We start from the raw sequence: 115343 nt of genomic DNA, 5'->3' as shown, positions 1-115343 counted from the left end.
CAGTTATTAATACGTTGTTCGTAAGCACTGAAAGGTAATGGACCGTGAAAGGCCTGTATAGCAATGCTCAAGGGGCCCCGTTCGGCTTCTCCCAGCTCAATACCAAATGCAGCCGTTATCCCCGGATGAAAATTCGTTTGTTCAATCATGCGGGCATCCAATCCCGCCCACCAGCGAGATTTTTGACGGTTGGGCTGTTTCCAGACCAAACCCAATTGCGTATACAACCGCTTCCGCTCCGAGGAGGGACGTAAGCTCATTCCTGCCCCCCCGTAAAGTCGAACGGATTGAACATTTCTGGAATACAAAGCATCTATTTGCTCATAGTTCACCGCATTTGGTGTAAAGTAAATCAACTGATTTCGAATCAGGTAATCATCGCCAAGGTGCGAAGACAGGTGAAAAATCCGAAAACGCCAGCTGGATTGGTCTCGTCTGAGGTTATACATCAATCCGACGCGGTAATCGACGTTATACATGTAGCGACGAAAACGATCTTCCCTGCTGTCGTGAAACATCTCGAACTGCGTGTTTGCTACCACATCCAAAGCCAGCTCGGAAGCGTGCCCTTCGTCTTTACTCCAGCGGAAAAAACTTTTCTGAATCCCAATGGAAAAGGGAGCAAAAAGTCCTTTTTTGCTAACGCCATCTTCCGTCCGTCGGATGAGAAACGCACTGGTTTTAGCCTCCAATGGGTCCAGCAAGATCGGATCAAACAAACGACCTTTAGGAAGAAATTCAGTTTTGGTTTGAGCAAACGCTCCAGTGATCAACAGGAAGAAAGCCCCAGTCAGGGTAAAGATCGAACGCATAGAGAAAGTTAAAAAACCGGAGCTTAGTTACCTAAACTCCGGCTAAAACCATTACTTAGATAACTCAGCGAAATGTTTGAAGAACAAAGGAATCGTCTCAATACCTTTGTAGAAATTAAACAGTCCGTAATGTTCGTTGGGCGAGTGAATCGAGTCAGAATCCAGACCGAAGCCCATTAATACGGTTTTTAATCCCAACTCTTTTTCGAATAAAGCCACGATGGGGATACTTCCACCACCCCGCGTCGGAACGGGCTTCTTACCAAAGCTTTCCGCCAAAGCCGCTTCAGCAGCCTTATAAGCGGCAGATTCCAGCGGAGTCAGGTAAGGCTGTCCACCGTGGTGAGGCGTTACTTTTACCTTTACCGATTTAGGAGCGATGCTCAGAAAATGCTTGCTGAACAGTTCCGTAATTTTGTTCCAGTCCTGATTCGGCACCAGACGCATGGAGATTTTAGCGTAAGCTTTCGAGGGTAATACCGTTTTGGCTCCTTCGCCAATGTAACCACCCCAGATACCGTTACAGTCCAGCGTAGGACGGATACTGGCCCGCTCGCGGGTGGTATAACCTGCTTCGCCCTGTACGTCTTCAATCGCTAAATCTGATTTGTATTCTTCCAGTTCGAAGGGAGCTGCTTCCAGCATCGCCCGCTCTTCCGCCGAAAGTTCAATGACGTCATCGTAAAAATTCGGAATTGTGATGTGTCCGTTTTCATCGTGCAAACTAGCAATCATTTTTGCCAGAGCATTGATGGGGTTCGCTACCGCACCACCGTAAACCCCCGAGTGAAGATCACGATTGGGGCCAGTTACCTCTACTTCTACATAACTCAGGCCGCGTAAACCCGTATCAATGGAGGGTACATCATTGGCAATCATCGCCGTATCTGAAATCAGAATGACATCCGCTTTCAGCTTTTCGCGATTCTCGGCTACAAATGTCCCGAGGTTGTCAGAACCTACTTCTTCTTCCCCTTCAATCATGAACTTTACGTTGCAGGGCAGCGAATCGGTAGCCATCATGGCTTCAAACGCCTTCACGTGCATGAAGAACTGGCCTTTATCATCGGCTGAACCGCGAGCGTAGATTTTTTCGTCCTTAATCACAGGTTCAAACGGAGGCGAAGTCCAGAGTTCGTAAGGATCCGCAGGCTGAACGTCATAGTGACCATAAACCAATACCGTTGGCTTGCTGGCATCCACTATCTTTTCGCCATATACAATCGGATGGCCTTTGGTTTCGTGAATTTCAGCTACATCCGCACCGGCTTTTTCCAGACTTTCACGGACAAATTCTGCGGCCTTCCGCACATCGCCTTTAAATTTCGAATCAGCACTTACCGAAGGAATACGTAATAAATCAAGGAGTTCGTCGAGGAAGCGGCCTTTATTAGCCTCTAAATAATCTTGCATAGAAATATCATTATCAGGATTTCTCGTACAAAAGTAAAGGAAAGCACGGATGCAAAAGAAAAAACCCGAACGGAAGTCCGGGTTTTCTTTAGTTATGAATCAAAAACGTATTATCTGCTGCGACGACGACCAATGGGAACTCGGGATTCTTCGCCGCGAAGTAAACGTCCAATATTTTTCTGGTGTGTATAGACAATCAATCCGAAAAGAATAAATCCGAAGATCGTCAGTAAGTTACTTTCTGGGCCGAAAAGCTTGAAAACCATAATCAGAGGGAAAGCCAGCGAGGCAACAATTGAACTCAGCGAAATGTAACGCGACGAAAGCATCACTAATAAGAAAACAGCGATACAAACGCCCGCCGCTTCCGGGTGAATACTTAAGACCATCCCCAGTAAAGTTGCTACGCCTTTTCCACCTTTAAAATTGGCAAAAACCGGAAACAGGTGCCCAATGACTGCGATAATGCCAAACGCCAGTTTCATGCCTACACGTTCGTCCAGCGTAATCTCATTCAGGTAAAAAAGAATCAGAGCCAGGTTGGCTGCTAACCAGCCTTTCAACACATCAATCAACAGAACAATAGTTCCGGCCTTTTTTCCTAATGTACGAAACGTATTAGTTGCACCGGCGTTACCACTTCCGTGTTGTCGAACATCGATACCAAAAAATGCCTGTCCATACCAAACGGACGTGGGAACAGAACCTAACAGGTAGGCCAAAAGACCTGCTAATAATACGCTTAATGTCATTTCAGATGATTAATAACCCAAATTGAATGGAAAAATTGTAAGACAATTTTCTACTGGCGTGAAAAACAAAGATACTGGCTATTGCCTCTCTAGATACTTCTCTTCTTGTAATAATTAAAAAATTAAGAAGTTTTTAAGAGTTCACCCAGAGGCTCATGATAGAAGGTAAAGTAAACAATGGGGTTAATTGTTTAAAAGCGGGGCTATTCATTACTTATTATATATACACATACGATATTTTGATACCCCTGGTTTTCAGGGGTATCAAAATATTTTTATACTGATTTTTAAATTGACTTTTTTTAGAACTAGTAAATATTTATTTACCAAGCATAAACCTGAATAGATCTAGGTTTTCAAAACAGAATCGGAAAGACAGGAGCGAATACTTCGCCAGAGAATGCCAAAAAAACTTTCTCCCGGAACCCGTTTATATTCTATTTTCCCAGTCCGCACTTCTTTTTTCGGCATGGGGTTACTATCGTAAGTAAGAATTTTGTTAGCCGCAAAGGTGAACAGATCACGAATACGGAACCGTTTCTTTTCCTCATCCTTTTTTAGAATGTTGATTTTCAGATCCTGATAAAGTATGACGCCACTACCCCAGCTCTGCACATTATTACCAGAGAATTTGAATTTCAAATTATTAACCCGTCCCGATTCGATTTCCATTAAGGCCAGCGGCTTAAACGTAGCATTCAGGGTTACTAAATTCGTTGGCCCTAACTCGGCCTGGCAGGTATATTCACCGTTATTGGCCGCCATGTTAAATGTAAAATGCGTGTTTAGAGCATTTGCTCCCATAAACATCGTTTGAAAATGAGCTCTTGCCGTGGGCGATTTTAGTAATGTCAGTGAGTCATTGGTTAGATTGGTGATTACACCCTGAATGTTACGGAAATTAATTCCTCCAATTTGCTCGGTCTTAGGGTTTAACTCATCGTAGTAAAGGTCAATTTTCCGGGTTATGACCGAATCAATGGTTAATTCAAACGGAATTTTCTGAAATTGTTCGTGGGGAAAAGGTTTCCGGGGTCCTGACATTTTGCTACTCCGATTTCGCACTTCAAACGCATCCACTCGTCCTCCTTCCAGTTCCACTTTATTAATGCGGACCTTCTGTTTTTGTTCCAGTTGCGAGAGGTCCATCCCCCTCACGTGCAAATGCGATAAAACTGCTTTGGTATAACTACCACCGCCCGATCGTTTAACGTATTCCTGACGTGGGTAAGCCGGAATTGTCCCGAGGTTCTCTATAGTTAAGGTCCGCGTCTGGGTTGATACGTTGAGTTTGCCAACCTGAAGATTCGATAACTGGTCCTTGCTGGGCATAGTCAAAGAATCGAGCTGTACTTCTATATTTTTCGCATAAAAAACCCGGCTTGAGTCCCGGTAACTCTCCGGGTTTACCAGCATCTGCTGAACTTCAATGGAAAGCTGCTGGATTGAATTCGTGATTGGTTTTTCACTGGTCTGATTATCGTGCGTAATCTTCGCTTCTATTAGTCTGATCTTACCAATCTCTACCTCCTTAAACTGCTTTTGCAGCAGTTCATGTAAGGTCTTTTTCTCTTCACTTTTCTTCGGTCCCGAAGAGGGGTACTGCCGGATAGTCAGACGAGGCTGATTAATGGCTATTTCGTCAATAAAGAGCTTTTTATGCAGAAGGTACGTAAATAACTCTGCTCCCTGCAGACTAATCTCAGGGATGGTGGCATCCAGCGTTAGATCCGTTATGTCTTTGGAAGAAATCAATTGCCGCCGCCGAGCCGAATCGGCCTGAATGCTTAGCCCCCGAATACTTCCCCGTCCCGAAAAAGGATTATAGGTTATATCTTCAAACGTAAGCTGATACAACTGATCGGAATTCTCATATACGCTCTTGCTTAGTTTGTCGCCTACCATAGGCTTAAGAAAATAAACACCTACGACCCAAAGCGATATGACCACCAGTAAACAAAAGAATAAAACTCCGAAAATTACTTTAGCAATCAGAGGGAAGCGTGAGGCAGGTGTGTTCATAAGGCGTGTGAGGACTGTGGTTACAACAAATGGTTAACCCATTTAAAGGATCGAATAACCCTTCTGGTTAATCTTGTGAAAAGCTCATTCCACTCACGGCTCTTTTAGGTAGGTAACTAGCTTTTTCTAATCATTTTCTAATCACAATCAGGGGTATAACGTCCGCAAATAGGGTCGGCAAACCCCACGATTATGAATGATACTCAAGGGGATAATTCTTTTGATTACTTCAATATGTGTTCAAACATGAAACAGCTATGGATTCTACTAACAATAAGGAAAGCAATTGGTCAAAAATGAAGCAATGGTGGAGGATTGGCTCCCTGTTTAGATGGGCAATTATACTATTAGTCGTACTAATGACCGTTGCCATTGGTGGCAGTCTGATTTTTATAAAAGACAAGAAAAGCACGATGTACCCCGGTACCGTCGCTTCTGATACGATTACTGGAGATACCCTCTTTGAACCCACAAAAACGATTCACTTACCAGCCCGACCGGAAGATCGTCCCGAATCGTCACAAAGTCAATAAAATACAAATCCCGGCCTTCGCAGGTCGGGATTTGTATTTTATTGCTACTATCCAACTACCCACGTAAACGCTGGCAGCGTGGCCCGGCCAGCATTTTGCTGGCAGCACTTGGTTATTTATTAAGCAACCTGTTTATCAAAAGGGTAACTATTGCTGCCAGCGAAAAAGCTGGCAGCGGTGGTAGAGGAGGTTTCTGACTTGTGGCAGTATTCTTAAACTACTAACCATCAACTAATAACTAAACTAACAACTAAAGAAAATCAATGCGATTCCCGCAGTTTCCAGGTACCGGACTTACCCACCAGAAAATCCATATCAGCTCCCTGATGAGATTGCTGAACGTGGTTCAGATATAAATTGGTATAGCCCCGATCATAACCTAACTCCAGCGGTTTCCAGTTGGCTTTACGAGCGGCTAACTCTTCGTCTGATACATGCAGGTGAAGACTGCGGTTTGGAACGTCCAGGGTAATTAAATCGCCATTTTCTACCAGAGCCAGGGTACCCCCAATGGCGGCCTCGGGTGAAACGTGTAAGACCACCGTTCCAAAGCCCGTTCCACTCATCCGACCATCCGAAATACGAACCATGTCATGCACGCCTTTTTCCAGAATCTTCTTGGGTAATACCATGTTTCCTACTTCAGGCATGCCAGGGTAACCTTTGGGTCCTACGTATTTCAAGACCATCACGCAGGTTTCATCAATATCCAGATCAGGATCATCGACGCGGGCTTTGTAGTCGTCAATATCTTCAAAAACCACCGCACGTCCGGTGTGCGTCATCAAATGCGGACTGGCTGCAGAGGGTTTCAACACCGCTCCATTTACTGCCAGATTTCCCTTCAATACTGCCAAACCGGTGCTGGGTTTGAAAGGCTCGTCCACCGAAGCAATAATCTCCCGGTCATGGGCATTGGAAAGGACAATATTTTCACCCAGGACTTGCCCCGTTGCGGTTAATGCATCCAGGTTGAGGAAGTTGGATAACTCTTTCATCACCGCTGGAAGTCCGCCCGCGTAATATAAATCCTCGAAGAAGTGTTCTCCTGAAGGCTGAATATTAGCAATGAACGGGATGTTTTCTGACAGGCGATCAAAATCTTCCAGGTCCAGCTCCACTCCCATTCGGCCCGCAATGGCCATGAGGTGAATTACAAAATTGGTTGAACCCCCAATGGCAGCATTTACCATAATCGCGTTTTCGAAGGCTTTGCGAGTCAGGATTTTAGACATGGTCAAATCTTCCCGAACCATCTCCACAATGCGGCGACCCGTCATGTGAGCCATCGTTTTCCGACGTGAATCGGCTGCCGGAATCGAAGCATTGTCGGGTAAGGTTAAGCCCAAAGACTCTACCATGGAAGCCATTGTTGACGCCGTACCCATGACGGCACAATGCCCCGCACTTCGAGCCATGCATCCTTCAGCTACAATGAATTCTTCCTGCGACAGCTCACCCATTTTATAGGCCTCGGCAAAACGCCATACGTCGGAAGTACCAATCTTCCGGCCTTTGAAGTGCCCTGCCAACATCGGTCCACCGGAGATCACAATACTGGGTAAGTCTACACTGGCGGCTCCCATTACTAACGAAGGCGTTGTTTTATCACAACCGCACATCAGCACAACGCCGTCAATGGGATTACCCCGAATGGATTCCTCCACATCCATACTCGCCAGATTGCGATACAACATGGCGGTGGGCTTCATTAGTGTTTCGCCCAGCGACATAACCGGAAATTCTACCGGAAACCCACCCGCTTCCCAAACGCCGCGTTTCACACATTCGGCCAATTCCCGAAAGTGAGCGTTACAAGGCGTTAACTCAGACCAGGTATTACAAATGCCAATGACTGGTTTGCCCGTGAATTCATGGTGTGGGAACCCCTGATTTTTCATCCAGGCCCGGTAAATGAATCCGTCTTTTCCGGTCTTGCCAAACCAGTCCTGCGAGCGATATCTTCTTTTCTCCTCCATCAGAGTTTTTATGTTTCTCGTTTAGTGTTTAGAGTAGTAATACTATAATTTTTGCAAGAAAGCGTATTCAAACGAAAACACAGAGCCTACACCGGGATTTTAGTGTGACTCTGTGCTTATTATTAACTCAAAACCCAAAACAATCTAACTCAAAACCCTAGTAATTCACATTCACCACCAGTTTTTCGATTAATAAAATCAGAATGTGAATGACTTTGATGTGAATTTCCTGGATGCGGTCGGCGTAACCAAAATGAGGAACGCAGATTTCTACATCGGCTTGGCCCGCTAGTTTACCTCCATCCTTTCCAGTCAGGATAACTACTTTCATTCCTTTGGCACGAGCTGCCTCTACGGCCTTAATCACATTACCAGAATTACCTGACGTACTGATTCCCAGTAATACATCGCCTTCAAAGCCCATGCCTTCCACAAAACGACTGAACACGTATTCGTATCCATAATCATTAGAGACACAGGATAAATGGCTCACGTCCGAAATGGCAATGGCGGGTAGAGAACGGCGTTCGTTGCGGTAACGGCCCGTTAATTCCTCGGCAAAGTGCATCGCGTCACAGTGGGACCCCCCGTTTCCACAGGAGATAATCTTCTTATTATTCTGAATGGCTTCGGACATTAATTGTGCCGCCGCTTCAATAGCTTTTACGTGTTTTTCGTCTGATAAAAAGCGGTCCAATACCTGCTGGGCTTCCGTTAATTCCTGACGAATAATAGATTCTAACATTTTCGGTTTTCAGTTTGCAGTCTTCAGTGGGCAGTTTAGCGAATCTTGCGGCTCAACCACCTTAAGCTGAAGCCCGGTAATATAAGGTTGAACAGTTTTCGGGACGAAGTATATTGCGGGCAGCGGCCTGGATCAACTCAGACGTTACCGACTGAATACGTTCGGCTTCCAGATTAGCCCATTCAGCATTACCCGCGTTAGCAGCAAAGGCCAGATTCATGGCTCGGTTCAGTAACTCCACTTCCGAAAAAGCGAGCGTGGCTTCGGCCTGATTTTTCACTTTCAGCACTTCCGACTCCAGCGGACCTTTTCCCAGTAACTCATCAATAATTTCCTGCACGGCGGCCTCGCCTTCTTCAATGCTTACTCCTTTGTTCAGATTACCCTGAACGATAAATAAACCCGGTTCGAGGTTTCCCGTTGGATAAGCGTTAATGGAGTTAAACAGAGCTTTTTCTTTGACCAGTTTCCGGTATAATCGGGAAGATTTACCACGACCCAGAATATCCGCCATTAAATCGGCTGGATAATAACCTGCTTCGTAACGTCCGGGCATGTGATAGGCTTTATACAAAGCATCCAGCGGAACTTTGGCTGATACTTCCAGAAAACGGGCTTCGGTTTGCAAAGGCTCTTGCGGCAGGTTCCGTTGGTAAGGCTCACCCGCCGGAATGGGCTCAAACCACTTTTTGCTCAGTTCCTTAATCTGCTCCACTGTTACGTTTCCCGCTACCACCAGCAAGGCATTATTGGGCACGTAATACCGGAAAAAGAAATCCCGAACATCTTCCAGCGTTGCCTCTTCGATGTGTTTGATTTCCTTCCCTATCGTAGCCCAGCTATACGCATGGGTGTGATACGCCAGCGGTCGTAATTTTAGCCAGACATCGCCGTACGGCTGGTTCAGGTACCGTTGCTTGAACTCTTCGATCACTACATTTCGCTGTACTTCCAGCACTTGCGGATCAAAGGAAAGCGACAGCATTCGGTCTGATTCCAGCCAGAAAGCCGTTTCCAGATTTGAAGACGGAAGGGTGATGTAATAATTCGTAATATCTGCCGAAGTGAAGGCGTTGTTTTCTCCGCCTACGCGTTGCAGTGGGGTATCGTAATCGGGAATATGTTGAGACCCGCCAAACATCAAATGTTCAAACAAGTGAGCAAAGCCGGTTTTCTCAGGGTTTTCGTCTCGGGACCCTACGTTATATAAGATGTTAACGGCTGCCATGGGAGTCGTGGCATCTTCATGCACGTATACCCGAAGGCCGTTATCCAATGTAAAGGTTTGATAGTGAATCATAGTCAGGATACGGATCTACTTTTTCAGAGCCAACGGCTAAATCATCCGTTTCATTCCGGCAAATCTACGGCACTGCTTGAAAAGCTTCCTATCTTTAAGGCTTCAATATTCGTTAATTTTACAACGATTCATTCGAATCGTCGCATACACCAGCCATGAAAACTCGTTTCTATTCAACCTTCCTGATTTCAATTCTGTTTTGTTTTATCCTTCCGTTTAGCTTAAAAGCTCAGATTTTAAATGACGCTGAAACGAAAGAACAGGTTATTCATGCGTTAAAGCACATTTATAATTTTGAGTTTAAGGAAGCCGAACCTTACCAGCAACGCATCAAGACCCGTTACCCGGCTCACCCGGTTAACCCGCTGCTTGAAGCCATCCAAACGTTCTGGCAATACCTGCCCGTGGTTGAAAATGGCTCTGCTGCCAGTCGGTACCAGTCTTACCTAAATCAGTCATTAGACTTAGCTGAAAAAATGAAGGCAGCTAACAAGCACGACACTGAGGCTACGTTTTTTTTATTGGCGACGCATAGTTACCTCGCCATGCTGGAGTCTGATCGGGGTGAGTTCATGAAAGCCGGGGCCGAAGCCAAACGTACCTACGGTTACATGCGTAAAGGTTTTAAGTTAATGGAGCAAAACCCAGAATTCTACTTTTCAACCGGACTTTACAACTATTACCGGGAGCAGTATCCGCAGGATCATCCCGTGGTGAAACCTATCATGTTCTTTTTTCAGGATGGCAATAAAAACCTGGGTTTAAAGCAGATGGAAACGGGTTATCAAAAGGGAATTTTTACCAAAACCGAAGCGGCCTATTATTTGACTTATGTGTTAATTAAGCACGAGAATAATCCGTTAAAAGCACTAAGTTATTCTACGCCTTTATACAAAGAATATTCGAATAACCCGGTTTATATGACCCGCCATGCCGAAGCCCTAACGCTGGCTGGGCGTTACAACGAAGCGGAACCTCTAGCTCAACAACTAGCTCAGAAAAAACATTACGTATTTAAAACCGCTGGAGAAGTATTCATTGGATTAATTCTTGAAAAAGCGAAGAAAAATGACGCCGCTGCCCATACCTATTACCAGAAGGCAGTGCTCAATAAAATGAGTGAACAATACACGCAGGATTATCACGCAATGGCCTACTGCGGGCTCGCTCGAATTGCAGAGCGAAATGGCCAAAATAAACAGGCGAAAGATTATTACCAGAAAGCCCAGAAACTGGCAGAGTATAGCAGCACAATTCAGGAAATAAAACGGGCTTTAAAGTAAAGTACTTCCCATTGAGACGCGACTTTATCGCGTCTTTTTTTGATTAATTATTTATTGTTAATTGACAAACTTACCTTATTAGGTAAGCCCAACATTCGTATTTCTAGTCTGGAAGCGATGAAGTCGCCTCGTTACCTATTTTTAACATTGCTAAACTAGGAAATAACAACGCTGATTTACATCTTCGTGCTTCAACCAAGTTTATACTCCACCATTGTCCAATTTTATGAAAAAATTATTTACCCTTGGTTTACTTTGCTTTTTAGGTCTTTCGGCCTGTCACAAACCTTCTTACACTTATTTTGCTAAGTCTACGGCACCTGCTTTTGAGCGTAAACAGGTAACAGCTATAGAAGCTAAGCCTATTTCCTTCAGCTCCGATTCCAGTACGGTTGAGCATCCATTTACAGCTTCTTCAGCGAACAGTTTACCTCTTGCTACTTCGGTAACTCCACTGGAAAATGCTTCGACTACTAAGGTTACTTCAGGTAGCATTACTCGTAAAAGAACAAGTTTCCAGCAAAAACTAATCACTAAGCTAGTTCTCAAAAAGTCTCAGAAACTAGAGAAAAAAATCAGACGTGCCGGTGATTACCGAAAGAATGATACCATTGCGGTTATCGCTTTTGCAGCGGGTGCTCTGGCTTTACTGGATGGTATTCTGATTGGAACTGGAGTACTTTTCCTTCTGGGAATGTTAACCGCAATCATCTGCGGATTTGTTGGTTTAGGTCGAATCAATCGTCATGAAAGAGATCTTAAAGGTCGCGGGTTTGCCATTGCAGGTCTTGTGTTGGGTTTCCTCGAACTTTTGATTCTGATTATTGCTATCATCGTCCTTGCATCCTGGTCCTTATAAGTAATCCATTTTCCAGACTATGATTTGGAAATAATTCGGTAAAGCGGTACGAGGACTTCCTCGTACTGCTTATCGTATTGAAGCCCTATCTAAGTTCGCAAGTTCTGAGTGTAGTAGAGTTTAATTAACAAGAGTAAAAATCTAAGCAAAAGCGACGACCCCCTGTCCATTTTCATGAAAAAATTATTTACACTGGCCCTATTGGGTCTGTTAGGGCTTTCTGCCTGTCAGAAATCTTCTTATCCCTATTTTGCGAAATCCACTGCTCCTTCTTTTGAACGCAAAAAAGTAAACCTCTCTTCGCCAGTCCAAAATTCAGTTAGTATCGCGGATACGAACCTTCACTCTTCCGCATTAACGGCATCTTTAGTGGAAGGGCCTTCCTTGCCAGGCCGTACGTTTGAAGAAAAGCTAGTACCTGCTTCCTCTTACCTGCAAACGAAACATCAGCAAAATTTCAAACATAAGTTTGTTACAAAACTGGTCGCAAAAAAGGTTGCGAAAATGCAGGCAAAAGCTCAGCGTACCGCTGAGCGAAAAACGGATCCCATTGCTACCCTCGCTACTATTGCGGGGTTAATAGCCCTCTTTGACCTAATTGCCTTTCATACGGGTATTCTGTTTCTTGTAGGTATGCTTCTAGCCATTATTGGGGGATTTGTCGCTCTGAGTAAAATCAACCGGCGTCCGAGAGAATTCGAAGGTCGCGGACTAGCCATTGCCGGGTTAGTACTAGGTTTTCTGGAGTTACTTGTTTTTATTATTATCTTAATAAATGTTGCTGCTAATTCATCATATTAGGTACTACTATCCTTTCATTCCTTCTATATTTCTATCCATGAACTTAAACGACCTGACTTATGAAATTTATTCTTTATCTATTCTTAGGAGCTTTACTTTTCACTTCATGCCGTAAACTCACCTACACTCCTTTTTTAAAGTCCAATACATCATTAACTCCTGTAAGAGAGCATCAAAAATACCTTACTGCTCACTCAGACTCATCCGCCTTACAAACATCTCTAGTATCAGATCCTAGTATTCCGGTTTACATTGATAAACCTCCTTTACTTAGTCCTAAGGAATTAACTTTCCCTTCTTTTCAGAAAAAGACTACTCTCTTACTTCATAAACAAGTTAATAAGAGCATTCGGAAGTTTCAGAAGAAAGTAAGTGGCCAAAAAGATTCTCGAAAGTTAGAGCCTCTTGCTATTACCAGCACAATTGTTGGCGTTTCGTCTCTGCCGTTAGCTTTATTATTGAGTAGCTCTACAGTATTTGGAATAGCATTTATCATAGCCATGACTACAGGTATATTATCACTAGTCAGACTACGTTTAAACATTAATAAGTACAAAGGAAAGATGTGGGCTAATATTGGAATTGTGTCTGTTTTATACTACGCAATAATGATTTTTTTATTTATATGGCTCGTTGAATCTGCATTAAATTCTATGGGACCATTCTCATTTGGATCCTTAATGTAATAAAAGCTCGTCCAAATGGACGAGCTTTTTATCTAGCAATAAATCATCAAAAACTCTACTCGTTTTTCTTCCGTTCGGCTTCCAGAGCCAGGATGTTTTTATTGGCTACTTTCATTCCTCTAGGCAATTTTTCCAGAATTTTTACCTGAACGTAGTCTTCTCCTTCCCGCTCGATCTCCACTTTTGTTTTGCGTAAAGGAATTTTGGGAGCATTCGGCTGGCTCGTTGCAAAGATGTATAGGCCTTCGCCATCATCCAGAATAGCCGTGCGGGGCAAGGTATTGGAACTTTTCGTTTCCGTCGAACCGACTACGCGAGCCCGTACGTTCATATCCGAGAAAATGGTTTCTTTCGTCTGGGGTCTTTTGAAGTTCACGTAGAGGGTAATGGCTCCATTTTCCGTATCCAGGGCCCGAGCTACGCTTGCTACTTTCCCCTGAACTGCCGGAATAGCCTGACTGGGAAAGGTTAACTCCACAGGCTGTCCTTCCTGAATCATATCGACATCTTTCTCATAGACATATACCTGGGCCTGAAGCTGTTCGGTACTAATAATGTCCACCAGAGGATCCGCTGGATTAGCCAGTTTTCCCAGATTTTGATACACTTTAAAAACAGAACCACTGATGGGAGCCCGAATGATCACCACGGGTGAAATCTCTGCCTTGCGGATATTACTCAAATGATCGGTATTGAAACTCAGTAAACCCAGCTTTGCTTTCAGTGCTTTTTCTTTACCAATAGCAGCATTGAGTTTAGACTCGGTTGCCTGAAAATCCGCCAGCACACCAACGTTACTTTTTTTCAGTTCGGTCTGTCGTTTGAACTCAATTTCCAGGAAGTCGGCTTCGCTTTTAGCAGCGATGTACTGGTTTTGTAGTTCCAGAAATTCCATACTTGTCAGCTTCAGTAAAGGCTGACCTTTTTTGACGAACTGACCTTCCCGAACATAAATCGCATCTACGTGACCTTCTACTTCGCTATGAACTTCTGATTTACTGTCAGGTAATATTTTAATCTTTCCATTCGCGTTAATAACCGGACGAAGCTGGCGGTCTTCAAAACTTACCAACTCTACGTTTACCGATTGCAATTGTTGCAGGGACAGATTCAGCGAATCTGCACTCTTGGCGACTTCCCGTTTACCTTCCCCTTTTTCTTTCGATTCCGCTTCGCTTTCGGAACAACTGGATAAGGATACACTTAATATAGCAAGTGCCAGCAGGGGCAAAAATGTCTTTTTCATTGATTTATTCTCCTTTGAGATATTGAATCGTAATGATCGAATTATTCACGTTATGGATCGCTTCCAGGTGCTCGGCCCGAATGCGGAAGGCTTCCTGTAGGTTCAACAGGAAGTTGTAGTAACCAATGCTTCCGAGGCGGTAACTATCCTGAGCGGCCTTGATGATCTCGTTGGCCTGGTTTAGCCCAAATGATTCGTAATAATCCAGAGCTTCGCTGTAAGCCCGGTAGTCGGAAGCAGCTTTGTCGTAAGCTCCCCGCAGTTCGTAGCTGTTGAGCGAAATCTGCTGCTGAGCAATTTCAATATCCTTTCTCGCTCCGGCCTGACGTGATTTATACTGCCATTGCCAGAGTGGCACCGTTAAGCCAAACTCCCAGCGGTAACGCACATTCGTTTCGCGGTCCCCCTGGTTCATGTACCCAAAAGAAATGCCGGGCAGGGCACGACTTCTTTCAACCTTCAGCATGCTTTCATTGAGCTTTCGGTTTTGTTCATAAAAAGCCAGTCGCGGATTTGACGAGAAGGAAGTATCCGCAGCCGAAATGGCTGACCCATAGGTTAATCGTTTGAAATCCCCTAAAATCACTCGGCTACTATCGGGGGCTAAACCCGTCAGAATCCATAACTGTATCCGGGCTCCCCGCAAGCGGGCTTTCGACTGCTTCAGGTAGATGGCATTCTCCCGGTATTGAGCCTCGGCATTGAGTCGCTCGATTCTGGAAATCTGTCCTACATTCAGCCGAACATCCGTTACTCTCACGAAATTAGCCAGTAAGCTATCCTGCTGCTGGTAATTGGTGATCATCCGATTGTAATACAAAATGTCATTATAAATCGAACGCACCTGATAAGATAAGTCGTTGAAGACTACCCCCTTCTCCGCTTCATTGAGTTTAATCTGTTGACGCTGGGCTTTCCGTTGGTTGGTATAAACTGTAGGAAATTGTAAGTTCTGGAAAAAACCGAGGCGGTAATCCGTACCACTGGGAGCCTGGGTATAAATACGCGGAGCATCCAGATTGAACGTAGCGGGAAGTAATACTCTTTCCTTCTCAATCCGTAAATTCGCCAGACGCGTCTGCGGATTCCCTCGTTTCGTTAATTCTAACGCTTTTTCCAGCGTTAACTCCCGTACGTCCTCCACTTCGGGAACTTCCGGTTTCGTCTGAGCAGAGGCGTTAGTAGTCAGGAAAGACGCTCCGATGAGCAGGGCAACTACGGCAGTAGCGGGAATCGCATTATTCTTTACAGACCCGCCTTTTTTTGATTTACCCGCGAAAATGGCGTAAAGAATGGGTAATACGAGTAAGGTCAGAATAGTAGCCGTTAACAATCCACCGATTACCACCGTTGCCAGGGGTTTCTGTACTTCCGAACCTACACTGGTGGATAAGGCCATGGGCATAAAGCCCAAAGCAGCCACAAACGAAGTCATCAGAATCGGGCGGAAACGTTCCTCAATTCCTTTCATGACCCGCTCGTTCGGATCGTCCATGCCTTCGTCGCCCAGGGTATTAAAGTGACTGATCAATAAAATTCCGTTCAATACGGCTACCCCGAACAGAGCAATGAAACCGACCCCCGCCGAGATACTGAAGTTCATGTCGCGTAAAAGCAGCGAGAACACCCCTCCTACGGCTGACAGAGGAACAACGGCATAAATGAGGAAACTATCGCGGAAATTGCGGAAGGTTAAAAAGAGTAATCCGAAGATGACCAGGAGGGCAATTGGAACAACAATGGATAAACGAGCCTTCGCCCGACCAAAGTTTTCAAAATCTCCTCCGTAGTTTATCTCATACCCTTTGGGCAATTTCACTTTTGCGTCTACCTGTTTAATTACATCGTCCACCACCGACTGTAAATCACGACCGCGAACATTGAAGCCGAGGTTAACCACTCGTTTCATGTTTTCATGAACGATTTCAGAAGGACCAACGCTTTCCGTAATTTTCGCTATTTCACGCAATGGAATCGGGTTATTATTCTGATCGTTAATTAACAGGTTTTCAATATTTTCAGGACGCGTCCGGTCTTCTCCCGTCAAGCGAAGCGTTACATCAAAACGCCGGTCGCCTTCATAAACCACCCCTGCGGTTGCTCCTCCAAAAGCCATTTGAATGGCCCGGTTCACCTGCTCAACTTTAATTCCGTGCACGGCCATTCGCTGGCGGTCGTAGTTAATGTTCAGTTGCGGTAAGCCAAACACTTTGCTTCCTTTTACATCAACGGCTCCGTCTACATTCCGAACAATTTGAATGATCTGCTTGGTTTTTGCTACCAGCGTATCTAGGTCCGTTCCGTATAATTGCACCACCACCTGCGTCCGGGCCCCGGAAATCATGTCATTCACCCGGCTTTCAATGGGTTGGGAAATGGCATATAAAGGACCCGGGAACTGAGCCATGTATTCATTAACCTTGATGGCTAACTCCTGCTGATCGTGGGCTTTCGTCCAGTATTTTTTATCTTTTAATTCAACGTACACTTCCTGGGACTCCAGTGGTAATGGATCGACCTTTACCTCAGACGTACCGATTTTAGAAACAATTCCTTCTACTTCATCCGGGAATTCCTTCATGATTCCCTCCTGGAAGATCTGGCTTTGCCGAATGGATTCTGACAACGTTGTTCCCACGGGTAAATCCATATCGACTACCATATCGCCTTCCTGAATCTGAGGCATAAATTCACCGCCAATTCTTCCAAAGCCAATGATTCCAGCGGCTAATACCACCAGTGCAAACGCAATAACTACGATCTTATATCGCAGGCCTAAACGGATCACGGGACGTAAACCCTTGAGGAAGAACTGAACAATCTTTTCAGAGAATCCATCGTGATGCACCGACTTGGGTGGACGCAGTAATACCGCACACATCATGGGAACATACGTAACGGCCAGAATCAAGGCTCCGATAATGGCAAAAGCTACCGTTTTGGCCATTGGCGAGAACATTTTTCCTTCAATTCCCTGAAGCGTCAGAATGGGAACGTATACGATCAGAATGATTAATCCCCCGAAAATCACGGATTTTTTTACTTCTGCTGCCGCCGAAATGACTACTTCCTGACGATCCTTATAGGTCATTTTCTTACCCGCAAATTTGCTGAGCGAAAGGGCCAGGAAAAGCACGGCGGACTCGACGACGATAATGGCCGGATCAACTAACAGCCCGAAGTCAATGGCTCCAAGACTCATGACGTTACCCACTACGTCAAATTGTTTCATCCAGATGAAAGCGAAAAGCATCGCTAACGGAATAACCGAAGCCGCTAGTAAACTGGCCCGCCAGTTACCCAGAAACACCAGAATGACAATCATAACGATAACGGCCCCTTCGATCAGGTTTTTAGCTACCGTTGAAATAGCGGCGTTTACCAGTTTCGAGCGATCCAGGAATGGTTCGATGGTTAACCCTGGAGGTAACTCTTTCTGAATTTCAGCGAATCTTTCTTTCAATCGGGTAATGACTTCGTTACCATTCGCCCCTTTCATCATCAGGATTGAGCCACCCACCACTTCGCCTTCGCCATTATTTGACAAGGCACCAAAACGCAGGGCATGACCAAACTCCACATCGGCCACGTCTCTTATTAAAATGGGTACACTCCCATTTTTCTTGATTACGGCATTTTCAATATCCTCCAGCGATTGAGCCAAACCAATGCCTCGGATGGTAAAGGCTTTATTATCTTTTTCGATGTAAGCACCGCCGGTATTGCTGTTGCCTTTGTTCAGGGCTTCGTATAATTCATCTACGCTCACACCCAGAGCTTTCATGCGATCGGTCTTGATCTGAGCCTGGTATTCTTTGGCGTATCCACCATACCCACTCACGTCAGCTACGCCCGGTAAGCCTAATAACTTGCGACGAACGACCCAATCCTGAATCGTGCGGATTTCGGTAAGTGTGTAAGGACTATTGTTTAAGTCTTTGGGACGAATCACATACTGATAAATCTCACCTAAACCCGTTGAAACCGGTCCCAGGATGGGGGTACCCGCTCCCTCTGGAATCTCGGCCTGCACCTGAGTGAGGCGTTCAAACACCTGCTGACGAGCCCAGTAGATGTCGGTGTCGTCCGTGAAAATGAGTTTGACCACGGAAGAGCCAAATTTGGAGTACGAACGAGCTTCCACCAGACCCGGAATATTAGCCATAGCCATTTCCAGCGGGGTCGTAATGTAGCGTTCAATTTCAAGCGACGATAAATTAGGGGAGTTCGTAATGACGTCTACCTGTTGGTTGGTAACGTCAGGTACGGCATCAATGGGAAGTGTTTTCAGTGAGTAACCTCCCCAAATCGCCATTACCAGCACGAGAAGACCGATGGTAAACGGACTTCGGACGCTAAATGCAATTAGCTTATCAATCATAGCAGTTTTGGGTCAAACAGCAGCAACAAACCACTGTTTACCGACAGTTTATAGTAGGTAAATAGAGCAATCTTTCAGAGTAAGGATCTGAAATTCAGGAAAGACATGGTACTACAACTGAGGAGGTGGCGTGTTTAGAATGGCCTCAATAGACTGATAGAAATTGCGGGGAGGGAAATGAAAAGGCTTTAGTAAATACCAGATCCAGAAATTCCGATCGGTATGAGCAGGTAAGGTTGCATCCAGATGTTGTGGATACCATTCGTGATGCGTGTGATGGTCATCCTGAGGGTCCGCCTCGAAGTAGAATTCATCGTCGGAGTCATCACTTTGTAAAGACTTAATTTTGAGGCTACCGGAAGTTTCGTCTGCTTTAATAATCGAAATATTTCTATCTAAAGTACAATTATTTTCTACCCAAACCGGAATCGAAAATGCTGTCTGTACGCATAGAATAAATAAGGTTAAACAAAGCAGTAGTCTCATTATTGTTCTGTCGGCTTAGCCTTCTTTAATGAAATTTCAGTAACAAAACAGTCCAAAGGAATTAAATTTTCATTAGAATTTCAAGAAATGGACCCGAATAAATCCAACTTCCGCCGGAAAAAGCGACGAAGGGTATTATTTCTGATAGAAGTATTACCGCCTGCTTAACGCTTAAACTATGATTAATAAGGGTATCAAAAAAGGGGAAAGTATGACTTTTCCCCTTCTCAAAAATGTACTAGTTTAGGCTAGGCAGAAGTTAATTCAGTATTGGGTGTGAGATCAATATTCTCGCCGTTGTTTTCCATTCCTGTAAAACGTTGCAGGAATGACAACACCGCTCCGGTATCGGGCAGGCTGTAGCGGGCCAGCGTCTTTTGCTGCCCTACTTTTATCGTCAAAGCCCGATCCGATAAGGCCCGGAACATATCTTCATCGGTACGATCATCGCCAATGGCCATGATGAAATCATAATTACTTTCGGATGCGATGCGGCTGGCTACACTGCCTTTATCCACCCCTGCTACCCGTACTTCTACCACTTTATTTCCGTCGATTACCTGTAACTGGTGCCCCGTTAATCCATGAAGCGTGTCAATCAGATCACGAGAACGGGCAAAGCCTAAATCATCGGCCGTATTGCGATAATGCCAGGCCAGCGAATGCGTTTTTTCTTCAACAAAAGTACCTGGACACCGCTGTACCGCCAGATTCATAGCCTGCTGGATATTAGCTCGCCACTCGGGGTGAAAAGCGTCAGGATTCTCCTGCCAGATTCCGTCCGGTTGCCGAACGGCTGCTCCGTGTTCGGCCACAAGTTGAATCGCCAATGATCCAAACCAGTTTTCCAGTGTTTTTTTATCCCGGCCACTAATGATCACCACCTGATTTTGGGGTACGGCAGCCAGTTCATTCAGCAACTCCACTACCCGCTCGCTTGGACGGGCCAGTTCCGGGAATTTAGCAAATGGAACGAGCGTTCCGTCATAATCAAGGAGTAAAAGTCGCTTCTGAGCGTTTTGGTACTTTTCCATAATTTGTTTTCGCAGGGCAACATTTAATATTCTAACCTCCCATTGATGTTGCTGCGATTTCGCGTTGAATAGTTGAGTTAAAAAGTCATCTGCCCATTGGACCACGTCATATTCCCGAATTCGGGTCTGCATCAGACGCATACGTTCGCTCTGGTTTTGCGGGGACATAGATAAAGCCCTTTCAATGGCCTGAGCCATGCCTTCACGATCCGTTGGATTGATAAGCAAGGCTTCTCCCAGCTCTGCCGCCGCTCCGGCTACTTCACTGAGAATCAATACACCCTGCTCGTCCTGACGTGTGGCTACAAACTCTTTTGCAACCAGATTCATACCATCCCGAATGGGGGTAATTAAAGCCACATCGCAAGCGGTATAGTAGGCACATAATTGCTCAAAGGAAAGACTACGATACTGATAAACAACGGGTTGCCAGCTCATCGTGGCAAAACGTCCGTTGATACGGCCCGTGTTTTCCTCGATCATCTGTTTCCGTTCTCCGTACGAAGAAATTTCACTCCGTGAAGGAACGACCACCATGACAAAAGAGATGCGTCCGTGCCATTCAGGGTGTCTCTCCAGGAATTTTTCGTACCCTTGTAATCGGTTCAGCACGCCTTTGGTGTAATCCAGACGATCTACGGAAAAGAGGAGCTTATTGTCCTGCAATTGCTCTCGAATCTTGTTACGTTCTTCTACTACCTCAGGGAGCGTATAAGCCGAGTTAAATCGTTCGTAGTCAATACTAATGGGAAAGAGATCTACCTTTACCGGACGGTTTCCTACCTGAATGGAACGCAGCTTACTTTCGTTACCAATAAGCCGGTGTACTGATTTTTCGAAATGCTGTACGTAATCGTTCGTGTGAAAACCGATTAAATCCGAGCCGAGCATCCCATTCAGTAATCCTTCCCGCCAGGGGCCGGGTAACATCCGATAAATCTCGAAGGACGGAAAAGGGATATGCAGAAAAAATCCTATGGTTGCATCGGGACGACGGCTCCGAACTAATTTAGGTAATAACATCAAGTGGTAGTCGTGAATCCATAGAACGTCACCAGGTTGATAGAGTTCAGCTAAACGATCGGCGAAAACTTCATTGGCTTGTTGGTAAGCCTGCCAATCAGAATCTTTATAGGTCGCAAAGGTTGGGAAGTAATGAAATAAAGGCCAGATCGTTGAATTGGACAGACCATTATAGAAGCCATCGTTTACTTCATTATCCAGCCAGAGAGGAGCAATTTTAAATGTACCTGTCGACTGCTTCGTCTCGTTGAATTCTTCCCATAACTCTGGAGAAAAATCGGCGTTTCCTACCCATATTACTTCTTCAGGATTGAAGGAAGACCGATCCTGAGCTTGTAAATAACTTTTCAGGGCGGTGGCGAGTCCTCCTGCACTTTCCAGTAACTGCACACCGGATTCCTGACGCAGGAGTTGAATAGGTAGCCTATTCGATACAATGATAAGTCGTTTCATATTTTCAAATGCGGATTGAGTTCCAAGGCTACACGACCATTTAATGCCCACTCCGCAGGCATATTGGGAAAAAATGAGGAATACTTTCCTAATTTTTAAAGGTATGGTTGTATCCTTTTAAAGAGTTAGTTATATGAGATAACCTGTCTAATCGAGTCATTCCATACATCCTTCAAGAATGTCGTTCCACCCGGTTGACAAGATTATTTATTAAATGCTCTGGCATGCATCTTAGCCAGGCTAATTCATTCAGATTAGGCATTTCTAATCTGGAGCGAAGAAGAAACTATCAAGCTATTCCTTCCATAATCAGCAGATACAGGATACCTGCTACTAAGGTAATAACGCCTAATAAGGGCGAGCTTTCAGAAGTGGGAAGCAGACGTAAATGGCGTATTTTACGACGGCGAAGCCTAGACCAGGCTAATACATGAATCGGTTCAACTATCATGGTGTACTGGTTTGGTGCTATTAACAAATCTACGTCCCAAGCCTTAGCCTCACCTTAATGAATCCTTAAAAAGTACTTAACTGTGAAGTTTTGAAGGTTTTTGCGTGTTGAGTTGTCATGCAAGTTCTTGGTATATGACATAAAACCCTGGGTTGTATCTTCTATTTCAAAACATCCGACGCTCTTTTCGGATTTGTAATCCGAAAGCCCTCTGTAAGGGATTTATAATCCCTACCGCCTTTTACCCAGATGCAACTTCATCGCGTCTCTACGTGAATGATCGCCTGTTATTGGGAATTGTAAACTCAAAAACTCCGCCCTGGTTGGTGTCCTCACCAACCTCTATGCTTTGTAGTAATGGCTGGTGAAGACACCAGCCAGGGCGGGAGAAATTCCGTTGAAGTACCTGTTAGAGTCCATCCAGACGGAGTCCATCCATTAAGTAATCCCATAAGTAACCCCGGGTTTTACCCGGGGCTATCCATATTCAACCCCTCCGGGTTATTGTCTTCCATTCATCTCCTCCCTTACTTAGTTGTTCTTCTTTACCAAACCCAAACCCAAAACCCAAACCCAAAACCCAAAACCCAAAACCCAAAACCCAAAACCCAAAACCCAAAACCGCAGCGGCGGCCGCTCAAAACTCCCACCATGCTCTATCACATTGTTAAGCCAGATTACTGGCAATCGCACGAAATTCAGGAAGCTTATACCCCCGAGACTTTCTCTGAAGAAGGATTTATTCATTTGAGTACTCAGTCGCAAGTCGCTGGTGTACTGGAACGCTACTACCCAAACGTACGTCCCTTACTGCTGCTACACCTGGACGAAACCCGCTTTAAAGCTCTGTTAAAATTTGAGCCCTCTACTGGCGGCGAGCTTTTCCCGCACCTCTATGGCCCGCTCAATCGGGATGCCATTGTATCCATCGAAGAATTGGTGTAAAGGTTGATGGGTACGGCTTTTTTCGAAGTTTACCCATCAACAATCTTGACAATACATGCTTTCCCTTCCCTATGAGACCCTCCGGCTCGGCGTTATCGGCATGGGCGGTTTCGGCCTCTTCGCTACTCAACATTTTTACAGGTTCCAGATACTCAGCTTATTGCTATTGCCGGAACCTTTCGTGAACAGTCCCAGCAGGCCGCTCGCCGATTCAAAGCAGATATCCTCGAAACGCCGGAAGAGCTTGCTAGCCGGGATGACATCGATGTCGTATATTTGGCTACGCCACCTTCCCTGCATTACCAGCAGGCTTTATTATGCCTGAATCATGGCAAACACGTGATTTGTGAAAAGCCACTGGCATTAACACCTGATCAGGGAAGAGAAATGTTGGCCCTTGCCCAAGAAAAGGGCTTATTGGTAATTACTAATCTTATGCAACGGTATAATCCCATGATTGGCCGGGTGCAGCAAATCATTAAGCGAAATTTACTGGGTAAACCCCTTCACGGTTACTTTGAAAACTACGCCAGCGATGAAGGATTAAGCCCTTCGCACTGGTTCTGGAATCGGGAAATCAGCGGAGGTATTTTTATTGAACACGGGGTTCATTTCTTCGATTTATTCGAATACTGGCTAGGTTCGGGCCATGTAGTGGGAGCTCAACGGGTGTTGCGTCCGGGCAGTGGACTGGAAGAACAGGTACAGGCGACCGTTCGTTATGAAAATGACGTACTCGTTAACTTTTACCACGGCTTCACGCAACCCGGTCGATTGGATCGACAGGAGTTACGGATTGTCTTTGAGCATGGTGACATTACCCTGGAGGAATGGGTGCCGACGCGATTGAAGCTTCGGGGTATTGTGAATGAAGAACAGATGCAACAACTACTGGACATTTTTCCGGGAGCAGGTTTTGACATTTCAGCGGTCTATGGTGGGCCAGACCGTAAGCAACGCGGACGGCATCAGGATTTTGAAGCCTTTCAGAAGATTGAATTACACTTCGGTCACGAAACCGATAAGCAGCATTTATACGGTGAGTTATTACGTAACTTTTTCACGGAACAATCTGATTACCTCCGGGGCCGCATAGACAAACGCAGAAGTACCGAAGAAAATGGCTTACGTTCGCTGGAAATGGCTCATCAGGCTAGCTTAATGGCTCAGTAATCGTTTGGTGTTTCGAGTGCTGGGTTATTCCGAATCTTTGAAAAATAAAACTGAGAGCAATTTAGATTTAGGTAAGCAACACGAGGGCTTTCTGGTGTTGCTTACCTTTTTTAATAGCAATCGCGTTCTTACTCTTGGCCTACAAGAGCTTGATTAACGCCCGTTTACATGTCCCTTAAGGGCATTTCGTTTTACTTCCGACCTAGTTAAGAAGTGTTTCAATCCAGATGCCAGAATATTCATTGGTGGGGTAAAAAGTGCTTCAAGCAAATTATTTGCTCAATAGCTTTCACGTATATGTCTTCAAAAGAAAAGAGCCTGCCCCAATCAGGACAGGCTCTGGTTTCTTGCTAGAGGTTACTTCAGCATCCAAAGTTCATCTTCTACTTGATCTCGAGTGGCAGAACCAAACTGACGATTCAAGGCTTCTTTGTAATTAGTTTCGTTATACAGACGATCCGATACTGGATATTGCCAGCGACGGGGAATGGAACGCGAACCGATGCCAGCTCCCGAAGTAGCAAAGGTATCGGGGTAGCCCGTCCGTCGCCAATTAAAGAAAGGCTCCATTCCTGAAGTCATGAACATCGCCAGGTATTTCTGACTAAGGATTTGCTTACGTCCGTCGGCATTATTTCCGGCGTATTTAACCAACGATTGGTTCATATACGTAGTTGGATCGAACGTGATTGTGAAGGATTGCGACGTAGGAATTCCATTGTTCTTGATTTCGAACACTACTGTGTTGGTACCGGATTTAATACCAAAGAAATCCATGTTAGCCATAATTCCTTTTTTGTAATAATCGTCGGCATTGCCTGCTACCCAGCCTAAATTAATGGCCTCGGCAATCGTAAAGGACTGCTCAGAATAACCTAAAATGACCGTAGGTTCAGCCGTGTAGCTTTTGTAATACCGATTTCGATTCAAAAATGAATATTCTCCATTGTTGGCTCCCGTTGACATCAAATCCAGACTTAACCCCGGACTTGGGGCTACGTAAGCATTGAAATCTGTCGCTGCTATCCCTTTTTTCAGTTGGGCCTCAGCAGGTTCGGCGGTTACGAATAAGCGAGGATCCTGGAAACGTTTAAGCAAATCCACGTGTGTCGCCGACATTTCCTGACGGGTTGCGTCATTACCGAAATTATCTGGATTAGTGGGGTATTTATTATAAACCGCATTGTAAATGAATTGCAGATTGTCGGCATTGCTGCTAAACAACGGAAACTTGGTTGGGTTATTGATGACTTCTGCAAAACGGCTTACTACTTTTAAATCGGCATCGTCGGTACGTTTACTCAGGTTAATCAACACCCGAAGTTTAAACGAATTAACGGTCTTCTGCCAGGCGTTCAAACTATTATTTAAATAAATGTCTCCTTTGAGCGGTAACGTCATTTGCCCCGCCGCCTGCAAGCTTGCCAGATCAGCATTGGCTTCATCCAGCCAGGTCAAAACTTGCAACAGAACCTCTTTCTGAGTATCGTAGCGGGGTGTAATGTTAGCCTCGCCTTTCAGAGCGTCTTTTAAAGGTACATCTCCTACGCGTTCGGTCATCCAGAACCAGAAGTAGGCCCGGAAAAACTTACCCAACGCTGCATATGCATTCGTGTCGGTGTTCAGATTTTTCTTAGCTTCTTCTTCCATTTTCACTACGTTCTTCAACGTTGTGTAACGAAGCGAAGCCGTAGTCCAATCGTATTCGTTATTGCCGTAGTAGTTGTAATTGACCGTGTAATACTGGTTGTAGCGGGAATCCTTATTCCAGGTCCCTTCATACATGTCCATCAATACATTTTTCAGTACCAGATCGGCGGGTACCTGCACGGGCAGGTTGGGGTTTTTCTCGAGTTCTTCGAATTTCTGGCAGCTTCCCAAGCTGATCAGCAGTGCCAGACTATAAAGTATCTTTTTCATTGGTAGCTAATGATTAAAAAATCAGATTGATGTTTACCCCGTACCGACGTGTCGTAGGCGTTTGCAGGCTTGACCCCCGGTCACTGTAGCTTACAAATTGCTCTACATCCAAGTCTTTCTTCTCGGCCCAGTACAACAGATTCCGTCCGACGAAGGAAATACTGGCAGACTTCACAAAGCCCATACGTCCCTGCAACAAACGCTCTGGTACCTGATAACCAAAGGTCACTTCGCGTAACTTGACAAAGCTTCGGCTAATCATGTTGGCTTCGTTGGAGTTATAATATCTACTGATCCAATCCTGAAGGTAAGTTTTGTTAGCGTCTGACATAGGGCTGAATGACAAAGCATCGTAATTAGTGATATTGCCATCCACGTCATATTGAATCGAGCCTTTAGTCAGTACTACACCGGGACCCACCCAGGAGGCTACGCCTTTGTAATCTTGATAGCGGGCTTCGCCCATTTTACCTTCTACCGTGGCAATGTGCCGACCTCCGCGGAACGTTTGTTTCTGGATATAATCTTCGATAACACCTCCTACGCGGCCATCAACCTGAACATTCAGGAAGAAATTGCGGTAGTTAAACTTATTGATGAAACCAAAAGCGAAGTTTGCATTCGTGTATCCAAGAAACTGACTTACAGGGTTATAGATCGGCCGACCACTGGCATCATTAATAATTTGTCCATCACGAGTACGGGCAAACGCTCTGCCGTAATAAGCATCCAGACGGTCACCTACTTTGTAGAACTGGCTTAGTCGGGTTTGTGAACCATAAATCTCCCGCAGATACTCCTGGAACGTGCTCCAGTTCAGCGTGACATCCCAGTTCAAACCACGAGCACTTTTCAAAGCCGTACCCGTCAGGGCTATCTCCAGACCGCGTTTTTGCGATTTAATACCATTCGTTGTTAGCGAATTATAACCCGTAGCTTCCGGTAAAGTCAGGCCAAAAATTCGGGGACCATCCAGGTAACTGAAGTAAGCAACGTCCAAACCAATCCGGTTTTTGAGGAAACGAATATCCAGCCCTGTTTCAAAGCTTGTCCGCGAGGAAGGCTTCAAATTGGGATCCACCAGAGCGTCGGAGTAATCAGCCGCAGCTTCATTATTATACGGACGGCTAATAGCATAAGCTACTGTAGTTCCGTAAGAAGGACCGTCGTAAGGAGAGGCAAATGTCTGACCGTATCCCATGGGGTTGCTTCCGCCCAGCGGAGCATACGCCGTGTATACATTTTGTTGGGTAAAGGCTTCTTTCACGTTAGCATACGAAGCACGTAGCTTCACAAATGAAACCGCAGTAGGCATCTGAACAAAGTCAGATACTACCGAACTTACCCCAGCAGATGGATAAAAATAAACGTTTCGGTCCGCAGGTAAAGTGGAGTTTTTATCCCAGCGACCCGTCGTCGAAAGCGTAGCATAGCGGCTTAAGCTTACATCTAAGCTATACAAACCACTTAATACCTGCATACTGGAATTGAAGCTATAGGCTCGAGTGGGGTTAAGCGAGTTGTCGAAGCTATACACCCCAGGAACACTTAGATAATCCGTTGAGGCATAGTTTCCGTTGTACTTGAAAAACCGACCTGAAAAACCACCCACAGCCCGAACGCTGATGTCGTGAGCAAACGTCTTGTTATAATTTAACAGGACATCGGTATTATTCTCCAAAAGTGAACGACGGTCTTCGCGGTAGTCACCTTTCGCCTGTTCGCGACCATAGGTAGTGGCCGAATAAGGCATTTTCTCATTTCGGAACAGTTCGTAACCCGTTACCTGTGTACGAGCTTGGAGTTCCAGATTTTTGAGAATATCGAATTTCATCAAAGCGTAGCCATTGTACGTATTGTTGTAATGACCCCGCAACCATTCTTTCGAAACAAACCAGGGGTTGTTATAGCGTTGGTATTCGGCGTAAATCTGCTGAATACCTTCTTTGCCCGGTTGCCAGATTTGCTTCATGTCGTCTACGCTCCAATCAGCTCCGGCCCAAATAACCGTATTATAAATCAGAGAGTTAGGCCCATAGTTTACATCAGGATAGTTGGCAGAAGCCTGACGGCTGAAATTGAAATTCGATTCAAAACGTACACGATCTGAAATCTGCTGCCCCAGCGTAGCACTGAAGGTAGTACTGTTCAGTTCAGTGTTAGGTACCATTCCCTGCTGATACTGATTGGTAATGCCGAAACGCAGGTTACTTTTTCCGGAAGTAGCAGAAACCGCAACGCTATTAGTAGATAATATTCCGGGACGTAAGAAACGCTTCAGATTATCTTTACCGCGAGCAATCCAGGGAGTAGGAATCCGCTGACCCGTTTTAGGATCGATAGGGCTGTCGTATTGAGCAATCAGTTGACCTTCAAACTTCGGTCCCCATACATCGTAGTCACCGTCGTTGATTCCACCACCACGTCCGTCTACGAACGAGTACGTACCTTTGTTACCGGGGCCGTATTCATCCTGTACTTTGGGAATGGCCAGAAAGCCATTTTCCACCATAGTACTGGAATTGACTTCTACAGAAAAACCACGTTTATCTTTCGAACCTTTTTTCGTCGTAATAATAATAACCCCATTGGTAGCCCGAGAACCATACAGAGCCGAGCCTGAGGGCCCTTTGATGACATCGTACGTTTCAATGTCGTCAGGATTGATGTTGTAAGTATCTGATATAATGGGTACTCCATCTACGACAAACAAAGGGCGACCTCCACGAAGCAATACCTGTGGTGCACGCAGCAGTTCAGCACTAGCCCCAATGTTCAGACCTGCTATTTTTCCAACTAAAGCATTGACCGGGTTGGGCTCACGAGCTTTTACCAGATCCTGTGCTTTGATGGATTGAGTCGCGTAAGCAATATCCCGCTTGGCTTTAGTAATCCCTAAGGAAGTTACGACTACTTCTTCTAGCAATCGTTCATCATTGGCCAGCGTAACATCAATCTGCGTACGATTACCAATCGTTTCTTCCTGCGTAGTGTAGCCTACGAAGGTGAAAATAAGGGTTTTACTTTCGGCAGGAACGGACAGTCGGTAGGTACCATCCGAATTGGTAGTGGTTCCTTTATTGTAATTTTTAACTCGTACCGCTACGCCAACCAGAGGTTTCTGATCGTCTTTACTGATTACGGTTCCGGTGATGGTTAGATCCTGAGCCTGCGTAGGCAACGAAAGACCAAACCACAAAGCAATCAGAAGGGATAAAAAACCCAATGATCGCTGGGGCTTAAATAAAAGATGTTGCATGAGGGAAGTTGTTTGGAGCTATAATTTGCCCCACAAAGTTCTGCATCAACTTTTAGCTGAAATTGAAGAAAGTATGAACGATCTATTACGATAAGTAGCCAATCATTAAGAATATGTAATCAAAACAATAAATAGTTAGCGTAGGATTGACAACCGTATAAAAAGCCTATTTATACGCAAACCGTGGTTGGTGGGATACCAGCCATGGCGGGAAGAGGCAGACGCGATAAAGTCGCACCTCTACCCTTTCAAAACCAAAATTTCGGGTTAAACGGCGTTTACTACATCATAAGATTCCCTCGCCGTTGCTCGGCTAGAGCTGAGTAAGAGGTAGTCTGGTAGGCCTCTGTCCGCTATTAACAAGTCTGTTTGGGTTGGGAAAAGTTGTTCTCTGACCTTCTACTATTTCGAACCCTACCCTACCGACCAGAGGCCTATAGTTAGGTAGTCACTCGACCAGAGCGACTGTGGGAAAGCTATCGACCATTTCTTTCCAGCAGATTTTATACATGCACAAGCCCAGAATTCTTTACAATCCGGGTTGGCAAATGGACTTACTAGCTTGCATTTCCAGTGTAGATTAGGAAAAAACCAAGCGTCATTTCGAATTTCAGGAAGGCTTATCAAACGAGAATACCTCCTGAACTTAGTAGTTAAGATACTCCCCTAAGTTTGGAGGTATTCTCTGGCTGAAAAGACTAAAATGAACGAAAAATAGGGCTAGCGGTCTAAGCAGACTTAAGCAAAAATCGGCATGATTCCTATTGTCAATTCATTTGATCAATTATTACTCCTCGTCCATCTTGGGGTAATCGGTATAGCCTTTTTCACCGGGGGTGTAAAAAGTAGTCGGATCAGCCTCAGCTAGCGGAGCATTTTGAAGGAAACGTTCCGGTAAATCAGGATTGGCGATGAATAACTGCCCAAAGGAAATCAGGTCGGCGTTGTTTTTCGCTATATCCTCTTCCGCCTTTTCTTTGGTATACCCTCCGTTAAGAATCAGGGTTCCGTTGAAGTGCTGACGAAAATAGCTTTCTAAGGCCTGTGTTTCTTCTCCTTTACTAATGAGATGAACGTACGTAACGTGTTCCGTTAACTGGTCAGCCAGGTATTTATAGATCTCGTCATAAGACTGGTCGTAAGGCATGTCATTTCCTTCCCCATAAGGCGATAACTTTACTCCTAACCGATCTTTGCCAATAACCTCCGCTATTTCTTTCGCTACTTCCAGTAAAAAACGAGCGTAATTTTCCGTACTTCCCCCGTACGCATCTGTTCGTTTATTACTGCTGGGACGGATGAATTCCTCAATCAGATACCCGTTGGCTCCGTGCAATTCGACACCGTCAAAACCAGCGGTAATGGCATTAGTGGCCGCCTGTACAAATTCTTTAATGGCATCCTGAATTTCCCCTTCCGTCATTTCGTTGGGGACCGCAAACGCCTGTAATCCTTCCTGGTCGGTTTGAATACTCCCTTTTGCCTGAATCGCCGAAGGGGCTACAATCAATCCACCTTCCGGCATGTTCAGGGCGTGCGAAGCCCGACCCGTGTGCATGAGCTGAAGGAAGATCTTACCATCCCGGTCGTGTACTGCTTCCGTAACCGTTCGCCAGGCCAGAATTTGCTCTTCATTCCAAATCCCCGGAATTCTGGCATAACCGGTTCCGTTGATCGAAGGACCCGTTCCTTCTGTAATGATTAATCCTGCCGAAGCTCGCTGAGCATAATAGACGGCCATCGCTTCCGTCGGGACATGGTCAACCGTTGCCCGACTACGCGTCATAGGTGACATCACGATTCGGTTGGAAAGTTCAATTGCTCCTAACTGAGCTGTAGAAAAGAGTTGCGATTCGGGCATATGGATGAGTTCTAGATTACTTTTCTCAAAAAAAAGTTAAGCCAGCTACTCGGGAAATGCCTGATCTTTTCTAAATCGCATGAGTTACTATCCACTATATAAGCTCTACTTTTTGAATCTAAGTTTATGGATGTTTGTATCCGATCTTTTCTTGCTGAAGATGAAGTACAATTGGCTAAACTGGCGGATAATCCCCGTATTTTTAAAAATGTTCGGGATATCTTTCCTTCTCCCTATACCCTCGACGACGCCCGTGCCTGGATTGAATTTGCTACCAGCAAGAAAAAGCCTCACACCAATCAGGCCATCGTTGTCAATGGAAAACTGGCGGGTTGTATCGGAGCGGCGGTGGGTAATGACATTCACCGCATTAGCGTAGAGGTGGGGTACTGGCTCGGCGAGCCTTTCTGGGGAAAAGGAATCATGACCCAGGCGTTACAACAATGGATCGAACAGGTATGGATTATTGCTCCCGACGCTCGTCGGTTATGGGCTGGCGTGCTGGCTTATAACGAACCTTCCATGCGAGTGCTGGAAAAAGCAGGCTTTCAGAAAGAAGCCATCTTAAAGCAAGCAGTTATCAAAAATAAAAAGGTGTGTGATGAACATATCTATGCCCTTTTAAGACCCTGATTTATGAAAAAGGTCCGCTTTGGGAAGCGGACCTTTTCTATTATCGTCGGTGATTATAAACCATAAAAGCAAACAGCAAAATCCAGAGGACATCGACAAAATGCCAGTAGTAAGTCATCAGCCGGATTTTTAACTGATTGGGAGGATTAACGCTATACACGTAAGAATCCAGATACTTGTGGTTACGAATGGCCTGTATGAAATTACGAAGCATAAAAAACAATCCACCCAGAATGTGTAATACGTGTAAACCAGAGATAATATAAATAAATCCCTCTGCTACATTATCCTGAATCGACGTATTCCGAACGAACATTTGTCGCCAGCCAATGATCTGAAAAACGACAAATGCGATTCCCAAAGCCAGCGTCAGCCCGAGCATAATTCGGTAATTGAGAAAATGTTCTTTCTGGAAAGCTTTCACCGCCGAATGTAAAGTCAGGCTACTGGTTAATATAACGGTGGTTGAAAACCAGAAAATACGAGGCAAGGTTACCTCGCTCCACTGTTCGTCGCCATGACGGCGAAGCATATAGGCAATAATAATAAAGAGAAAGAATAGTACGCTCCCCATCATTGACAGACGGAGCATAAATCCCATGGGTTCTCTTCGTTTGGTAAGCCAGTTCATCGAATCATTTGAACGTTTACCGTCTTTGGCTTTTAGTTGTTTTTTCTCGTCTTTCATGGGCAGCTGGCGGTTTTATGCAAATTCCCTCTTGAAAAATAAAGAATCATTCAGTGGTAATGTCTTACAACTTTCCTTTCCAGCAGGTATAACCCATTCCCAGACCGTCTGGAATATCATTGTCAAAAATACCGAATACCGTTGAACCTGATCCAGACATACTTGCATAGCTAGCCCCCGCTTCGTAAAGCTGTTGCTTAAGTTGTTCCAAGGTTGGATATAAAGGAAATAAGGACGTTTCAAAATCATTATGAATCACGTCTTTCCAGGTATCAACGGATTGTTGCAAAACTTCTTGCCAGTCGGTTGGAGCTGCCTTTGGAGTAATGCCGGCATAGGCTTCCGCCGTTGAACTATGAATATTCGGATAAATCAGAATAATTGACTTTCCAGCTAAATTAAGCATGATTTCCGAGAATTCGTCTCCTTTACCAGAGCAGAATTTTGCTTCATTTCGAATAAAAAAGGCACAATCGCTCCCTAAAGGGCGAGCATAAGCCTCTAGCTGATCATTTGTAAGCTTTAAGTCAAAAAGCTCATTCAACATTTTAAGCGTAAAGGCAGCATCCGAGGAACCTCCTCCCAGACCCGCTCCGATGGGCACTACTTTATGGAGATGAATCCACACGGGCGGTAATGAAAAGTCTTTTTTCAGGCTTTCGTAGGCCTTCAGACACAGATTAGTAGAAGCATCGCCGGGAATGGGAATGCCCGAACTACGAAAACTGGTTTCTTCTGCGGGAAGGATTTCCAATACATCTGTCCAGCCCACGGGCACGAATACAGATTCCAGATTATGAAACCGATCAGGCCGTTTTTCGGTGATGTATAAGCCTAAATTAATTTTTGCGTTTGGGAATGAAATCATGGTAAAGACGATTAGCGGCGTTAGCCCCCGAGCCCTCCAATGAGGTTCTGGAGCGTTAATTCCGCTGGGTCGAATCGGGCCGATGACGGTGGTTACCCGTTTTTGAACAGCCCGCACAACTGGTTAATCCTGCGAGTAACAGCAGCGAAAGGTAATAGATTTTCATAGGGACTTACCGACTTTGGAGGTGATTTGTATGGTAAACCGACGGTTCGCATTTTCGTTCCGTGGATCACGTGATTTTCCAAAGTGGCCGCTGCCTACAATTAATACTTCACAATTTTTAAACTGGTCGAAATTAATTCCGTTCCGTTTCCAGAAATCCACCAGAGCCAGAGCTCTTCGGTAACTCAACTCGTAGCCATTTTGTCGGCCAAAAGCACTTTGCCAGTTATCGTTGGCTCGCTGGGCATTCCCCTCTACTACCACCATGTAACTAACATCAGGGTTTTCCCTCGCGACCTTTTTAATTTTACCGAATAATACCCTTCCGGCTTCCAGTAACTCCCGACGAGTACGGGAATCCAGTTCCTCCATATCGGCTTTATTAGGGCGGAAATTGACGTCTACTCCTAGGCGAAAGCGTTTGTTATTCTCGTCGTACTTGAAATACGTACCGTTTAGCTCCTGCAAGGCCCGCTCAATGGTTTGAATCCGCTGGTATTTCAGAGCGTCGCTCAAATAACCCCGTTCTTTGGATTTCAGGATCGCCACCGTCAGCACATACAGCACCAGCATGACGAAAAAGAGACTCGTCATTAAGTCCGTATAACTAGGCCAGAAGAAGTCGGGATGTTTGGTTTTCACGAAAAATAAACTATTACTTACTACGAGTGATTGTACTTATAAAGGGCGAATTCTGATTTTATGAGCAGTTATGGTAGTGAATTTTCCAAACAGTTCGTTCGCTCTATCACTTAAAATCTGAATGATAATTTTTTAATAGCTTCTGTTTCCTTTAACTCATAGCGTAGTAATACAACGGAAATATCTTTTACCTGATGAGCAAATACCCATTCTCCAAAATCTTTATCTTCAGTTAGTATAATACGAGACGGATTTCTAGATATCTCAATAATTGAATAATCTGAAATGCCTCTAAACTCTTCATATATGGACATTACTTCAATGCCCACTGATCGAAGAGCTTCTATCAGGTTATGATCAATATTTTCATCTGCTAGTATCATGCAGCAGATGTTAATAATTCTTCATTAGCTAAAAGCTCGGCAGCATATAGCAATACTGCCTGAATTCTCTCTTCAGATAGTCCAGGATACATCTTTAGCAAATCAGCAGTACTCGCTCCCTGAGCTAGTTTACGTAGAATGAGTTCAACTGTTAAACGTGTTCCTTTTATTATGGGTTTTCCTAACATTATCTGATGATCAGATACGATATAATCTCTATAATTTACCATGTGTATTAAAGTTTTAGCTTTACAACCTTACTTAACTTTTAGCCGAAAACATTCGTCCCCACGTTCCTTTTTCCAGACGTCTAGCCATCCGCTCCAGCAGTTGTAACGTCTGAGCCTGCTGGCGACCCAGGGATTCCAGTTGCTGCTGGATCTGCTCCTGACGAATGGAATCTTTGCGTTGGTAATCGGTAGCATTTCGTTCCAGTAATTCCAGATAATCCAGCTTGCTAAGTTTATCGCGGTTTTGACTGAAGTATTCATCCGTCGCATTAATCTCCCGGATTTTAATATCCTCAATGCTTTTCAACTGGCTGTGAATCGTGCGATCCAGCGATTTCAAACTCTGATCAATCAAATCATCGTATTGCCCTACTTTGTTGTTGAAGGCCTGGCCGTGCTGATCGAGGTGTTTAAAATGGCTCGTCAGATACAGATATAAATCCTGAGATTGTTGTAATGATTTGGAAATCTGAACGGATATGTCTTCTACATTCTGAGTCCGCTCCACAATTTTTTGCGTATTATCCACCAGTCCGTTCAACTGATTGAGGTAATACCCAAATTTTTCAAGGGCACTCAAACTCTGATCCAGTTGACTCAATACTTGCACATTAAAGCTCGCTACCCGATTCAGGTCTACCTGTTGTAACATATCCAGAGCTTTTTGCTGAGCCATGAGCGATGCATGGTTTTTGTCGACCATGCCACTTAGTTCCTGTACATTGTCCCGGAAGGACGTACTAAACTCCTGGATACTTCGGTTCAGCGTCGTGAAAATGCCGGTATTAACGCCTTCCGATAAAATAGGTAATAATTCCGTTTGCAGAAAAGAAAAAAACGTCTGTTTCTGAGCTTCCAGTGTAGATTTCGCATCCCGGAAAGACCAGTTATTCAATACCGTTAACAACAAACCTGCCAAGCTCGCCAGCATCGCGATTTTCACACCGCCAATCAGGTTATTCAGTCCATCACCATCCAGAAAACTCGCGGAACCTACGTTGGGCATGGCAAACAAACCAATGACAATCCCGGCCATTGTTCCCATCAGGCCCAGGTAAAGCGGAATGGGCATGGTCAGGCTGATTCCCTCCTCTTCAGCATCCAGGTTTCGATCTGTGATGTCACGCAGAAGGTTAAAATCTGCCAGTGAAGTTCGGTTCCGAATGAGATAGGTATTCATGCTCTCCAGAATCTTGCTGATGCCTGCTGACTTATCCTTGGAAAGAATCAAAGGCACTTCAATGGTTTCACGGCTCGGATGCATGGTCTTGAAATTCCAGATGTCTTCCCGAATTTGCCGTAGCTCCTCTTCCGCCTCCTGACGCATCACGTCATGTAGCTCTTTCGATAATAAAACCACTAACTGATCTTCCCGACGGGTCAATTCTTCGAGTTGCAGACTAGTTACCTGCGTCCGTTGGGAAAGACTATCTATCTGCGTCAGTACTTCACGCGTAGAAAGTTGTTCTAAATCCTGACGTAAAACCCGAAACCGTCGTAACGTAAAAGCGGAGCCTTCGGGTATTAACTCACGAAATCGTTTAATCTTCCCCCGTGTATTCTGCCAGACCCAGCCCTGAGCCGCCAGAATTCCCAGAATAATAACGATTTCAATAATTTGAACCATGATGAGTTTTGAGTTTAGCGTTGAGGGTTTTGAGTTTTTGTTCGAGGAGTGAATCTTATAGATCATCAAACCTAAACACCCAACTCAAAACCCTCAACGCCTCTAATTTTCAAAGCGAATGATTGCTTTATGTTGTAGTTCCCAGCGATCGGAATCGAAGTCGGTTTTGACTAATTTCCCTTTCTGGATTGTAGTAATATTACGGGCTCCGAATTCAATGCCTCCGCCGTACTCACAAACCGGGTCCAGAAACGTTTCGGGATACCGTAGAGCTTCACTGACCAAGGCAGGATCGTTCACGAATTCAAACTCTGCGTTATAAGGACTTGTGATGCGAACGTGATACAAGGATTGAGAAGGGTCAAACTGAACGCTTCTGACATCCCGGAACGAACCATCTTTATTCGGAGTAGAAAGATAAAAGGCTTCCGGCTCTTTACGCACATCTTCTGCCCATGTTTCTTCCAACGTTGGATCTTCGTCAGGCAAAGGCTCCTGTTGAGGCTCTATCACTGGCGGTATTTCTTCGGATTGTTTTTCCACAACCGGAGGCACGGGTGAAACCGGTGGTACCGATGTAAAGGCAGGCGGTGTGGGCGTAGGATGAACCGGCGGTGGTGTCATAGCAGCCTGAAGGTTCTGTACTTCCTGCAACCAGCGTTTCCGTTCGTTCTCGCCTCTTTCCTGACTTTCTTTCAAAGCCCGGTCGTATTCGGCCAGGGCCTTTTCATATTCTTTGATCTTGGAAATTAACTGTGGAACCTGTTTTTCCAGTTGCTGCATTTTTACGAAGCTCTGGCTGGCCTGACTGGAAGTATTCAGCATTTGCCGCTCCAGATGGTCACGTTTTTTCTTCTCATCCCAATAGAGATAGCCCAATCCAATAGCGGCCAGAATGCTCACGCCTGAAACAATCCACCAAACCCAGGGCGAGTCTTGAGACTTACCCACAATGAAAGGAACGCCATCGAGGGCCGCATGGGCTGCTGTATCGGGCATTACTTCCGTTCCGTCGGATAAAGTAGTATCACTGTCCATCATGGCATCCTGCCCATCCAGGTTGTTCCGCAGGTTTTCGACGAAACTGCCCAGAGCCACCCGCGTTTGTAAGATAGACACCTTCTGGCCCTTGGCATCTTTTTCCGTCAGGTTTTCCAGATCGTTCAGAATTTTCTCCACTTTAAGTTTATCCTGATCATCCAGAGGCTTTTGCAGGTAGGGTTTCAGTTGATCAAGCAGGCCAGAGACATTGGGTAATGCTTTACTTCCGTTAAAGAAAGTACTCAACTTTTTGTGAAATTCACCGTACGTGGCCGTTGTATTTTTACCTCCTGCTTCCTTAAATATATCTTTCTGAGTAGCCAGAGGGGTTTGGGCAAAGGCTAAGGTCGTGTAGCACAAAGCCAAGGTTAATAACAATAATCGACGCATATTTTCTAAGAATTGAGGTTGTTCGTTTAGTTTTCTATTATGATTTGTGTAAAGAAATATATTAACCACAGAGTTTCACAAAGTATTGCTCAGAGTTACTCCGTGTAAAACTCCGTGAAACTCTGTGGTTAACTTCCAAACGGTAAACAGAAAACTGAAAACTACATTAATTGGCAGCTTCCCAGGCGAGCTGGTTCAGGGCCCCAACCAGCGGATAGAAGAAGAGCGTTTCTTCAATCGGAGTGTTAGGGTTTTCCAGTCCTTCGCGTCGCATCTCCCAGCCACTGTGTACATTTTGCAGAAGATTTCTTAACAACGTGCTCTTGTATTGTTCGAGTCGGCCCTCATTTACCCCAAATTTTCCACTGAAGGAGAATTCAAGGCCAAAGAGCATTTCCACGAATTCCCGAACCTCATCGGCTACGCCTTGCAATACCTCATTATCAATCTTCTGATACGTATCTCCTCTCACAATCAAGCGATCTTCTTTAGTACCGAGCAATACCGTTTTAATCTTATCCATATCCGCTTCCAATCGTCCGTCATCTTCGCGGATAAAGCTTAAGCCCGGCATTTTGAGACCTCCTTTACAGGTAGATTCTTTGGGAGAATTACGCTCCCGAACAATGTCCAGCCCATCGGCGTGGTACGGCTGTCCGTACACTTTCTCGAAGATTAACATGGCCAGATCAGACAGTGCTACATTTCGAGGCGTCAGAATATCCAGGATCTTGGAACCCGTTCCGCTGAAAGCAATGTACCGGGGCATGTCTTTGCCTTTAGCTTTCATTAATCGGGCCAGGTGATAAATCTGAGCCGTGTAAAACACCAGCGGCACAATCTTCAGATCAGAGTCGTTCGCTAGACGGTCGTTGAAATCATAAGCCGCTCTCTCGCTTAAATCACGATTGTTTTTCAGCGAGAAATAAAACGCTACAATATCTTCCGAACGGTTATTATCCTTGATTGCCTTGTAAGCCGCCCCCAGGTTGCTAAAGTTAGCGGACAGGTGAGCGGTTACTTCAGGATCATACTTTTTGACATATCCATTTCGGGCCGCTGCTCCGTCCCGGGCAAAACCGTCGCCGAACACCGCATTACCCGCAAAACGTACCGATGTCAGCACATTAGGTTGATTTTTCTCAAAAACTACCACGTCTGCCGTACCCCCTCCGATGTCAATCAGGGCCGTGGGGTAAATATTAGAATCAATGGATTGGCTACTTCCGCCGCCCCGACTGTACCAGTAAAAAGGAGCAATACTTTCAGGCACTTTCCGTGGCATTCGCTCCTGCGTAATGGTTTCGGCATAGAGCTTGTTCCAAAGACCTTCGAAGTAATTACGCTGATTTTCAAGCATACTCAACGGATAAAACCAGAGTAATTCCGTATGAGCCAGGTTACCACCGTTAATCAGAACCTTATTACGGATGAGTAATAACAGCGATTGCAGGAAGCCTTCAATCCGCTTCTGAGCCTTGATGTTTTTGCTAAAATCCGACCATTTCAGGTTCGTTGAAACCGTGTAATCGTCCTTCGGAATATTCCGTTTTTCGTACAGGAATCCAATATTAAAGTCCCCAAATCCATACAGATTTTCACCTGAGAAATTAGGTCGGTTTTCAATCAGAGCCGTGCGTTGCGGGAATTTACATAAATATGCATCGCCCAAATGCTCGGGTATCAGCTCCTGCGGAACCAGCTCCGTAATGTCGTTGGCCCTTAGGCTATTCAGAGCCTCCGTACTGCCGGGATCAATGAGGGTAGCGATTTGAACGTCATCGTCGATAGTAAAGGGCCGGGGCTGAAAATCTTCCGAAGTGGTGAACTCTACGTGTGTGTTGGTAGTCCCAAAGTCAACGGCAAAGCGGAAGAAGGTATCCTTCATTTCCCGCACTTCAAACTTCGGTAATATAACGCCCCGATGTCCGGCTACTTCCACGGTTATCCGCTCAAAATCAGATTCAATCACCTGAATTTCTGACTTTGCCCCCTTATTCAAATCCTTCTGACTACGCGGACGAATCCGATTTTGAGGAACCGGAATCAGCTTATTTTTTTCGTCGTAAAAACTTAGTTTATACTCGTTTTTGAAGCTTTGAGCCGATACATCGCGGTCCACCAGATGTACCCGGTACATCGGTTTGAAGTTCGGCATAGTTACCCGCTTCATTTTCACAAAAGGGAATACCGTTAATCCAAACTGATGTTCCGCAATAACCCCTTCGTTTTTCTCTTCACTCGGCGTTTTGGTCGGATCATCGTAATACATCCGCGAAAGCTTCAGGAAACGACCCGTAGAAATTACTTTCTGCTGAGAGGCATCCCATTTACCTAACGGAATCTGAAGCGTAACCCGCACCGAACCTCCGGCCCGCTCTTCCATCTGGATGCTTACTTCCCCACCCCGCATTAAATCCTGAGCCGAGAAAAACTCGAAGAAATCAGGTTTCAGAGGTAATAAATAACTTTTCTGAACGTGTCGTAAACCGCCGTCGAAAAAGCGTTGCGAGTTAATAGGATACACCAGACGAATCAAATGGGGCTCCAGGAAATCGCTGGTAGTCAGGTACGGATAAAAATCTGCCTGTCCGGGTAACTGCCGTTGATTGGTTCGCCAGTCTTCCGGTACATAATGTTTCACCTCAATCGAATCCCGCCACGGGATTCGGGTGTAAGGAATAGGTTCGAAAAAGTCTTTCGATAACACCATCGGAGCAGGCCGATCGGTATACCGCTGTTTACGAACCCCGTATTCGTCGAGTTCCTCGGTCGGGCTGATCAGGAAATGGCTCAAGCCTTGAATAACTTCTGGTCCCGACGCGGCTTTCCGCATTTTGAACGCTGGCCCTGAAGACAACGAAGCAAATTCAACAATGGAATTAGTATCGAATTCCAGTTCAGGGAAATCGGAGTTCCAGGCCTCTTCCCGTAGGTTCTGACCATTGGCTCCAATGCGTTGCCAGGTTTCGTAATCGCGGGCATGCAGTAATTCCAGACTATGGCTCAGGTATTCTGAAACTTCTGGATACATTTCCCGGAAACCCGGCATAAAGCGTTTCAATCCATGCCAAAACACCTGATATTCAACGTCCCGATCATGCAGAGGAACGGGATTATTGCGATCAAACACCCGGTGATTACCGAAATGAATGTTCACAAATTCCAGGTGATTAGGAGCGTTGAAAAAGAGTGTAGCTGGAGAAGTTCCTCCGATTACCCCCGTTCCTTCGCGGCTTTGGTATTGCAAAATAAAGAGCTTGCGTAAACCCGTGAAGTTATAACTGGCGGCATCTTCCCGCAGGTATAAATCCAGAGCCGAACCTAACCGCTGATGGTTACGTGAACCATTCTGTAAGGTTCGAAGAGCCTGCTCCCGATCCCAGGTAATGATGCGAAGCGGGCCTTTGGGCGACTTGAATTTATCGAAATTGAAGAAGATTTCTCCCACGTCAAAACAAGCCGAAACCAGACGTTCGTCATTCAGGGAACCCTTGAGATCGCTGTATAAAATCAAATTACGAAAGGCCGATTTTACCAGATCGAAACGAGCGAATGGACTGGGAATCGACGTCGGATCTTTCTCGGTATCGCCCTTGGCTTTGTCTTCAATGGCTTCGATTAAATCCGTAGTATAAGGTTGCGACACGAACCAGTGACCATCGACCGAAGCCGAACGATCATGCAGGTTAAGTTCGCGTTTAAGTGACTGATCAGCCATAGCTTCTTTCAAATTGAAGTCTCAATCTATTTTCGTGCAACAACTAGCGGGGTTTTGCTGAATCAAAATCCTGGGCTACCCGCGAAAAAGCGGGCCGGGCCACGTTGGCAGCGGCTCTGTTAATTAGCGGCTAGTTGTGGGTATTCTTTTTGCACGAACTGCTCCGTGCAGGTATTCATCAGACTCAGGAATTTATCTTCTGCCGTAACAAAGGTTTTTCCTTTCGATTCGGCATTGAGATACTCATCAAAATCACCCTTGTTCATTTCAATCTGAACATCAACGGTCTTACCAATAAAGTTTTTCTTCGTTCGCTCAAAGCCTAGTATAAATTTACCCAGATCTTCCGTCGCCAGATTAAAAGGTCTGAAGGTTCGCTTATTGAAGATATTCCGATCCTGATCATTCATTTCCGATAACCACGCCCGGAAGTTTTCATTGAAATCGTGCAGATTCCGGTAGAACTTCGTTTGCTTAAAATCAGAACCAATTTTCGGAGCTTCCTTACTTGTCCAGGGAGCACTGTTACTACCCAGAATGCTATCCCGTTCGACGCGGTTTTCAGGTATTGACTTAAAATGGCCAGCTTGGTTAAAGGCTGGGCAAAAACCTGCCGGGACCGATCCACGAAATCCGTGAAGTTGAGTCGGGAGTTGCTGGTGTTGAGTCCAAATTCGGCGTAGCGAGGGTTCCGGGCAATGATCTGTCCGTCCCGAACGGTACACTCCATCTCACTGGTATGTTCGCAAAAATCGACAATCGATAAAGCCGAGATCATTTCCACGTAATGAGCGTCGTTTTGCTGCCCACCCGCTCCGGGATCATACTCATTAGGACTACGGTAACTTTCAGCGATGTAATACAGGGCGTTCAGTTTCGGGTATTCCTTGTTGGAAAGACTATTCTGGTAATACCCCAGAGCTGCTTTGGTTTTTGAAATAAACGTAGCATTATCAATCGCTTTATCCTGAGCACCCGCCGAATACACGTCAAAATAAGGCTGTACCGACACGGCTCCAATCCGGGCTTCGCGAACGTCTTTAGCATCCGAACCGCCATATCCCCGAATGTTTTTCAGGATCAGGGGAAACCCTGAAGCTCCCGTTCCACCGAAAATAGAACTGACGATAAAGACTTTATCCTCTTTCTTGTACGAACTTACAAAAGCTTTGAACTCCTCAGATTCCCGAAACTGGTTCAATACTACCGACCCGATGTTAGGATTACCGACAAAGCCAATATCCATTTTGGTATCGAGTTGTTCTCTGGAGAAAAGCAATCCAGCCAGGGCTTCGTTCGCTTCATCGAGCGAGTCGTAACCAATGTAGTTGCCGTATTTTTCATCGCTTACGCCCTTCAGTTCATACTGAAACGAATCGGAAATGGCCGCACTGGGTAATTGACGTTTCAGGGTTTGTATATCCGTGCCGAACAATCCCGCAGCCGGAGGATTCTGGAGCGAGGAACGAACATTCTGGTAATAATTCAGAATTTCTTTCGTTCGTTTCAGATCTTTATTTTCAGCGTGTGGGTCCATCAAAATAGGAACCACCTGTGTGGTATTGCGGAGTTTTACCCCTGAAGCCAGCAGGTAAGTCAACGACTTGACCACCCGAGCTCCAGTACCGCCAATCGCAAATAAAAAAAGTCGAGACATGTGAGTTTTCGGTTTTCAGTTTGGAGTTTTCAGTTTGGGGAGGTCGTTATGGTTTAGCGTTAATTCCTTCCCCAACACCTCTTGCAAAAACTCTTTACTCGTTCCTGTTTCGTTTTCTGTTTCTATTAACCATTTTCAGTTTTGTTAGGAAAAAGTCATGTTGTTTTAAACATTGACTAGCTGAGCTACGCGGTGATATCCTCCACTGAAAACGGAAAACCGTAAACTGAAAACTCTAAAATGGAATTTTTCGGTTGTTGGTGCTTAGGTTTTTTACGGCTAGTGATAGTACGAAAAAGAGTACGGCAGCCAGTAAAAACATTTCAAACCCAAAGCCAAAAAAGACACTTCCGCCCTGATCAAAGTAGCGTCCCAGTTCGGGATGGCCTTTGCGGCGGGGAATTTCCTGGTCTGCTTTCTGGGAGCAGGTAACAATCGCTACAATCATGGTTAATACCGCACTGCTACCCAAAACGAGTAACCAGGTCGATGCTTTGGCATAACGAACTTTGTTCATGCCAAAGTAATAAGCTCCAATCCCAATCAGCACAAACACCACCAGGGTGGTAGTCAGGGAGGTTAACAAATGCTCATCATACAAATCATCCAGAAGCGAGCGTTCGGTAAAGAGAGCGTAAAAGTCGTAAAGCAGATTTTCCATTAGTGTAGATTGAGCGTAATCGTAAAGTAGGTATTGGCTTGCTGAGGGTTATAGGCTTTCTCGATGCCCCGGGTAAAGTTCAGGATTCCAAAAGTCTTTTCCGAGAAATCATCCGACTTAGGGTTACTATCATCCTGCGTAGTGGTTTGGGTAATCCAGCTGGGTGGAAACTTGCGTTTCAGTCGGAGCGTAATTTCCCGTTTTCCCCCACCCTGTGGTTCTGCGGTAGTTAGTAAAAACTTGTGCGTGTACCCTTCCGGGCCCTTTTCGGCTACGATTTTCTGAATTTTAAACCCTTCATCTGATTCTATTTCGTACGACTTAGGGTCTGTTTTATAGGAATCAGGTAGATAAAAACCGCCCAGATCAACGCCAACGGCCAGGGTTAAGCCGCGAGTTTTGCGGTCGGCCTCAATATTTTCAATCGTGTGAATAGCCTCTTTGCTTTCTTTTCGTTCCTGACGACTTTGCTCAAACTGTCCGGCCTGTTCGGCATCTTTCAACAGAATGGTATAGAAAGGAACATTATCGCTTGCACTGGTGAAGTAATGAAACGACTCAAAGCCGGGAAGGTCTTTGAAACGGGCTAAAGACTCAAACTTTTCATCCGACAGTAAGGCTTTCATCGTAGCATTATTCGCCATCAAAGCGATGTAATACGGACGAGAACCATTGTAAGGCTTGCCACCCCCGTTGTGCGGGTAATAAGTTCCTTTGAAGGCTCCGCTTAACTTCAGGATCAATAACGATTTATCTTTCGTTTTTCCGGCAAAAGTCGTTTGCATTAAGGTCTCGACATCCGCCAGAATTTTAGCGGAAGACTGAGCCGCCGTTGATTCCGTCGAATAAATCAGATCCGAGAATAATACGCCTACTTCTCCTTCTTTCAAATCCGAAAGAATGGTCTTGAAAATCAGACTAAAGTCGGTGTGGCGAGAATCGCCTTTGTCTTTTGCCAGCGTAAAAACATTCGGCTGTTCTACTAACTGCTGGAAGTTAACGCCCATTGGGTACACGTTATCATTCACCACGAACAATTCCGTCGAGCCGGGTTTCTGGGCTTCGAAAGGCGTTAATAAATTCTGTAAAGCTTCGTCAAATTCACCCGTACTACCCGCCGCATCGTAAGGAAACATACTGCCACTGGCTTCGAGGTATAACTTGGCTTTTAAGTTTTTAGGGGCGGGTTTATCAGCCGGAGCTTCCGTCACTGACGCTGTTTCGGTAACAGGGTCAGATTCGACCCCTTGATTCCCCCTTTTACGACCACCGTCGTTATTGCACTGGGTTAATAAAAGTACCGAAGCTGATAATGCTGAAAAATAGAAGGTTCGTAACCAGAGAATACGCATAGATTTCAAAATGCTTGTGGAGGGTTTCTAAACTCCCGAACTAGAGAACGACGCGAACTTGTTCGGAATTTTATGAAAGTACAACTGAATTGATGCCTAACTCGCATAAAAGCCATTTGAGCGAACAAAAACCCGTATGGATGGCTAATATAAAGTAAAACCCCGCCTAGTTGGGCAGGGTTTTTAAGATAGGTATTATATTTATTCAGGAAGTTTTTTCTGTCCGAAAAAAGTAGCCTAGTATTTAAAAGCAATGCTAGCCGAAACGCTGGCAGGTTTCTGTACTTCAACCGTCGTCCAGCCTCTCCAATATTGCTGGTTTGTAAAGTTATCAGCCTTCAATGCAAAACGGAACGCAGGCGTATTGTAGAACAGAGAAGCATTCAGAACCGTATACGCAGGGATTGTGAAAACACCCGTTGCCGCAGAATTGGTTATTCTATTTTTTCCGGCGTAGTTACCGCCTACGCCAATCCCAAAACCTTTCAAAGCTCCTTTTGTGGGGCTGTAACTAATCCAAGCATTCACCAGATCGGCGGGGCCTGCTCCTACAGGTCTTCGCCCCACACTTCCAGCATCAGTTTTCTCGTTTTTGCTATCATTGTGACTATAACCCGTAATAAGATTCAGTCCGGGCAATAGGTTTGCCGTAATATCTACCTCAACCCCTTTGCTAGAAACGTTACCGTCCTGAATCGTATAGCTTACACGATCAGGATCCGGGCGAGTTACGTTAGTTACGTAGATGTCATAGTAGCTCACATTACCTGATAGTTTGCCTTTCAAAATCTCCATTTTCAAACCACCTTCCCACTGATTCGCCTGCTGAGGTTTGAATACACTCACTGTTCCGTCGGGCTGAGTGGTATTGCCCACGTTACGAAAGCCATTCATGTAGTTACCAAAAACGGAGAGGCGATCTTTCAGAATTTGATAAATCAGCCCTAGTTTAGGGGAAACGGCGTTTTGGGTATAGGCTCCTGAGGTAACTCCGGTGCTTACATTATAGCTTCCTTTATTATCAAAGTGATCAAAACGCAGACTCGCCATGACCAGTAACTGATCCGTAATGTTTAATACGTCGGAGGCATATACGCTGTAGGTAGAGGCATCCGTAGTACTTCTGGAAGGAGTTCCAGTAGCCAGTTTTGCATCGACAGCCGAGCGGGTCAGACGCCCGTAACGAGGATCATTCACCCGAACGCTATTCACGTTGTCAAATAAAACATAAGATGAATAATTATTTGACTTCACGTTCAGGTAATCCAAACCAGCGACCAGACGATTTCTCAGGCTTCCAATCTTGAAATCACCAATGAAGTTTTGCTGAATATCCGTGGTGGTACTCGTAGAATTCTGATCACCCACGTAACGACTCAACAGCGTATCCGTTGGAACTCTCGTTGCATCCAGGAACATTACGTAAGAATACACACCAACCGAACGGCGAACACTCCTGGAAACATTCGTTTGGGAAGTCCACTGATCCGACAATTTATAGTTCATCTGACCATAGACGTTAAGCGTCGGCGTCTTAACGGTAATATCGTTAGCAGTGAATGAGCGATTCCAGTCAATATTTAATTCCTGAGGAGTTCTGGCAATTAGTTGACGTGAACGATTTAGAAATACCATCAGAGGATTGGTAGCTTCCGATGTATATAATTCAGTATTCAGGTGGAAAGTCAGGCGATCAGAAACTTTATAAATAATTGAGGGAGCAACAAAACCCGTACGTTTAAAACCAGCATCTTGGAAGCTTCCTTCATAGTGATAGGCTCCGTTGAAACGGAATAATACCTTATCTGTCAGAGGAGTGTTAATATCAGCCGTGAGACGGTTCAAACCAAAACTTCCGCCGGTATACGTAATTTCACCGCCTTTCGTTTCGTAAGGTTTTTTGGTAACCATATTGATTAACCCGCCAAAATTAACCAGGCTTCCGCCGAAAAGCGTACTCGAAGGACCTTTGATGAGTTCAATCCGTTCGATATTGGCAGGGTCCAGCCCACCGTTCGACAAACCCGCAATTCCGTTAATCATGCTGGCCTGAAGGGTAAAGCCACGCATGGTAAAATACGCCGCACCATCTCCCCCACGTCCGGTTGAAGTCCAGAGCTTGTCAATACCGGGAGCATTTTTCAAAGCGTCATCAAAGTTGGTAATGACCTGCTCCTTTAGTAACTCTTTCGAAATCGTGGAATAGACCTGCGGGTTTTCCAGGTTTTTGATGGGAAGACGAGCCACAAATTCACTCTCCTTTTTACCGTATTTGTTAGCAGCCGTGACGATTACTTCCTGCAATTGCTCCGACGTTTCTTCCAGGGTAAAGTCGGCCTGCGTGGTTTCGTTTTCACGAACTTCCACCTGACGTTCCTGCGTCTTTAAGCCGATAAAACTAACCCTGAGTGTATACGTACCTACTTTTATTTTTTCGAAGGCATAACGCCCTGACTCGTCCGTAGTAACTCCGTTGGAACGACCTTTAATGGTGACCGTTACCTGCTCTGAAGGTTTTCCATCCGAACTGGTAATTACACCCTGAATGCGGCCAGATTGTGCCCAAAGTCCCGTACTGCATAGCAACAGCATTAAAGACAAAAGGTAGTTGTTGTTCATGGGATCTATAAAATCGCTAGATGATTAAGAAAGAAAGAGGGCAACCAAGGGGCCTTCATAAAAAAAGCCCTCGCAGAACGAAGGCTTTTTCCTAATAACAACGAGCAAAAAAACGATGGAGTGCTTAAGATGTAAAAGCTGTCCCCTAACCATTAGTCCATCTTAGACACCACAAAGGAAGTACATTATTTAGATTCAATCCAAATAATTTTGAAATAATTTTTATTCAATCTAAATAATTTGTTCTGATCAGGATTTGTGACCTATCTTTGTAGAAGATTTTCACGCACGATTAAATCAGTACTTCCTTGAAAGATTCTTTTACCCTTCATGAACTGTACCGTACGGCTAAAGGCTTTACGCAACAATGTGATTTGACCAATCGGATTATTTTAACTTTTGGAGAACAGGTTATCGCTTTTCGTTACCTTGATTTTGTCTCGTTCCGTCGTAAAGTAGACCGCGTGAATCTGCACGACATGATTTTCAATCTGGATGATGCCTATGATTTCGAAGTAATCGAAGCTCCCAAATCCAATCAGCAATTAGTGCTGACGCTCTGTGATCTGGTTCAGTTACGTGACTTACTTTCAGGCACTCAGTTTGCTTTAGATTTAAACTCTATGCTTCACGAAGCTTTGTATACCTACGCTTCCTAAGCTAGAAAGACATACCTGCTTTTAAGATAAGGCCCGATTGGATTCGTTCAATCGGGCCTTATTTAGTTTTATAATGAGATTCTTTCTAAATTACTCTTTTTCAACTAGTTAGTATTGCTTTCTGTCCTTGCACCCCTACTTTTGTGGTGTAGAAAGTCTTGCACACTTCTTAAAAAAGCACAAGACCATAGCAACGAGCATACTTTTTTGAACTATCTCATTAGAAACATAATAAAGTACCCATGAAAGATTTGCAACGCCTCCGTACCTCATTAAAAGAGGAAGTTGAATTAGCATTAAATGCACAAGTAAAAATGGAAGCTGAGGCTTCTTCAAAATATTTGGCCATGGCTTCATGGTGTGAAGTAAATGGTTACCTGTACTCTGCGAAATACTTCTACAAACAAGCTGAAGAAGAGCGTGAGCACATGTTAAAGATTTTCCACTATCTGGCAGACCAAGGCGTGATGGCTTATTCACCAGAAGTAGGACCCGTTCCTCACGATTACCCTTCGTTCCGTAGCATTTTCGAAGCGGCTCTGCAAAGCGAAATCAACGTTACGCATTCCATCAACCGTCTGGTTACCCTTTGCCGCCGGGTTGAAGATTACGCAACAGAGAACTTCTTACAGTGGTTTGTGAAAGAACAAGTAGAAGAAGAAATCAACGCTCGTCGTGCTCTTGAACTCTTCGACGTTATTGGCGAAGAAGGCACGGGTCGCTTCCAAATCGACCGTTACGTGTACAAAATCACTCATCTTGACGTAGAATAGTCCTTTTTATCTCCTGAAAAAGCCCGCACTTGCGGGCTTTTTTTGTATAAATCTGCCAAAATTCGGGTATTTTAAAAGTTGAGTAAGGCGATTTGCCGCGTTTTACAGAACTTAGTACCCACATTATCATTTTGTAGCCTAGTATGCTTTACTATCTTTTCGACTATCTCGATAAAACCTTCAATTTTCCGGGAGCGGGGGTTTTTCAATTTTTAACTTTCCGGACGGCAGCGGCTACAGTTACGTCATTAATTATTGGAATTGTTTTTGGAAAACGAATCATCTGGTATTTGCAACGCCTGCAAATCGGTGAATCCATTCGTGATTTGGGCCTCGAAGGGCAAATGCAGAAAAAAGGAACCCCTACGATGGGTGGTTTCATTATCCTGCTGGCCATTGTCGTTCCGGTACTGTTGTTTTCCAAGCTCGATAACATATACGTCATCCTCTTGCTTATCTCTGCCGTCTGGACTTGTCTGATTGGCTTCGTGGATGATTACATTAAGGTTTTCAGAAAAAATAAAGAAGGCTTACCGGGCCGATTCAAAATTGTGGGTCAGGTTGGAATCGGGCTTCTCATTGGGTTGACCATGCATTACTCCCCGGATATTAAAATTCGGGTCTATGAAGAAGCACGGATTAACACCCCGACGGGCTTTGCCGAACTTCGGAAATTTACGGATACCAAGGAATTCCTGACGAACGTTCCTTTTTTCAAAAACAACGAAATTGATTATTCAAAAATCCTGCCCGACTCGATTCTTCCCGACGAATACACCTGGATTTTATACACCCTCATCGTCATCGTCATTGTAACGGCGGTTTCCAATGGAGCAAACATTACGGATGGAATTGATGGTCTGGCGGCGGGTAACTCCATCATTATCGGCCTGACCCTGGGGATTCTGGCTTATTTATCAGGGAACAAGATTTTCTCTCAATACCTGAACATATATTACATTCCGCTTTCGGGCGAACTCGTCGTCTTCTGCGGAGCCTTTGTGGGAGCCTGCGTCGGCTTCCTTTGGTACAATACCTATCCGGCCCAGGTTTTCATGGGAGATACCGGCAGTTTGATGCTGGGTAGTGTGATTGCTACGCTGGCCATTGTGTTACGGAAAGAGCTATTGATTCCGATTTTATGCGGTGTTTTCCTGATTGAATCGCTGTCGGTTATTTTACAGGTGAGTTACTTTAAGTACCAAAAGCGGCGTCATGGGCTGGAATATGCCAAGTTGCACCGGCTTTTTAAGATGTCGCCTTTACACCACCACTATCAGAAATCGAACATTCCAGAACCTAAAATTGTCATGCGTTTTCTGATCATCAGCATTATTCTGGCCGTCTTTACGCTGGTTACGCTGAAACTTCGGTAATCACGTTTCAAGTACAAGAAAGCCTGATGAAATCATTTCATCAGGCTTTCTTGATTTAGATCTTAATCAGAAATTCATTCAGATTCTGTTCAGTTGGCAAATCCAGTTTGCCTCGCAACCGATACCGCTTCAGTTCTACACTTCTTACGGTAATGTTCAATAAGCGAGCAATTTCTTTACTGGATAGATTCATGCGGAGATAAGCCGCCAGCTTTAAATCACCAGAGGTCAGATTGGGATACGAGGCAAGCAATTTCTTGAAGAAGTAGTCGTGCACATCATTGAAATTCGACTCGAAGATGTCCCAGCTATGCTCGTCAGCCAGGTTTCGGTCAATGAGCTGCACTAAAGATCGATACTGCTTTGTACCCAAATCAGGACCCATTTCTTTCCGTAGCTTATCCAGTTCCTCTTTGATGGTTTCGAGTAACTCGTTTTTATGTAACAAGTTCATGGCTGAATTCGCTAGCTCTTCTGATTTCCGATCTACATCTTTTTTTAACTGTTCATTTCGAATTTCGGTTAGCGTCTGCTCATTACGCCGTTGTTCGTCTTCCAGTTGCTTCTGCATTTTAGACTGAATTCGCTGCTGATGCGTTTGAATTCGCTTCAGATAAATCTGATAAGTTACCCAAACGCCGATGGTAATGATCAGTAAGTAAACCAGCTGACTCCAGATATTCCAGTACCAGGGCGGGCGAATTTCGAAGGGTAAGGCTGTCTCTTCCCCCGAAACCGACGAACGCACCTTTAACACGTAAGAGCCCGGTTCCAAAGGGCCGGTATTCAGCTCATTACTTTTCGTCAAAGCCGACCAGTTCTGCATTTTTCCTTCGATCAGATACTGATAGGAAATATCGGCTTCAAATTGAGTGGAAGCATAGGTAACTGAGAGGTTGTTCTGCCAATACTTGAGTGTAAGCTCATTCGCAGGCTGATTGGGATAAAAACGGCTGAGAAATTTCTCCGCTGCTACTTTCCGAATGTTAGGCCGGGCATACGGCAACTTATTGCCATGATTGATGTAGGAAACGGGCACCATGGAAAAGCCATCATCCCCACAAATCAACAGAGTTTTCGGGTCCAGGCTTACCACATTTTCGTAGCCTTCCACCCACTGCACGTGCTTTAAGTATAACTCAGAGATTCGCTGTCCGGGTACCCAATAAGCCAACGACCCGTTCGACCGCAACACCATGTATGATTTATAATCAATAGGAAAAATGTTTTTAATCCCCTGATTACCGAGAATAGGAATCGTACTCAGACTGAATTTCTGAAGATAATACGCCCGCCGTTGCGTGCTAACCACTGGCTCTCCTTCTACTTCAGATAAAACGGCATCCTGAAAACCTTTGATGGAAATATTACTGATTACTTTCCTGAAATCAGCAGACAACTTGATGGCCCGAATGCCCCGGTATTTCTGCTTTAGCCAAAGTGTACCATCTTTTAATTCCAGGATGTTATCAGTTAAAGCAAAATCACCCGATAGCGTATGACTGAATTTCCACTGTCCGTTTTCCTTGCGGTAAATCACTAAATCGGTGTACGTTCCCTGAATTAATACGTCTGGATGTTGAGCAAAGGCGTGAATTACCAGTCCACCCGTCAGATGGGACAACTGACGAAAGGCGTTGCCTTCCAGCACGAACGTCCCTTCATTATGACCACAGAATAACTTCCCATCAATTACTTCCAGATCCCAAACCTGTCCCTGGCTCCCGGAAACCATCTGTATATCGGGCCCATTTGAGCCATTCTTTACCTTAAATACCCCATGATTAGTCCCTACGTATACTTCATTTTCGTAAAGGGCCGCATCATAGACCGTTCCCAGCAAACCATACTGATCCTGATAATGACGAACTGGCGAACTAAACAGAATGGCATCAATTCCATTATCGGTTCCCGTCCAGACATTCCCGTCGGCATCCAGATGTAAGGCTAGAATGGTATTGTTCTGAAGTCCTGATTTTTGATTCAGATACGAGCGAATCTGACCGTTTTCATCGGTAATAATGGCCCCATTCAGCACTGAACCGTAGAGGTACGTATGTTCATCAATTCGAATGGCTTTATTCAATTGATTTACTGCCAGAAACTGACTCGCCGGCGTATGCTGGCGAACGAATTGCCCCTGCTCATAGCTATACATGGCCCGATCCGTACCAATTTGTAGCGTATTGCCCCCAGCCTTGAGTATACTTCTCACCCATTCTTTTCCCAGAAACTCGCTGCCTTTTACAAATACAAATTGTTCGTCGATCCATTCATAGAGGCCTTTCTCAAAAATCTGAACGAACAGACGATTGTCAATCTGAAAGGCATAAAACACATTTCCGGGTGTTCGCAGGGTAGTTATCTGGTTGTTCTGATAACGATACAAAAAAGCAAAAGAATGAAAATAGACGGCATCCTGCATCGGTAAGATATTCCATATTTCTTCCTGCCGGGAACGCTTGTCTTTCTGCAAAGGGGTTAACGAATGATACTTTAAACTTCCTAACGAGTCTGCCAGCCAATACCCAAACTCCCCCAAAGCTCCGGTATAAATCCGATTATCGGCCACCGCAACAGAGCGAATGATCTGACGCTGAGGAAGTACATAGTTTTTCCAGGTATGACCATCATATTCCAGCAAGCCTTTGGAATTGCCCACATACATGAATCGAGTGGCCGGATTTTGGGCAATACTCCAGTTTTGACGCTGGGCCTGATAATCATTGGCCGAAAAATGGAGCACTGCTGGAAGGCATAGCTTTTGTAACTGATCGATATATCCCTGTCCGTAGCCACTTATACTCCAACACCATAGAATGATGAACCACCGCACGGCCTGATTCGCTATCATTCTTTCTCTAATCCATTCTTTCACTATCTGAATGCTATTTATAGCCAATTCTGAAAACAATTTTCTCATCAATAAGTACAAATATGAAAGAATGATGTGGTCTATACAAGTCCCTGAATCAAAATGATGTGGTAATGATGTGGTGCTTTATTTGGGGTCACCTACTTGGATATTTTAATTTTGCTCATCAAATAATACAATTCCTTAACATGAAGAAAGCTTATTACTTGTTGCTTTGTATGCTATTCCTAATCCTGACTCAAGGTCATGCTCAGGAGGCACGTCGCATCACTGGCCGAGTAACCAGTGCCGACGACAATCAGGCTTTGCCCGGTGCTACTATCGCTATAAAGGGTACAACCCGTGGTACCAACTCAGATGCTGAAGGACGTTTCTCCATTAATGCCAATGCAGGAGATGTTCTAACGGTAAGTTTCGTAGGAATGAAACCAAAAGAAGTTACCGTAACTAATGCAACGACTGACGTAACGATCACACTGGAATCGGACGCTTCTACTTTAAACGAAGTAGTAGCCATCGGTTACGGTACGGCTCGTAAGAAAGATTTAACCGGAGCAGTAGCTTCCCTAAAAACGGCCGATCTGGTCAATCAACCCGTAGCTTCGGCAACACAAGCCATGCAGGGTAAATTGGCGGGGGTTCAGGTTACTTCTTCCGGAGAACCCGGTAGCGTACCTACCCTTCGTATCCGCGGAACGGGTACGTTGCTCGCTGGTGCAGATCCTTTATACGTAGTGGATGGAGTAATTACGGATGATATTCGGAACATCAACCCTCAGGATATCACTTCAATGGACGTACTTAAGGATGCTTCAGCAACGGCCATTTACGGGATGCGTGCAGCAAATGGGGTGGTTTTAGTAACCACCAAACGCGGTCAGTCGGGTGCTATTCGTGTGACGTACGATGGTTACGTTGGGGTTCGTCAGGCTTCGCGTAAAGTGCCTATGGCGGGTTCTCAGCAATACATTGATTTCTCAAACGAGGCATTAATTCGGGCTGGTCAACAACCTTCTTTCACGAGTGCTGATATTAAGGCGAATACCAACTGGTTTGATGCCATTACCCGCACGGCTTTGGTTCATAACCACAACATCTCTTTAGCGGGTGGTTCTGAAAAAAGTACGTATTTTCTGAGTGGAGGTTACCTCTACGATGATGGGATTCTGAAAGGAAACGGTTACCGCCGTTTAAGCCTTCGTGCCAGCAATGATTATCAGATCAGCAAGTCCTTCAAAATTGGAGCTTCGCTTAACCTGGCTCAGGAGAATAACGAAAACAAGCCTTACTCCGCTTTTACCAGTGCTTACAAGCAGGCTCCTATCGTTCCGGTTTATAATGAAGATGGCAGCTATGGTTATACCCTTCGGAACAACGTAGCCAACCCCGTAGCTCAGTTGAATTACACGAACGATCATACCACTAGCTTACGTTTACAGGGGGTTTTATTCGCCGAATGGAACCTTACCGATGATCTGAAATTCCGCTCTAACTTCGCCGTTGAAAACCGTTCTTTCAATAACCGCAAATACAATCCGGTTTATGTAGTATCGGGTAATCAGCAGAACAATACCAGCCAACTGACGCTTCGCGATGATAACGCCAACCGCTGGGTTTGGGATAACACGTTAACATATACCAAAACGTTCGGCGAGAAGCATAACTTCAATGCTCTGGTGGGTTTCACGGGCGAACGTTACAAAACCAGTTTCTTCGGTGGTTCTCGTCTGAATGTTCCGAATGATCCGAATTATTGGGTGCTGAATTTGGGTACGCAGGCTACGGCTACGAATGAAAACGGCATGGGGCTGGAAAGACGTTTGTCCTACTACGGTCGCTTAAACTATAACTACGATGATCGTTACCTGTTAACCGCTACGATTCGTCAGGATGGTTCGAGCAAGTTCCTTCGAATAACCGCTCCAGCATTTTCCCATCCGTTGGTGCGGCGTGGCAAATTGGTAACGAGGAGTTCATGAAAGGTCAGAACCTATTCTCTACGCTGAAACTGCGGGCTAGCTGGGGTCAGGTAGGTAATGACAAAATCGTTCCGAACGCCTTCTTATATACGCTGACTTCTAACCTGGATTACCAAATTGATGGTCAGTTAGCTTCTGGTTATACGATTCAGGATATCAAGGATTTGAACCTGCGTTGGGAAGTAACAACGGAGAAAGATTTAGGACTGGAATTTGGTTTGCTGAATAACCGTCTGACGGGAGAAGTAAACTACTACGATAAGCTTACCCGTGACGCTTTGATTTACAAGCCTATTGATGCCATTTTCGGTGATAATGATTCACAATACTTAACCAACGCGGCTGACATCCGTAACCGTGGTATTGAGTTTGGCTTGAACTGGAATGAAAAGAAAGGCGATTTCCGTTACAACGTTGGCGTTAACTTAACGATTAACAATAACAAAATTGAACGTGTGAACGGCGGTCTTCCCATCCAGGCGGGTAGCTTAGGTAACGGTCAGATCACAACTCAAACCGCGGAAGGACAGCCCATCGGTAGCTTCTATGTATATCAGACCAATGGTATTTTCCAGTCACAGGCTGAGTTAGATGCCTACCCGCACATTTCATCAGCGAAAGTAGGTGATCTTCGTTACGTAGATACCAACGGTGACGGCATCATCAATGGCAATGACCGGGTGTACAAAGGTTCGTATCAGCCTAAATATTACTTCGGTTTGACGGGTGGTTTAAGTTACAAAAACTTCGATTTGAGCATAACGGCTGCGGGTAACCTGGGTAACCAGATTTACAACGGTAAGAAAGCCCAGCGTTTGGTAATGAAAACATCGAAGCTTCGGTAACGAACTGGTGGTCGCCATCCAATACCTCCAGCACGAACCCTCGTCCTTCAAACGACGTAGCTCTGGCTTCTGATTATTACATCGAATCAGGTTCCTACCTGCGACTGAATAACATTTCGTTAGGGTACACTTTACCTAAAACGTTAACAGATAGCTGGAAAATGCAGGGTATTCGCGTGTACGCTACGGCTCAAAACCTGGTAACCTTCCAGAAATTCTCAGGCTTTACTCCTGAGCTTCCCGGAAGAACACTGGCGAATAGCACTGATCAGACCGCAGGTACATTATCCTCAGGTATTGAACTGGATGCGTATCCAACACCACGTACATTCCTGTTAGGCTTAACTGTTAATTTCTAAGGTACGACCTCGAAGGACTAGGCTTCATTCATCCCGGTATAGTCCTGAAGACACAAAAGATACGATACAATGAAAATCAATAAATATATTTTAAGAGCTGGACTTTTCGCGGGACTTACCCTGAGCGGAACGGCTTGTAAGGATTTCCTGGAAGTAAAGCCTCAGGGCGAACTTACTCCCGATTACCTTTCTATTGACCCAGAGGCTTCAGAAGGGATTGTAACGGCGATTTATAACAAAATGCTGGACTGGAATATCCACTCTTTCTCGTGGATTGGGATCACCAGCATTGCTTCGGATGATGCCGATAAAGGCAGCGATCCCGGAGATACGGGTTCCGATAAGAACGAACTGGATGGTTTCACCTTCTCGGCAACGAGTGGTTCGTTCAATGACATCTGGCAAGGAAACTATCAGGGTATTGCCCGAGCTAATCAGGCCCTTACCTACCTGCCTAACCTGACCATTGAAGAGGCTACGAAAAACCGTCTGATTGGTGAATCGAGCTTTTTACGGGCGTATTTTTACTTCAATCTGGTTCGCACGTTTGGTGGCGTTCCTCTGATCACCAAGGTTCCCGATCCTACCAATGAGGATGATCTGAAAGCAGGCCGTACCCGGGTAGCGGCAACGCAAATTTATGCGTTGATTGAAGCCGATTTGACTACTGCTATCAATAACCTTCCTGAAAAAGGGAACACGCCTGTAGGTCGTGTCACGAAAGGTGCTGCCCAGGCTCTGCTGGCTAAAGTTTCCATGTATCAGAAGAAATGGGACAAAGTACTGGAGCTGACGAATACGATCATAGCGGGTGGTAAGTACTCGCTGGTAGAAGATTATTCAACGATCTGGCGTGAAGTAGGCGAAAACAATGCTGAGTCTATCTTTGAAGTTCAGGCTCAGGGAACTACGCCTAACAAAGGTATCAATAACTACTCTACCTGTCAGAGCGTACGTGGTCAATGGGGCTGGGGTTTTAATACGCCATCGGCTGATTTAGAGAAAGCGTACGAGGCTGGTGACAAGCGAAAAGACGCTACCTTTATGTACCCTGGGGAGACGCTTTGGGATGGTCAGAAAGTGTTAGCCTCGGCACCTAACCGGGCTTACAACCAGAAAGCTTACGTAAGCCGCGTGGCTGAAACGTATAACGGTAATGATTCAGAGACAAATAAAAACATGCGTATCCTGCGTTTTGCAGAAGTGTTATTAATGAATGCCGAAGCGGCTAATGAGCTGGGTCAGCCAGCTAATGCTTTGATTTCATTGAACAAAGTACGCGTTCGGGCAGGTCTGGCGGCTTTAACGACGACCACTCAAACCGACTTACGCATGAAAATCTGGAACGAGCGTCGTGTAGAATTAGCTTTTGAACATGACCGTATGTTTGATTTACGCCGTCAGGGTCGTGCGGGTACGGTTCTCCGGGCTTTGGGCCTTCCTTACGTAGATGGCAAACACGATTTGTTTCCCATTCCTCAAACGCAAATCGATTTGAGTGGTAAGGCTTTAACTCAAAATCCTGGCTATTAATCGCTATTGGACTGGACCGTAATTCAGTAATCCATTTACTGGATTACGGTCTTTATTCTTCTCATCTCCGCCCAATCATTCCTGCTTTATGACGCTACTGAAAACTCTTTCCTGGGGAGTTCTGGCATTGGCTTTGTCTACCGTTTCTTGTACGAAGTCGATTCCTGCCACTTCAAACACTTCATCAACAACTCCTCCCACTGAAAAAAATGAATACATGAATGTAGTTCAGAAAGCTACATTTAAGTATTTCTGGGATTTCGCTCATCCGATTTCCGGCATGGCTCCCGAACGTACTGCAACGCCTAACATTGTTACTACTGGCGGGACTGGCTTTGGAATTATGGGCATCGTCGTAGCCGCCGAACGCCAGTGGATTACTCGCGAACAGGCGGTAGCCCGGGTTCAGAAAATCGCTGACTTTTTGGAAAAATCCGACCGTTTTCACGGAGCCTGGTCCCACTGGCTGGACGGCAATACGGGCAAGGTAGTGCCCTTCGGACAAAAAGATAACGGCGGTGATCTCGTTGAAACGGCTTTTCTCACGAACGGTTTGTTAGTAGCTCGCGAGTACTTCAATAGTACGAATGCAGCCGAGAAAAAACTTCGCAATCAGATTACCCAATTATACGAAGGCGTAGAATGGGACTGGTACGTGCATGATGGCAAACTACGCTGGCACTGGTCCAAGCAATACGGATGGGAAATGAATATGCCCATCGAAGGTTATAATGAGTGTTTAGTTACCTACGTGCTGGCCCTGGGTTCACCTACGCACCCTATTAAGCCAGAAGTATACGAGAACACCTGGAAGCAGTCCAACCATTTTACCAATGGTAATGAGTACATGGGCTACAAGTTGAAGATTGGTTTTCCCTACGGCGGGCCTTTGTTCTTTACCCATTATTCGTACTTAAGTATGGACCCTCGCCAAATGGAGGACAAGCATACCAATTACTGGCAAATGAATCAGGCTCATACCCTGATGAACTGGGCGTACTGTGCCGAGAAAGCTCCAAAAGCTTACGGTTATTCCGAAGAAAACTGGGGACTGACTGCGAGTGACGATTATAACTTCTACGACGCTCACTCACCCACGAACGATAACGGTACCATTACGCCGACCGCCGCTCTTTCCGCTTTCCCCTACTCGCCTTATGAGTCCTGGCAGGCTCTGCGGTATTTCTATTTGAAACAAGGGAATCGTCTCTTCGGGGAATACGGGTTTTATGATGCATTTAATGCTTCTAAGAACTGGTTTTCTAACCAATACCTCGCCATTGATCAGGGACCGATTGTGGTCATGATGGAAAACTACCGAACAGGACTGATCTGGAAAGTAGGCGAACGTATTCAGGAGATCAAACAGGGCTTGCAGAAGATGGGTATTGAAAAGCCCTCCTACCCTACTGGATTTTACGCCTATCAGCCCCACCCTAAAACGGGCGAATGGAGCTTATTAAAGCACACCGATTCAGGATTATTTCCTCTGGATTTTGCCGTTCAGGGGGCCGAACCAGTAAGCCTAGAATTGAAGAATGCTTCGGGAACCGTTATTAAATTACTGGATAATAAGGTTTTAACCCCCGGTACGCATACGCATTCATTTGATGCCCCCTTTGGCAAATACACCGCCACACTTACGCAGGGTTCCGTAAAGAAAACGCTTACGCTGCTTCTGCGATAAGTATGGCAAGGACCGGGTAACTGGTTAATATCAGTTACCCGGTTTTAACAATAATACCTATGAAAAAAACTTCCCTTTTGATACTGGCAGGACTGTTCAGTCTGCAAGTGCAGGCTCAGGATGCCAAAATGGACGCTTTCATTAACAAACTCATGGGCCAGATGACGATCGACGAAAAAATCGGTCAGTTGAATCTGGTTACGCCCGGAGGTTTCACCGCGACGGGAGCTACGGTTTCTCAGAACGTGGAAGAAAATATTAAATCTGGTAAAGTAGGTGGCCTGTTTGGGATTTATGATCCAGCTCTGGTTCGTAAGCCGCAGGAACTCGCTGTTAAGAACTCCCGCCTGCATATCCCACTGCTTTTTGGCCTGGATGTTATTCATGGACATAAAACCAGCTTCCCCATTCCCCTGGCTATTTCAACGAGCTGGGATTTGGAACGCATTGAAAAAAGTGCCCGAATTGCCGCTACCGAAGCTACGGCTGACGGTCTGAACTGGGTCTTTTCACCAATGGTTGACATCGCCCGCGATCCCCGCTGGGGCCGTATTTCAGAAAGCTCCGGGGAAGATCACTACCTCGGTTCACTGATTGCCAAAGCGATGGTGCGGGGGTATCAGGGTAAAGACTGGAAAAGTACCAACACGGTATTAGCCTGCGTCAAACACTTTGCTCTGTACGGAGCAGTCGAAGCCGGACGTGATTATAACACTACCGACATGAGCCGGATCAAGATGTTTGAGTATTACCTGCCGCCTTACAAAGCCGCTGTTGATGCGGGCGTGGCGAGCGTAATGACTTCATTTAACGAAATTGATGCCATTCCTGCTACGGCTAACAAATGGCTAATGACGGATTTACTTCGCAAGCAGTGGGGCTTCAAAGGGCTGGTGGTAACCGATTACACGGCTATTAATGAAATGACGGCTCACGGTTTGGGTGATTTGCAACAGGTATCTGCGAAAGCTCTGAATGCCGGAACGGATATGGACATGGTGGGTGAAGGGTATTTAACCACGCTGAAAAAATCCCTGAAAGAAGGGAAGGTTACTCAGAAGGAAATTGACCTCGCCTGCCGCCGGATTCTGGAAGCCAAGTACAAGTTGGGTTTGTTTGATGATCCCTATCGTTACCTCGACGAAAAACGTCCGGCCAAAGATATTTTCACGGCTGAAAACCGGGCCTTTGCCCGCGAACTGGCCGTTCGGAGTCAGGTATTATTGAAAAACGCCCATCAGACCTTACCGCTGAAAAAGTCGGGCTCCATTGCTCTGGTTGGACCTTTAGCGAATGATCGTAAGAATATGCTCGGTACCTGGAACATCGCGGGCGACTGGAAAAAAGCCGTTACCGTAGCCGAAGGTATTACGAATGTAGCGGGCGAAAAGGTAAAGATTAACTACGCCAAGGGAGCCAATTTCACAACGGATACGCTATTGATTAAGCGGTTGAACGCTCAGAATGGTTTGGTAGACGTAGATCCCCGTTCCCCTGAAGCCATGATTGAAGAAGCGGTTCAGGCGGCTCAGAAGTCGGATATTATTGTAGCGGTTGTTGGGGAAGCCCAGGAAATGTCAGGCGAGGCCTCCAGCCGTTCGGACATCGGTATTCCCGATAATCAGAAAGACTTACTGAAAGCTTTGAAAAAGACGGGCAAGCCTCTGGTGGTGGTGTTAATGAGTGGTCGTCCCTTGACCTTAACCTGGGAAAACGAAAACGCGGATGCCATGCTGGAAGCCTGGTTTGGTGGAACGGAATCGGGTAATGCCGTGGCGGACGTGCTGTTTGGCAACTATAACCCTTCGGGAAAACTCACGGCCACTTTCCCCCGCAACGTCGGTCAGATTCCGATTTATTACAACCATAAAAACACGGGTCGTCCCTACGAAGGCGTGTTACTGGACAAGTTCAAGTCGCGTTACCTGGACGTTTCCAATGATCCACTCTTTCCTTTCGGTTACGGTTTGAGTTATACAACTTTCAGTTACAGCGATGTCAAGCTGAGTAAATCAACCTTGAAAGGAAACGAAACGCTGAAGGCTACCGTAACCGTCGCTAATACAGGAAAATATGCCGGAGAAGAAGTCGTTCAGCTTTACCTCAGCGATCCTGTTGCGAGTGTGACCCGGGCAGTTAAGGATTTGAAAGGTTTTCAGAAAATCAGTTTAAAACCCGGCGAAAGCAAAGACGTAACATTTGACATTACTCCCGAACAGCTCAAATTCTATAACAGCGATTTGAAGTACGATTGGGAAGCCGGTGAATTTCACGTTCACATTGGAACGAACTCCAGCGAAGTGAAAACGGCGAAAATCACCTGGAATAAATAGTGTGTATATAGTTCATCATAGATGTGCCTGATTGCCTAGATGCCAGCTAGCTTAGCTGGCATCTTTTGTTAAGTATTGTTTTCAGGATTTTAAGTCAAATTAGGTAGAAATACTTTTATTTTTGGACTTACAACTGGAAACCTCATGTTACTGGCTACCCCCCAAAACCGAAGAGAAATCCTTGAAACCTTAAATCAGGCTTTCTATACCAATAATCATTTAAACTGGCTGGCAACCGGAAAAACGCAGGCTTCCAAACGGATTCAGCCGCTCGTTGCTTACACTTTTGATTATGGCATTCGGCACGGAAAAGTCTTTTCTACCCCCCAGCAGGAAGGCGTAGCATCTGGAAACGATACCCAGCGAAAGGGGATTTTTTGCGGGATTCGCTTTTGAGTCTTCAATTAGTGAGTCAGCTAGGGCTAGCACCCATTCCCCGCATTTTGAAAACGGAAGCTTACGTCGAGAAGCAACGCTCCCAATACCCTTACCTCTACCTGTGGATGCTGGGCGTTCATCCTCAATTTCAGGGAAAAGGCTTTGCTAGTTCATTACTTGACCCCCTATTACTGGAAGCCCAGAAGGAAGAAATCCCGGTTTTGCTGGAAACCAGTACCCTTCAAAACGTAAGCCTTTATCAACACAAAGGCTTCGAAATCTACCATGAATATCAGCCCAGTCGGGAGTTAACCATTTACTTTTTGCGGAAAGATCCCTCATAAGCCATTGGTTTCGTTGCCCATCTCAATAGTATAAACCCAAGTAGTCCTGCTGTAAATGAGGTCAGAATAATGGATAATTTGGCTCCGTTTAAAAATTCAGGATTGCTGAAGGAAAGGTTAGTCAAAAAGATGGACATCGTGAACCCAATACCTGCGACTACTCCCGCTCCTGCCATTTGTTTCCAGTTGGTATGCAAGGGCAAAGCAGCCGCTTTCGACTGAATTAATAGAAAAGATGCCAGACTGATACCCAGCGGCTTTCCCAGTAATAAACCCAGAAAAATGCCTAATTCCATCGGTTCCAGCAAGGATTGAAAAGCTTCGGCTGATAAATGGATCGTGGTATTAGCCAGAGCAAAAAGGGGCAGTAATAAGTAGTTAACGGGTTTGTTCAAACGATGTTCCAGCCCCGAAATAGCCTCCAGCGGAATGGTAAAAGCCAGAATAACACCTGCCAGAGTAGCGTGGATTCCTGACTGAAGAATGCAGTACCATAGTATAATTCCCAAAAACCAGTGAGCATATAAGGTTCTGATTTTCAGTCGACTTAATACAATCAAAACCGTAGTAATAGCAGCAGCAAGGCCCAGATAGACCCATTGCAATTGTTCAGTGTAGAAAAAAGCAATAATCAGAATGGCTCCGAGGTCGTCAATAATGGCCAGAGCCGTTAGAAAGACCTTCAACCCTAGCGGCACCCGATTTCCTACTAACGAGAGCACGGCCAGTGAAAAAGCAATGTCCGTAGAGGTGGGAATAGCCCAGCCGCTGGCTGCTGCCGTTCCATGATTGAACGCCAGAAAAATCAGAGCAGGCGTGATTAATCCTCCAAGGGCCGCTACGATGGGTAATAGAGCTTGCTTCATACTGGAAAGCTCCCCTACCTGCAATTCCCGCTTGATTTCTATTCCCACAAGAAAGAAAAAAACGACCATTAAGGCATCATTTACCCACGCTTCAACCGACAAAGCTAAAGACCCCGTTCCTATCGTTGTTTCCCAAAAGTGCAGATAAGATTCTCCCTGACTGGAATTAGTGATTACTAACGAAACCGTCGTCGCCAACAGCAGTAAAATACCCCCTAATTGTCCGTTTTCAGAAAAGGATTTAATGAATTGAGAAGTTTTGAATAGTTGTTTATTCATACGAATGGCTTACGCTTGTTTGGTATCTTTTTGCTTGGTTAATATCATTTTTTAATTTCAACTCAGCCTTTCTTGAAGCTTTTGTTTTTACGGCATGCTCCGTCAAAAATCATTACCAGTCCAACCTACAAGTGTTTACAAAAAATCCAGCCGCTTTGTTAGACAAACGGCTGGATTCATTTTTCAGGTACTACTGAATTAAGGCTTATTAGAGTCTACCACAATGCGTTTATCACGGTTGACTAAATCCCAGGCGGTATAGAATACCAATCGAGCCGTTTTTTCAGCCTTATCGAATTCGATTTTTTCTACGTCATCCGTTGGCCGGTGGTAATCATCGTGAACACCATTGAAGTAGAAAATGATGGGGATTTTCTTCGCCGCAAAGTTGTAGTGATCGGAACGGTAATAAAAACGGTTTACATCGTTAGGATCGTTGAAGGTATAATCCAGATCCATTTTAATGTACTTTTTGTTAGCCTCTTCGTTAATGGCGTGCAATTCCGAAGAAAGCTTATCCGAGCCAATCACGTAAATGTAATCAGGCTTGCCTTCATGAGCCTTGTCAACCCGGCCCACCATGTCAATGTTTAAATCGGCAATAGTATTTTCGAGCGGAATCAGTGGATGATTTACGTAATATTCTGAACCTAGCAGGCCTTTTTCTTCACCCGTTACGGTCATGAACAGAATGCTCCGACGCGGACGGGCTCCTGACTTTGCTGCTTTTGAAAATGCTTCAGCCAGTTCCATAACGCTTACCGTACCCGAACCGTCGTCATTCGCTCCATTATTGATTTTGCCATCTTCCGAAATACCGATGTGATCGTAGTGAGCCGTTACTACCAGTACTTCGTTTTTCTTGTCCGTTCCTTCCAGAAAACCAACCACGTTAGAAGTCTCAATTGGCGTCTGTTTTTCAACTGCTTTCAGGGTAATGGTATGGTTGAGATCCCTTGCTTGCGTCTTACCCGCCATTAAATCAGCCAGTTGCTGATCATCCAGACCTAAAATTTCTTTGGCTAAGCCCTGTTTTAACTGAACGGTTAATAAAGTTGAAGCCGGACGCTCTTCATCCTTGAATGTCAGACGGTTCATTCGGGGCGAGTAGGCCCGCATCCGAGCGTATAATTTATCCGTTTGTTCATCCGAACCGGGAGCGATGGTGACCACGCAACGAGCTCCTTTTTCCTGAAGCAAAGCCATTTTCTTGCGGGAAGCTTCGGGATTTTTTGACCAGGAAGAAGCTTGAGACGTGCCCGAAATCAGGTAAGTCCCATCTTCTTTTTTGGGCTCGCCGGGTAGCATCAACACGGCTTTACCCTTTAAATCCAGACCTTTAAGATCAGAGTATTTCTCGTCGTCAATGCCGTATCCAACAAAAACGATGTCGAGTGTTTCTTCCTTTGAGAAGTTACTTGATCCCGTCACGTAGAAATCCTTGAGGAGTTCTTTTGTTCCGCTGGTCGTCTTCACGTATACGTCTCCCCAGCCTAATTCAACTAATTCCACGGGCTGGAGGTAACTACCGTTAGGGCCAATGCCTTTGAGTCCTAAGCTCTTAAAATGATTGGCAATGTATTCAGCAGCTTTGTGCTGACCACGCGTTCCGGTTCCGCGACCTTCCAGCTCATCCGATGCCAGATAGCTCAGGTGTTTTTTGAGGTCTGCTGCCGTAATAGATGCGGCAAATTTCGTTGGATTCTGAGCCTGAGCAAACGCCAGCGGACTCATTGCCAACAGGGTAAGGAGTTTTTTCATGAAGTGAATCTATGGAAATCAAATCTCTAAAATTAAACGCTTTCGGGCACTTCTGCTATACAAATGAGATGAAAGGTTTCTGCATTGCGTTTTTAGATGCCCTTCAGGCTGTGTATGAATGGCATTTTAGATTACTACCCACAACCTTTCATCCAGAGCGAAGCGAAGGATCTTACTTGTGTTCCCCGGATTTCATCCGGGGCTATCTACATTGAACCCCGCTGGGGTTATTGTTAAAACAGGTTTGCGATAGATAAACTCTAAGGATACATAATTACTTCATCATCAGAGCCTGTCATCCAGAGCGAAGCGAAGGACCTTACTTGGTGCTTCCCCGGATTTCATCCCGGAACAATGTTAGGAACAGAAGTATCATCAATAACCTCAAACCCGCCCCATTCTACCTAAGGTCTCTCACTACGTTCGAGATGACAGAGGTAGAAGTTACTCTTTTCAACCTCTAAAAATTCCCTCTCATTTCTACCCAAACAGTAGACTTACTCCTGCCCTGATTTGCCTTAGGGTTTCTTTTAGGAAAACACAAATTCAACTCCTAATGCCAGAGCTGATAAGCCACTTACTAAATAGTTACCTAAGTATTTACACTCATCCATTCGTATATAAACAGATTTTATTTACTTTACTTCTTTATTTATTTCAATAAAATATATGAATATAACCAAATCATTACTTCTCTTTTGTTCAGCTCTCAGTTCTTCCTGGCTACAGGCACAAGACCTGGGCTGGACTATTACAGCTCAGGATATTAACCCGAACCGTTACTACGGCGTTAGTGTAGCCAATGGAATGATTGGCATTGTTTCTTCGGCCACTCCTCTGAAAGTGAATGATGTCGTTCTGAATGGGACTTTCGACAGCTACGGAAGAGGACGTGTTTCTAACATTCTGAAGGTGTTTGATTTTGCCAATATGGACCTGGAAGTTGATGGTCAGCGAGTGGATCGAACCGGCATTCAGCATTATCAGCAAGAGCTGGATATGAAACACGCTACCCTTACCACCAGCTTTACTTTCGGCAATAAGGTAGTCGTAAAAGAGTCCATTAGGGCTCTCCGGCATTTACCTCATACGGCTTTAATTGATGTTGAAATTCAGGCGAAAGCTGATGTTGAAATTACTCCGCACAGCGTACTATCCTCCCCGGATTTATTAAGGGACGTTGAAAACTTCTATCATACCATTGACCGCCCCCATTCGCTAATTCCTTTGATGACTTCGGTAGCCAAATCGCCCACGGGAAAGCACCTGGTAGCGGCTTCCAACAGCTTTATTTTCAACGAGCCTCGGGGTAAAGAACCCGCTTTGATTCACGAAGAATGGGATTCAGGGCTTCATCGGCTCAAGTTCAGTAAAAAGCTGAAAGCCGGTGAAACTTATCGGTTTAGCATTGTAGGGTCAGTTATCTCCACCGAACATACTCCAGACCCGCATAACGAGGCAGAACGGCTAACCATTTTTGCAGCTCTTGAACGGCGGGATCGGCTAGTTCAGCGTCATAACGAAGCCTGGGATAAGCTTTGGGAGTCGGACATTATCATCGAAGGCGATCCAGAAGCTCAGCGGGCCGCTCGTTTCTCGCTTTATCATCTTTATTCTTTTTGCCGGGAAGGTCAGGCCTACAGTTTATCTCCCATGGGCCTTTCGGGTCTGGGTTATAACGGACATGTATTCTGGGATACCGAAATCTGGATGTATCCCCCCGTTTTACTCATGCACCCAGAAATTGCCAAATCTCTGCTCGAGTATCGATTTGAACGAATGGATGCCGCCCGGCAGAATGCAAAGTCACACGGGTATCAGGGAGTAATGTTCCCCTGGGAATCCGACGATAAAGGACAGGAAGCTACGCCCGTCTGGGCTCTTACGGGACCTTTTCAACATCACATTACTGGCGACGTAGGTTTTGCATTCTGGAAATACTATCAAGTTACCCAGGATAAAATCTGGCTAAAAGACAGAGGCTACCCACTTTTAAAAGAAGTAGCTGACTTCTGGGTGAGTCGGGCGGAAAAAGGAAAGGATGGCAAGTATCACATTATCAATGTAGTCTGTGCGGATGAATGGGCTGAAAACGTGGATGACAATGCGTACACGAACGGCATGGCCCGTGAAGTGTTAAGCTTTGCCAATCAGGCTGCCCGCGAACTGGGCTTCCCAGAAAACAGCCGCTGGAAAGAAGTAGCAGAAGGGTTGGTCATTTATAAATTCCCAGATGGGGTAACGAAAGAATACGCTACCTACAATGGGGAAATCATCAAGCAGGGAGACGTAAACCTGCTGGCTTATCCCATGAAACAAGTAACGGATCCGAAGGACATTAAAAAGGATTTAGATTATTACTGGAAAGTTTTAGCCGATAACCAACCGGGACGTAAGGGGCAATCGCCAGCCATGGCTCACGGCATTTTCTCTATTCTTTATAACCGACTGGGAGAAACGGATAAAGCCTACGAGTTATACATGGATAGTTACAAACCCAATGAGGTTCCTCCGTTTGGTGTATTAGCCGAAACGGCGGGTGGCACCAATCCGTATTTCGCAACGGGTGCAGGTGGCTATCTTCAGACGCTGTTAGCGGGCTTTGGAGGCTTGGATATTACCGACAAGGGTATTATTCAACTGAAAACGCGACTTCCCAAACATTGGAAATCACTTACGTTGAAAGGAATAGGCGTTGATAAAAAAACGTATGTAGTGAAGTAATTCATGAGAAATTGTCCTGAAAAGCCGATGAGCGTTCCTGCTTATCGGCTTTTTTAGTTTCACGGCTCTTCTTTTACCCCATCATGAAATCTAGGGCGGCATATTCTTTTAGTATCTACCCGTATGAAGTGTTGAGTTCAACTCGTTCGGGGCAACGCTTCCTGAGTTATTCAACTTGGGTTAATCAGTAATCAAATCTACTATTCATCGTTTTTGAGATCATGGCTTCCAATACCACAAAACATACCTTCAAAATCGGAGGTGCATTTGAAGTGAATCGCCTGGGCTACGGCGGAATGCAATTAACAGGCAGCGGCGTCTGGGGCGATGCTCCTGACCGTGAAAAAGCTAAAAAAGTATTACAAACTGCGGTTGAATCCGGTCTTAACTTTATTGATACGGCTGATTCATACGGGCCGCACACCAACGAAGTGCTTATTGCGGAGGCTCTGTATCCGTACAAAGAAGGCTTAGTAATCGCCACTAAAGGCGGACTAGAACGAACCGGTCCTAACCAATGGCCCGTCAATGGGCACCCGGATCATATTCGGGAAGCAATTGAGGGCAGTTTGCAACGCCTGAAACTGGACGTGATTGACCTCTGGCAATTGCACCGTTTTGACCCCAAAGTTCCCGTAGAAGAAACGCTCGGGCCAGTTGTAGACGCGGTGAAGGCGGGAAAAATCAAGCACGTCGGTTTATCCGAAGTAGGCATTGATCAGATCAAGCAGGCAGAGAAGGTGGTTCCTATTGTCTCTGTTCAAAACTTGTATAACCTCGGTGACCGCCATTGGGAGGATGTACTGGACTATACCACCGAACGCAACATGGCTTTCATCCCCTGGTTTCCGCTGGCTTCGGGACCGGATAAAATGAAAGAGAAAATTCAGGAAATCGCTCAGAAACACGAAGCAACTACCGCCCAAATCGCTTTGGCCTGGTTACTGAAACGAGCCCCGAATATTCTATTAATTCCCGGAACGAGTTCAGTTGAACATTTACTGGAAAATCTAAAGGCTTCAGAAATTGAGTTAACCGACGACGAATTTCAAACGCTTTCCGCGTAACATCATAACCACGAAGAGCAGACTTCTGCCTCTTCTGGTGGTTAATAAGAATTGTCGATTTACCGCGTTTCCCAGATCAGCATGGTTATACGTTAACGAGTAACCAGTTTGTCAATAGAGACTAGACGCGATCAATCGGCGTCTCTACTATTAATGTTTAGCGAAGCTTCACCTGCAACTTTAAAGGCCAAATTTTGAATAAACATTACCTACGCTAATCCGTTGAATTTATTAAGTAAAACCCATTTCAAGTCCTCTTTGTGCTTGAAATGAATCTCTTCCCGCACTGAAGAATTGTCTTACATAATCCTTTTTTATGAAAACGAGCAAAAAAAAGGTTGAAAACGAAGCCCGGCGTGATTTCCTCAAGCAATCGTCCGTGCTGTCTGCATTAGTTCTTTCTCCGGGCAAAGCCGTACAAGATCCCAAATGGGATGAAAAAGTGGCCGCCCCTTTCGAAAAAGTCGCGTTAAAACTGGAAGTGAACGGTGTAAAACACAACCTTAGCGTTGAGCCTCGCACCACTCTGCTGGATTTATTACGCGAGCAGTTACACCTGACGGGCACCAAAAAAGGCTGCGATTTTGGTCAATGCGGAGCCTGTACCGTTCATTCAGATGGTCAGCGAGTCAATTCCTGCCTGACATTAGCCGTTACTGAAGACGGAAAGAAGATCACTACCATTGAAGGCATTTCGAAAGGGGATGACTTACACCCAATGCAGGAAGCCTTCATCAAACACGATGGTTTTCAGTGTGGGTATTGCACCCCGGGTCAGATCATGTCCGGCATTGCCTGCATTCGCGAAGGGCATGCTGATACCGAAGATGAAATTCGGGAATACATGAGCGGAAATATTTGCCGCTGTGGAGCTTATCCCAACATCGTCGATGCGATTATGGAAGTGAAGAAAGGAGGACAAACGGTATGAAAGCCTTTCAATACGTCCGAAGCACCACGGCCAAATCGGCCATCGAGGCCTTAGCCAAAGACCCCTCAGCCATGTTTCTCGCCGGAGGAACCAATCTGGTAGATTTAATGAAACGCGGGGTTACCGAGCCAGATAAACTGATTGACATCAGTCGGTTACCCTATACTAAAATTGAAAAAGAAAGTTCGGGCGTTCGCATCGGAGCGATGGCATTGAATAGCCAGGTTGCCGATGATAAGCTGATTCAGGAAAAATGGCCTTTACTTTCGCTGGCTCTGAACGCCGGAGCGTCGGCTCAGTTACGCAATAAGGCGACGGTAGGTGGAAATATGCTACAGCGAACCCGCTGCGGCTATTTTTATGATACTGAAATGGATTGCAACAAACGTCAGCCCGGCTCAGGCTGTGGAGCCAAAGAAGGCTATAACCGAATGCACGCCATTTTTGGTACCAGCGAACATTGCATTGCCGTACATCCCAGCGACATGTGCATTGCCCTGGCCGCTCTGGATGCCACCGTTATTGTACAGGGGCCTAAAGGCGAACGTAAAATTCCATTTGCCGACTTTCACCGCCTTCCCGGCGATCATCCTGAAAAAGATAATACGCTGGAAAAGGGAGAGTTAATAACTGCTGTCACCCTCCCCGACTCGCCCTATGCCAAGAACGTTCATTACCTCAAAGTCCGCGACCGTACGTCTTACGCCTTTGCTTTGGTATCGGTTGCGGCGGCTCTGGAGCTAGATGGGAAGACGATTAAGTCGGCCCGGCTGGCCATGGGCGGCGTCGCTCATAAGCCCTGGCGATTGCTGGAAGCAGAAAAGGCTTTGGTAGGTCAAACCGTATCGGAAGCCACGTTCCAGAAAGCGGCTGAAGTCGCCATGACTGGAGCTAAAGGCTATGAGTACAACTCATTTAAACTGAAACTAGCCCCCAATTCCATAGTCGAAGCACTCAAAATCGCCGCTGGCTTAACCGCATGATCGTATGAAAAATAAAGACGAAAAGATCGGCGGACGTATGAGTCGCGTCGATGCTGTGTTGAAAGTAACTGGAGGAGCTACTTATTTTGCTGAATACGAAGTCCCGAATCTGACTTATGGCGTGCTGGTACCCAGCACCATAACCCGAGGTCGGATTAAAAATATTGATACAAAAAAAGCCGAAAGTGCTCCGGGTGTTCTAGTCGTACTTACGCATGTAAACGCACCCAAAGTTCCAGCCTATGAAGCGAAAGAGCCCAGCAAGACCAGCTCGGGTCGTGGGCCAGGCATGATGGCTTTTCACAATGATGAAATCCATTTCAACGGTCAGCCTATTGCAATGGTTGTTGCCGATACATTTGAACGGGCAACTTACGCGGCGTCCTTAGTGAAGGCTGAGTATCAGGAGCAAAAACACCAGACCGACTTAAAAGCGAACCTCGCCAAAGGTAACGTACCCAAGACCAACAAGTCTTTGCAGGATTATCAGCGGGGCGAGAAAGATGCGTACAAAACCGCTCCGGTAAATCTGGAAGAAGAATATGTCCTACCTAGCGAGGTTCATAACCCCATGGAGTTACACGGGATTCTGGCTCAGTGGGATGGGCCGGACAAACTTACCGTTTACGCCAAAACGCAAGGCGTAAAGATGACGCAGCAGGTCATTGCAGAAACCTTTAAGCTGCCGAAAGAGAACGTGCAGGTGCATTCGCAATTTGTAGGCGGAGCCTTTGGGATGTCTCTTCGGGTATGGCCCCACGAAATTGCTACGATTCTGGCCGCGAAAAAGGTGAACCGTCCGGTAAAGCTGGTTATAACTCGCAATGAAATGTTCACCATTGCTGGTTATCGTCCTCATACGCACCAGAAGATTGGTATTGGAGCGACGAAAGACGGAAAAATAGTAGGCATTTCGCATTGGGCGAATGTGCAGAATAGTAATTACGAGGAGTTTACGGAAGCGACGGTAGCCATGACCAAGTTCATGTACCAGATCCCGAACGTAAATACGACTTATCGCGTAGTGCCACTGGATATTTGCTCGCCCATTCCCATGCGTGGTCCCGGCGAAGCAACGGGGGCATTTGCCCTGGAATCGGCCATTGATGAGTTATCCTATGCTCTGGATGTCGATCCCATTGAATTACGTATCATGAATTATCCGGAAAAAGATCCGGAACGGGATTTACCCTGGTCAAGTAACTACGTTCGAGAAGCGTATAAAATGGGGGCGGATAAAATTGGCTGGTCGAATCGAAGTAATCAACCAAAAGCCAAAATGGAAGATGGCATGTGGGTGGGTTATGGCATGGCCACGGGCACCTTTGGAGCCCATCGTCGGCCCGCCACGGCCCGAGCCTGCCTAAATGCCAACGGAACGTTACTAGTGCAGAGTGCCGCCAGTGATATTGGTCCCGGTACTGGAACGGCTATGGTTCAGATTGCGGCAGATGTGATGGGCATTCCAGCTAATCGAATCAAATTCGAACTGGGTGAATCCAATTTACCCGATGCCCCGATTCAGGGTGGTTCGGCAACAGTGGCTTCCGTAGGTTCAGCCGTACACGAAGCCTGTATAGAGTTACGGCAAAAGCTGGTGGAACTTTCAGGGAATGCCTTGAAAAATGCGAAAGTCGATACGTTGGTCTACGAGGATGGAAAAATCAATTCACCCAAAGACCGCTCGGCCAGCATTACGTATGCTGAAGTATTGAAGCGAAATAACTTACCGAAACTGGAAGTAACCAAAGAGTCCAAACTGAGCGAAGACCAGCAGAAGAAATTTGCGATGTATTCCTTTTCAGTCCATTTCGTGAAAGTACATGTGCATCCCACCACGGGCGTTGTAAAAGTAAAACACGCCGTAGCTCTGGCCGATGCGGGAACCATCGTAAACCATAAAACAGCCAGCAGCCAGATGATGGGCGGAGCCGTCGGTGGCATTGGCATGGCGTTAACCGAAGAGGCCGTGATTGACCACCGTTTTGGACGTTACGTCAATAATAACTTCGCCGATTATCACGTCCCCGTCAATGCCGACGTTCCTGAGGTAGATGTATTATTCGTGGATAAAAAAGATCCGTATACCACACCTATGGGTTCGAAAGGTCTAGGTGAAATCGCCATTATTGGCATGGCTCCGGCTATCGCCAATGCCGTTTATAACGCCACCGGGAAACGGATTAGAGAGTTACCTATTACGCCTGATAAGTTGATTTAGTTGTTAGTTAAAAAAATAAAAAGGTACAGCATTACTAGTGCTGTACCTTTTTATTTTTTTATGGTAGAGACGTCTATTTATCGCGTCTCCTACTCGGATTATGATAATTTTCAGGATTAGCTAATTACTTGCCAACAACATAGCCATCTAAATTAGAACGTGGTAGAAGCTATTAATGGACCTCTCTACATATTAAGCGACCATTAGAAGAGGCCGTCGTGCACAAGGGATGTCTCTTCTAAAACCCATCCCCTAACAACTATTTCATAGCCATATCACCCGCACGAATTTTCGCTCCTACTTTCTGTACATCCTTCATTACCCGGAAGAAGTTTTCGCCCCAGATTTTCTTCAAATCTCTCTCCGTATAACCCCGACGAACCATTTCGATAGTCAGATTTGGATATTCGGCAATATCAAAGCAATCAGCCAGATACCCTCCCCCATCATAATCACCACCGATACCTACGTGGTCAACACCCATGATTTTCACGAAATGATCCAAATGGTCAATCGCGTCTTTCACTGTCGCCAGCGGTACTGGAAACTTCTTGTTCAATTCCCGCATTTCAGTACGCATGGCCTTCATCTGTTCGTCTGACATGGCTCCGCCCGAAGTATACTTCTTCCGAATATCCGCTACTGCTGCTTCGCGTTCGGGATTTTTAGGACTTGCTTTAATGTAACTGCTTAATAAATTCAGTTGCACCACGCCCCCCTTTTTAGCAATAGCCCGGAGTAAATCGTCATTCAAATTCCGGGGATGATCCAGCACGGCGTAAGCATCCGAGTGCGTTGCTACAATGGGAGCTTTAGATAACTTAATCAAATCCCAGACGGTGCTGTCGGACAAGTGAGAAATGTCGATCATCATGCCCAGACGATTCATTTCAGCAACCACCTTTTCTCCGAAAGGACTCAAGCCGTTAAACTCCGGTCCTTTGGGGTCCGTTGATGAATCGCAAATGTCATTATTGGAAGAATGACAGAGCGTCATGTACCGAGCTCCGCGATCGTAGAATTTCTGAATATAGGATAGATCGTTACCGATCTGATACCCGTTTTCAACGCCGATAAAAATCGAGCTTTTTCCCGCTTTTTCCAGAGCCAAGGCCTCTTCCTGCGTCGTTACAATCTTACCCATTTCCGGGTGACGGTTGATCTGGGCGTACATGGAATCCAGAATGGTCATCGCCATCTTCTGAACTTTCGCGTTTGCCTCCGGCGTGCGTGGTCCCTGTCCCTGATATACCGCAAAGAAGATACCATCTACACTACCCTTTTTCATGCGGGGAAAGTCGATTTTAGAATCGGGCAGTTTCCCATCTTTGCTATTATCCTTCGAAATATCAAAATCTTTCCCCACCATCCGCATGGGCGTATCGGCGTGTGTGTCGAGTGTGAAAACCTTAGCGTGAATCTTCTTGGCTTTTTCGATGAGCTTGGCATCATCTTGAGCCCATAAGGTCTGACCAAGGCACACCAGCGGCAACGCAAGGAAAATCTTCTTCATATTCGTTGGGAAAAAAGTGTATAACTATATCGCAAATTTCATCAGCAATGTAATAATATTCTGCGAGGTATGAACTTAGCCACATGAGCATATCGATCATTCCCGAAAGTATGAAGATAAGTTCCTGAAGTGAAGCGATTCAATTTTTGGGTAGGGATGTCCTGAATAAGATCGTCTATTCCGTAAAGCTTTTTCATTTTTTTGAGCGATTCTTTTACCAGCCTCTTCATTTGATACGTTGAACTAGTAATTCAATGAACTATGAAGTATACCTGCGTTACCAGTAAAAGAAAATGAACTGTCCTACTACTTCGCTGGGGTTTCGACAAGGGCTGTTTCAGGAATCCAACAAATAATGAACAAAAGTCTAGCCATAACGTTAGAACATGAAAAGATTCATTACGCTGAAAATGACCCGATAAATCTATCTAAACCTGTTCTTTATTCATCCAATCACTCATTCGTTATGCATTACCCTTAGCCCGTTGAGCAAGCTCTTTTCAGGCCGTTTTTCTTACAATTGGAAATCGCGTTTTCTATAGCTATACTTTTTTGGCGGAAATTTTCAGGAAAATTCAGAAAATTTTCCGTCTCAGTCTTTTGCAACCCCTAACTTTGCCCAATTATTCGAGCAGTTTTTCTGATATGGACCAATATTCTTATATCGCCAATGCGGACGTGGATTACATTTCCGACTTGTACGATAAATACCAACAAGACCCAACCAGTGTAGACACCAGTTGGCAAAACTTCTTCAAAGGCTACGATTTCTCTGTTCTTTACGGTGAAAAAGGTGATTCTGCCGCAGTAGCTCCTTCTTCAAACGGCAACGGACAAGCCAAACCCGCCGACGCAGGTATTATTGCAAAGGAAGGCTCCGTTTTAAGCCTGATCAAAGCCTATCGCTCTCGCGGTCACTTATTGGCTAAAACTAACCCTCTGGGTTACGAGCGTGACCTGGAAGCCCGCTTAACTTTAGAAGACTATAAACTTTCTGAAAAAGACCTCGATACCGTTTTTGAAGCAGGTCATTTTCTTTTAGGCCGTTCGGCGACGCTTCGCGAGATCATGGCTGCCCTCGAAAAAATTTACGCTGGTAACATCGGTTTCGAGTACATGTACGTTCGGAACATGGTTGAAAAAGAGTGGCTGCGTAATAAAATTGAAAAAGCAGCTCTGGTTTTCGATCCTACAAAAGAAGAAAAAGAACGTATTCTAAAGAAACTAAACGAAGCAGTAACCTTCGAGCAGTTTCTTCATACCAAGTTTTTAGGCCAGAAACGTTTCTCGCTGGAAGGTGGCGAGGCAACGATTCCTTCGCTCGATACGATCATTAATACTTCCGCCGATCTGGGTGTAGAAGAAGTAATGATCGGGATGGCCCACCGGGGCCGTCTGAACGTCTTGGTGAACATCATGCACAAGTCGTACGACGAGATCATCAGTGGTTTCGTGGGACAAGTGCCGGAGCTGGAAGATACCCTGCCTAACGATATTAACTTCGGCGGTGACGTGAAGTATCACCTGGGTTATTCCAGCACGCACAGAACGCCATCGGGTAAAGATGTAGCTTAAAGCTGGCTCCTAACCCTTCTCACTTAGAGACGGTTAACCCTGTAGTAGAAGGTTTCGTACGTAGCCGTGCGGATGGAATTTTCGCAGGTGATTACGATAAAGTAATGCCGATCCTGATTCATGGAGACGCCGCCGTTGCCGGTCAGGGCATTGTTTACGAAGTAACCCAAATGGCGAAACTTCCCGCCTACAAAACGGGTGGTACCATTCACTTCGTGATTAATAACCAGATTGGTTTCACCACGGACTCGGTAGAAGGCCGTTCGGCTATTTACTGTACGGACATCGCGAAAATCATCGATGCTCCCGTATTCCACGTGAATGGTGACGATCCAGAAGCCGTTATGTTCGTTTCGAAAATGGCCGTTGAATACCGTCAGGAATTCAACCAGGACGTTTTCATTAACATGATTTGCTACCGTCGCTGGGGTCATAATGAGTCGGACGAGCCTTCGTTCACGCAGCCCACGATGTACTCTCAGATCAAACTGCACAAGAACGTTCTGGAGTTATATAACGAACAACTCGTAAGCCGTGGCAAAGTAGACGCGAAGCTGGCGAAGAGCATGGAAGCGGAATTCAAGCAATTCCTCCAGGATCGTCTGGATGGGGTGAAACAGGCTGAAGCTCCCGTTTTCCATCCGTTGAAATTAGACGAAGAGTGGAAGAAACTTCGCTATGGTTCGGCGGAAGATTTCGAGCAATCGCCCGTAACTGCTATTTCCCGCGAAACAGTCGATAAAATTTTCACGGCCTTAACCACGCTTCCCGAAGGTTTCAAGCCCCTGAAACAGATTGATAAACTCATTACCGACCGTAAAAAACTGTTACAGGATAACGGTCAGGTTAACTGGGCTACGGCTGAATTAATGGCCTACGGCTCCCTATTACTGGAAGGTAAAAACGTTCGGATGACGGGTCAGGATGTGCAACGCGGTACGTTTAGTCACCGTCATGCCGTTCTTCACGATGCCGAAACGAACAAGACGTATACGCAGATTAATAACATTCAGGAAGGTCAGGAGCAGATGGAAATCTTCAACTCCCTGCTTTCTGAGTACGGTGTTTTAGGTTTTGAGTTTGGTTATTCCATGGCCAACGCTCACGCTCTGGTCATCTGGGAAGCTCAGTTTGGTGATTTTGCTAACGGTGCTCAGATTATTATTGACCAATTTGTAAGTTCCTGCGAATCCAAGTGGGGTCTGCAAAATGGTCTGGTGATGTTATTACCTCACGGGTACGAAGGTCAGGGTCCCGAGCACTCAAATGCCCGCCCCGAACGCTTCCTGCAGTTGTGCGGCGATTACAACATGGTAGTCGCAAACGTAACGACGCCAGCGAACATCTTCCACCTGATGCGGAGACAATTAACCTGGGACTTCCGTAAGCCGCTGGTTATCATGTCCCCCAAGTCGATGTTACGTCACCCGCTGAACGTTTCTCCGATTGAAGATCTGACTACAGGTGGTTTCAAAGAAGTAATCGGCGATACCTTTGTTGATCCGAAGAAAGTGAAAAAGGTATTACTCTGTACGGGTAAAATCTATTACGATCTGCTGGACAAACAACAGAAAGATGGTCGCAACGATGTAGCCATCATTCGGGTTGAACAACTACACCCGCTACCGTTGAAACAAATTCAGCAGGAGTTGGCGAAGTTCTCGAAAGCCAAAATTTACTGGGTTCAGGAAGAGCCTAAAAATATGGGTTACTGGACTTATATTTTACGTGAATTTGGTTGTGGCCAGTTAGACGTAATTTCGCGTAAAACTTCGGCTTCACCCGCTACAGGTTTCTTAAAGACCCACAGCGAAGAACAGGCCGCCTTAATTCAGGAAGCTTTTGCTTAATAACTAACGAGCCGGATTCAGGGAAACTTCTGAATCCGGCCATTTTGATTATATAATAAGAACGAATCCTCCCTTCGGGGAAGTACCTAATCATGGCAATCATCGAAATGAAAGTCCCCGTTGTAGGGGAATCCGTCACTGAGGTTACCATCGCCACCTGGAACAAAAAAGACGGCGATACGGTAGCAATGGATGAGGTATTATGTGAATTAGAGTCTGACAAGGCTACATTTGAACTTCCGGCTGAAGCCGCAGGTATTCTGCGTATTCTGGCTAAAGAAGGCGATACGCTGGCGATCGGAGCTCCTATCTGTTCTATCTCTACGGATGGTGATGCAGGTTCTGCCCCTGCCGCAGAAGCTCCTAAAGCGGAAGCCGCTCCTGCTGTTGAAGCTGCCCCTCAGGCTGCTCCTGCTGCGGAAGCCAAATCGGAAGAGACCAAAACCATTGAAGTTAAAATTCCGGTAATGGGTGAGTCGGTAACCGAAGCTACCATTGCAAACTGGAATAAAAAAGAAGGTGACGTCGTGAAAATGGACGAGATCCTTTGCGAACTGGAATCTGACAAAGCTACGTTTGAGTTACCCGCTGAGGCTGCCGGAACGTTACATATCATTGCGGAACCTGGTTCTACGCTGGAAATTGGTGCTGTCATTGCTACCATTACAGTAGGTGCGGGTGCTTCTGCTCCTGCCTCTAGCCCAGCTCCCGCAGCAGCACCAGCGGCTACTGCATCGGCCCCTGTGGCTGATAAAGCCAGTGGCGTTACTCCCGTAGCTGCTGCGATTTTAGCGGATAAAGGTATTAATCCTAAAGATATTCAGGGTTCAGGTGAAGGTGGCAAAATCATGAAAGCTGACGCCCTGAAAGCATCTACGGCTCCTGCTCCTGCCAAGGCTGAAGCTCCTAAAGCCGCTCCTGCTGCTAAACCAGCATCTACCGAAGAGCGTGGCGTACGTCGTCAACGCATGACTTCGCTTCGTAAAACGATTGCCCGTCGTCTGGTAGCGGTGAAAAATGAAACGGCCATGCTGACTACTTTCAACGAAGTAGATATGCAGCCGATCATGGATCTGCGTTCGAAATACAAAGATCGCTTCAAGGAGAAACACGGCGTAGGCTTAGGCTTCATGTCCTTCTTTGCGAAAGCCGTTACCGTGGCCCTGAAAGAATTCGAAGCGGTGAACGCTTCCATTGACGGTGATGAAATTGTTTACCACGATTACGTAGATATCTCCGTAGCCGTTTCTACGCCTCGCGGTTTAGTGGTTCCTGTGTTACGTAACGTAGGTGACTTAACTTTCGCGGGTATCGAAAAAGGCATTGTTGATCTGGCCGTAAAAGCTCGTGACAACAAGCTGACCATCGAAGACATGAATGGCGGAACGTTTACCATCACCAATGGTGGCGTATTCGGTTCGATGATGTCTACGCCTATCATTAACGCTCCTCAGGTAGCTATTTTAGGTATGCACAACATCATTGAGCGTCCCGTAGTAGTGAATAAGGAAATCGTGATTCGCCCGATGATGTACATCGCATTAAGCTATGACCACCGCATCATTGACGGTAAAGAATCCGTAAGCTTCCTGGTTCGCGTGAAGCAGTTATTAGAAGAGCCTACTCGTTTATTATTAGACGTGTAGTCCTCAAACCATACTCAAGAACAAATCCCCGACTCTGGTAACGCTAGAGCGGGGATTTTTCAGTTTACAGTTTTCAGTCGTCTGTTTTCAGTTTTGGGTTATCCAGAATTGATATGCTTCTCAACTGAAAACTATAAACCGCAAACTGAAAACTAAATGATGTTTAAACGTCTCGGCTTGTTAAGCCTTTGCCTGGCCTTTGTATTAGGCTGTAGTAGTTCTAAAACATACCTCCGCGTTCCGAAGAACGGGTTGACTGAGTTTCTGAAACCGCAAGCGGGTAAACCTACTTTGATCAGTGCTCACCGGGGCGGTGGCGATTATACGGGTTATCCTGAAAATTGCATCGAATCTTTCGCGTATCTGGCCAATAAAGCAGCCATGATTATTGAGTGTGACATTGGACTGACGAAAGACAGCGTATTGGTCATGTTACACGATGATGTGCTGGACCGCACAACGACCGGGAAAGGCAAACTGAATGCGATTACTTATGATTATACCCAAAGCCTCTTCCTGAAGGATAATGCCGGAACGGTGACTAAATTCCGCATGCCTACCCTGGAAAAAGTTCTTCGCTGGGGTAAGGGCAAAGTAGTGTATACGCTGGATGTAAAACGCAGCGTTCCTTTCGAGAAAGTGGTTGATATGGTTCATCAAACGCACACTGAAGACGTTAGCGTCATCATTACCTATAATGCCCAGGATGCGGCAAAAGTGTATAAGCTGGACCCAAACCTGATGATTTCGGTAACTATTCGGAATGAAGCCGAGTACCAGCGTCATCATGAATTAGGCATTCCTGATAACCGGATGGTAGCGTTCGTAGGAACCAGAGAACCCTCGACTGAGCATTACCAATTTTTACACCAGAAAGGTATTCCCTGCATTCTGGGCACGCTGGGTAACCTGGATAAAATGGCTCAGGCTAAAGGAGATCAGGTATACGTTAATTTCGCCAAAAACGGTGCCGACATCATGTCCACCGATCGGCCCCTGGAAATGGCCGAAGCTTTGAAAAAGAAGTAATACTCTGATTTTTAATTAATAAGGAATAAAAGTCGGCGGTTTGTAGTGGTTCATCCCCATATCAGACCACCGACTTTCCTATTCCTGGAATCAACTGATTCAAAGGTTGGAATGGAACAGCTTTTTCAGGGATGCTTCCCAAATATCCAACCTATGGAACAAGAACTGATTGAAAAACAAAGTCTTACGATGTCGTCGGAGTACGATGTCGCAGAAGATGTGGCCGGGTTGAAGTTTGCCTTCGTCAACATTTACATGATTGGCAAGCAGGAAGAAGGCAGCCCCTGGGTATTAGTGGATGCGGCTATTCCCAACTCAGCAGACCGAATTATTAAAGAGGCTGAGGCACGGTTTGGTAAAGACAATCCGCCACAAGCCATTGTCTTGACGCATGGCCACTTTGACCACCGGGGTTCTTTGGAAGACTTGTTGAAAGTGTGGAACGTTCCGGTGTACGCTCACCCCCTGGAAATGCCCTTCCTAACAGGTAAGTCGCACTACCCACCACCAGATCCAACAGCGGGTAATGGAGCGATGTCAGCATTTTCGTTTCTTTTCCCAACGAGTCCCCTCAACCTGAAGGATAAGGTTAAACCGATTCCTCACAATGGCTTTATTGATGAATTACCCGATTGGCGGTTTATTCACACCCCAGGTCATTCACCCGGACACGTATCATTATTCCGGGATAAAGATAAAGTCCTCATTGCAGGTGATGCATTTGTCACCACCGATCAAAGTTCGGCCATTAGTGTCATGACGCAGAAGCTTACGCTGCACGGACCTCCAACGTACTTTACCTGTGACTGGCGAGCGGCTAAAAAATCCGTTCGGAAACTGGCAGAACTTAAACCCAGTGCCGTTGGAACAGGACACGGAAAAGCCCTGCACGGAAAAGAATGGCGAGCCAAAATTCAGGAGTTATCCGATGAATTTGACACTCGTGCCTTACCCTGGAGAAGTCGTTATATCAATAACCCGGCTCATACCGATGAAAATGGCATTGTTTCCATGCCCAAGCCCGTTTCCTACTGGGTAGCCAAAGGTTTGCTCTATGGAGCAGCAGCAGGATTAGCTTTCTTCGCCTGGAATAAGGCTCGGAAGTAACCTATGCTTCTAGTATAAGTTAAGTTATGTATTGCTGCCAGCAGAAAAGCTGGCAGCTTTTTTATTAGATTACGACCCATTTATTAATCAAGTATCCAATTAGGCCAACCTTGGGTGGGCTCATACTGATGATGGCATTTTAAATATTCCTGCCTTCCTCCAAACCACTTTAGCACATAATCTTTTTGCAATGAGGTTTTAGTTTGTTCGAGGATTTTAAGGTAAGAACTATACCTGTAGGTTTTAAAATCGGAGCAAAATCCATGCTTTTGAGGATTAGCGTGGATGTAATAGACTAATTCTGTCAAGTACCGATCCGTTACTACAATTTTTCTTCTAAAGTTTTTCTGAAACAGGCTTCCCTGTCTGCCTTCCTGTTTATTAATCTTCTCGGCATAGTTCGCAAAAAGACTTCTAAACTTCCCTGATAAACTAGCAGGCGAATAGTCTTTAAAGTTTTTGACCTGTATCAAGAAATGAAAGTGATTCGGTAATAGGCAATACGCATAAGTATCAACGTAATCAGTTAGATACTGCTGCCACTTCTCCAGAAAATACCGATAGTTCTCGTGGGAATAAAATAGGTTTTCATGATTATTCCCTCGGTTGTAGATATGATAGAATTGCCCCGCAAGCATGGGAGGGTAATAATCTATTTTAGGTATGATCATCTTTTTTAGATAAAAATACTTATCATCCTAGGTTAGGGTTATACCGCTTGCTAAATTTTGAGTGTTATTTATTTAATAGTTTCTCGCACCGTTGCCAGCTTTTCTGCTGGCAGCAATACTTCTTTCCAACCAAATAGTTACCCTACAAACACAAGCTGCCAGCGGAAAGCTGGCAGCGGCATACAAGATAATTCTTAGCTTATTCAGCTTTTGCGAAGCTTCAACTAGTTACCCAGTAAGTTACTCCCACCGCTGCCAGCTTTTTCGCTGGCAGCAATACTTCTTTCCAACCAAATAGTTACCCTACAAACACAAGCTGCCAGCGGCATGCAAGGTAATTTCTTAGCTTATTCAGCTTCGGCAAAACTCAACTAGCTACCCAATAAGTTACTCCCGCCGCTGCCAGCTTTTCGCTGGCAGCAATGCTCCTTCTACCGAATTGTTACCCTATAAACACAAGCTGCCAGCGGCATGCAAGATAATTTCTTAGCTTATTCAGCTTTTATAAAAAACAGCGACACCTAATATTACTCCATTATCCTCTTAATCTCATTCAGCTTCAGCAAGGCCTCTATCGGCGTCAGTGCGTTGATATCTACCCGAGACAATAACTCTTCGATCTTCTCAAAACGCGGATCTTTCTCTGCTCCAAACAGACTCATCTGATAAGCCGGAATGGCCTTGGGCATGTCCCGAATCAATTCTTTGTTCTTTTCCTTGATATGATCCTGCTCTAAGTGAGCCAGAATTTCATTGGCCCGATTTACTACCGCTCCCGGCATACCCGCCATTTGGGCTACGTGAATGCCAAAGCTATGTTCGGAACCACCCGGTTTTAGTTTTCGGAGGAAGATTACCTTCGTTCCTGACTCCTTCACCGAAACATTGAAATTTTTGATTCTTGGAAAATCTTCCGCCAGTTGATTCAGCTCATGGTAATGCGTAGCAAACAGCGTTTTCGGACGGGCATTGGGTAAATTATGCAGGTACTCTGTAATGCCCCAGGCAATACTTACTCCGTCATAGGTACTCGTTCCCCGACCAATCTCATCCATTAATACCAGGCTTTTATCGCTCAGGTTATTAAGAATGCTCGCAGTCTCAGTCATTTCGACCATGAAAGTGCTTTCGCCCCGACTCAGGTTATCCGACGCTCCTACCCGTGTAAATACCTTATCCACCAAACCGATTTCGGCAGCCGTTGCCGGAACATAACTTCCCATTTGGGCCATGAGCACAATCAGAGCCGTTTGCCGGAGCAAGGCTGATTTACCGGCCATGTTTGGTCCCGTAATCATAATGATCTGTTGCTCTTCGTCATCCAGCCGCACGTCGTTAGGAACGTAACTTTCGCCAAGCGGTAACTGCTGTTCAATAACGGGGTGACGACCCGCCGTAATCTGAATCGCGTTTCCGTCATTTACTGATGGTTTGACGTAGTTATTTTTTCGGGCCGTTTTAGAAAAACTCAGCAACGCATCAAGCACGGCCAATACCTGAGCATTCTGCTGAATGGGACCCACGTATTCACTTGCCGTTTGTATTAACTCATTGAAAATCCGTTGTTCAATCACAAAGATTTTATCTTCTGCGTTCAGAATCTGATCTTCGTATTCCTTCAGCTCAGGCGTTATGTAACGTTCCGCATTTACCAAGGTTTGCTTTCGAATCCATTCCGCCGGAACCCGGTTTTTATGAGCATTCGTTACTTCTAGGTAATAACCAAAAACTTTATTATAGGCAATTTTCAGGGAAGTAATTCCGGTATTGGCAACCTCCCGATTCTGAATATTGACCAGAAAATCCTTCCCGGCATAAGCAATCTGATGTAACTCATCCAGTTTTTCATCAATACCGGATTTAATCATGTTGCCCAGATTCGTTACCAATGGCGGATCTTCGCGTAATTCCTTTTCAATTTTATCTAGTAGGAATTCGCAGGGATTAAGCTGCTCAGCGTATTTTTTGAGTAGCGGCTGCGTCGCACTTTGTTGTAATAACCAGTTTCGAATCGGAGCGATGTGTGTTAAAGCCCGCTTGAGAGCCTGCATTTCGCGGGGATTAATCCGCCGTACGGCTACTTTGGAAATGAGACGCTCCAGATCACCAATCTGTTTCAGATGAAGGTCCAGTGTTTCAGCCAACTCGTTATCGTTCAATAACAGTTCGACCGTATTTAGCCGTTCCTGAATAGGTTTTAAATCCTTGAGCGGTAAGACCAGCCACTTGCGTAGCATCCGAGCACCCATCGGGGTGAGCGTCTGATCGAGAATATTAATCAGCGGAACGCCATTTTCCTGCTGGGCCGACACCAATTCCAGATTTCGAATGGTAAAGCGATCCAGCCAGACGTATTTTTCTTCTTCTAGGCGATTGAGTCTGGTAATGTGGCTGATTTCCCGGTGTTCGGTTTCGGCCAGGTAATGCAGAATAACACCCGCCGCCACAATCCCTTCGGACAGATTCTCAACGCCAAACCCTTTCAAGGTTGTAGTCTTGAAATGCCCGGTTAATAAAGGATAGGCAAAATCCTGAGTGAAGGCCCAGTCTTCAAGCTGGTAAGTATTAAACTGGTCACCAAAATTTCCCTGAAATTCCGCTTTGTTTTTCTTGCAGAATAACACCTCCGCTGGACTAAAACTTTGCAGTAATTTCTCAATATAAGCTGCATTTCCCTGGGTCGTCAGGAACTCTCCCGTTGATACGTCAAGAAAGGCGATGCCAATGATATCTTTGTGAAAATGAACGGCAGCCAGGTAGTTATTTCGCCGAACATCCAGTACATTATCGTTGAAAGAAACGCCGGGAGTAACCAGCTCCGTTACGCCCCGTTTCACAATACCCTTTACCGTTGCCGGGTCCTCCAATTGATCACAAATGGCTACCCGTTGCCCCGCCCGTACTAGTTTAGGTAAGTACGTATCGAGGGAATGATGCGGAAAACCGGCAAGTGGCGTCTCCCCTGAACCACCGTTGTTTCGTTTAGTGAGGGTAATCCCTAAAATCTTGCTGGCTCGCACGGCATCCTCGCCAAACGTTTCGTAAAAATCACCCACCCGGAAAAGTAAAATAGCTCCCGGATACTGGGCTTTGATCTGATTATACTGACGATTCAGAGGGGTTTCTTTCTCCGGCTTCACGGTACCTTCCTTCGCTGGACGAGCCATAATAATGGGTAATTAAGAGCGTTCTAGCCGCATTACTTTTCCTAATAGAAGGGCAGTAACGGGCGAAATTAAAATGGGATAGAAAACAAAGATAGCTACTGATGGCTATGCTTTACAAGGTCTTTTTTGTCTTCTTCCCGCAAAATTTCCCCACTAATCCTCTTTCTGGGAAATACCCTATTCGTCCGATTTTTTTAGAAAAAGGGAACTTGTTGGGGAATAATATTGTAATTTTGCAACCAAGTTGCAGAAGCTATGAAATCGATTGTATATGCGTCCACGTCTTTAGTCACAATTATCGCTCACTGGTTATGCTGCCTATTGCCTTTGATGGCGGCAGTCATGGGCCTGAGCGGTTCTTCGTCGATTTTAAAGTGGGCTTTGGATTACCGCTGGTATTTGGTGGGAGGGCAAGTCATTTTGATGAGTTGGTCTTTTTATCATTTATATTTTCAGCATAAATCAGATACGCGTCTGAAGTGGGAAAAGGCCACGTTCTGGATGTTACTGGTTTTCTCCATTGCCGCCTGGAGTATCCCTCACGAATGGTTGATGTCTAACGATCAGAAAATGGCAACGGCCCAGGTGCAGCGGGTTTTCAATGCTCGTAAACTTACTTTAGCTCTGGATGACGAAACTACGCCACAAATGGTAGAACAAAGCCTGGAAAACGTGACTGGTGTCCTGCAACTCAAACCTCTCAACGCAGGCGTCATTTCGGTACGTTATGATTTTCGGCAGATTAGTAAAGATGAATTACTCGAACAACTTCGCCGAAAAGGTTTGCAGTTGTCTGAAATAAGTTACCAATAATCGCGATCTCCGCGTAGCTTTGATTTTCGCTTGCTATACATCGTTCACTCATCCGAACTTCTGATTATGCGTAAACTTCTTCTCCCCCTTTCGGCCCTGACCATTGGGCTTATGATGGCTTCCTGCCAGGAAAAAGAAAATCCACAATTGAAAGAAGCCGCGGCCATTCACAATGAAGCCCATGAGATCATGGAAAGCATTGAGCCTGAAATCGCTTCGCTGGATAGTCTTCAATCACAGTTAGCATAAACAAAAAATAGCCGTTACGGATACTGCTGCGGTAGCTGCCAGTATCGCGTCCCTGAATAAGGTCAAAACTGATTTCAAGGAATGGGAGGAAAACCTGGTGACGGTTCCCGGCGTTGAGCATGAACACGAACATGAGCATAAAGACGGTGAGCACGAACACCATCACCACGAACACAAGAAAGCTCCCGATGCTACACCAGAGCAACACCTTGAAATTCAGAAAGAAATCAAGAAAAATATTGAGCACATTCAAAGCGAACTGAAATCCGCGAAAAGTCAGGCGGAGGCTTTACTGAAACAATAGTTTGAGAATAGGATAATGTTTGAATGTTTGAATGTTTGAATGTTTGAATGTTTGAATGTTTGAATGTTTGAATGAAATAAAATTTTATCAGATCTTTCAAACGCCTCATTACTAAAACGCTGATTCCATGGTTTTGCCATTGACTCAGCGTTTTTTCGTTTTATACCTTAGCTTCGTAGTGATTATTGATGATAAATCGGATGGACGAATTATACATGCAGCGAGCCCTCGAACTGGCTCAATTAGGACAGGGATCGGTATCGCCAAATCCGATGGTAGGTTGCGTTGTGGTTCATAATAACCGGATTATTGGAGAAGGCTGGCATCAAAAATACGGTCAGGCTCACGCGGAAGTGAATGCCTTGAATGCTGTAGCGGAACGTCATTTACTACCCGAAGCAACGGTTTATGTCACCTTAGAACCCTGTTCCCATTTCGGAAAAACGCCTCCCTGTGCCGACCGGCTGGTGAATGAAGGGGTAAAAAGGGTGGTTATCTGTAATGATGATCCCAATCCGCTGGTCGCCGGACGAGGCATTCAAAAATTACGTGACGCTGGTATTGCAGTAACAACGGGCGTATTAGCCGCTCAGGGACGACTCATAAACCGTCGATTTTTTACGTATTTTGAGAAAAACAGACCGTATATTATTCTGAAATGGGCCGAAACCGCTGACGGTTTTCTGGCCGGGCCCGATTACCAGCCTCTGCACATTTCAAATGCTCTTTCCAGAAGGTTACTTCACAAATGGCGAACGCAAGAGGATGCCTTTCTAGTCGGAACGAATACGGTTCGTTATGATAATCCGCAATTAAATGTTCGACTCTGGCAGGGGAAAGATCCCGTTCGGGTTACGCTGGATCGAACCTTGAGTTTACCTCGCAATGCTCATTTTTTCGACGACTCTCAGTCCACGCTGATTTATAGCACTTCAGAGCGGCAGGCTACATCTACTACGGAGTGGGTTGTGCCAGAAGAATGGACCCTTTCTTCTGTCGTGAAGGATCTTCGAAAGCGTTCGATTCAAAGCCTGGTCGTCGAAGGAGGAACCCGATTACTGGAATCATTTATCAACGAAAATCTCTGGGATGAGATTCGGATTTTCCGCAGCCCCAATCGCATTCATGAAGGAATAGTGGCTCCCGCTTTTTCAGCCAAACCCGCCAGCCATGAGTTTCTACTGAAGGATGAGCTAACGGTTTATTTTCAGGATTCTTTCTAGGATAGAGCACTCGTAGTAGCTGGGCTCTGCCAAATGGTGGAAGTAAGGGATTCAAATCCAGCTAACTAAACGAAAACCTCGGATTAAAATTCAGATCCATCCAGACCGGGTCCATCCAGTAGGTAACCCCGATGCAACCCCGGGTTTTACCCGGGGCTATCTATGTTGAACCCCTCCGGGGTTAGTATTCTCATTTCCAAACCTCTCCCCTACTACGCTCTTTCGGATTTGCAATCCGAAAGCCATCTGTTAGGGATTTATAATCCCTAAAGTAACATTGACCGTCTCTACTTCTGGCAGTCGCTTGCCCTTGTCGAGTAACTCAGATTCAAAACAATAAATATCTCAACAAGAAACCCCGGATTATCATCCGGGACTATTCAAGTTCAACCCCTCCGGGGTTAGTATTCTCATTTCCAAACCTCTCCCCTACCTTTACGGGTTTTCTCTTTCCAACTGAAAACTGAAAACCGTAGCGACGGTCGCTCAAAACCGCAGCGGCGGCCGCTCAAAACTGAAAACTCAAAACGCTAACTATTCCAAATTTCCCAGGATTTTTCTGCCTGTAACTCCAGCATTCGGTAACCATTATGCGTAGCGGCACCCTGCTCAGCTCCTTTTTTCATGAATAAGGTTTCTTCAGGGTTATAGACCAGGTCATACAAGAGGTTTCGATCCGTTAACCCTTCGTAAGGCAAGTCTGGGCACGTGTCTACCTTAGGATACGTACCCAGCGGTGTTGAGTTAATGATCAACTGATACTCCGAAAGTAACCCTTCGTTTAAATCCGCGTAATTGATAAATTCAATGGAATCTTTCCGGGAAACGGTCTTGTAGACAATTCCTAAATCTTCCAGTGCAACTCGAACCGCTTTGGTAGCACCCCCATCCCCCAAAATCAGGGCTTTATGAGGCTGTAACTGCTGAAAAGGCTCCCATTGCTCCAGCGACTGCCGAAAACCCCAGTAATCAGAGTTATAGCCCTTCAAATCGCCATTTGGCAATACCTTGATTACATTCACCGCACCAATTCGCTCGGCTAAGGGATCCAATTCGGTTAAGAAAGGCAATACCTCTTTTTTATGCGGAATCGTTACGTTTAATCCTTTGAGTTCGGGCCATTGAGCCAGTAAGGCGGGTAAGCCATCTGCTTCGGGTAGCTCGAAAAGTTCGTAAACGTGAGTCTCCGAAAGTCCTTCCCGCTGGAATTTTTCAGTAAAGTAGCGTTTGGAAAACGAGTGTCCCAGCGGGTAACCAATCAAGGCGTATAAGTTCATCGTGCGTTTAGGGTTTTACTTGCTAGTTAATAAAAAAGCGTAAAGTCGAATGAAACATCCGGCCTTTACGCTTTCAAATAGTGCTAATTAGGCAGCTTTCTTCGTCAGGAATTTTTCCTTCACAATACCCCAGAGGATGGGTAATACCGAAAGTCCAATGATTCCGAAAACCACAATTTCAAAGTTTTTCTTCACAAACTCCAGGTTACCAAAGAAGTAACCCAGCAAACTAATACTCGTTACCCAAAGGACTGCTCCTGAGATACAGAAGAAAATATAACGGGCATACGTCATACTACCCGCTCCGGCTACGAAAGGAGCAATCGTCCGAACGATAGGTACAAAACGGGCAATGATCACCGTTTGTCCGCCGTACTTGGCATAGTATTCTTCAGTTTTGTACAGGTATTCCCGTTTGAAAAACAGAATTCGTTCGCGGGAACGGATGATGCCTGAAAAATACTTTCCTATGAAGTAATTGACGTTATCACCCAACAAAGCTGCTAAAATTAAAAGCGGAATAATTACCCAAACGGATAAATCGTTGGTATCACGGGCGGCCAAAGCTCCTGCGGCGAATAACAAAGAGTCGCCGGGTAACAAAGGCATGACAATCAGGCCCGTTTCTACAAACACAATCAGGAAAAGAATTCCGTAAACCAGTAATCCGTACTCCTGAATCCAAACATCCAGGTATCGATCCAGGTGCAAAAGGAAGTCTAGCAGTCCTTTAATAAGTTCCATACAATAAAGTTGAAAGACAGATTTTAGTGAAATGGGAAATTAGCAATCTTTATCCAGATTGAGAAAATGCGAGAAAGTATCTCCGCGTAAGCCCAAACGAATGGTTTCTACTGAAATGACTTCATTAGGAGCAATGTTTCCCAGGTTAACGTTGGCTCCCAGCAATTGGACAAACCAAACTTGCTGAGCTTTTTGAGGAGCCTCCCAAATGACATTTTCAGCAGGAACCTGAGTCAGAATTTCTTCCACCAGCCCCTGACGAACTTCACCTGAAGAGCGGAATAAACCTACATTTCCCCCTTCACGAGCTTCTCCGATTACCTTCCAGGCACCGGCAGCCAGCTCGGCATTCATGAGCTGAATCCATTTATAAGGAGGAATAATTTTGGCTTCATCTTTAGACCCTACTTCTGAAAGAACCGTCACCTGCTTAGATAAGGTGCTGATATACTGAAGTTTTTCATCCTGAGGCATATCAATAGATCCATCAGAAACTTCGGCGTGAGATAAATCGAAGTTATCCAACAGACGGCGGTAGTCTTCAAATTGTCCCCGGATCACGAAAGCTTCGAAGAGGGTTCCACCAAAATAAACCGGAATACCTGCGTCCTTGTAAACTTTCAATTTCTCCTTGAGCTTGGGAGTAACGTATGAGGTTGCCCAACCCAGCTTTACAATATCTACGTGGTCGGCGGCAACGTCCAGGAAATCTTCTGTTTGTCTGATACTTAACCCTTTATCCATAGCCATAGTCAGGCCGTGCGTGCGGGGCTTCTGGGTGCGGTCAGGGATTTGATCTAAATGGTAATTCATACGGCAAAGATTGCTTTCACGAGAAAGTGCAAAAGTAGCCTTGTCCAAGCGATTGACAAGTAAACATGAATAATTCTATGGAAATGTTTTTTCTGGGTTGGCTTTATACTTAACGATTCAGCGAGTTTAGAGTTTTAGAAAATGTATTCTTTAACCTTTAGATAATAGCTGAATATCGTCCATATTATACTATTTATCAACACTTTATCATAAATTAAAACCTTACTAACACCCACTAAATAGAAGCCATAGATCTTGCTTATTAATTTTAAAATTCTACTTACAAAAATTCGGAAAAAGCATCGGTCATGCTCTCTCCTGTAAAGATCTATAAGGACAGACAGCACTTACACAAACGAAGAGAAGACGCATGAATCCATACTTTAATGATCTGGTTATCAAAGCTTATACTGGATAAAAGCTACTCATTTCTACCTATTTTTTTCCTCAAACCTCCCCATTCTTACTTTTGGAATATTCTTTTTTCTATAGACTATACAACTCACGTTTAAAGTCATGAAAAAGAACATAATTGTACTCTCAACCGCCCTTGCCCTTATGGGTCTCAATGCCTGTCAAAGTAGTCGTTCAACTCCTTCAGGCGATCGTCGTTCAGACTCGTTATCCACTGCTTCAACGCAGATGAATAACATGAACAACAGCAGTAATTTCAGCACCGCACCGGGTGCCAGCACACCTGCTACTACGAATACGGGTGTAGTCGAACAAGCGGGAATGGTGCCTAACAATTCTTTTGCCCGCTCCGACAACCGTGATCAAAAAACGACCACGAGTCAACCCAATGTTAATAACTCTGCGAGTTCAAACTCGTCTATCGTGAGCAATACGGCAATGAATCGTACAGCCGCTAGGCCAGACCGGGTTGAATCGAATAGTGTTAGCAAAGAGTCGGCTCCCACAGTCAATAGTTACCTGAGTCAATCTTCGCGTTCAGGAAACACTTCGGGTAAATCACTACCTAATAATCCAGAAAATAGCGTAGCTCCTCCTACTGCTGATTCGTTGCAACGATCGCAAGCCATGACGACACCCGGTCAACGTAATGGCGTAAATGCTACCGAAGCCATGACGGCCATGAACGTTAATACCGAACGCTCTATCGCTAATACTACTTCGGGCTCTGATAATTTAATGACTAGAGTAAGTCAGCAATTAGACGCAGTGGATCAGGAATTAAAAAATTCGCCTTCACAGGCTCGCCGTATGGAGCTTAATAAAAAGCGTCAGATGCTGGTAGGAGCTTTAAATAAACTTCAGGAAGTAGAGCAGACGCTCTCCAAAATGGAAGTAAAATCAGGAACCGCAAAAGAATAATTCTGGTCGTCAAAGCACCCCTGGACTTACACCTTGATGAATACTTCAGGTGTAAGTCTTAAGTATTTATCCAACGGTTCACAGAATTTTATATTATGTGTAACAACAATTATATTATTTTTATAGCCTATTAATTCAATACCTCAGTATATAATGCTAATTATATACTGATAATCAAAATAATATTCCGATAATAATTCGATTAACAGAATCATAGTTATTTGCATACAACGCAATACACGTAAACATTATTTAATAAATTTATCTATTTTTGTAATGTTCGGATGTTTAACGACGTCTGAATGTCTGGTTGGATTTGAGAGCGATCTCAATTCAATCCAAAACAGACAAAGGTTGAAGGTTGAACGTTATTGGGCAGTGGCTTTGCAACTGCCCAATTTTTTTTAATCCAAAATCACTTGAAAAGTATACTTTACCGCTATGAAAGTTTTACTCATTCTCAGTCAGTTTGTTTTTACACTAGGTTTGACATCCCCTCCCAAACAAGAACCACTCGCCATTACGATTACCAATCTCAAGAATACGCGTGCTCCACTTAAAATTGCTGTATTCAGGAAGACTGATGAATTTCTGAAAAAGCCCTTCAAGTCCTACACGCTTGAACCGAACGGCGGCTCCTCTCCAACGCTTTTTGCCGACGATCTACCTTACGGCGAATACGCGGTGGCCATCTTTCAGGATGAAAATAAGGATGGGAAGCTTAACACCAATCTTCTGGGAATACCCAAAGAACCCTACTGCTTTTCACAGAATTATCGTCCTAAGATTAAATCTCCTAAGTTTGAATCCTGTAAATTTATTTATTCAGCTAAGGACAACCGCATGTACTTACAGTTGTTATAATGCATTAACATTGAACCGTTAGTACGACAAACGGCTTTTCGTTTTCTACCTTTGTCTCATGAACTATTACGAACTACAGCTTCACGTTTCGCCGGGTTTTGCGGATATTTTTGTGGCTGAACTGGCAGAAATCGGTTTTGATTCCTTCGTAGAAGAGGATACGTATATTCTGGCGTACATTCCAGAAGAAGGTTTTCACCCTGAACCCATTCAGGAGATCATTCAGCGGTATGAATCCATTACTGGCCCGCTGGAGTATTCCATCAAGTTTATCGAAAAAGAAAACTGGAATGCGGAGTGGGAGAAAAACTACACGCCTATCGACGTCGAGGGCCGCGTGCTGGTTCGGGCCAGCTTCCACGAACTGGATGCCTCTAGTTTTGAGTATCAGATCGTTATTAATCCCAAAATGTCTTTCGGCACGGGTCATCACGAAACTACCTGGATGATGCTGGCTCATCAACTGGAAATTGATCAGGAAGATAAGCTGGTGCTGGACGTGGGTTCGGGCACGGGCATTCTGGCTATCATGGCCGGATTACGCGGAGCGTCCTACGTTTCTGCCTTTGACATTGAAGAATGGGCTACCGAAAACGCCATTGAAAACGTAGCTCTCAACCATTTAAACGATATCGTTCACGTTCGTCAGGGCACTATTGAAGACGAACCCGCCGCCTTGTATGATGTTGTTCTGGCCAATATTAACCGGAATATTCTTTTACGGGAAATTCCCATCTATAAGGAGTTCATGAAACCCGGTGGGGTTTTGGTCGTCAGTGGTTTTTACGAACAGGATTTGCCTGAGATTGAAACCGTTGCACAGTCCGTTGGTCTGGAATTAGCCGTTACTAAAACCCGAAATGGCTGGGCAGCCGCTCGTTTCACGTATGTGGTTTAATCGTCCATTTTCAAACATAAGTCATTCATAATCAATACAAAAAAAGCTTCAATGGTATTATTGAAGCTTTTTTTGTTGCCTTCTTGGCGAAAACCCTTCAGTTTCACGTTTAAGAAAAGAATCGTACTGGAAACAGAAATAGCTTTCGACTGTTTTCCAGGGTATGGAAGGCCAACCCTTTAGTCTTATGCGAGTAGCACTACTTTTTATTTTTTGCCTGACGATGCATGTTTCATTGGCTCAGCAGGTTAAATTTTCCGATCAGCCCGAGCCTTTTGCTCAGGACGTTCAGACTGTTCTGACCTCGTTTGGGCAAGCTCAGTTGGGAGCCGACTTCAATACGGCCTGGGCCAGCATGAGTTCAGATCAGAAAACGCAGGTAATGGCTCTTACTAAAGCTATGATTGCGAAAAATATGAAGCAGCCGCCTTATTTGCTACCCTGGTTTCAGGCTTTGAACGCAGCCGTGCAGACGCAGCAAATGAAGGGCACGGATTTAAGTAACTTCCTAACAGTCACCGAAAAAACCTTTAAGTCCAGCGATAGCAAAGGCTATCTTAGTTACCTCAATTTTTCGCGGCTGTTTTTAACTTCTCGACAACTTTTTACGTCAAACTTTAATAAGCTTTATACTTCAGGCGGCAAATTTAATTTTCGTTTCATTGACCAGCCGCTCGATTATCGCACTTCAAAAACGGACGAGGCGGCCAAACCCGCCACTCCTACCGAAAACAAACCCGCTGATGAGCCTACGGATGATGGCTGGGGCAATACTACTAGCTGGGATGATTCCAGTTGGGACACGCCCGTAGCCGTTACCGAGGCCGTTAAGGCTCTTCCACAGCCCCAAACGCTCGCTGCCGGGCCCGTACTTGATTTACAGGATGCTTCCTTTTCGATGGTCACTGCTCAGGATTCGTTTGTGGTTGACAAAGCGACGCTGAGTTTAGGGATCAAAGAAGGATTAATCTATGGTAAGTCAGGTCATTATACCTGGAATATTGGGGAATTGAATCAGGCGGGCGTTGATCTGAAATCCTATAAAATTTTAGTAAAGACGCCACGATTATTCGCCGATGAAGCCACACTGACCTATAAAGAACGGTTGAGTACCCCCGTGAAAGGAAACTTCCGATTTGAAAGCCGGAAGCGTCACGCGAATGCACCTATCACCCAGCCTCAGTTTCAGTCAGAAGAGGCGGATGTAGAAATCAAAAACCTGGGGAAAGACCTTACGTATCGCGGAGGTTTTGCTCTCATTGGGTCGAAAGCTTATGGTGCTGCCGCCAATGGGAAACGAGCTATTATTACCGTTCAGCAGGATGGGCAAGTAGCCTTCAAAGCACAGAGTAAAGGTTTTGAGTTAAGTGATTCACTGATTTACAGCCCCGCAGTGCAGTTTACGGGCTATTATCCCACGGGCGATACACTTACGCACCCGTCCATTCGCATGACGTATAACACGCAGACCAAGCAGTTGCGTCTGGCTCGTCAGGAACGCGGGGGGTATCGCAGTGCATCCTTCAGCGATAGTTATCACGGATTTGCCATTCGGGCCGATGCGGCCAAATGGAGTTTACCCAGCAAACACCTGGAGTTTGATATTATTTCAGGACAAAATGCCGTCCCTGCCCGATTCGAATCGGTGGATTATTATGAATCCACCCAATACGAAAAACTGACCAGTCCGCAGGGGTTTCACCCCGTTACCATTCTGGCTAATTGCCTCAAGCAAAAAGGCATTTCGGCTATTACCGTGGACGAACTCGCGGCTCATTACAAACGCGATGGCAAGCTTATGCGGGACGCTTTGATTCCGCCCATTGAGCAAGGTTTTATTGACTATAATCCTGATACCGATCAGGTCAGGCTCAGCTCGAAAGGTCAACATTACTTGCAGGTAGCCTTGGCGAAAAAGGATTTTGATAACCTCGCCATTCTCTCCACACAGGCTGGTTCTGATCGGGATAGTTTAGCCAATGCTTCCATCAATTTCAAAGATAACTTCCTGACTATTCGCGGTGTAGCTCCCTTCAAAGTAAGTGATTCACTGAAGATTTTCATTCGTCCCGCCGACAAGGTAGTTCGGGTAGGTAAAAACCGCTCGTTTGTTTTCAATGGCGAAATGAAGCTGGATAATTTCCGCTTTAAAGGCCGCGATCTTAATTTTAATTACGAGCAGTTTTACGTAAATCTCGATAAACTTGATACCGTAACCTTCGTTCCTCAACAGATGAAAGGAAAGAAAAACTCGAAGGAAATTGGTCAGGATTTGAAATACGGTTCGGGTAAACTTTACCTCGGAAAGCCCAATAATAAATCCGGGAAAAAACCCAGTGCTCCGCGACTGGTTGTGCAGGATGGGGTTAACATCTACTTTGATGATACCACCCGACTCGCCGGAGCGTATAACCGAAAGGTTTACTTCAAAATTCCCAAAATTGATCAGGACAGCTTAACAAGTAAGGACATTGAGTTTTCAGGAACCTTCTACTCCGATGGCGTTCTGCCCCCCATTCAGACGAAGTTGATTACCATGCCCGATAACTCCCTCGGCTTTGCCTATAAAGTCCCCGAAGCGGGCCTGAAACTGTACGAAGGCAAGGGTAATCTGAAAGTAACCGGCACGCTAACGATGGACAATAATGGACTGAAAGCCGATGGTGTTTTAAGCACGTTGACGACCTCGCTGGAAGGCAAACAGTTTGTGTTAACCCCCGACTCGGTCGTTAGCTTTACGGGTACTTCCGGGCGTATTAAGGAAGGAACCGTTGGCAAAGCTTATTTCCCCGAAGTAGCTTTCAAATCCTACGAAATGAAATGGTTACCTAAGGTAGATAGCCTGGTTATTACAGAAAAAGAAAGTTCGCTGGACTTTTATAATGGAAGTTCACAACTGAAAGGAAGCTTATTAGTGCGTTCTACCGGACTGTTTGGCGAAGGGGTAATGAAGCGAAAAGATTCGGAAATTAGCTCCGAAAATTTCTCCTTTAACAAAAACCAGTTCATTGCTCAACGGGCTCAGATTCAGATTGGCACTGGGGAGAAACCTGCCCTGTTGGGCCGGGCTGTAGACGTCACCTTCAATACAGCAGCTCAGAATGCCCTCATTCAAACGCCCAAAAACGCGACGCTGGAAGATTCGTCAAGTCTGTTTTTCCCTTACGCGGCTTACACTACTACCATTAACCGGGCCGACTGGGACATTGCCAAAAAGACAATTACCATGAAAGGTAATGTAAACAGTTCGACTTTCATTTCGACGAATCCATCGCAGGAGGGGCTGGCCTTTAATGGAGCGGAAGCACTGTACGAAATTGATAAAATGACGTTGAATATTAAGGGAGTTCCTTACATCAAGTCAGCGGATGCCAAGATCATTCCTAACAAAGGGCTGGTATCCATCAAACAGGATGCAGAAATGATTCCGTTGAAAAAGGCTCGCGTAGTGGCGGATACGGTTAATGAATTCCACCATTTATCCGACGGAAATATTCAGATTCTTTCAGCTAAGAAATTCGAAGGGGATGCGATTTACCAATACATCCGTTCCAAAGGCGATACGACTAAGTTAAAAATTGATGCCTTCGAATTCCGGGAAGTCACTAACAGTCAGGCCGTTGCTTCGGCTAAACCAAGTCGTAAGAATAAAGCCGAAAAAACCGTTCATTCCGGTCTGAGCTATGGAACAGTGGCCCGCTCAGGAGTTAGCGAAGAGAATAACTTCCTGCTCACGCCCCGACTGGCTTACAAAGGCGATATCACGATGGTAGCGGCCAATCCGGGCCTCACCTTCAAGGGAGCCATTCAAACACGCCTGAAAAGTAAAATTGCCGAGCCCTCCTGGATTCCCTTCGAAGGTTCTACGGGTGACAGTCTGAGTTTGAGCGTGGATGGCCTGAAAGCCGAAGATGGTCAGACCCCTCTGTATACGGGTCTGCACTTTGGTGGCGAAGGTTTATACCTGAGTTTCCTTTCACCAAAAGTTAATCCTCAGGATGCGGATATTTTCACCGCCAGTGGTCGTTTGCGGGATGATGTCAAGACGAATCAATTAACAATTGCCAGCGACGTTCGGGCGAATGACGAAACACTGGAAGGTCCGAAATACGTTCTCAATGACAATAAAAAGATAATTACGTTTGAAGGGCCTATTCAGTTATTCTCGCCGGCTACAGCCGTACAGTCGGCAGGTTACGCACGGCTCGTTCCCGATTCCACCAAGTATCTTTTCAATACCTTGTTAGTATTGAATACGTCCATTCCGGCTGCGGTGATGAACATTGCCGGAGACAAAATTGTCAAAACCAATCTGGACGAAAAGATTAGCGAGGAAGCCGCCGAGCCCGACTTTGATCGTTTATTACTGAAAATTGCAAACGTGGCAGGTGGCAAAACTGCCGAACAATTCACGCAGAAATCGACCAATGGAGCGAACGTTCCGCTGGCTTCCCTTTCGCCGAAATTTGCAGCTACAGCGGTGTTATCTAATCTGAGTATGCGTTATAATCCCGAAAATCAGGCCTTTTATAATGTTGGTAAAATTGGGGTGTCTAACCTCGGTACCACCGACATTAACGGGCAGTTTGACGGAGCCTTGGAAATTCGGAAAAATCCAGGTGGTATGGATGACTTGTTCTTCTACCTTGAGCTAAATCCAGATGTCTGGTATTACCTGGCATTGGTTCAGGGCACTACGGAAGTGTATAGTTCGGATCAGGATTTCAACGGACAGTTACAGGCTAAAACGGGCAAGGATAATAAAATCAGAATCGCTTCGGAGGAAGATAAAAATAACTTCGTAGACCGTTTCAGCACCATGTATCGCCCTCGTTCGAGCAGTCAGCCCCGTAAACCGAAACCCGTTGTAGCGGCTCAGCCCAAAGAGGAAAAAGCAGAGCCGACAGAAGCCCATCAACAGGTTACGGGCGAAAAACCCAAAGCAGTTAAAAAAGAAGCCGTTACCGAAGAGAAAGTAGCCGCAGAATCGGACGATCAGCCTGTAGAAGAAATTCTGGAAGACCCGAAAAGTAAAAAATCCAAAACGAAGAATAAAAAGGCAATCGTGCAGGCTCCGGTGAAAAAGCCGGTAGCCAGCGATTCTACCAAAACCAAAAAGATTACTTCGCTTTCAGAAACCGAAGAAGCCGCTCCGGTAAAAAAACCGGCAGAAAAGAAAACGGGTTTTTAGTTTGTAAAAGAGACGGGTGAACACTCGTCTCTTTTTATGATTACTTAGTTAAGGCTTTATCTTTACGAGCCGCTTTATACCTCTTTACACTATGAATGTTATTGTTACCGGAGCCGCTCAGGGCATTGGTTTTGAAATTTGTCGGCAAATGGCTCTTCGCGGAGCTTCCGTTTTGCTGAATGACATTGACGAAATCATGGCTCAGCATGCGGCGGCCCGAATTCGGTCAGAAGGCGGAAATTGTCAGATTCTAGCGGGCGACGCTTCCGATGTTGAATTCATCAAACGACTGGTTCAAACCGCAGTTACCCGGTTTGGATCGCTGGATATTTTAGTAGCCAACGCGGGAATCACTACCTTCGGCGACTTCTTTGAGTACCAGCCCGACTCCCTTCAAAAACTGCTGGATCTCAATATTCGGGGTAACTTTTTTCTCACGCAACAGGCCGCCTTACAAATGCGAAGCCAAGGTCAGGGTGGACGAATTTTATTGATGTCTTCGGTAACAGGACAGCAATCGCATGCGTATCTTGCAGCATATGGCATGACCAAAGCAGCCCTTCAAATGTTGGCGAAGTCACTGGTAACGGAGCTTTCGCCCTATGGTATCACGATCAACTGCGTAGCTCCCGGAGCAACCCTCACCGAACGAACACTCGATGACCCAGATTATACCTCCACCTGGTCGCGGATTACGCCTCTGAAAAAACCCGCTACGGTAGCAGACATTGCAGCAGCAGTCCTGTTCTTAACTTCGCCCGAAGCGGGTCATATTACGGGCCAGACACTCGTGGTAGACGGCGGCTGGACCAGCGTAAGTCCTTCTCCTTATTAAAAATACTTCGGCACTGTCTTTTTAGAATCCCCTATTCTTAACGTATCTTCTCCATCTATGCAATTTGACTTAAAGCAATTTCACGAACTCACCGTCCAGGAATTGTATGAAATTTTAGCACTTCGTTCCGAAGTGTTTGTGGTTGAACAGAATTGCCCTTATCAGGATATTGACGGAAACGACCCCAAAGCCTGGCATTGCCTGGGCAAGGATGACGACACCGGAAAGCTTATTGCTTACACCCGTCTGTTTGATCGCGACGTTTGTTTTAAAGGCTATACAGCCATTGGCCGCGTAGTTACCTCTCCTGCCGTTCGTAGTTCAGGTTTAGGCAAGCGTTTGATGGAAGCTTCCATTGCCTACTGCCGCCGCCTGTTTGGTCCACACATGATTAAAATTGGAGCTCAGACCCATCTGGTGAAGTTCTATACTTCTTTAGGCTTTATCTCTACGGGAATGGAATATATCGAAGACGGCATTCCCCATACTTACATGACCTATCAGCATCATTCGAAGATTTCGTAAATACCTTCTGATCATGCCCGTAGTTTGATTGAATCAGAGTACGGGTATGATTGATCTATTTTCCTTTCAGAGACCGTCCAAGACTCAGAGTCTGCTTCCCAAACCTTCACCAATGGTGACGATTTGGGATTATTAAAGTTTTCCATGACCCCTCGCAGTCGCTCTGGATGACAGAATCGGAGAAATTATTCACGTTTAGGCAGTCGCTCCTAAATCAACAAAAAATCCCGAAAGCTGAGCTTCCGGGATTTTAATTTTACATCAATCCATGGTTATTCAGCCGAAGCGACAACCTGTATTTTTTGTGTATTGGTGAACGTACGACCATAGGCATCTTTCGCCCGAACCTCAATCGTATGATTGCCTTCCGCCATATTACCGGGCAGAGCTGCCTTCCATAAGTGCGTACAGGTTACCGGATTGGATGGACGCATCCCCTTCAAAGGTTCCGTAGCCTCATCCCAGCGTAAGCGAGTTTTCAGCATGACGGGGTCGGGTTCTGCCACCTGGGTCATGGCTTTCCAACTTCCATCATCCAGCCGATATTCCAGTTGATCTTTTTCACTGCCCTGAAAGAAGTTAGCATACACCTCGCCCTTCGCCGACTGGCGACGAGCAATCACTTTCGGAGCATGAATGCCAATCTTATAATCTTCCGGCTGTCCTGCTACGCGGTAATCAAAGGCATATTCATTCCCTTTGAATGAAAGGAACATATAACCTTTCGGGGTGCCGTCCCGCATCATTGAAACGGGTACACCTTTCTCGTTCATTTCACCGGAATACCAGTCGCCCGAGGTTGTTCCTACGTTATACTCGTGGTGCGGTTTTTCACGGGTAAATCCTTCTTCCTTACCAAAGAAATGGTGTAACTGGAAGTGCGTATGTGCTGAAAGGGAGAGCGTATGAGGAAAATCCTTCAGAGCGTTAAACATCCGCTGACGGTCTTCCGGGCGAAACTCTTCAATGGGAGGAATGTGGTAACAGAAAACGATCAGCTTGTCTTTAGGAACTAGTTTCAGATCATTTTCAATAAAGTCTAACTGGTCGGGACGCAAACCACCCAAATACCCTTTCCCGTCCCGAGGATCGGGATAGAGGATGTTATCCAGGACGACAAAGTGAACATCTCCGCTGTTAAAAGCGTAATTATTCGGACCAAAAGCGGCTTCGAAGCTTTCATCCGACAAACTATCCGCCTGAGCATCGTAGTTCATGTCGTGATTACCCATGACATTGAACCAGGGCAGCCCCAACTGCTGGATGGCTTTCTTATAGGAAGGATATAGTTCAGGATTATCCCCTACTTCATCCCCCAGACTAATGCCGAAACGAACACCTTCGGTTTTGGTCTTTACTTCGTCGATAATTCCTTTCTTGAAAAAGCTTACCTGCTCTTCGGAATATACCTGAGGATCTCCGAAAACCAGAATTTTGAAATCAGTAGGTTCGTTTTGCTTCATTACCGCAAAATCCACTGACTTAGGAAGGGCTCCCGTGGCCGCTACTCCCGCAAACTTCGTTTTGGGCGAGCCTTGCGGCTTGTGATGACGGTAAAACTGAGGCAGATTAAACTCATTCACCGGCAGACGATACCCGGAGGGCTTAATCACGAAAATGGTCTGATCCTGACCTAAGGGTAACTCGTATTTACCCTGAGCATCGGTCAAAACTACCTCACGACCATTAGATACGGCCACTTTCGCAAGTCCCGCTTCTTTTTTATCCTTCTTGCCGTTACCGTTCTGGTCTTCGTATACAAAGCCTTTTACCTGGCCCTGAGCAAAAACTGAACCACACAACAGCGTACCAATTCCGCACGCAATCAGTCGATTTAACATAGAATTTTATTCAGAAATCAGAGGAACGTATTATTCAATCCAGTCTTCTTCGTCAGAAATAAAGTCGTACTCTTCGAGCAGAAACTCCATCATTTCTTCGAGAATCTCATCGAGCACACCCGACTGGGCAGGCTTGCTATCATACCAGCGAACGATGGCTTTTTCGGTAAGAACGGGCTGATCTTCTTCGTTTTTTTCAACGCGAATCAAAAACGAAGGTTGTTCCGTGTGCAGGACGTAATCAACGTCTGTATCAGCGGGCATTGATAATAAAAACTTGGGAAGCATGGCGTAGTAATGCATGTGTTTACCCCACAAAATTGAAGCGTTAATCCAGGCTTAACCAAGTTATTTTTTCGTTAAGCGGCTTCATAATCTTTTAATATTGAAATACTTCTAACGAACGATACAAAAAATAGCCCCGGATTGTCATCCAGAGCTATTTGAAATGTGCAGACTTCCTCACCGTTGAGGCAGAGCGTTAAAACTCTACCACAATCCCCACCGAGACGTAGTTAATCCAGTTAAACGTATATACCCGATCTACATCTGCTCCTCCTTCTACTACCCGGTAACCCAGTTTTAGGTTTGCCTGCTCGCCTAACGCATAGGTAATACCACCAAAAATATCTTCCGCCCGTCCCTGTTTCGAACCCAAGGCATCGCCTTCAATCAGTAAGCCCCAGCGTTCGGTAGGTTTCCAGCCTGCATAAAAGTTAATGAGGGGGACAAAACCAAAATTATCAAAATACGTATCCTGTCCTTCGTTCTTAAAACGCACCTTCGCATCCCGAATTTTGGCCGTCAGACCCGCCCCTATTCGCCAGTGTTCATTGGCCACAAAATCATAGCGGTACGTCAGGCGGTAGGAATTGAATGTATAGTCAACCGTAACGGGACGATTAGCCGCAAAAGTGGTAGCATTAAAACGAACATCCTGCGAAAAATTCCCGTCATAACGAACGGTCAATGGAGCATATAAAGCTGAAATATGATGGCGGTTATCAATAATGTAATCGGCCCGGAGGCGGAAGAATACTTTAGGTTTTACATTCAGTTCTTTGGCAATATCCACCAGTGTACCGCCCTGATTGGGTATGCGAATCTTGTTATAATTTGTTCCTAAAACCAGCCCTGATTCTACATCCAGGCGGATCTGAGCATGGACCGTTGTCAGACCTAGTAAAGCGAAGCACAGCAAATAAATCTTTTTCATGACGAGAAGTAATAGTTTAGAATCAGTGAATTTATTTCCAAAAAATGCTAGCCAGAACATTCATTCAGGGAGTTAACAGAACTAAAACCCCCGACAATGGATTGATATAACGCAAGAAGAAAAAGACGTAAAGCTGTCTCTCACCATTTTACGTAAATTTTAATCTTATCCTTAGTCGAGAAAATATGCAGTATACGGATGCGATATATGGTTCCTATGAAATTGAGGGCGTTTGTGCAGAAATCATTCAGAGTAAACTATTCCAGCGATTAAAAACCATTCATCAGGGCGGGGCTAATTTTCTGGTAGACAGCCGCTTACAGCATACCCGTTATGAGCATTCCATCGGTGTTATGTTACTAATCAGGAGGCTTGGTGGTGACGAAAAAGAACAGATTGCAGCCCTCTTGCACGACATTTCCCATACGGCTTTCTCGCACGTAATTGATTACGTCTTAGACATTAGGGACGAATCTTTTCACGAAGAATGGTACGAAACCTTTGTCTCTTATCCTGAAATTTCTTCTATTCTTCAAGCAAACGGGTATACTTCCCAGCAATTCATTCAAGAAAATTTTCCCTTACTGGAACAGCCTTTGCCCCGATTATGTGCCGACCGGGTGGACTATACTTTACGGGATTTGTATCACGCTGAGTTAATAAACTCGACTGAAATTGATTTTTTTCTTTCCCACTTATCGGTTCATGAAAACCGAATGGTAGTAACTTCCAAAGAGTCTGCCCGTTGGATCAAAGCCAGCTACACTATTCTGAATGAAGATTATTTTCACAAAAAAGAAAATCTATTTGCTAATCAGAAATTTGCGGAGTTATTAAGAGAAGGATTAGGTCGGAAATTATTACTGGAAAGTGATTTTTTTCAGGACGATCAGCACATCATTAATCTCCTCGAATTCGATATGTATACCAAAATAAAGCTGGAACGAATCAGAACTATGACCGATTTTGATCCAGCGATACCAAGCACTATTATCGTCAAGAAAAGAGAGTTAAATCCCGAAATAATTCAGGGAGGTAAGACTTATTTTCTTAACACGATTCCTTCCTGATGTAATACTATTTCGATTCGTAGCAGAAGTTCAACCTTCGCTTTTATCTAGTGTTTGTGCTTGATTTACAGAAAGCTTACACCAGAAATGTGATTCATCACGTGCCTTATGAACCGTAAAGTACAGCTTTTGCAACCCTAAACATTACTAGAGGTCTTTCAGCGAAGATACCTGAGCACGTAGCAACGAGTCAGCGGCCATTTGCCTTTTAATTTCCTGAAGTAACTCCGGTGAAAGTTGGGGTTGCCGACTGATAATATCCACACCTTCGGGCGTGAATAAGGTCTTTGAAAAGTAAATCACGGCCCATTGCCCTTGAGGGTCGATTAACCGAACCTCCCATTTGCTTTTCAGTAAACCCAATAAGCCCTTTCCCCGCCAAATAAAGGCATTGGGTTTCTTCTCGTCAGGATAATCATAACCCGTAATCGTTTTTTTCTTTCCTTTTTTCTGGTACTTTACCTCGTCGAGCAAGACGCCGGGCTTTTCAGGAACGGGGGTATAGGTGAAGGTGGGGTTATGCTTATTGCCTTTCAGCCACATGGGGAAATTGGTACTGCAAATGAACCAGGTTCCGACGATAACTTTTAGTAAAGAATCCATAGCTGATGGAATTGCGGATAAAACAGATTTAGATCGTAGATTCGCCTATCATTCAAACTTCCCTTATGAAAAAACGATACCTGGCCCTTCTCCTCTTCGGTTCGGTTCTTACCAGCAAGGCTCAGACTTTATACCAGCCTCCGGTGTTTACGGACCCAGACCGTCTCGAAAAAATTAAAAGTGCTTTACCTGCCATCGAAAAACAGGTAGAGGAAGAATTTCGGAAAAATAACTTCCCAGGCTTAACCTACGGCATTGTTGTCGATGGGCAGTTGATAGACAGCCATAGTTTCGGTTCAACCAACCTGGCTCAGAAGACGGCAGCTAGCTCAAAATCGCTCTTCCGAATTGCCTCCATGACCAAAAGTATTACGGCCATGGCTATCATTAAGCTACGCGATGAAGGCAAGCTGCGTTTGGATGATCCGGTTCAGCAATATATTCCTGAAGTCAAAAAAACGCCTGCGTTAACCGTCGATGCTCCGGTTATTACAATCCGGCATTTGCTAACCCATGCGGCTGGTTTTCCCGAAGATAACCCCTGGGGTGATCGTCAGCTTGCCATTGCCGACGCGTATTTTCTGAAAATGCTGGGGAAAGGCGTTTCTTTGTCAAACCCTCCCGGTATAACGTACGAATACAGCAACATGGGTTTTGCCATGTTAGGCCGCATTATCACTGTCGTTACCCAAACGCCTTATCAGGAATACATTACTAAGGAAATTCTTAAACCCTTAGGTATGACCCATACCGTATGGGACTTTTCCAAAGTTGAGCCTGAGTTACTGGCTCACGGGTATCGCTGGGAAAACGAAAAATTTGTCGAAGAGAAACTATTACCGGATGGTGCCTACGGAGCCATGGGCGGTTTATTAACTTCGATAGAAGATTTCAGTAAGTATGTCTCTTTTCATTTGGCGGCCTGGCCCGCTCGCAGTGAAGCCGGCACCGGCCCAATCCGTCGGAGTTCGGTGCGGGAGATGCAGCAACCAGCCAATTTTGCTGGTTTAAGTACCTCTCTAAAAGCCAATGGCACGCCTTACTCCATTTCCTCAGCTTACGCCTATGGCCTTCGCTGGACCCGGGATTCAGACGCGATTACTACCGTTGGGCACAGCGGAGGCTTACCCGGCTTTGGCAGCAACTGGCGGATTTTACCCGAATACGGCATCGGCGTCATTACCTACGCTAACCTTACCTACGCCAACGCGGGCCTGATTAATACCAAAATCATTGAAACGCTTCTGGCCTCGGCTGATTTGAAGAAACGACAATTACCTGTTTCCAAAATCCTGAATCAGCGAAAAAAAGACCTGGTTTCGGTGCTGAAAGACTGGAATCAGGCCAGCCATTACCCCATTTTTGCCGAAAACTTCTTTCCTGACAAATCACTGGCTTTACGCAAGAAGGCTTCCGAAGAGTTATTCAGCAAAGTCGGAAAAATTGTAAAAGTAGGCGATTTAATTCCTGAAAATCAGCTACGGGGCACTTTCATCATGGAAGGTGAGCAAGGAAAAGTACTGGTGTATTTCACCCTATCCCCCGAAAACCCGGCCCTAATCCAGCAGTTGGATTTACGAGAAGTGAAATAAAGAGTTGTTGGAATAAAGTTTGAGTGTGTTTGATTATGGTTTGAATGCCTTTGGTCAATGGGTTTTAGAGTTATGTAAACTCTTTTACTGATGAATTTAATCATGAGATCAAACCTCCCGAAGCAGTTCTAAAACATCCTCAAACCATAATCAAACACACTCAAACCTTAAACTCCACACAACACGGCAATTTACATTTTCTCAAACCTTACTCCCCTTTGAAACGTTAAACCTCAAACTAATTCAAGTCACATGAAGTACAGAGAATTAGGCGAATCAGCCTTGCAGGTATCAGCCCTAACGTTTGGTGCCTGGGCCATTGGCGGATGGATGTGGGGCGGAGCCGATCGAAAAGAAGCCGTAGAAGCCATTAAGGCCTCACTCGATGAAGGAGTTACCTCCATTGACACTGCTCCCGTATACGGTATGGGGGTTAGTGAAGAAATCGTTGCAGAAGCACTTCAGGGCGTTGCCCGTGATAAGGTTCAGATTCTGACTAAATTTGGCATGCGTTGGGACGTGAAGCAGGGCGATTTTGCTTTTCACACGCAGAACAACGATGGCCAGGAAATTGACGTCTATAAATACGCTGGCAAGGATAGCGTCATTCAGGAGTGCGAAAACAGCCTTCGTCGTCTGAAAACGGATTATATCGACCTGTACCAGATTCACTGGCCCGACAGCACCACACCGATCAGTGAAACGATGGAAGCCCTGGACATTTTACAAAAACAGGGAAAAATTCGGGCCGCCGGAGTTTGTAATTATTCCACGGCTCAGTTTATGGAAGCCGAAGAAACGCTCTCGCTGGCTTCTAATCAGGTACCTTACAGCATGGTAGAGCGTTCCATCGAAAAAGAACTGGTTCCTTATGCCATGGCTCGTCAGAAAGCGATCATTGCTTACAGCCCCCTGCAACGAGGCATTCTGACGGGTAAAATCAAGCCTGGGCATCAGTTTGGTGAAGGTGATACCCGCTCGGGATCAAGATTTTACCAGCCTGAGAACCTGACAAAAATCAACGCTTTTCTCGACGAAATTCGTCCGATGGCTCAAGAGAAAGGGGCTACTTTGTCTCAGTTAGTCATCCGCTGGACTATCGAACAACCCGGTATTACCGTTGCTTTGGTGGGTGCCCGCAATGCGGAACAAGCCATCCAGAATGCTCAGTCGATTCACATTTCATTATCGCCAGAAGAGATAGGTGTCATCAACAAACACCTCTCCAATTTGAGCCTGATTTAGATAGAATTATGTTTATTACGCCGAAGTAGGCAAGTGCCCACTTCGGCTTTTTTTGCCTTTCTGAGCCATTTTCTGCGTTTAGTACAATTCTTATTTATATCCATTCTATTCTTACTCTTTTGCAAAAAAACTGTCCAATAAGCTCACAGAGCATTGCGACGGTTTGGGGAAAACTACTATTTTTGCCACATCACTATTCAAAGTGTAGTTATAACATTTCCAGTTTGTAACTTCTCATTGAGAAAAAACCTCTACTCGTTACAGCGTACGTAAAGAAGTGTTTCATAGCTTTCTACGCCGTAACCTCAATTAGCGAAGGCATGATCCCAGAAGTTGTCCAGAAAATTCCGCTTCAATATTACATTTACCTCGCTTCGGCCTTATTCATTATCGGCATTATTGGAGTGCTTACCCGTCGCAACGCCATCATTATTTTTATGTCGGTGGAGTTAATGCTGAATGCCGTTAATTTGTTACTCATCGCTTTCTCGACGTACCGTTCCGATCCGAATGGGCAGGTGTTTGTGTTTTTTATTATGGCCGTCGCCGCAGCGGAAGTGGCCGTTGGTCTGGCCATTATTGTTATGCTGTACCGAAACATCCGTTCGCTAGATGTGGGCTTGATGAATAAAATCAAGTGGTAAATCCTTTGTTTTTCGGCCCCTTCACTAACGAGTAAGCAAGTACGTCTTTACCTCCACTGAACTATGAATTTAGCCTTATTCATTCCTTTATTACCCTTCCTCGGATTCCTAATTAATGGGTTAGGCTTCCGCCGGATACCTAAATCTCTGGTAGGCCTCATCGGAACCGGAGCTTCGCTGGCTTCTTTTGTGATCGTAGCAAGCCTATTCCTTAATTTTTCGGGCGAAGCTCAGACCATTCCTCTTTACGACTGGTTTACGGTTGGTAACCTGAATATTTCCTTCGCTTTTCAGATCGATCAGCTTTCGCTGATTATGATGCTGATTATCACCGGAATTGGCTCGCTCATTCATCTTTACAGCATCGGTTACATGCACCACGATGAAGGGTTTGGCAAGTTTTTCGCTTTCCTGAATCTCTTCCTTTTCTTCATGCTCCTGCTGGTGATGGGTTCTAATTACCTCATCATGTTCATTGGTTGGGAAGGCGTGGGACTTTGCTCGTATTTACTCATTGGTTTCTGGAATCAGAATCCAAGCTACGGTTATGCCGCCCGCAAAGCCTTTGTGATGAACCGGATTGGGGACTTAGGCTTTCTGATTGGGATTTTTCTGATTATTAACCAATTCGGGAGTCTGGAATTTTCCAGTGTTTTTCCAGCCGCGGCTCAGTTAAGCATTGGCGATCAGGGAATTTTCTGGATTACCATCTGTCTGTTCATCGGAGCAATGGGTAAGTCTGCCCAGATTCCGCTGTATACCTGGTTACCCGATGCCATGGCAGGTCCAACGCCCGTGTCGGCACTGATCCACGCGGCCACGATGGTAACTGCCGGGATTTACATGATTGTTCGCTCCAACATTCTTTATACCCTCGCTCCTGATACGCTTCACCTCATTGCCTGGGTAGCTCTGGCAACGGCTCTATTAGCGGCTTCAATTGGCCTCTTCCAGAATGACATTAAGAAAGTACTGGCCTACTCTACTGTCTCTCAACTAGGGTATATGTTCCTGGGTCTGGGCGTTGGAGCGTATAGTTCGGGCTTCTTCCACGTGATGACTCACGCGTTCTTCAAAGCTTTGTTATTCCTTGGTGCAGGCTCGGTTATTCACGCCATGAGCGACGAGCAGGACATTCGTTCGATGGGAGGCTTACGCAAGAAACTACCCATTACTTTTCTGACCTTTTTATTAGGAACCATCGCTATTTCCGGGATTCCTCCTTTTGCGGGTTTCTTCTCGAAAGATGAGATTCTGGCTCATGTATTCGAACACAGTCCACTCATGTGGGGCCTGGCGGTATTTGGTTCCATGATGACGGCCTTTTATATGTTCCGTCTGCTTTTCCTGACGTTCTTCGGCGAGTTCAGAGGAACGCACGAACAGGAACATCACCTGCACGAATCGCCCCTTACCATGACCTTACCGTTAATGGTGCTGGCAGTTTTATCCGTATTAGGTGGCTTCCTGAATGTGCCTGCCATCTTTGGTGGTTCCGCTAAACTCGACGCTTTCCTCGACCCCATTTTCGAACTTTCCAAACGGGTTAATCCGGAAGCGTTTGCAGGGGTTCATCTAGATCATTCAACGGAGTTAACACTCATGGGCGTTTCAGTAGCCGGAGCTGTGCTTTCAATCATTGTAGCTTTTGTCCTATACGTCAGTCGTAACGCCGTTCCCGAACCCGACGAAGAAATTACGGGCCTTAAGAAACTCATCTACCATAAGTACTACGTCGATGAGATTTATAACGCCGTTTTCGTCAAACCAACGCAGGCCTTATCCGGCTTTTTCTACCGCGTTACCGACCAGATCATTTTAAATAAGGGGGGCGTTGAAGGTCTGGGTAATTTTGTTAAAGGCCTTTCCAATGAGTTCCGCTTATTACAGACCGGTACCACCAGCTTTTACCTCTTCATCATGGTGACGGGTATTGCTGCCATTCTCATTTATAGCCTTCGGTCTTTGATTTTCAACGCATAAGTAAAATAAAGATATGCTTACCCTCATCCTGATACTGATTCCTCTGGTCCTGGCAGCGGTTTTGCTGGGTTTACGTGGCGGAGCCGTCAAGCGAGTGGCTCTGATCGCCTCACTGGTTGAATTAGCCTTAGCCGTTTACGTTCTTTCCATCTTTAAAGCCGATACATCGAGTCAGTTTTCCTTAAGCTATGACTGGATTTCATCCGCTGGTATTCGGTTTGCTATTGGCATCGATGGCATTAGCGTACTGCTAGTATTACTCAGCACGTTACTGGTACCGCTGATTATTCTTTCCACCTTTAATCACAGTTACCGCAATCCTTCCGCCTTTTATGCCCTCATTTTGATGATGCAATCGGCTCTGGTTGGGGTTTTCGTGGCAAAAGATGCCTTTCTGTTTTACTTCTTCTTCGAAGCAGCCCTCATTCCCATTTATTTCATTGCGGCTTCCTGGGGCGGAGAAAATCGAATTCCGGTAACGTTCAAGTTTTTCATTTATACCATTTTCGGTTCATTATTCATGTTACTGGGCCTGGTTTATCTGTACCTCCAGACGCCTGGTTCGCATAGCTCTTTACTTTCAGCTTTTTATGAATTAAAGCTTTCAGCCGCTCAGCAGAGTGTATTATTCTGGGCTTTGTTCATTGGTTTTGCCATTAAAATGCCCGTATTCCCTTTCCACACCTGGCAGCCTGATACGTACGTGGAATCGCCCACACCAGCGACTATGCTACTGGCCGGAATTATGCTGAAAATGGGTACTTACGGACTCATCCGAATCGTATTACCCATCGTTCCCGAAGGGGTTCAGGAATGGGGGCTGGTAGCGGTGATTTTATCCGTAACGGGCATTGTATACGGTTCTATTATTGCCATTCAGCAACAGGATATGAAACGACTCGTAGCGTATTCATCCTTCGCTCACGTAGGTTTGATGGCGGCAGGTATTTTCTCCTTAACCCTCGACGGGTTACAAGGCTCCCTCATTCAAATGCTTGCTCACGGTATTAATGTGGTCGGGCTGTTTTTCATTATCGAAATCATCTTCAGCCGCACGCAAAGCCGGGATTTGAGCCAGTTAGGAGGTATTACTCAAAACTCTCCCGTATTGAGCGTCTTCTTTATCATCATGGTATTAGGTAGCGTAGCCCTGCCTTTGACGAATGGTTTCATTGGTGAATTTCTGCTGCTAAAAGGCGTCTTTACTTATAACACCTGGATCGGTATCGTGGCCGGAACGACCATTATTTTCGGTGCAGTCTATATGCTTCGTATGGTTCAGAAATCCATGTTTGGACTGCAAACCACCGCTACCGAGCAATTCACGGATCTGAACCTTAATGAAATTCTGGTTCTGCTTCCGCTGGCTGTTTTTGTATTCTGGATTGGTCTGTTTCCTAATGCATTTCTGAAACTAACCGAACCAGCCGTTGCCGAGTTGCTACGCACCCTGAAGTAAGACGAAGCGGTATTTTTTCATTTACTCTCAAGCATTCAAGACATGCTCTCGATCATATCTCTGTCTCTTTTTGGCATATTAAATTTATTCCTTGGCTTCCTGAAATCCCGTCTGATTTTGCTGCCTGCTACGCTTGTTTTTCTGTTCGTAGCTCTGGCTTTACTTACGCAGGAATGGAACCAGCAGGCTCTATACTTTTCGGATATGCTACGGGTGAATAACCTGTTCGTCAGCTTCTCGGTCATTGTTCTGCTTACTACGGTATTAGTCGTCGGGATTTCCAGAAATTTTGGCGACGATATAGAATATACGCACCCAGCCGAATATTATTCCATTATTCTTTTTTCGGTCACGGGTGCTTTGATGATGATTGGTTTTGAAAACCTCATCATGCTCTTCATTGGGGTTGAAATTCTCTCGGTTGCCATGTACGTTCTAACCGGAACGGACAAACGGAACCTACGTTCCAACGAAGCCGCTTTAAAATATTTCCTCATGGGCTCATTCGCCACGGGTATTTTACTCTTCGGATTAGCCATGATCTATGGAGCCACGGGTTCTTTTAAACTCGGAGCCATCGCTACTTATGTACAAACGGCAACCCAGTATCGCTCGGTTTCTCCCCTGCTCTACATCGGGTTACTGCTGCTGTTTTTTGGCATGTTGTTTAAAGTGTCCGTAGCACCGTTCCACTTCTGGACCCCAGACGTATACGAAGGAGCACCTACGATCTTTACGGCTTACATGTCAACCGTGGTTAAAACGGCTGGATTTGCGGCTCTTTACAAACTCGCTTCCATCGCTTTTGCCAGTTCTTATGGTTTCTGGGCCCAGACACTGGCCGTATTAGCCGTCTTAACCTTATTAATCGGAAATATTACAGCCGCGTATCAGATCAGTTTCAAACGCATGATGGCTTATTCCAGCATTTCTCATGCGGGGTATCTGCTGCTGGCCGTAGTTGCTAAAGTACCCAGTTCTCAATCGGCTATTCTTTTTTACTCACTGGCCTATTCGCTTGCCACTATTTCTGCCTTTGGGGTATTAATCGCTGTTTCGGAGCGAAAACCTTATGAAGGAAATCCCGACGAACGTTATGATGCGTTTAATGGTCTGGCTAAAACCAATCCGCTATTAGCTTTTATTATGACCGTTTCGATGCTTTCTCTGGCAGGGATTCCACTAACGGCAGGTTTCTGGGGTAAATTTTTTATCTTTTCCGCAGCGGTTCAGGCTAATCTTACCGCCCTGTTAGTCATCGCAGTATTGATGTCATGTGTCGGCATTTATTATTATTTCAGGGTAATAATTGCCATGTATTTAAAACCAAGTGACAACGAAGGAGTTATCGTAAGCAGTGGATTTAAACTAACTTTGCTGTTCACTACGGTTCTGACGCTCCTATTTGGATTATTCCCGGACCTGGTGAATAGATTCTTTTAGTATTAACGTCAATTTTCAACACTTGAAAACAACCCTCGCTCAACCTTTGGAGAAAAAAAATTCTAAATTACTTAACATTCGTGATTTAGTTGCTTACTTTCTAGTTGCCGGAACCGGAGCTGCCGTTCAGATTATTGCTGGTGGTTATTTCCGGGAGTTTATGAGTTACAATGCTTCTGTTGCCTGCGGTTACGTAGTCTCTTTCGTTGTAGGATTTACCTTAACTAAACTTTTTGCCTTTGATGCCAAGAAATCAGGCCAGACCCGGCGGGAGATGGTCAAGTTTGGGCTGGTTGCGGTTGTTTCTTTCTTCATTACTGTAGGTGGATCAAGTCTGGGTTTTCACTTACTGAATGCTTCCCATCCCGGTGATCTCTATTACCGCATTCCACTGGATTTTCTTTCTGAAAAATCACGCAACATCAATGTGAAGGAATTTGGCGGGCTACTGGTTGGGATGGGCCTTAGCTTCGTAAGTAACTACATACTCCATAAAACCTTTACTTTCAAATCAACCGGCTTTTATGACCGAATCAAGGATTATCTGAAAG

85 protein-coding genes and 1 pseudogene (2 of these 86 running past the window's edge) are annotated in these 115343 nt (G+C 45.3%); 46 read left to right on the top strand and 40 right to left on the bottom strand.

Going from position 1 to position 115343, the window contains the following annotated elements:
- The 4 genes from BWI96_RS03290 to BWI96_RS03275 all read right to left on the bottom strand — a co-directional run.
- Positions 1-812 carry the 5' portion of a DUF1207 domain-containing protein gene (locus BWI96_RS03290; RefSeq protein ID WP_106635263.1) on the bottom strand. The gene continues 34 nt to the left of window position 1, outside the view, so the window shows 812 of its 846 coding nt (coding positions 1-812); it begins with the start codon at positions 810-812; its stop codon lies beyond the left edge, outside the window.
- A 51-nt stretch (positions 813-863) separates the two neighbouring features.
- Positions 864-2225 (bottom strand): dipeptidase, encoded by a 1362-nt coding sequence (locus tag BWI96_RS03285; RefSeq protein ID WP_106635262.1) that lies wholly within the window; start codon positions 2223-2225, stop codon positions 864-866.
- A gap of 110 nt (positions 2226-2335) precedes the next feature.
- Positions 2336-2977 carry a glycerol-3-phosphate 1-O-acyltransferase PlsY gene (gene plsY, locus BWI96_RS03280; RefSeq protein ID WP_106635261.1) on the bottom strand — a complete coding sequence of 214 codons (642 nt, stop codon included), beginning with the start codon at positions 2975-2977 and terminating at the stop codon, positions 2336-2338.
- 348 nt (positions 2978-3325) lie between these two features.
- Positions 3326-4999, bottom strand: coding sequence for a hypothetical protein (locus BWI96_RS03275; RefSeq protein WP_106635260.1), 1674 nt, complete (start codon positions 4997-4999; stop codon positions 3326-3328).
- 359 nt (positions 5000-5358) lie between these two features.
- Between BWI96_RS03275 and BWI96_RS21820 the strand changes: the two genes are divergently transcribed.
- Positions 5359-5532, top strand: a complete 174-nt coding sequence (locus BWI96_RS21820; RefSeq protein WP_198555128.1) for a hypothetical protein — start codon at positions 5359-5361, stop codon at positions 5530-5532.
- Between the two features lie 260 nt (positions 5533-5792).
- Here BWI96_RS21820 and BWI96_RS03265 read toward each other — a convergent pair whose 3' ends face one another.
- The 3 genes from BWI96_RS03265 to BWI96_RS03255 all read right to left on the bottom strand — a co-directional run bounded on the left by BWI96_RS03265 (position 5793) and on the right by BWI96_RS03255 (position 9556).
- Positions 5793-7511: an IlvD/Edd family dehydratase gene (locus BWI96_RS03265; RefSeq protein ID WP_106635258.1), complete on the bottom strand. Its 1719-nt coding sequence runs from the start codon at positions 7509-7511 to the stop codon at positions 5793-5795.
- A gap of 157 nt (positions 7512-7668) precedes the next feature.
- Complete coding sequence (gene lpcA / locus BWI96_RS03260) at positions 7669-8256, bottom strand: D-sedoheptulose 7-phosphate isomerase (RefSeq protein WP_106635257.1); 588 nt, start codon at positions 8254-8256, stop codon at positions 7669-7671.
- 61 nt (positions 8257-8317) lie between these two features.
- Positions 8318-9556 (bottom strand): pitrilysin family protein, encoded by a 1239-nt coding sequence (locus tag BWI96_RS03255; RefSeq protein WP_106635256.1) that lies wholly within the window; start codon positions 9554-9556, stop codon positions 8318-8320.
- 155 nt (positions 9557-9711) lie between these two features.
- Here BWI96_RS03255 and BWI96_RS03250 point away from each other — a divergent pair, with 155 nt between their 5' ends.
- The 4 genes from BWI96_RS03250 to BWI96_RS03235 all read left to right on the top strand — a co-directional run bounded on the left by BWI96_RS03250 (position 9712) and on the right by BWI96_RS03235 (position 13185).
- Positions 9712-10839, top strand: a complete 1128-nt coding sequence (locus tag BWI96_RS03250; protein ID WP_106635255.1) for a lipopolysaccharide assembly protein LapB — start codon at positions 9712-9714, stop codon at positions 10837-10839.
- 226 nt (positions 10840-11065) lie between these two features.
- The gene (locus BWI96_RS03245; RefSeq protein WP_106635254.1) at positions 11066-11698 is read left to right on the top strand and encodes a DUF4190 domain-containing protein; all 633 of its coding nucleotides are present in this window, start codon (positions 11066-11068) and stop codon (positions 11696-11698) included.
- Positions 11699-11872: 174 nt separating this feature from the next.
- On the top strand, positions 11873-12499 hold the full coding sequence (locus BWI96_RS03240; protein ID WP_106635253.1) for a DUF4190 domain-containing protein: 627 nt from the start codon (positions 11873-11875) through the stop codon (positions 12497-12499).
- A gap of 59 nt (positions 12500-12558) precedes the next feature.
- A complete protein-coding gene (locus tag BWI96_RS03235) occupies positions 12559-13185 on the top strand; it encodes a hypothetical protein (protein WP_106635252.1) in 627 nt (208 codons plus the stop codon).
- A gap of 55 nt (positions 13186-13240) precedes the next feature.
- Here the strand turns inward: BWI96_RS03235 and BWI96_RS03230 are convergent, their stop codons facing one another.
- The 5 genes from BWI96_RS03230 to BWI96_RS21415 all read right to left on the bottom strand — a co-directional run bounded on the left by BWI96_RS03230 (position 13241) and on the right by BWI96_RS21415 (position 22259).
- Positions 13241-14431, bottom strand: coding sequence for an efflux RND transporter periplasmic adaptor subunit (locus BWI96_RS03230; RefSeq protein ID WP_106635251.1), 1191 nt, complete (start codon positions 14429-14431; stop codon positions 13241-13243).
- Between the two features lie 4 nt (positions 14432-14435).
- A complete protein-coding gene (locus BWI96_RS03225; protein WP_106635250.1) occupies positions 14436-18812 on the bottom strand; it encodes a CusA/CzcA family heavy metal efflux RND transporter in 4377 nt (1458 codons plus the stop codon).
- A 111-nt stretch (positions 18813-18923) separates the two neighbouring features.
- On the bottom strand, positions 18924-19298 hold the full coding sequence (locus BWI96_RS03220; protein WP_106635249.1) for a hypothetical protein: 375 nt from the start codon (positions 19296-19298) through the stop codon (positions 18924-18926).
- Positions 19299-19546: 248 nt separating this feature from the next.
- Positions 19547-21808, bottom strand: coding sequence for a bifunctional alpha,alpha-trehalose-phosphate synthase (UDP-forming)/trehalose-phosphatase (locus BWI96_RS03215; protein ID WP_106635248.1), 2262 nt, complete (start codon positions 21806-21808; stop codon positions 19547-19549).
- Positions 21809-22097: 289 nt separating this feature from the next.
- Positions 22098-22259 carry a hypothetical protein gene (locus BWI96_RS21415; protein ID WP_157830199.1) on the bottom strand — a complete coding sequence of 54 codons (162 nt, stop codon included), beginning with the start codon at positions 22257-22259 and terminating at the stop codon, positions 22098-22100.
- Positions 22260-22910: 651 nt separating this feature from the next.
- Here BWI96_RS21415 and BWI96_RS03205 point away from each other — a divergent pair.
- Positions 22911-23204: a DUF952 domain-containing protein gene (locus tag BWI96_RS03205; protein ID WP_106635247.1), complete on the top strand. Its 294-nt coding sequence runs from the start codon at positions 22911-22913 to the stop codon at positions 23202-23204.
- A gap of 159 nt (positions 23205-23363) precedes the next feature.
- Positions 23364-24377 carry a Gfo/Idh/MocA family protein gene (locus BWI96_RS03200; protein WP_369804060.1) on the top strand — a complete coding sequence of 338 codons (1014 nt, stop codon included), beginning with the start codon at positions 23364-23366 and terminating at the stop codon, positions 24375-24377.
- A 357-nt stretch (positions 24378-24734) separates the two neighbouring features.
- Here BWI96_RS03200 and BWI96_RS03195 read toward each other — a convergent pair whose 3' ends face one another.
- The 3 genes from BWI96_RS03195 to BWI96_RS03185 all read right to left on the bottom strand — a co-directional run bounded on the left by BWI96_RS03195 (position 24735) and on the right by BWI96_RS03185 (position 31417).
- Positions 24735-26297 carry a SusD/RagB family nutrient-binding outer membrane lipoprotein gene (locus BWI96_RS03195; protein ID WP_106635246.1) on the bottom strand — a complete coding sequence of 521 codons (1563 nt, stop codon included), beginning with the start codon at positions 26295-26297 and terminating at the stop codon, positions 24735-24737.
- A gap of 13 nt (positions 26298-26310) precedes the next feature.
- Positions 26311-29556 (bottom strand): SusC/RagA family TonB-linked outer membrane protein, encoded by a 3246-nt coding sequence (locus BWI96_RS03190; protein WP_106635245.1) that lies wholly within the window; start codon positions 29554-29556, stop codon positions 26311-26313.
- Between the two features lie 787 nt (positions 29557-30343).
- Positions 30344-31417 carry an alkene reductase gene (locus BWI96_RS03185; protein ID WP_106635244.1) on the bottom strand — a complete coding sequence of 358 codons (1074 nt, stop codon included), beginning with the start codon at positions 31415-31417 and terminating at the stop codon, positions 30344-30346.
- Positions 31418-31543: 126 nt separating this feature from the next.
- Here BWI96_RS03185 and BWI96_RS03180 point away from each other — a divergent pair, with 126 nt between their 5' ends.
- On the top strand, positions 31544-32050 hold the full coding sequence (locus tag BWI96_RS03180) for a GNAT family N-acetyltransferase (protein ID WP_106635243.1): 507 nt from the start codon (positions 31544-31546) through the stop codon (positions 32048-32050).
- A 40-nt stretch (positions 32051-32090) separates the two neighbouring features.
- On the opposite strand, the gene BWI96_RS03175 is transcribed toward BWI96_RS03180, so the two are convergent.
- The 13 genes from BWI96_RS03175 to BWI96_RS03115 all read right to left on the bottom strand — a co-directional run bounded on the left by BWI96_RS03175 (position 32091) and on the right by BWI96_RS03115 (position 48094).
- Positions 32091-32738, bottom strand: coding sequence for a cytochrome c oxidase subunit 3 (locus BWI96_RS03175; RefSeq protein WP_232793554.1), 648 nt, complete (start codon positions 32736-32738; stop codon positions 32091-32093).
- Positions 32739-32802: 64 nt separating this feature from the next.
- Positions 32803-33606 carry a 4-(cytidine 5'-diphospho)-2-C-methyl-D-erythritol kinase gene (gene ispE / locus BWI96_RS03170; protein ID WP_106635355.1) on the bottom strand — a complete coding sequence of 268 codons (804 nt, stop codon included), beginning with the start codon at positions 33604-33606 and terminating at the stop codon, positions 32803-32805.
- Between the two features lie 162 nt (positions 33607-33768).
- The gene (locus BWI96_RS03165) at positions 33769-34413 is read right to left on the bottom strand and encodes a hypothetical protein (RefSeq protein ID WP_232793553.1); all 645 of its coding nucleotides are present in this window, start codon (positions 34411-34413) and stop codon (positions 33769-33771) included.
- A gap of 110 nt (positions 34414-34523) precedes the next feature.
- A complete protein-coding gene (locus tag BWI96_RS03160) occupies positions 34524-34796 on the bottom strand; it encodes a DUF5615 family PIN-like protein (RefSeq protein WP_106635242.1) in 273 nt (90 codons plus the stop codon).
- A complete protein-coding gene (locus tag BWI96_RS03155; protein WP_106635241.1) occupies positions 34793-35026 on the bottom strand; it encodes a DUF433 domain-containing protein in 234 nt (77 codons plus the stop codon). The genes BWI96_RS03160 and BWI96_RS03155 overlap by 4 nt, the downstream gene beginning before the upstream one ends.
- Before the next feature lie 31 nt (positions 35027-35057).
- A complete protein-coding gene (locus tag BWI96_RS03150) occupies positions 35058-36653 on the bottom strand; it encodes a hypothetical protein (protein WP_106635240.1) in 1596 nt (531 codons plus the stop codon).
- 102 nt (positions 36654-36755) lie between these two features.
- A complete protein-coding gene (locus BWI96_RS03145; RefSeq protein ID WP_106635239.1) occupies positions 36756-38084 on the bottom strand; it encodes a hypothetical protein in 1329 nt (442 codons plus the stop codon).
- Between the two features lie 166 nt (positions 38085-38250).
- Complete coding sequence (locus tag BWI96_RS03140; protein ID WP_157830198.1) at positions 38251-41805, bottom strand: cell division protein FtsA; 3555 nt, start codon at positions 41803-41805, stop codon at positions 38251-38253.
- 119 nt (positions 41806-41924) lie between these two features.
- A complete protein-coding gene (locus BWI96_RS03135) occupies positions 41925-42215 on the bottom strand; it encodes a hypothetical protein (protein ID WP_106635237.1) in 291 nt (96 codons plus the stop codon).
- Entirely contained in the window at positions 42212-43462 is a 1251-nt protein-coding gene (locus BWI96_RS03130; protein WP_106635236.1) for a hypothetical protein, read from the bottom strand. Before BWI96_RS03130 ends, BWI96_RS03135 begins: the two co-directional genes overlap by 4 nt.
- 235 nt (positions 43463-43697) lie before the next feature.
- On the bottom strand, positions 43698-44123 hold the full coding sequence (locus BWI96_RS03125) for a hypothetical protein (RefSeq protein ID WP_106635235.1): 426 nt from the start codon (positions 44121-44123) through the stop codon (positions 43698-43700).
- On the bottom strand, positions 44123-45475 hold the full coding sequence (locus tag BWI96_RS03120) for a hypothetical protein (RefSeq protein WP_106635234.1): 1353 nt from the start codon (positions 45473-45475) through the stop codon (positions 44123-44125). The genes BWI96_RS03125 and BWI96_RS03120 overlap by 1 nt, the downstream gene beginning before the upstream one ends.
- A 237-nt stretch (positions 45476-45712) precedes the next feature.
- Positions 45713-48094, bottom strand: a complete 2382-nt coding sequence (locus tag BWI96_RS03115; RefSeq protein ID WP_106635233.1) for a TonB-dependent receptor — start codon at positions 48092-48094, stop codon at positions 45713-45715.
- Between the two features lie 308 nt (positions 48095-48402).
- Here BWI96_RS03115 and BWI96_RS03110 point away from each other — a divergent pair, with 308 nt between their 5' ends.
- The 3 genes from BWI96_RS03110 to mraY all read left to right on the top strand — a co-directional run bounded on the left by BWI96_RS03110 (position 48403) and on the right by mraY (position 50902).
- Positions 48403-48753, top strand: a complete 351-nt coding sequence (locus BWI96_RS03110; RefSeq protein ID WP_106635232.1) for a hypothetical protein — start codon at positions 48403-48405, stop codon at positions 48751-48753.
- 242 nt (positions 48754-48995) lie between these two features.
- Positions 48996-49526: a ferritin gene (locus BWI96_RS03105; protein ID WP_106635231.1), complete on the top strand. Its 531-nt coding sequence runs from the start codon at positions 48996-48998 to the stop codon at positions 49524-49526.
- A gap of 143 nt (positions 49527-49669) precedes the next feature.
- Positions 49670-50902 (top strand): phospho-N-acetylmuramoyl-pentapeptide-transferase, encoded by a 1233-nt coding sequence (gene mraY / locus BWI96_RS03100; RefSeq protein WP_106635230.1) that lies wholly within the window; start codon positions 49670-49672, stop codon positions 50900-50902.
- Positions 50903-50957: 55 nt separating this feature from the next.
- On the opposite strand, the gene BWI96_RS03095 is transcribed toward mraY, so the two are convergent.
- On the bottom strand, positions 50958-53756 hold the full coding sequence (locus BWI96_RS03095; protein ID WP_157830197.1) for a two-component regulator propeller domain-containing protein: 2799 nt from the start codon (positions 53754-53756) through the stop codon (positions 50958-50960).
- Positions 53757-53965: 209 nt separating this feature from the next.
- Between BWI96_RS03095 and BWI96_RS03090 the strand changes: the two genes are divergently transcribed.
- The 8 genes from BWI96_RS03090 to BWI96_RS03055 all read left to right on the top strand — a co-directional run bounded on the left by BWI96_RS03090 (position 53966) and on the right by BWI96_RS03055 (position 63235).
- Entirely contained in the window at positions 53966-55756 is a 1791-nt protein-coding gene (locus tag BWI96_RS03090) for a SusC/RagA family TonB-linked outer membrane protein (protein ID WP_157830196.1), read from the top strand.
- Positions 55753-56601: a TonB-dependent receptor gene (locus tag BWI96_RS03085; RefSeq protein ID WP_106635227.1), complete on the top strand. Its 849-nt coding sequence runs from the start codon at positions 55753-55755 to the stop codon at positions 56599-56601. Before BWI96_RS03090 ends, BWI96_RS03085 begins: the two co-directional genes overlap by 4 nt.
- Before the next feature lie 161 nt (positions 56602-56762).
- Positions 56763-56960: a hypothetical protein gene (locus tag BWI96_RS03080; RefSeq protein WP_106635226.1), complete on the top strand. Its 198-nt coding sequence runs from the start codon at positions 56763-56765 to the stop codon at positions 56958-56960.
- A gap of 69 nt (positions 56961-57029) precedes the next feature.
- Positions 57030-58493: a RagB/SusD family nutrient uptake outer membrane protein gene (locus BWI96_RS03075; protein ID WP_106635225.1), complete on the top strand. Its 1464-nt coding sequence runs from the start codon at positions 57030-57032 to the stop codon at positions 58491-58493.
- Between the two features lie 88 nt (positions 58494-58581).
- A complete protein-coding gene (locus BWI96_RS03070; RefSeq protein ID WP_106635224.1) occupies positions 58582-60180 on the top strand; it encodes a glucoamylase family protein in 1599 nt (532 codons plus the stop codon).
- Positions 60181-60239: 59 nt separating this feature from the next.
- Positions 60240-62513, top strand: a complete 2274-nt coding sequence (gene bglX / locus BWI96_RS03065) for a beta-glucosidase BglX (RefSeq protein ID WP_106635223.1) — start codon at positions 60240-60242, stop codon at positions 62511-62513.
- A 144-nt stretch (positions 62514-62657) separates the two neighbouring features.
- On the top strand, positions 62658-62909 hold the full coding sequence (locus BWI96_RS03060) for a hypothetical protein (protein WP_106635222.1): 252 nt from the start codon (positions 62658-62660) through the stop codon (positions 62907-62909).
- The gene (locus tag BWI96_RS03055) at positions 62891-63235 is read left to right on the top strand and encodes an N-acetyltransferase (RefSeq protein ID WP_198555127.1); all 345 of its coding nucleotides are present in this window, start codon (positions 62891-62893) and stop codon (positions 63233-63235) included. Before BWI96_RS03060 ends, BWI96_RS03055 begins: the two co-directional genes overlap by 19 nt.
- Here BWI96_RS03055 and nhaA read toward each other — a convergent pair.
- Together nhaA and BWI96_RS03045 are read right to left on the bottom strand one after the other, a co-directional pair.
- Positions 63208-64380 carry a Na+/H+ antiporter NhaA gene (gene nhaA, locus BWI96_RS03050; protein ID WP_106635220.1) on the bottom strand — a complete coding sequence of 391 codons (1173 nt, stop codon included), beginning with the start codon at positions 64378-64380 and terminating at the stop codon, positions 63208-63210. The two genes, BWI96_RS03055 and nhaA, sit on opposite strands and share 28 nt — an antisense overlap.
- Positions 64381-64578: 198 nt before the next feature.
- On the bottom strand, positions 64579-66141 hold the full coding sequence (locus BWI96_RS03045) for a M28 family peptidase (protein WP_106635219.1): 1563 nt from the start codon (positions 66139-66141) through the stop codon (positions 64579-64581).
- A gap of 669 nt (positions 66142-66810) precedes the next feature.
- Between BWI96_RS03045 and BWI96_RS03040 the strand changes: the two genes are divergently transcribed.
- From BWI96_RS03040 to BWI96_RS03020, 5 genes are all read left to right on the top strand, one after another.
- Positions 66811-68865: a glycoside hydrolase family 65 protein gene (locus BWI96_RS03040; RefSeq protein WP_106635218.1), complete on the top strand. Its 2055-nt coding sequence runs from the start codon at positions 66811-66813 to the stop codon at positions 68863-68865.
- Between the two features lie 221 nt (positions 68866-69086).
- On the top strand, positions 69087-69932 hold the full coding sequence (locus tag BWI96_RS03035) for an aldo/keto reductase (RefSeq protein WP_106635217.1): 846 nt from the start codon (positions 69087-69089) through the stop codon (positions 69930-69932).
- A 316-nt stretch (positions 69933-70248) separates the two neighbouring features.
- A complete protein-coding gene (locus BWI96_RS03030; RefSeq protein WP_106635216.1) occupies positions 70249-70863 on the top strand; it encodes a (2Fe-2S)-binding protein in 615 nt (204 codons plus the stop codon).
- Positions 70860-71846 carry a xanthine dehydrogenase family protein subunit M gene (locus BWI96_RS03025; RefSeq protein WP_106635215.1) on the top strand — a complete coding sequence of 329 codons (987 nt, stop codon included), beginning with the start codon at positions 70860-70862 and terminating at the stop codon, positions 71844-71846. The genes BWI96_RS03030 and BWI96_RS03025 overlap by 4 nt, the downstream gene beginning before the upstream one ends.
- A gap of 4 nt (positions 71847-71850) precedes the next feature.
- On the top strand, positions 71851-74067 hold the full coding sequence (locus tag BWI96_RS03020; RefSeq protein ID WP_106635214.1) for a xanthine dehydrogenase family protein molybdopterin-binding subunit: 2217 nt from the start codon (positions 71851-71853) through the stop codon (positions 74065-74067).
- Positions 74068-74326: 259 nt separating this feature from the next.
- On the opposite strand, the gene BWI96_RS03015 is transcribed toward BWI96_RS03020, so the two are convergent.
- Positions 74327-75580: a dipeptidase gene (locus BWI96_RS03015; protein WP_106635213.1), complete on the bottom strand. Its 1254-nt coding sequence runs from the start codon at positions 75578-75580 to the stop codon at positions 74327-74329.
- A gap of 645 nt (positions 75581-76225) precedes the next feature.
- Between BWI96_RS03015 and BWI96_RS03010 the strand changes: the two are divergent.
- From BWI96_RS03010 to BWI96_RS02995, 4 genes and pseudogenes are all read left to right on the top strand, one after another.
- Positions 76226-79005 (top strand): annotated as a pseudogene (locus BWI96_RS03010) (2-oxoglutarate dehydrogenase E1 component).
- A 92-nt stretch (positions 79006-79097) separates the two neighbouring features.
- Positions 79098-80651: a 2-oxoglutarate dehydrogenase complex dihydrolipoyllysine-residue succinyltransferase gene (gene odhB / locus BWI96_RS03005; protein WP_106635212.1), complete on the top strand. Its 1554-nt coding sequence runs from the start codon at positions 79098-79100 to the stop codon at positions 80649-80651.
- Positions 80652-80807: 156 nt separating this feature from the next.
- On the top strand, positions 80808-81680 hold the full coding sequence (locus tag BWI96_RS03000; RefSeq protein ID WP_106635211.1) for a glycerophosphodiester phosphodiesterase family protein: 873 nt from the start codon (positions 80808-80810) through the stop codon (positions 81678-81680).
- A 153-nt stretch (positions 81681-81833) separates the two neighbouring features.
- A complete protein-coding gene (locus BWI96_RS02995) occupies positions 81834-82787 on the top strand; it encodes an MBL fold metallo-hydrolase (protein ID WP_106635210.1) in 954 nt (317 codons plus the stop codon).
- 1198 nt (positions 82788-83985) lie between these two features.
- Here BWI96_RS02995 and mutS read toward each other — a convergent pair.
- Entirely contained in the window at positions 83986-86625 is a 2640-nt protein-coding gene (gene mutS / locus BWI96_RS02985) for a DNA mismatch repair protein MutS (protein WP_106635208.1), read from the bottom strand.
- 255 nt (positions 86626-86880) lie between these two features.
- Here mutS and BWI96_RS02980 point away from each other — a divergent pair, with 255 nt between their 5' ends.
- The 4 genes from BWI96_RS02980 (at position 86881) to ribD (ending at position 89214) form a co-directional block, all read left to right on the top strand.
- Complete coding sequence (locus tag BWI96_RS02980) at positions 86881-87438, top strand: hypothetical protein (protein WP_157830195.1); 558 nt, start codon at positions 86881-86883, stop codon at positions 87436-87438.
- 66 nt (positions 87439-87504) lie between these two features.
- Entirely contained in the window at positions 87505-87687 is a 183-nt protein-coding gene (locus tag BWI96_RS02975; RefSeq protein WP_106635206.1) for a hypothetical protein, read from the top strand.
- Positions 87688-87784: 97 nt separating this feature from the next.
- Entirely contained in the window at positions 87785-87991 is a 207-nt protein-coding gene (locus BWI96_RS02970) for a hypothetical protein (protein ID WP_106635205.1), read from the top strand.
- 200 nt (positions 87992-88191) lie between these two features.
- Entirely contained in the window at positions 88192-89214 is a 1023-nt protein-coding gene (gene ribD, locus BWI96_RS02965; RefSeq protein WP_106635204.1) for a bifunctional diaminohydroxyphosphoribosylaminopyrimidine deaminase/5-amino-6-(5-phosphoribosylamino)uracil reductase RibD, read from the top strand.
- A 530-nt stretch (positions 89215-89744) separates the two neighbouring features.
- Here the strand turns inward: ribD and BWI96_RS02960 are convergent.
- The 3 genes from BWI96_RS02960 to BWI96_RS02950 form a co-directional block, all read right to left on the bottom strand.
- Positions 89745-90491: a shikimate dehydrogenase gene (locus BWI96_RS02960; RefSeq protein ID WP_106635203.1), complete on the bottom strand. Its 747-nt coding sequence runs from the start codon at positions 90489-90491 to the stop codon at positions 89745-89747.
- Between the two features lie 87 nt (positions 90492-90578).
- On the bottom strand, positions 90579-91235 hold the full coding sequence (locus tag BWI96_RS02955; RefSeq protein WP_106635202.1) for a DedA family protein: 657 nt from the start codon (positions 91233-91235) through the stop codon (positions 90579-90581).
- A gap of 39 nt (positions 91236-91274) precedes the next feature.
- Positions 91275-92048, bottom strand: coding sequence for a phosphosulfolactate synthase (locus tag BWI96_RS02950; RefSeq protein ID WP_106635201.1), 774 nt, complete (start codon positions 92046-92048; stop codon positions 91275-91277).
- A gap of 516 nt (positions 92049-92564) precedes the next feature.
- On the opposite strand from BWI96_RS02950, the gene BWI96_RS02945 reads away from it, so the two are divergent.
- The 6 genes from BWI96_RS02945 (at position 92565) to BWI96_RS02920 (ending at position 101696) form a co-directional block, all read left to right on the top strand.
- The gene (locus BWI96_RS02945; RefSeq protein ID WP_157830194.1) at positions 92565-93383 is read left to right on the top strand and encodes a hypothetical protein; all 819 of its coding nucleotides are present in this window, start codon (positions 92565-92567) and stop codon (positions 93381-93383) included.
- 441 nt (positions 93384-93824) lie between these two features.
- Complete coding sequence (locus BWI96_RS02940) at positions 93825-94247, top strand: DUF2141 domain-containing protein (RefSeq protein ID WP_106635199.1); 423 nt, start codon at positions 93825-93827, stop codon at positions 94245-94247.
- 58 nt (positions 94248-94305) lie between these two features.
- On the top strand, positions 94306-95145 hold the full coding sequence (prmA, locus tag BWI96_RS02935; RefSeq protein ID WP_106635198.1) for a 50S ribosomal protein L11 methyltransferase: 840 nt from the start codon (positions 94306-94308) through the stop codon (positions 95143-95145).
- Positions 95146-95332: 187 nt separating this feature from the next.
- Entirely contained in the window at positions 95333-100336 is a 5004-nt protein-coding gene (locus BWI96_RS02930; protein WP_157830193.1) for a hypothetical protein, read from the top strand.
- 91 nt (positions 100337-100427) lie between these two features.
- Entirely contained in the window at positions 100428-101171 is a 744-nt protein-coding gene (locus BWI96_RS02925) for an SDR family NAD(P)-dependent oxidoreductase (protein WP_106635196.1), read from the top strand.
- A gap of 57 nt (positions 101172-101228) precedes the next feature.
- Complete coding sequence (locus BWI96_RS02920) at positions 101229-101696, top strand: GNAT family N-acetyltransferase (RefSeq protein ID WP_106635195.1); 468 nt, start codon at positions 101229-101231, stop codon at positions 101694-101696.
- Between the two features lie 272 nt (positions 101697-101968).
- On the opposite strand, the gene BWI96_RS02915 is transcribed toward BWI96_RS02920, so the two are convergent.
- The 3 genes from BWI96_RS02915 to BWI96_RS02905 all read right to left on the bottom strand — a co-directional run bounded on the left by BWI96_RS02915 (position 101969) and on the right by BWI96_RS02905 (position 104753).
- Positions 101969-103537 (bottom strand): calcineurin-like phosphoesterase family protein, encoded by a 1569-nt coding sequence (locus BWI96_RS02915; RefSeq protein WP_106635194.1) that lies wholly within the window; start codon positions 103535-103537, stop codon positions 101969-101971.
- 30 nt (positions 103538-103567) lie between these two features.
- A complete protein-coding gene (locus tag BWI96_RS02910; RefSeq protein ID WP_106635193.1) occupies positions 103568-103840 on the bottom strand; it encodes a hypothetical protein in 273 nt (90 codons plus the stop codon).
- Between the two features lie 178 nt (positions 103841-104018).
- Complete coding sequence (locus tag BWI96_RS02905) at positions 104019-104753, bottom strand: hypothetical protein (protein ID WP_232793552.1); 735 nt, start codon at positions 104751-104753, stop codon at positions 104019-104021.
- Positions 104754-104938: 185 nt separating this feature from the next.
- Here BWI96_RS02905 and BWI96_RS02900 point away from each other — a divergent pair, with 185 nt between their 5' ends.
- Complete coding sequence (locus BWI96_RS02900) at positions 104939-105823, top strand: HD domain-containing protein (RefSeq protein WP_106635191.1); 885 nt, start codon at positions 104939-104941, stop codon at positions 105821-105823.
- A 147-nt stretch (positions 105824-105970) separates the two neighbouring features.
- Here BWI96_RS02900 and BWI96_RS02895 read toward each other — a convergent pair whose 3' ends face one another.
- Positions 105971-106426: a lipocalin family protein gene (locus BWI96_RS02895; protein WP_106635190.1), complete on the bottom strand. Its 456-nt coding sequence runs from the start codon at positions 106424-106426 to the stop codon at positions 105971-105973.
- Positions 106427-106491: 65 nt separating this feature from the next.
- On the opposite strand from BWI96_RS02895, the gene BWI96_RS02890 reads away from it, so the two are divergent.
- The 7 genes from BWI96_RS02890 to BWI96_RS02860 form a co-directional block, all read left to right on the top strand.
- Positions 106492-108018 (top strand): serine hydrolase, encoded by a 1527-nt coding sequence (locus BWI96_RS02890; RefSeq protein WP_106635189.1) that lies wholly within the window; start codon positions 106492-106494, stop codon positions 108016-108018.
- A gap of 252 nt (positions 108019-108270) precedes the next feature.
- On the top strand, positions 108271-109263 hold the full coding sequence (locus BWI96_RS02885) for an aldo/keto reductase (protein ID WP_106635188.1): 993 nt from the start codon (positions 108271-108273) through the stop codon (positions 109261-109263).
- Between the two features lie 320 nt (positions 109264-109583).
- Positions 109584-109907, top strand: coding sequence for an NADH-quinone oxidoreductase subunit NuoK (nuoK, locus tag BWI96_RS02880; protein ID WP_106635187.1), 324 nt, complete (start codon positions 109584-109586; stop codon positions 109905-109907).
- Between the two features lie 63 nt (positions 109908-109970).
- The gene (nuoL, locus tag BWI96_RS02875; RefSeq protein WP_106635186.1) at positions 109971-111890 is read left to right on the top strand and encodes an NADH-quinone oxidoreductase subunit L; all 1920 of its coding nucleotides are present in this window, start codon (positions 109971-109973) and stop codon (positions 111888-111890) included.
- A 13-nt stretch (positions 111891-111903) separates the two neighbouring features.
- On the top strand, positions 111904-113349 hold the full coding sequence (locus tag BWI96_RS02870; protein WP_106635185.1) for a NuoM family protein: 1446 nt from the start codon (positions 111904-111906) through the stop codon (positions 113347-113349).
- Between the two features lie 42 nt (positions 113350-113391).
- Complete coding sequence (locus BWI96_RS02865) at positions 113392-114792, top strand: NADH-quinone oxidoreductase subunit N (protein WP_106635184.1); 1401 nt, start codon at positions 113392-113394, stop codon at positions 114790-114792.
- A gap of 22 nt (positions 114793-114814) precedes the next feature.
- Positions 114815-115343, top strand: the 5' portion of a protein-coding gene (locus BWI96_RS02860; RefSeq protein ID WP_232793551.1) for a GtrA family protein. 14 nt of this gene lie beyond the right edge of the window; 529 of the gene's 543 nt are visible here — the first part of the coding sequence; the start codon lies at positions 114815-114817; its stop codon lies off the right edge, out of view.

The sequence above is a fragment of the Siphonobacter sp. SORGH_AS_0500 genome (assembly GCF_002838835.1).
GTDB lineage: Bacteria > Bacteroidota > Bacteroidia > Cytophagales > Spirosomataceae > Siphonobacter.
Note: the sequence above shows the minus strand (reverse complement) of the source record. Positions and strands in the feature narration are given on the sequence as shown.

What these genes read in the sequence shown, in the direction of transcription:
- BWI96_RS03125 (WP_106635235.1), bottom strand. Translation starts at nt 44,123, where the DNA reads ATGGAAAATCTGCTTTACGACTTTTACGCTCTCTTTACCGAACGCTCG.
- BWI96_RS03040 (WP_106635218.1), top strand. Translation starts at nt 66,811, where the DNA reads ATGAATATAACCAAATCATTACTTCTCTTTTGTTCAGCTCTCAGTTCT.
- BWI96_RS03190 (WP_106635245.1), bottom strand. Translation starts at nt 29,556, where the DNA reads ATGCAACATCTTTTATTTAAGCCCCAGCGATCATTGGGTTTTTTATCC.
- nuoL (WP_106635186.1), top strand. Translation starts at nt 109,971, where the DNA reads ATGAATTTAGCCTTATTCATTCCTTTATTACCCTTCCTCGGATTCCTA.
- mutS (WP_106635208.1), bottom strand. Translation starts at nt 86,625, where the DNA reads ATGGCTCGTCCAGCGAAGGAAGGTACCGTGAAGCCGGAGAAAGAAACC.
- BWI96_RS03045 (WP_106635219.1), bottom strand. Translation starts at nt 66,141, where the DNA reads ATGAAAAAACTCCTTACCCTGTTGGCAATGAGTCCGCTGGCGTTTGCT.
- BWI96_RS03135 (WP_106635237.1), bottom strand. Translation starts at nt 42,215, where the DNA reads ATGAATGATCAGGATCGGAATATCTTCAATAAGCGAACCTTCAGACCT.
- BWI96_RS03265 (WP_106635258.1), bottom strand. Translation starts at nt 7,511, where the DNA reads ATGGAGGAGAAAAGAAGATATCGCTCGCAGGACTGGTTTGGCAAGACC.
- ispE (WP_106635355.1), bottom strand. Translation starts at nt 33,606, where the DNA reads ATGATTTCATTCCCAAACGCAAAAATTAATTTAGGCTTATACATCACC.
- BWI96_RS03205 (WP_106635247.1), top strand. Translation starts at nt 22,911, where the DNA reads ATGCTCTATCACATTGTTAAGCCAGATTACTGGCAATCGCACGAAATT.
- BWI96_RS03035 (WP_106635217.1), top strand. Translation starts at nt 69,087, where the DNA reads ATGGCTTCCAATACCACAAAACATACCTTCAAAATCGGAGGTGCATTT.
- BWI96_RS03130 (WP_106635236.1), bottom strand. Translation starts at nt 43,462, where the DNA reads ATGTCTCGACTTTTTTTATTTGCGATTGGCGGTACTGGAGCTCGGGTG.
- BWI96_RS03015 (WP_106635213.1), bottom strand. Translation starts at nt 75,580, where the DNA reads ATGAAGAAGATTTTCCTTGCGTTGCCGCTGGTGTGCCTTGGTCAGACC.
- BWI96_RS03240 (WP_106635253.1), top strand. Translation starts at nt 11,873, where the DNA reads ATGAAAAAATTATTTACACTGGCCCTATTGGGTCTGTTAGGGCTTTCT.
- BWI96_RS21820 (WP_198555128.1), top strand. Translation starts at nt 5,359, where the DNA reads ATGACCGTTGCCATTGGTGGCAGTCTGATTTTTATAAAAGACAAGAAA.
- BWI96_RS03285 (WP_106635262.1), bottom strand. Translation starts at nt 2,225, where the DNA reads ATGCAAGATTATTTAGAGGCTAATAAAGGCCGCTTCCTCGACGAACTC.
- BWI96_RS03155 (WP_106635241.1), bottom strand. Translation starts at nt 35,026, where the DNA reads ATGGTAAATTATAGAGATTATATCGTATCTGATCATCAGATAATGTTA.
- odhB (WP_106635212.1), top strand. Translation starts at nt 79,098, where the DNA reads ATGGCAATCATCGAAATGAAAGTCCCCGTTGTAGGGGAATCCGTCACT.
- BWI96_RS03085 (WP_106635227.1), top strand. Translation starts at nt 55,753, where the DNA reads ATGAAAGGTCAGAACCTATTCTCTACGCTGAAACTGCGGGCTAGCTGG.
- BWI96_RS02945 (WP_157830194.1), top strand. Translation starts at nt 92,565, where the DNA reads ATGAAAAAGAACATAATTGTACTCTCAACCGCCCTTGCCCTTATGGGT.
- BWI96_RS21415 (WP_157830199.1), bottom strand. Translation starts at nt 22,259, where the DNA reads ATGATAGTTGAACCGATTCATGTATTAGCCTGGTCTAGGCTTCGCCGT.
- BWI96_RS02870 (WP_106635185.1), top strand. Translation starts at nt 111,904, where the DNA reads ATGCTTACCCTCATCCTGATACTGATTCCTCTGGTCCTGGCAGCGGTT.
- BWI96_RS02940 (WP_106635199.1), top strand. Translation starts at nt 93,825, where the DNA reads ATGAAAGTTTTACTCATTCTCAGTCAGTTTGTTTTTACACTAGGTTTG.
- BWI96_RS03105 (WP_106635231.1), top strand. Translation starts at nt 48,996, where the DNA reads ATGAAAGATTTGCAACGCCTCCGTACCTCATTAAAAGAGGAAGTTGAA.
- BWI96_RS03160 (WP_106635242.1), bottom strand. Translation starts at nt 34,796, where the DNA reads ATGATACTAGCAGATGAAAATATTGATCATAACCTGATAGAAGCTCTT.
- BWI96_RS02895 (WP_106635190.1), bottom strand. Translation starts at nt 106,426, where the DNA reads ATGGATTCTTTACTAAAAGTTATCGTCGGAACCTGGTTCATTTGCAGT.
- prmA (WP_106635198.1), top strand. Translation starts at nt 94,306, where the DNA reads ATGAACTATTACGAACTACAGCTTCACGTTTCGCCGGGTTTTGCGGAT.
- BWI96_RS02955 (WP_106635202.1), bottom strand. Translation starts at nt 91,235, where the DNA reads ATGGAACTTATTAAAGGACTGCTAGACTTCCTTTTGCACCTGGATCGA.
- BWI96_RS03220 (WP_106635249.1), bottom strand. Translation starts at nt 19,298, where the DNA reads ATGAGACTACTGCTTTGTTTAACCTTATTTATTCTATGCGTACAGACA.
- BWI96_RS03000 (WP_106635211.1), top strand. Translation starts at nt 80,808, where the DNA reads ATGATGTTTAAACGTCTCGGCTTGTTAAGCCTTTGCCTGGCCTTTGTA.
- BWI96_RS03025 (WP_106635215.1), top strand. Translation starts at nt 70,860, where the DNA reads ATGAAAGCCTTTCAATACGTCCGAAGCACCACGGCCAAATCGGCCATC.
- nuoK (WP_106635187.1), top strand. Translation starts at nt 109,584, where the DNA reads ATGATCCCAGAAGTTGTCCAGAAAATTCCGCTTCAATATTACATTTAC.
- BWI96_RS02980 (WP_157830195.1), top strand. Translation starts at nt 86,881, where the DNA reads ATGAAATCGATTGTATATGCGTCCACGTCTTTAGTCACAATTATCGCT.
- BWI96_RS03020 (WP_106635214.1), top strand. Translation starts at nt 71,851, where the DNA reads ATGAAAAATAAAGACGAAAAGATCGGCGGACGTATGAGTCGCGTCGAT.
- BWI96_RS02975 (WP_106635206.1), top strand. Translation starts at nt 87,505, where the DNA reads ATGCGTAAACTTCTTCTCCCCCTTTCGGCCCTGACCATTGGGCTTATG.
- BWI96_RS03095 (WP_157830197.1), bottom strand. Translation starts at nt 53,756, where the DNA reads ATGATAGCGAATCAGGCCGTGCGGTGGTTCATCATTCTATGGTGTTGG.
- BWI96_RS03275 (WP_106635260.1), bottom strand. Translation starts at nt 4,999, where the DNA reads ATGAACACACCTGCCTCACGCTTCCCTCTGATTGCTAAAGTAATTTTC.
- BWI96_RS03175 (WP_232793554.1), bottom strand. Translation starts at nt 32,738, where the DNA reads ATGAAAGACGAGAAAAAACAACTAAAAGCCAAAGACGGTAAACGTTCA.
- BWI96_RS03185 (WP_106635244.1), bottom strand. Translation starts at nt 31,417, where the DNA reads ATGCCCGAATCGCAACTCTTTTCTACAGCTCAGTTAGGAGCAATTGAA.
- BWI96_RS02905 (WP_232793552.1), bottom strand. Translation starts at nt 104,753, where the DNA reads ATGAAAAAGATTTATTTGCTGTGCTTCGCTTTACTAGGTCTGACAACG.
- BWI96_RS03150 (WP_106635240.1), bottom strand. Translation starts at nt 36,653, where the DNA reads ATGGTTCAAATTATTGAAATCGTTATTATTCTGGGAATTCTGGCGGCT.
- BWI96_RS03030 (WP_106635216.1), top strand. Translation starts at nt 70,249, where the DNA reads ATGAAAACGAGCAAAAAAAAGGTTGAAAACGAAGCCCGGCGTGATTTC.
- BWI96_RS02950 (WP_106635201.1), bottom strand. Translation starts at nt 92,048, where the DNA reads ATGAATTACCATTTAGATCAAATCCCTGACCGCACCCAGAAGCCCCGC.
- BWI96_RS02920 (WP_106635195.1), top strand. Translation starts at nt 101,229, where the DNA reads ATGCAATTTGACTTAAAGCAATTTCACGAACTCACCGTCCAGGAATTG.
- lpcA (WP_106635257.1), bottom strand. Translation starts at nt 8,256, where the DNA reads ATGTTAGAATCTATTATTCGTCAGGAATTAACGGAAGCCCAGCAGGTA.
- BWI96_RS03115 (WP_106635233.1), bottom strand. Translation starts at nt 48,094, where the DNA reads ATGAACAACAACTACCTTTTGTCTTTAATGCTGTTGCTATGCAGTACG.
- ribD (WP_106635204.1), top strand. Translation starts at nt 88,192, where the DNA reads ATGGACGAATTATACATGCAGCGAGCCCTCGAACTGGCTCAATTAGGA.
- plsY (WP_106635261.1), bottom strand. Translation starts at nt 2,977, where the DNA reads ATGACATTAAGCGTATTATTAGCAGGTCTTTTGGCCTACCTGTTAGGT.
- BWI96_RS02925 (WP_106635196.1), top strand. Translation starts at nt 100,428, where the DNA reads ATGAATGTTATTGTTACCGGAGCCGCTCAGGGCATTGGTTTTGAAATT.
- BWI96_RS02960 (WP_106635203.1), bottom strand. Translation starts at nt 90,491, where the DNA reads ATGAACTTATACGCCTTGATTGGTTACCCGCTGGGACACTCGTTTTCC.
- BWI96_RS02915 (WP_106635194.1), bottom strand. Translation starts at nt 103,537, where the DNA reads ATGTTAAATCGACTGATTGCGTGCGGAATTGGTACGCTGTTGTGTGGT.
- BWI96_RS03230 (WP_106635251.1), bottom strand. Translation starts at nt 14,431, where the DNA reads ATGAAAAAGACATTTTTGCCCCTGCTGGCACTTGCTATATTAAGTGTA.
- BWI96_RS02890 (WP_106635189.1), top strand. Translation starts at nt 106,492, where the DNA reads ATGAAAAAACGATACCTGGCCCTTCTCCTCTTCGGTTCGGTTCTTACC.
- bglX (WP_106635223.1), top strand. Translation starts at nt 60,240, where the DNA reads ATGAAAAAAACTTCCCTTTTGATACTGGCAGGACTGTTCAGTCTGCAA.
- BWI96_RS03075 (WP_106635225.1), top strand. Translation starts at nt 57,030, where the DNA reads ATGAAAATCAATAAATATATTTTAAGAGCTGGACTTTTCGCGGGACTT.
- mraY (WP_106635230.1), top strand. Translation starts at nt 49,670, where the DNA reads ATGCTTTACTATCTTTTCGACTATCTCGATAAAACCTTCAATTTTCCG.
- BWI96_RS02995 (WP_106635210.1), top strand. Translation starts at nt 81,834, where the DNA reads ATGGAACAAGAACTGATTGAAAAACAAAGTCTTACGATGTCGTCGGAG.
- BWI96_RS03070 (WP_106635224.1), top strand. Translation starts at nt 58,582, where the DNA reads ATGACGCTACTGAAAACTCTTTCCTGGGGAGTTCTGGCATTGGCTTTG.
- nhaA (WP_106635220.1), bottom strand. Translation starts at nt 64,380, where the DNA reads ATGAATAAACAACTATTCAAAACTTCTCAATTCATTAAATCCTTTTCT.
- BWI96_RS03090 (WP_157830196.1), top strand. Translation starts at nt 53,966, where the DNA reads ATGAAGAAAGCTTATTACTTGTTGCTTTGTATGCTATTCCTAATCCTG.
- BWI96_RS02885 (WP_106635188.1), top strand. Translation starts at nt 108,271, where the DNA reads ATGAAGTACAGAGAATTAGGCGAATCAGCCTTGCAGGTATCAGCCCTA.
- BWI96_RS03180 (WP_106635243.1), top strand. Translation starts at nt 31,544, where the DNA reads ATGGATGTTTGTATCCGATCTTTTCTTGCTGAAGATGAAGTACAATTG.
- BWI96_RS03225 (WP_106635250.1), bottom strand. Translation starts at nt 18,812, where the DNA reads ATGATTGATAAGCTAATTGCATTTAGCGTCCGAAGTCCGTTTACCATC.
- BWI96_RS03120 (WP_106635234.1), bottom strand. Translation starts at nt 45,475, where the DNA reads ATGCGTATTCTCTGGTTACGAACCTTCTATTTTTCAGCATTATCAGCT.
- BWI96_RS02865 (WP_106635184.1), top strand. Translation starts at nt 113,392, where the DNA reads ATGCTCTCGATCATATCTCTGTCTCTTTTTGGCATATTAAATTTATTC.
- BWI96_RS03145 (WP_106635239.1), bottom strand. Translation starts at nt 38,084, where the DNA reads ATGCGTCGATTATTGTTATTAACCTTGGCTTTGTGCTACACGACCTTA.
- BWI96_RS02900 (WP_106635191.1), top strand. Translation starts at nt 104,939, where the DNA reads ATGCAGTATACGGATGCGATATATGGTTCCTATGAAATTGAGGGCGTT.
- BWI96_RS02910 (WP_106635193.1), bottom strand. Translation starts at nt 103,840, where the DNA reads ATGCATTACTACGCCATGCTTCCCAAGTTTTTATTATCAATGCCCGCT.
- BWI96_RS03060 (WP_106635222.1), top strand. Translation starts at nt 62,658, where the DNA reads ATGTTACTGGCTACCCCCCAAAACCGAAGAGAAATCCTTGAAACCTTA.
- BWI96_RS03140 (WP_157830198.1), bottom strand. Translation starts at nt 41,805, where the DNA reads ATGGCTGATCAGTCACTTAAACGCGAACTTAACCTGCATGATCGTTCG.
- BWI96_RS03250 (WP_106635255.1), top strand. Translation starts at nt 9,712, where the DNA reads ATGAAAACTCGTTTCTATTCAACCTTCCTGATTTCAATTCTGTTTTGT.
- BWI96_RS03255 (WP_106635256.1), bottom strand. Translation starts at nt 9,556, where the DNA reads ATGATTCACTATCAAACCTTTACATTGGATAACGGCCTTCGGGTATAC.
- BWI96_RS03215 (WP_106635248.1), bottom strand. Translation starts at nt 21,808, where the DNA reads ATGAAACGACTTATCATTGTATCGAATAGGCTACCTATTCAACTCCTG.
- BWI96_RS03195 (WP_106635246.1), bottom strand. Translation starts at nt 26,297, where the DNA reads ATGAAAAAGATACTTTATAGTCTGGCACTGCTGATCAGCTTGGGAAGC.
- BWI96_RS03235 (WP_106635252.1), top strand. Translation starts at nt 12,559, where the DNA reads ATGAAATTTATTCTTTATCTATTCTTAGGAGCTTTACTTTTCACTTCA.
- BWI96_RS03080 (WP_106635226.1), top strand. Translation starts at nt 56,763, where the DNA reads ATGCAGGGTATTCGCGTGTACGCTACGGCTCAAAACCTGGTAACCTTC.
- BWI96_RS02930 (WP_157830193.1), top strand. Translation starts at nt 95,333, where the DNA reads ATGCGAGTAGCACTACTTTTTATTTTTTGCCTGACGATGCATGTTTCA.
- BWI96_RS03245 (WP_106635254.1), top strand. Translation starts at nt 11,066, where the DNA reads ATGAAAAAATTATTTACCCTTGGTTTACTTTGCTTTTTAGGTCTTTCG.